Below are 115,343 nucleotides of genomic sequence, written 5' to 3' on the forward strand. Positions count from 1 at the left end.
AGCAATCGGTCTTTTGAATCGTAGTTTTTTTTCCAACAGTGCCATAATGGTCATTTTTATGGTACCATCACCTCCGGCCAAGGCAATGAGATCTGTCTCTGGATGGATCTTTTTGACAGCATCTTTTTTTGTAACTACCGTGCAACGGTGCCCAAGGTCTTCGATCAGCTGACATAGTTCGTCTTTGCTTCCATTGTCTTCATCCCCAGCAGCGGGATTATGCACTAGCCTTACCTTTTTGCCATGTTCTTTCATATCACCTGAACAAAGCGTACGTGAGATTGGTTTTCATATAAAAGGTACAACTATGAATATACTTATTACAAATGATGATGGTATCTATTCGCCGGGCATAGCAGCACTAGCGAAAACCGCGAAGCAGTTTGGTACCGTTAGGATTGTTGCGCCAGATGTAGAACAGTCATCTATGGGACATGCTATCACCCATTCCCGGCCCCTAAGCTACCGAAGCGCGCCTATTACCTTTGAGGGAATTGATGCTTTTAGGGTTAATGGGACACCGGCGGACTGCGTGGCATTGGGACTACATATGTTTCCCGATACACAGGTGGTTCTTTCTGGCATCAACATGGGCCCTAACCTAGGGAATTCCATGTGGCACTCCGGTACCCTTGCTGCAGCAAAACAGGCTATGCTCCTCGGTATTACCGGTATCGCTCTAAGCACACCTGTTGGCAAGTCGGAACCAGATTTTGAAGGGCTATCTGAATGGACAGCTGATGTCCTCAAGATCTTGCTTAACAATAAGGGACCGGCTCTGTATAATGTAAATTTTCCGCCAAAACCCAAGGGAATCTCGTGGACTAGGCAATCGGTACGGCTCTACGATGGCAACGTAGTGCCCGGTCAGGACCCTATGGGAAGAAAGAATTATTGGATTACAGTGATACCACTTGAACCAGCAGAGGAAGGGACAGATCGTTGGGCGGTAGAAAATAAACTGGTATCAATTACACCCTTACGGCTGGATCTGACTGCGCATGACGAGCTTTCCGCCAGATTGGCGAGTCAAGGAAAATGAGATGAAGGATAAAGCATATGAAAAGAAGAAAATTTTTGGTACAGGCCAGCCTTGCAGGCGCAGGCTTTGCACTGAGTGCAGCGACACCTGATATTTTGTTAACAACATCAAAAGAACATAAGATGACAACACCTGAAAATTTAACACAGAAGAAGCGATTTCGTCCTACCGATAAAGCTGGACTTGGCGGGGTAGCATTGGGTAACGGATTTCAGTACAACTCAGATCTTGAATGTCTACAGACGGTAGAGGCCGCATGGAATGCTGGGATACGTTTATTTGATACCTCCCCTTGGTATGGTCTGGGTATTAGTGAACGTAGAATGGGCTTATTTTTAAAAGACCAACCACGTGACAGCTTTACACTTTCCACCAAGGTAGGACGAATTTTAGTGCCAGAAGAGAATTTTACAAAGGAACAATTACTCTGGAAAGGGAAGCTAAATTTTGGTTATCAATATGATTATAGTGCTGCAGGCGTGAGACGAAGTGTAGAGGATAGCTTACAGCGGTTGGGGTTATCGTCAATAGACATTGTATTTATTCATGATCTTTCGCCAGATAATGGCGATATGAAAGACAACTATGCGCAGTATTTCGAACAAGCGATTAAAGGAGCAATGCCCGAACTAACTAAAATGAGAGAGGAGGGGCTAATCAAAGGCTGGGGTCTCGGGGTCAATACCGTAGAGCCTATGTTGCAGACATTGGAGGTTGCAGATCCCGATATCTTTCTCTCGGCCTGTCAATATTCATTGATCAAACATGACGATGATCTGAATAAAGTTTTCCCAAAAGTGGCTGAACGGGACGTATCGATTGTTGTAGGAGCTCCTTTATGCGCTGGATTTCTGTCCGGTAAAAACCGTTATCTGTATGATGGTAAATTCCCTGCCGGAGTTAAAGAAAAGCTCAATGCTTTACAGCGGGTTGCAGCGAATCATGCGGTAGACCTACGGACTGCAGCCTTACAATTTGCTGCTGCACCAGCCGAAGTATCCGGCGTGATACCCGGCGCACATACCGCCGAGCAGGTGGTTCAAAATGCTCAATCTTTCAAGACTAAGATAGCAGCTAGCTTTTGGGAGGAATTAAAGCATGAAAAACTAATAGAAGAAAATGCGCCGGTACCAAAGGCTTAATATATTAAATAGAAAATAAGGTGCGATATGCGCATCCTTATTTTCTATTTAAATTTTATGATTAAAATCCCTAGAAAGACTTCCATCATAGCGGTACGTATGATTGGAGACCCAAACCAAAGACCTCCATCCTTAACTTTACTCGGGCAGTATTGATGTTGTTGATCCTAAAAGTTTAATTTTTATATAGTAAGACTACCATTTTATTATGGCAAACTAAGCTTTTTATGTCATTTTATTGTCATCTTATTTGGTGGTTCAAAAAAAAACTGCGTTTAAATGATACTGACAGGCTTGTAGTGGTTGTGCTACAGTGAATTCTCTTTTTTTTATCAAATTTTGTTTCACTATGAAAAACTAATTTAAACACTATGTGGGACAAAAAAAAGAGAATTCTTGTTGTCGAAGACAATGAGATTCTGTTGAGTACAATGCAATTTGTTCTTTTACGGGAGGGGTACGACCTGCTACTTGCCAAATCTGGCAAGGAAGCACTTTCTTTAGTCTCGGACGAATCAATTGATTTGGTTATTACTGATCTGGCACTACCTTTCGCCAACGGTTTTGAAATTATAGATCGGATCAGAAAGAGCAATACCAATAACCAGGTACCAGTTATTATTATTTCTGGATATCGTGATGATAACAGTATTGTGGAGGGTTTTGAAGTTGGCGCAAATGATTATATCAAAAAGCCAATATCTCCCTCTGAGTTAATTTCACGTGTACGTTTGCGAATCGGCCATGCTTAGTACGTTAGAGCATATCATCCGTGATATTCGCGCCTTTTTTGAAGGCGATTACTGGCCTATATTTGTTGTCATTGCCTTGATCTTGAGCGTATTGTTTTGGACTGCTTGCCTTATTGGAATCGTTATTTTTTATTATCGTGATTATCGGTATCGGACAGCCTATTCCGGCATCTACCCGGCATTAAGGGATTTTATCTACGAACAAGTTCTTGTAGAAAACCGGACCAACCATTTTCCGGTCGATAAATTGGGACTGGATTTGCATAATAAGCTTGTGAGTAAGGTTGTGCGTCATATTTTACACGATTTTATCTTCACAATTGGAGGAGAGAAAGGCAGGAGTATGCGAAACCTTTTCAATGAACTGGGCTTTGATAAAGAAGCACAATATGAAATTAGACATTCAGCGACAAACGTAGTTACAACGGTGAGATCCTTGGCTAATCTGGCCTTGATGAAGGTATCGATTCAGGACAAGATTCTGGAACAGTTGCTGAAAAGTCCTCAGGTTGAAATCCGTGTTGCAGCATCTAAATACCAATTGCAGGTGCACGGAGAGCAAGCTTTTGACAGGATATTTAATGGACTGTATGGGATCAGTCAACTTCATGCGCTTGATATCTTTCAGACAATTGTCCAGGGGGAATATTTTGGTAATTATATTTTTTCACAATGGTTGGATGTTTCAAAATCCTCTGAAGTTAACAGCTTGATAATGGACCTAATGGTTTATTATCAGGAGTTAAACGAAGCGGGGCTTTGGAAGTTAATTATTGCCAATAAAGAATCAAAAACCGCTTTAAAAGCCGTTAACTCTTTGGGGAAACTATTGGCAAAAGATAGTGAGGAGCGATTGCAGGAGTTATATACGGAAAAAAGCAGCCTGGCAGCTAAGCTCGAAATACTGAAGGCACTCGGCCGTGTTGGACAAGGAAAGTCAATTGATTTTCTGAACGGATTGTTTATGGATACCAATATGCCATTAAGCCTGCGAAAACATGCTTATCGTTCATTGGTCGCTCAAAAACCTTATAGTACGGCGCTGTTGCGAAAAATTGAGGAACAGGTGGATGACGAAGAAAGCAAACTCGTTCGTTCCATTAATCATCCGATGGTCCATTACATTTAAATGAAAGGTTTGATATGACACATTTTATTTCTTCAGTAGAATTTCTATTTGGATTGTACTGTCTGCTACTTTTAGTTGTCTATGTGATGCTGTTTCGGATGTCATCGCTCTCGATCCGCAGGAATCTCCAAAGGCGCAATTCCAGAAGAATTCAAACATTAATGGAATCTGAGATTGCGCCGGGAGTCAGCATTGTCGCACCTGCTTATAATGAATCAGTGACTATTGTAAATAATGTGCGTTCACTGATGACGCTGTTTTATCCCAGATATGAGGTCGTGATCGTTAACGACGGTAGTAAAGATGACACTTTAGCAAAGCTGATCAAAGAATTCGATCTTGTGGCGGTCGATTTTCTGGTCGATTATTTAGTTCCTTGTAAAGAGATAAAAACCATTTATAAATCGCGCGATATTTCTCATAAACATCTGACAGTCGTTGACAAGATAAACGGCGGAAGTAAGGCTGACGCCGTCAATGCAGGAATAAATGTTGCTGCCTTTCCGTACATCTTAAATACAGATGTTGACTGTGTCCTTGCCAATGATACACTCGTGTATCTGATGGAAGCTGTATTGGATGCTAAGGAACGTGTTATCGCCGTGGGGGCCACTTTGCGCATGTCCAACTCGAGCTATGTAGACTCCGGTATGCTGGTTGAAGCAGCTTTACCTAAACCGATTCTGGCCCGATTTCAGGAGATGGAATATATCCGATCCTACCTACTCGGTAAAATGGGATGGAATTACCTGAATTGTATCCCCAACGTATCCGGTGGCCTCGGCCTATTTGATAAGGAAATTCTTATTGCAGCAGGAGGATACGACCCAAAATCTCTGGGTGAAGATATGGAGATGGTCACTAGGATGTGTATGAAGATGTGTGATAACAATGAAAAATATGAGGTTAAATATATTCCACAGACATTATGCTGGACTGAGGGACCGGACAGCCTGAAAATGCTGACCCGTCAACGGATCCGGTGGGCGAGGGGCCTGATGCAAATTATGCGGACCCATCGCAAGGCTTTTTTGAATCCCAGCTATCGAAAGTTTGGCTTGATCGTATTTCCCTACAACGCCATTTTTGAATTCTTTGCACCGATTATGGAAATTCTGGGTATATTCTTTTATATCTATCTGATCCTGACAAACGGTATCAACTGGCAGATGGCCATTCTTTTACTGGTTTTTGTATATATGTTTTCAGTTTTTTTAACCAGTTTCTCGATTTTATTGGACAATTATGTCTATAAGTATTACAAACGTAGGGAGGATATTATACGCTTATGCCTTACTGCATTTATAGAACCTTTTGTTTACCATCCGATTATTGTATATAGTTCCATTAGAGGATATTTACAAGAGCTTTTTGGTAAAAAACATTCCTGGGGAGAAATGAAACGCAAAGGTACCTTAACACCCGTACCACCGGACGGAGCTAAAAAATAAAGCAATGAACAAGTTATTGATATTATTAGTCGTTTTCTGCCAGTCCTTGTTAGCAGAAACCATCTCCGCACAGGTGGTCTGGCAAAACAAAAAATACGATGTGGATAGTTTGGTGCCTCTAGCAATCAACTACCTGCGTGAAGGGAAGCTAGATCAGTCAGTTATGCTAAGTCGGACGGTATTGGCAAAATACCCCCAGTACACTGATTTTAATTATATCTTGGGATTGAGCTATCAAAAGATGGGACGGGGGGAATGGGCTATTCCATATTTCGAAACCGTAATCGCGAGTGATGCGAAGTATAAAGACAGCTACTCGCCCCTGGCATTATTGTATGAAGTGAACGGCGAAATAGAAAAAGCTAGAAAAATTTGGCAGCAGGCACGCACACGATTTCCTGATGATATGGAGCTGGCAGCAGCCTACCGGGAATTTGAAGCCAGGGGTATAAAAAATTCTATCAACCGAAATATCGACATTTGGTACAAAGAAGGCCGACAATGTATTGAACAGGGAGAGTTGCGAAAAGCTATTGCGATTTCGGACAGTATGCAGCGGGCAGACGCTAGCGATAACCGTTATTTATACCTTCGCTCTAGCGCTTATATGTCTGGCAAGGACTATAATAAAGCCAAAATTGGCTATGAGATGCTTTGGGATAAAGGGGATAGCACACTGTTCATGCGTGAACAGCTAGCAAATATCGCTGCCGCAAATAAAGATTATCACACCGCTTTGGTCTATATGAAACAACTGCAGCGGCAATCACCGCAAGTGGAGCGTTATCGTCAAGAGGCAAAAGTATACCGGGAAAATTTACCCTATAATTCCTATCTCGGATTAAATCATACCCAAAGCGCACAAGATAGGCCCAATGGACACTTTTTTATTTCTGGGGTGGAATATGGGAAGAGTGTAGGCGAAAAGAATATGGTCATTGGCCAGTTTAACTATGGAAATAGAAGGGGTGAAAAGGGCTATCAAGTGGGTGTGGATACTTGGCTGAATTATAGCGCAAAGATATATGCCTACCATCATCTGGCTTGGGCCGATGGTACAGTATTTCCTACCTGGCGGGCTGCATATAGTCTTTATCGGGAGGTTGGCCCCTGGCTTTTTGATGTAGGTGGGCGTTATGTGCGATCGGCCGACCATACCGACAATTATGGAATGGTTGCTTCTGCGGGACGATATTTTGGTTCCACCTTTGTCTATCTCCGAGGGTTTTTATTGCATGATGAACAGCGTTGGAATCAGGCTTACTCACTGGCAGTAAGGCACTACTATAATAATGAAAAGCCTAATTCCTATGTCACCATCATTGGTAATATCGGAACCTCTCCAGATGATCCTTCCCGATATCAGTTTTTAAACAACAGATTTGATTTCTTGTCACGATCAATCAATGCCGGATGGCAACATCGTATCGATAGCTGGGGCTTTACACTCATGGGGGGATGGAGTTATTACAAAGTGGCTGAAAATAGATTTATGAATCAGTATGATCTGAATCTTTCATTAAGGAAATATTTTTAATATGTGGAAGTATATGTTAAGTCTGCTTTTTATGGCAACAATCGCTCAAGGTAAAGAACGGATTACATTGGTAAATGAAGGTGTCTCCAATTATATTATCCGTACCGACCAAAGCAATTCTACCCTGCTTAAAGCAGCACAGGTAATTAATGAGTTTACAAAATTGAGCACGGGCACATCGTTTGAGCTGCAGGCCAATGACGACGATCTTCCAGCAATCATATTGGAGCAGGTGCCAACAGATAAAAAATACCCAGAAGACAGTTATTCGATACAGTTTAATGGGGTTAATATGTATATCAAAGGTAGTGGCCGCGGCGTTCTTTACGGCGCTTATCGCTGCGTGAGAGATGTTATCGGCGCACGGAAATGGTATACCGGCAGGGAGAATACCTTCATTCCTAAGTTATCTTCGTTGGTAGTGGATGCCGATTTTCATATTTTTGCAAAACCCAATTTCAAGTTTCGAGAAGTATATTTCCCAATCGAGCTGGATCAGGAATACCTGGATTGGTATGGTCTTGATAATTTAGAAGAAAAATGGGGCGATTGGGGACATAACTTTAATAAGATATTACCACCATCCGTTTCTTTTAAAGAACACCCCGAATATTACTCCCTCTATAACGGGAAACGACAAGCTACCCAGCTCTGTCTTTCCAATGAAGCTGTTTTTGAACATACCGTTGCATATTTCAGGCAAAGAATGCTTGAAAATCCGCAAGCCAAATACTGGTCGATAGCGCAAAATGACGATATCGGCAGCTGTACCTGTGAACACTGCCAGGTTATTGATAAACGCGAAGGCGGAGCCCAAGGGTCATTGATCCACTTTGTAAATAGGGTCGCCGCTAAATTTCCGGACAAGGAATTTACGACACTCGCTTATTTGCAGACAGCCAATGCCCCCACTCATCTTCGTGTGGCTGACAATGTTTCGGTCATATTGAGTAATATTGATGCGTTTCGTAAAGGAGACATTAGCAATGAACTATCCGCCGCTACATTCCGCAGGCAATTGCGTGACTGGAAATCCAAAGCAGCACATGTCTTTGTATGGGATTATTTAACGCAGTTTACAAATTACTTAGCTCCTTTTCCTATTCAGGGAACTTTTCAGAAAAGTTTGAACTATTTACAGCAACAAGGGGTTGAGGGAGTATTTTTGCAAGGTGGGGGAGCGAGCTACAGTGATATGGCTGAACTAAATGCCTATATTTTGGCTCACCTGGTGTGGGACAGCACGGTCTCCGAAGATCAGCTTATCGATGAATTTGTCAATGGGTATTACGGCAAGGCTGGTCCGGTCATTAAGGCCTACCTCAATGCCCGGCGAAATGCCTTACCCGCAGTCTCTTCCACCTTATCAATCTATGGAAATCCGATTGATAACAGGAAAGATTATTTGAGCCCTGAGAAAATGGATCAATACAGTACCTTACTGGAGAAAGCTGAAATATTGAGTGAAGGTAATCCGCTATTGGAGCAACGTGTCAGAAGATTGGGGCTAGGGCTGGATTATACCTATTTACAACAGGCGCGGTTTTATGGGCCGCGCCAACATGGGATATTTACCGAGGAGAATGGGAAGTGGATCGTAAGGTCAAGTGTACGAGGCAAGCTACGACAGTTTGTTGAAGATGCAAAGAAACTAGGCGTGATAGAGCTTGCCGAGGGCGGTGTCTCTCCAGATCAATATGCAGCAGAATGGGAAGGTATATTTAGTGCAGGACTGCGTGCGAATAAAGCCTCTGAGGTAAAAATGACGATGAAATACCCTTTTGATCCATCGTTCCCTGCTAATGGTCCAGCTACTTTAACCGATAGTGTACCCGGCTATCTCGATTATAGCTATAATTGGCTATTATGGAGTGGAGAATCAATGGATATTGATTTTACATTCGAAAAGGTAAAAAAGGTGGATACCCTGGAACTCAGTTTCCTTCAAGATGCGCGGCATTGGATTTTTCCTCCCAAAGAGCTCCGTATTACGGCTTCAAAAGATGGAGAAAATTTTAAAGAGTTGCTTTCTTACAAAATTGAAGATATAGATGAAGATTATACAGTGCAGAAAGTCAAATTTAAAGCCCCAATAAGAGATGATGTTAAAATAATTCGTGTTCATGCCCTTCCATTCGCTTCCCTACCAGAATGGCGCTATCATCCCACGCGGAAGGTTTCCATTGCCTGTGATGAAATTTGGATGGATTAATAACATTGGTTACTACCTTTTTTTTATTGAGGATTTTGAACTTTAAAAACCAATCATGTAATCCATAATGAGGATGAGGCTTTGCTAATAGCGCGAACTGCAGAATTTCCGATCATGTATTAAATTGGATAATAATCCCGTCTTTTCATTATATAACTTGTGGTCTTTAGCATAGATCCTTTTCAATCTCAAGGGTTAACCATCACAAGTGAATTGTATTTCATTTTCACGGGCTATTTTTAAGAGTATTTCATCCGGCAATCAGCTTTTTCAAGGGGCAATACAGGCTGGATTTCCATGGGAAATTTTCTCTGTAAAGGAAACTATTTGATATAAGTCTAATATCATAAAATTTCGTTTTTTGACACGCCGTCAGGGTTTTAAACATGCTGAAGCATCTGTTTGCCCAAACTCAGATCAGCTACAAGTTAATACCCTTAGATTAGGGATCCCGATGCTTCAAAGTTGTTGCACCGACCACCAGAGCGGTTATCTAATATCCAATTATTGCGATTTAATATTATATAAAAAATTAAAGTATGACTATTTAGCTCTAAAGATGGGGATTTGGGGGGATTTCAATCAATCGATACCCCTCTTCAACAAGAGATTTTCTAAGTGAATCGTCGGGTTTTTTCTTAAAAATGGCGATAGCAAGTGTTTGGCTCGGCAATATCCCGAGAGTAGACAAAAAATCACGAATTTTCTTTTTCAAAAGAATCTTTCTGAAAGCTCGCGTTCTTTTATTTGCGCTGATCTCTTCGCTACCGGGAAACCAAAAGTTGGGATTAATTCCCTTGATCGCTATCATAGGTAGATTAAGTCCTGCGGCAAGTTTTTCAAATTCCCTTTCAGAGACTTTATATACGAAATTCCCGACCTTCTCAAAAGAAAATCTATTTTTCCAGATCTTATTGATTATTCTGTCATTGATCTTTCCCAATTGATTGGCAAGGAACAATAAAATTGGCATTTTAGAAATAGGATCCTGCGGTTCAATGATCACAATGGCTTGTCTAGCCACTCGTATCATTTCGTAGAGCGCAGCATAGGGGCGCGGAAAATGATGGTAACTTTCCTTACAGAGTATATAGTCTATACTATTGTCTTTAAATGTTAACGATTCTGCATTCTGTGCGCAGTATGCTTTAATAAAACCTGTTTCTTGGGATACTTTGAGAAAGCTATCGTCTAGGTCGCTTGCCGTTACATTTTCAATACCCTGATCTATCAGATGCCGTGCATCATGGCCATAAGCATCACCAATGGTCAGCCAGTGAGTATTCTTTTCTTGGGTGAAAGGATCTAAACATCTAAAGAAAAGGTTCTGTAGCCAGTGGTTTATACTCCCATCGTAATTCTTTAAGGTTTCGAGTATTTTTATTTTCTGGGTTCTTTCTGGATAGAGTGTGCTATACCATTTTGCATGCCGTGTATAGCTATCTTCATTAAAGCCCTTATTTTCTTTAATTTTAATATTGTTATTCATATCTAAGTTTATCGTACGTTTCTTTGCTCAAAGAAATAAGTCTCCAGGCTTGTTGACTTATTTAAATTAACGAATAATTATTTATAGACGCTACAGGCTAGAAAATAAATACAAACAATTTACATATACTTACATTTTGGCAACAATCATCGACAGATATTGTGGAGCGTACATTTCAATAAGAGGGAGAAGGTTCAAAAGAGTTTATGAAGGAAAAAAATCACGGCTCTTTTTTAGTGAATAGTTTGTCATTTATAGTAATTTAGGAAAATCAACCTTAAGTCCTTAATATGAATATTTTAATTATTTATAGTCATCCAAGTAGAGAATCCTATACTTTCGAGATATTGAATCAATTGAAAAATATGTTTAACGCGCAAAATTGGCACGTTGATGTCTCTGATTTGTATGCGAATAACTTTCAAAGTGTAATGACTGCCGAAGAGTACGAAAGAGAAGGGAAATCAAATACAACTTTACCAATCCCCCAAGATGTACTCGAAGAGCATCGAAAGATAGAAAACGCAGACTGTGTTATCTTTCTTTACCCACTTTGGTGGAGTGACTGCCCAGCAATGATGAAAGGTTGGTTTGATAGAGTATATTCCGTTGGTTATGCTTATGGACAAAAGCCCGACTTACCGAAAATGAAAATCATCAAGTATGGAGCCGTTATCTGTACTGCAGGTCACCCCAACAATTTTTTGAATGAAATTGGTATTGCACAAAGCATGGAGAAAGTAATGCTTGAGGATAGATTAGGAAAACGCTTTCAGCACAAAGAAATGCTAGTACTCGGAGGGACATTGGAAATTGATAAAGTGAAGGAACATCACCGGAATGAAATTAACGCATTAGTCAAAAAGATAAAGCTTGTAATACATGGAGCACTTTAACAGGCAATAGTTTGTTCTAGCTTTTTTCAAATACCGCAAGACAAACAAGCAAATCGAAGAGGAGAGCTTTGCCCAAGGGCCCTTAGGTATCACTGTAACGGCCGTATTAATATTTATTATTGGCATTATACTGAGTTGGTATCTTATAGATAGTTTGTAGAATAACATAGTTAGTCTTAGTATGCTATGCTATTAGCAATGTCCTTTACGGAGGACTTATATCTTAATTTAAACAAGTATCCTTATTCCACAACGGTATACAAATTCTTCAGCACCTGCTGGAGTGCTTTCATCAAAAAATCTATTTCTTTGAAATCGAGCGACGAGAAACCAAGTCTGATGTGGTTCATTGTCTTATTATCGCTGAAAAGAATGTTGTCATTTAAGGAAACCCCTATTTCCTTTAAACCAGCAACGATCTCATGTACATCATACTCCTTATTGAAGTTGATCCAGATCGCCATTCCCCCTGCAGGAACCTGAAAGGACAGTTGACCATCGAAGAGAAGTGCTAATTTTTTACACATATAATCCCTTCGTTCCTTATACACTTTGGTCGATTTTCGTAAATGTCGCTCAATAGCTCCATTCTCAAATAATGTTGCTATAGCCTGCTCCATCATAATATCCCCCCTGATATCAATGTGCTTGCGGATATATGTGATCGCATTGATTAAATCGCTGGTGCCAACAACATAGCCTAAGCGCAATGAGGCTGAAAAGTTCTTAGAGATGCTTCCTATGTAGATTATTCGTCCTTTATGGTCATAACTTGCCATCGGTAAATGCGGGGCTGAAAGATAATGAAAGTCATAATCATAGTCATCTTCGATAATAATAAAATTATATGTGTCTGCTAATGATATTAATTTTAATCTTCGGTCGGGACTTAAAGTTACAGTGGTTGGATAATGATGATGTGGAATAACGTAAACAGCTTTTATCTTTTTTGTAAGGCATATTTCCGCTATTTGATCGACGTCAATTCCATATTCATCCACAGTAACCTCAATTACGCATGCACCAAGCATGGTAAAGGAAGATTCGGCAAGTGCATATCCAGGGGTGCCAACGATAAAGATGTCACCTTCATTGATGAGTGCTTTACTCACCAAGTAAATGCTCATCTGTGCACCGTTGGTCATCAAAATATTAGATTCCGATAGATTAATCGCTCTGGAGCTCGAAAGATGTGACACCAAGGCACCCTTTAGATTTGAATCATACAAAGTAGTTCCAATCTTGATAATGGTTTTAAATGGAAGCATCTGGACTATCTTAATTTTTCAATCTGTCACCTAAATATAGTCCAAACTGAACTTATATTTGAAAAAAATATCAAATGGAAAAGAGAAAATTTTTAAGTGACGCCGACCCAGTGGCATTTCGTGTGATGCTTGGATTTGAGAAATATCTATCCGAAAGTTCATTGAATAAAATCCACGCAGAATTGATCAAAATCCGCGTATCGCAGATTAATGGTTGCACCTATTGTATGGATAAACATATTCAGGACGCCCTATCTCTTGGCGAAGACGCTCGACGGATATTTGTCCTGTCAAATTGGAGAGAAACACCGTTCTTCTCAGAAGAGGAAAAGGCCATCTTGGCATTAACGGAACATATGACCCTTATCTCTCAGCAGGGCGTTCCTGACGAAGTGTATAATAACGCCTTGGTTCTCTTGGGCCAACAATACCTAACAGAGGTTATGATGGCCATCATTGCGATGAATGCGTGGAACCGTGTTGGAATAACAACTGGTCGTGAACCCCAATGAGAAATAAGATGAGTTCAGAAATAACTTATAAAACAGCTATCATTCCACCTTTTGATCAGATTATTGCGCTTTACTTGGAATCAGGTCTAAAATGACCTATCCAAGACAAAGAAAGAATGGAAAAGATGTTTTTCAATTCCAATCTTATTATTACTGCTTGGCATAATGAGCTTCTGGTTGGAATATCAAGAGCAATGAGCGATGGCGGTTATTGGTGTTAAAAATCTAAAAAATGCTTTTGGTATTGATAGATATGTGCTTATTTAGCGTTTAAAAATATAATATCTAACCAAATGCTTACTACCGCATTGTCATCTCGGCAATATGGGGTCCCTAAGATGTAAAGGATCTTTTCCGTTTCCTAACCTGATGAATTGTACTTCCAAGTGAATCTGTTGGACAGACAAGACATGGGTCGGTATCATTCAATATTTTTCTACTGCTGCATAAGCAACATAATCTTTATGGTGCAGCTTGCCTGGTGATTCAAGTATACAATAATTTATAAATGCAACTAAATTGCTTTTGTTAATTATTGTTCCTAATTTAGCTTTTAAATCAAAAGACAATGAGCGCAATTCCTAAAAACTTTGAAGACTGGAAATGGTGTATCGAGAAAAGATGCGGTATTCCATTAACCGTAGAATTTGCCAAAAGCCGATTGGCTGTTTATGAAGATTATTCAAATGCCGAAACTCAGCGTTTTGCTGCTAACTATGGAACAGAACATCTTGAGAATATAAAGATTTGGATGAAAGTTATAGTGACATTGGGAGAAGGAAAAAAATAGAATTTAATTTAGGTCATATGAAAAGAAAACTACCAGTCACGGTGTTAAGTGGCTTTTTGGGTGCAGGCAAAACATCCTTGCTGAACCATGTATTGCATAACAAGGAAGGGAAGAAGGTTGCCGTAATTGTTAATGATATGAGTGAAGTAAACATCGATGCGCAATCTGTTGAACGTGAAAATGTCCTTTCGCGGACCGAGGAGAAACTTGTTGAAATGAGTAATGGATGTATATGTTGCACGTTAAGAGAAGATCTAATGATCGAAGTCGAGCGTTTGGCTAAAGAAGATCGGTTTGATTATCTTTTGATTGAAAGTACAGGGATCTCGGAGCCAATTCCCGTTGCGCAGACATTCAGTTACGTTGATCCGAATAATGATATTGATCTTTCATCATTCAGCTATATCGATACGATGGTTACTGTAGTAGATTGTTTCAATTTTTCCAGAGATTTTGGTAGTTCAGAAACGTTGTTAGATAGAAAGCTGGCAGATGATGATATGGATAATCGAACTATTGTAAACTTGTTAACCGATCAAATAGAATTTGCCAATGTCATTGTGTTAAACAAAGCAGACCTTGTATCCGAGGAAACAATAGGTACTTTAGAAGCGGCAATTAGTAAACTTAATCCGGGTGCCAAGCTTATCCGTACCCAATTTGGCCAAGTTGATCCAAAAGATATTATGGGAACGGGTATATTTGACTTTGATGAAGCTTCTTCCTCTGCAGGTTGGTTAAGAGAGCTGGAAGTAGATCATGTTCCCGAAACGGAAGAATATGGGATTTCATCATTTGTTTTTCGCTCCCAGCGACCTTTCCATCCGCAACGGTTGCACCGTTATTTAAACGAACATTATCCTCATAATATCATACGTGCTAAAGGCCTATTTTGGCTAGCATCTAGACCAGATATTGCAATCAGTTTTAGCCAAGCTGGAGGAAGCGTCCGATTGGAAAGTGCCGGTTCATGGTGGAGTAGCATGCCCGAAGAAATGCGGTATCAATACCCAATTTATCCCGAAATAAGAACTGATCTATTAAAACGTTGGCATTCCGAATGGGAGGATCGTAAGAATGAATTGGTTTTTATAGGGCAACACTTAGAGAAAGAAAAATATCTTAAAGAGCTGGAATCTTGTTTATTGACTGAAGATGAGGCTGACGATTGGCGTTTCACTTGTTGGAAGGACGAATTTCCTAAAAATCTCTAACAATCGTTTTCCCTCCTTTATAGCGTCAGTAAATAGGTTGATTATATAAGTGGGGCACAAGTAAATTTACAGTTGCCCCCTTAATCTAAACCAATACTGGAGTGATTTTTAAAATCTTCCATAAAGATTTTAAAATGCTAGTCATGCACATTCACCTTCAACGCGGTTAAGCCCGCACATAAATCAACGTTTCATTTTAGGATTTGGATTTTAGGCACTGACCTTCTTATCAAATCAGACTCTAATTCTTTTTGCAACTTTGTGTATTTTATAAATTATTTTCACTACTTTTGTTGCAACTAAATTGCAAATGGTTTTTTGACAATCTCACAAATATTAATGAACAGATCTTTTTTATTTTTTTCACTCTTTTTTATTCATGGAAGTTTTCTAACGCTATATGCACAGGAAAAATTAAAAAAGGAAATAGATCTACAGGAAGTCATGGTAGACGGCAAGCGCTATAAGAATGCGATGGAAGGGCCTTTATCGGTAAACTATATTCACATTGATTCTTTACAAAAATTCCAGGGCGGTAGTTTGATGCAGACATTGAGTAGAATTCCAGGGGTAGGATCTATAGGCATCGGTGCGAGTCAATCGAAGCCTCAAATTAGGGGGTTGGGTTTTAATCGAGTAATAACCGTAGAAAATGGCGTAAAGCATGAAGGGCAACAATGGGGATTGGATCATGGTCTTGAGATAGACCAATACAGTATCGGCTCCGCTGAGATTATTAAAGGCGCCACATCTTTTATGTACGGGTCAGACGCGATTGGCGGAGTTATTCGTTTATCCTCTCTCAAAGAAACCCAAGAGGATGGTTTAAAAGGAAGTCTTAATCTTATTGCAAAGTCTAATAATAGTACACTTGGGAGTTCAGTCCAATTTGTTGGTAAAGAAGGGAAATTTGTCTTCGGTGGTGGGCTTACCCATCTAAATTATGGAGACTACCGCGTTCCAACCGATACGGTCTATGTCTATAATTACGCTGTAGGCTTGAAGGACAACTATGTGAGAAATACAGCCGGAAGGGAAACTGATTTTCAAATAAAAGGAGGATATGTAACTGAAAAATTCTCTTCGATATTTTATTTAAGCAGTTATGATACCAAGATCGGTTTTTTTGCCAATGCACATGGTCTTGAGCCAAGAGGGGTAAATACGGCTTTGTATGACAAATCAAATAGGGATATCCTCTATCCAAGCCAGAAAGTAAATCATTTTAAAGTTATCAATAGAAATTATATTGAAAAAGATGATCAAAAAATATGGATAGATATCGGCTATCAGCGAAATAAGAGGAAGGAGTTTAATCACTACGTTGCCCATGGCTACATGCCTGCTATCTTTCCTGATAATATGGGTATTCCAGAAGACCTAGAAAGATTGTACGATAAAGATATATACAGTATCAATGTAAAAGATCAATTTACCAAAGGATCACATCAGATTACTTTAGGTGGGAGTGGTGAAATCCAGGATAATAATATTGGCGGTTGGGGCTTTCTTATTCCAGAATACCGTCAACGCTCTGCAGGCGCTTTCGTGCACGACCAATACGGCATTGATAAAAATACAATACTATATGCGGCATTGCGATATGATTATAATCACAACCAAAGTAAAGCCTATCGTGATTGGTTTGAATCCGAGACAGCAGATGGGACTAAGGAGAAGATTTTAAGAGCTGACAATATCTCGAAAACGTTTAATAGTCTGGTTTGGGGACTTGGGGTTGCAAGACAATTTGGAGATATCGAAACCAAGTTCAATGTTGGGAAGAGTTTCCGGAATCCTGCAACTCAGGAGTTCGCGTCAAACGGTGTTAATTATCATTATTACAGTTATGATATAGGAAATAGAAATCTTTCCCCTGAGCAATCCTATCAAGCAGACCTCTCAATAGGTTGGAGAAGAGAAACGGCCGATATCACGTTGACACCATTTTATAATTATTTTTCAAACTACATTTATCTCAATCCAACATCCCGTTTTGATCAATTTCACGGAGCTGGCAACCAGATTTTCGAATATTCAGAGAGTAAGGTCCGGCGATTTGGAGGGGAAATTAATGCCAACTTTCGTTTGGCTAAGAACTGGAAGTTAGCGCTCTTGGGCGAGTATGTCAAATCAAAGCAGCTCTCAGGTGCTAAGAAAGGGTATACCTTGCCTTTTTCTCCAGCGCCCTCCGTTTTAATCGGCTTGGATTGGTCTCCCAAAATAAGTCAATATTTAAATAGTGCATATTTCGCTATTGATTTCAAATGGACGGCGGAGCAGAATAATATCGTACCCCCTGAAGATAAGTCACCCAGTTATACACTTTTCAATCTTAGGGCAGGAACAGATTTAAAGTTGAACAACTCAGTTGTTCAACTTAGATTTCAGATTCAGAACCTATTAGATACTAAATATATGGATCATACGAGCTTTTATCGTCTTATAGCACTCCCCGAGCAGGGGCGGAATATCGTTTTATCAGCACGTGTACCCTTTGGAAAAAATTAATAAACTAAATAATACTATGAATAGAATTAGCAGATCCTTATTGACGTTATTTTTTTTAACATCGGTAATAGCTTGTAAAAAAGACAATGAGCGTATAGATGAGGAAAAACCAAAGATAGATTTGACAGCAGAAAGTGCTTTTCCTAAGCAATGTAGCCAGATTAAACGGGGCGAATCTTTCAATTTCCAGATGCATTTATCTGATAATGTTGCCTTAGGGAGTTACAGCATTGATGTGCATAATAATTTTGACCATCATTCTCATTCTACAGAAGTTGAAGAATGTACGTTAGACCCAATAAAGAAACCTGTTAAACCATTTTCGATAGTAAAAACTATGGATATACCAGGGCAACCTAAAGACTACGTTGCTCAATTGAAAATTGATGTTCCGCTGGATATTGATCCCGGTAATTACCATTTTATGGTGCAAGTTACCGACCAATCGGGGTGGAGTACCCAACGAGGGATAAGTATTCGAATCACAGAGTAAATTTTGGAAATAATAAATTAATACATTTTTAAACTAAATTCTTTTTAAATGAAAACTACAAAAATTGGTTTTATTGCGCTTTTTACTATGCTCTTCTTCGGATTGTTGTCATCCTGTAAAAAGGATGATGATATTCCAGCATTAGCAAAGCCAGAGATTGGTACGATGGAAATCGGTACTGATAATAGTAAAACTGCCGCTGCAGGCTCGGATTTACACCTTGAGGGAAATATTGTAGCAGAAGCTTTGATCAATAAAATAGATATTGAAATTCATCAAGAAGGTGGTGGAAGTTATAAAATAACTAAAGCATATACAGAAGGGAAATACATTGGGGTGAAAAATGCTACTTTTCATGAACATATTGATATTCCTTCCGTTGCTCCTGCTGGAGAATATCATTTACATTTTACGGTGACTGATAAAGCAGGAAATACTACTACCGTTGAATCGCCTATAACAATAACGGCAGCAGAGGCTAAAGCAGCTTTCAAACTTGTATTCACAGAAGTGAAAGGTGAGGGGCATGGCGACCATTTCCATGACTTAGCGGATAAAGAAGGAGTAGAACCTCTTTCGGTAAATTTCGACGCAAGTGGGGAAGCTATTGGGCATAGTCATTTTCATATCAGTCCTAGCGGAGTTTACAAAGTGGAGTTGAAACAATACGATGCAGCTGGAGTAGAAATTCAGGGGCAATACATAAAAGATAAGGCCACTGCAGATAATTATAAAGTATTCATTACCGGCGGTGCATTTATTTTGAATCCAAATAGTGAGAACTCCACAGGTACGATTTTTCAACCTAAAGAAACAACTTACAGTGATGGAACTGCTATCCCTTCAGGGGCGATTGAAACAACTGGAATAATTTCATATTTTACCGCGGGTGCTGCTAATGCTGGTGAAAAAGATGTCAAATTTGTACTTAGGAAGTTTAATGATAAATCTACTAAAGCCACAATCACTAGGACAGATTGGAATTTAACAAATTATGATGTGAAGTTCCCTGGTGAGGATGTATTTCGTTTATCTTTCGAACTGCATGCTGAGGACGGAGAATAATTAAGCTTTAAAACATAGCCCATAGTTAAGATGGGCTATGTTTATCGCCCTCCAAATTTCGCACTATAATTTTACAGTATTCCTGTAAGCTTTCCCAAAGCTATATGTCAGAATCTCTGAAGCTCCCCAATTTCGTACTTGGTTTGTTTGTGCAAAGATGTCTTCATATCGTTGTACTATCTCCTAAAAACTTTTGTTAATACGATCAGGATTGAAAATTCTGTAGAGGCTCCATCCAAGACACGGACGTTTTCTAACCAATACTTAGCATTTTACATGCAGGGGTACAGTGTAGCCTACAATCTTATATAACAATTTAGAAATCTTCGCTTTACAATTTACTAATATATATATTCTTCTTTTGCTTAGTTTATTTTGAACATTAAATCAATTTATGAAACTAAGACAGTTATTACCTTTTGCGGTGCTTATTCTTTTGGGTGCTTGCGACAAAAACGAGGAGCCAATTAAGAACGAACCAGCGTTGAATGAAGATCCTGCAACGTTTAAAGAAATCGGTACCCTTGATATTGGTGATGTTGGTGCCGCGGAAATCAGTGCCTATGATCCCGTCACAAAACGTTTGTTTGTTGTCAACAACGGAGGATCTAACAAGATTGATGTCATCGATATGTCCGATCCGAGCAAATTGAAGGTGATACATGCTATTCCCACCAACAGTGGTGCCGTAAACAGTGTTTCTGTTAGTAATGGACTATTAGCAGCAGCCGTTGAATCGACCAATAAACAGGCACCAGGAAAAGTGACCGTTTACAATACCGATAGCTACGCCGAAGTAAAGAGCATACAGACTGGTGCGCTACCGGACATGGTAACGTTCAGCCCAGATGGAAACCTTATTCTCACAGCAAATGAAGGCGAGCCCAGTTCCGATTATAGCAATGATCCTATCGGTTCAGTGTCCATTATTAGTGTGAAGGAAAACTATCAAGTCGTCAATGTCGATTTCAGTAGCTTCGAACAACAGCGAGAGGCACTACAGCAGAGAGGACTCCGCATCTTTGGTCCGAAAGCCACCCTCGCGATGGACATCGAACCGGAGTACGTGACCATTTCGCCAGATTCCAAAACAGCATGGGTGACACTGCAGGAAAACAATGCTATTGCAAAAATTGACCTGACAAGCAAAAAAGCAACTGAAATCTTTCCGCTGGGTTTCAAAGATTATAGCTTGCAGAATAATGCTGTCGACCTGTCTGATAAAGACGATGCTGTATCATTTAAGACCTGGCCCGTAAAGAGCATCTATATGCCGGATGCTATTGCAGTTCTGCAAAACGGCGGCAATCCTTACCTGTTCACCGCAAATGAAGGCGATGCACGCGAATACGATGCCATTAAGGAGGCTGTCCGGGTCAAAGATCTTACCTTGGATCCATCTGTTTTCCCAAATGCCGCACAACTCCAGAAAGACAGTCAGATTGGACGCTTAAATGTGACCCGGACGTTGGGTGATAATAACAAGGATGGTTTATATGAGGCACTTTACTCTTTCGGTGCACGATCGTTCAGTGTTTGGAACGGGTTGACCGGCGAACTGGTATACGATAGTAAAAACGAACTTGACACAAAGGTGCAAGCTGCCGGATATTACGAAGATGGGCGTAGCGACGACAAAAGCATCGAACCTGAAGGCATAGCGCTCGGAAAAATTGGGGACAGATATATTGCTTTTATAGGCATGGAACGTGTTGATGCCGTTGCTGTTTATGACGTCACTGATCCGCGTACACCACGTTTTCTGCAGTTACTGAAAACAGGTGACGCGCCGGAGGGAGTGCTATTTGTCTCAGCAGAAAATAGTCCCACTAAGAAAAGCCTACTTATCGTAAGCAGTGAAGAAGATGGCGTAATCAAGGTATATACACCGGATACCATTTAACCAATACTACATCTCCATACTCTTTTAGCATCCCCGGATGAATAAATTCCGGGGATTTTACATTTTCTTTTCGGAGCCAAAAACAGGACAAAGAAGAACTGCATTGGTTAATTGCATGGCTTATCGGCTTTGACAAGAAAACGTTAGCGAGCACTGTTTGCGGAGAAAGGCGATTGAACACTGGTTACTAAGGTCAACTTACTGTAGTTTATTTTCAGAGACCGATCATTGGCTTTTTATGTCTCAACAAAAATAGAAATTACCGATATTAATAGTAATTTTATATGAAATTAACATCTGTTAGGTTAATTTGCATCAATTAAACATACCAAATTCATGATATCAGGGCTGAAACATATTTCCATATCCATGGACGATTTTCGCTTACTACAAGCTGGAGATCAGTCGGTTTTTGGTGTGGTGTTTAACTATTGGCAGCCTATTATCTATTTTAAAGTGAGGCAATTATGTAAGACGGATAGTGACGCTGAGGAAGTCACACAGGAAGTTTTTATCGAATTTTATCTAAAAAGGACTCAACTGTCAAACCCTGAATCCATCTTTCCCTTTCTATTCACCATCGCAAAACGGATGGCCATTTCTAATTTTCGTAAATCCCTAGTTCGGTCCAACTATCTCCAGTCACTAGGCCAGACTTGGGTGGAAAGCAGCTTTTCCCTACAAGAAGAATTAGATGCTAGAGAGCTACAGGTAATTTTAGAATCTATTATTGAACAATTACCACCACAACAACAGGCAATTTATAGGAGGAGTAAGTTTGAAGAACAGTCTTATCAAGAAATAGCTGATGAAGAAGGACTCTCTAAAAATACAGTGCGTAATCACATGAGCCTCGCCTCAAAATTTGTTCGTTTTAAGCTGGATAAAATCCTATCAATATTTTTTTTCTAAGTTATCTACTTTGAATGCGGTATAGATGATGTTATGCTATCCGATAGATCGCTTTCCAAAAAAGCGTTCAATATGATATTAAAAAAAATGTTTTTTCTATTGGTACTTTTTCAAAGCTGATGCGATTATGTTTTTGAAATCGATCCAAAGGAATGAATCAAATTGAATACTACAACCAATTAATACGTAAATATTTTGCTAATCTGGCCAGCGAAGAGGAGCAGGAGGAGATGCGGGGACTAATGAATGATCCGACCTTCCTCCAAGCTTGGGAAAAAATATGGAAGGAGCAATCGTACCCCATACAACCTAAGGAATACCCTGATCTTCAGCGGATGTTGGGAAATATCTTATCTGATCCTAGAATTGCAAAATCGACATCTTCTGAGCAAGTCACTATAGAGAGACCTTTCATTTTCAGTCGAAAATGGTGGCAAATTGCAGCCCTATTCCTCGCGACCTGTGGCGCAGCGTTATGGGGTTATTATACCTATCGCACAAATGATGTGAATACAAACGTGCTTGTATCTGCCTTACCCATAGTCCCCGGTTCGGATAAAGCGATGATTATCCTTGAAAATGGCCAAAAGATTGACCTAAGTTTGATTAAAGGTGATACAGTCATTGATCAAGGCGAATATCTTATTACCAAAGATAGTAAAGGCCAGATCAGTTATAGTCTCAAAGATGAATCCGTACAGACAAATAAAGTCGCTTACAATACCATTATTACACCCAAAGGTGGTGAATATAATTTAGAGATGGCTGATGGGAGTTTGGTACAGCTCAATGCCGGTAGTAAGATTAAATACCCCGTTAGATTTATAGGTGGCACACGATCTGTGGACCTCGAGGGTGAAGCCTATTTTGAAATTGCCAAGATGGAGTCAGGTGGTAAACGAGTACCTTTTGTTGTAACGAGTGGGACTCAGACGCTAGAAGTTTTGGGAACCCATTTTAATATTAAGAATTTTGGTGATCATATCGTTACGACCCTAATCGAAGGTAAGGTCAAGCTCTCTTTCGCTGATGTAGCGTTAAAAGAACAGGTGCTTGTACCTAACGATCAGGTTGTTTTCAATGCAAGTCGTGCTACGGTAAAAAAGGAACAAGTGGATCCTTTCTATAGTCTCGCTTGGAAAAATGGAAATTTCGCTTTTGACAATGCATCCATCCAGAGTGTTATGGACGAAGTGGCACGCTGGTACGACGTCGAAGTAAAATATGAAGATCAGTTGGAAGGGCAGCACTTCTCAGGAACAATCTCCCGTTATGAGAATATAGACAAATTATTGAAAACAATTTCGTTAGCCGGGGGAGTACAGTTTGAACGTAAAGGAAGGAGGATACATGTACTAAAATAATACCAAAGCGATTATTAAGGACATGAATACAATCAGGAGCGCGCCAACGCCCCTGAAAGTTTGTCTTTTTCTCGACGTTGATTGAATCTTAAAACTGTGAAATTTTATCTCAACCGAATGCAATTTAATAAAAAAAATTCGATCGGCCCGACTATGTTATGTCAGGTAAGATCCAAGAAAATACCAATTTCTATGAAATTGTCTTTAGCAATTCCACTTTTATTTGCTGCCAATCTGCAGCTGCATGCATTTTCCTTTGGTCAGACCGTTAATCTGAAGCGAAGCAATGTAAAGGTGAGTTCCGTATTGAAAGAACTTCAAAAGCAAAGTGGCTATAATATTTTTTACAATCAATCATTGATCGCCAAAGATGATCGTATCAGCGTTAGCTATAACAATATTTCTTTTGAAGAGGCACTGAAAGATTTGTTGGGCCAGCTTCAATTATCTTATGTAAAAGAAGATAAGAATATTGTATTGAATAAAAGATTGGATCCTGCGTCAGGTCAAGCTTTTATCGGTCAATCACTACAGCGCTACACGATTAAAGGACGTATCAAAGACGATCAGGGTCGACCTTTAGGTAGTGTCACTGTCAGCGAAAAGGGGACAAAAGAGAAAGTGCTCAGCCAAGGAGACGGTAGCTTCGAAATTCAGGTCAACAGCCGGAATGCCGTACTTGTGTTCACCATGGTGGGATACCAGCCGATAGAAAAGCCATTGGCACAGCAATCGACTGTAGAAATTAGTATGAAACCAGCTGTAAATGCGATGGAAGAAGTCGTTGTCGTCGGCTACGGGGTGCAGAAAAAAGCCAATCTGACTGGTGCTGTATCCCAGGTCAATGCCGAAGATATTGCACTGCGGCCCAGCGCTAATATTGCTGGAACCTTGCAAGGCCTTATGCCAGGTTTGAATATTCAGTTGAACAATGGAGATCCATCCAAAACGCCTGATATCAATGTGCGTGGATTCAACTCCATCAACGAAGGTGGTCCCTTGGTACTGATCGATGGGATTGAAGGCAACATTACTCGGGTCAATCCCAATGATATTGAAAGTGTATCTGTTCTGAAAGACGCCGCTTCAGCAGCCATATATGGAGCACGGGGTGCCTTCGGGGTGATCTTAGTGACGACAAAAAAAGGAAAGGCTGGAACAGTTAAGGTCGATTATGTCAATAACTTTGCCTGGACCACACCGGCATCGCGTACCGATTATATTTCCGATCCTTATATCTATGGAAAGACAGTAGACGCCGCGCTGTATGGATATAATGGAAGTTCCTATACGCGCTACAATGCAATGGATTGGGAAGCTATCAAAATGGTCGCTGCAGGAGAAATTGCTCCTTTCCATGAGAAACAGGCTGATGGAACTTATAAATTTTTTTACAAGACCAATTGGTGGGATTACCTCTTTAAAAAACAACAACCTTCCAATTTTCATAATATTGCCATTTCTGGTGGCAGCGAAAAGCTGAAAGCTTATCTTTCGGGAAGAGTGTTTAAACGTGAGACCATCAATAATATCAATGATGACGCAAATATGGATCGGCAGAATATGAAATCCAATTTGGTATTCACGCCCAATAGCTGGTTGGAGATCTCCAATAATACACAGTTTATCAATGAAAAGGATAAAGAATACGGCGGATATAGCAATGGTCTTGGTGGGTTGTGGAGTACAACCACCTGGTATAACCTAATGCCTTTTTATCCGAATTTCGTTGATGGTATTCCAACAGATATTGGTGTGGGTACAGGCGGGCAGGGAGCTAATGCCGGATTGGAGTCAGGAAAGAGCTGGGAGGTGCGAAATAGTGAAGAGTTTACCAATACCTTCCGTGTTCTCCTAAAACCATTAAAAGGACTGCAGGTAAATTTCGATTATAGCAATCGCATCGAAAACTTCTCGCGAAGTACACGCTTGAACCCTTTCAATTACTATTCTGGAAACAAGCTTAACTATACAACTGCTGGACTCAACCGCTTAACAGAATACCGTTGGAAAGATAAGTATAATGCGATGAACCTTTTTGCGACCTATGAAAAGAATATCGCACAAAAGCATCAGTTCAAATTGCTGGTCGGCTACAATCAAGAATCCTTTGACCGCGATCGTATTGCCGGAGCGATGGACGATCTGCTTATCGAGGATCTATCCAATTTAGCATTGGGCACTTCAATGTACAGCCTTAGCGGAACAGCGGAGAACTGGGCGATTCAAGGTGCTTTTGGCCGATTTAACTATTCTTATGATAATAAATATCTCTTAGAAATCAACTCCCGCTACGACGGTTCGTCACGTTTTCCAAGTGGAAGTCGATGGGGATTTTTTCCATCCGTTTCTTTAGGTTGGCAGCTCGATCGTGAGCAATTTTGGGAGTCAATCAAAAGCAGTATCCCAACTTTAAAATTAAGAGCTTCTTATGGAAAGCTTGGAAACCAAACCGTAGGAGTCAATACATTTAAGGAGTTGATGACGGTGAAGCAACTTGCCTGGTTAAACGGTGGTTCCCGTCTTATTGGAGCGAGTACGCCAGCTCCTTTGCCCAATGTTGTTACTTGGGAGCGAACCAAGAGTATTGATTTTGGCGTTGACCTGGGGCTGCTCCAAAATAAGCTGAACATTAACTTTGACTGGTACCAAAAAGATGTTGAAGGCATGTACCTCCCAGGACAACCTCTTCCAGCTGTATTTGGTGCGAGTGAGCCCCGTGAGAACTACGCTGCGCTGCGCAATACAGGTTTCGAGATTGGGGTTAATTATCAGGACAAGTTTGACCTTGCCGGTTCACCTTTTCGTTTCAATATCGGGGTGAATACCACCAATTTTAAAGGTGTAATTACCAAGTATAACAATCCACAGGGCTTGCTGAGTTCCTACTATGAAGGGCAGGTTTTAGGTCAGATCTGGGGATACCATATTGACGGACAGTTTCAGTCCGATGCCGAAGCATTGACCTATCAAAATAGTTTTAAAGATCCACAATTGTCTCTTTCAAAGGTTTACAACGATATCCTGAGTGTGTCGCAAAACAGCGAGTGGAATATGTTGCGTGGAGGTGATGTGAAATACATCGATCTCAACGGTGATGGTCGTATCGACAAAGGGGACAACACCTTAGCGAGTCATGGCGACATTACGCCCATTGGCAATGCCATGCCGAAGTTTCCATTCGGAATCAATCTAAATGCTTCCTGGAATAATTTTGATCTATCGGCGGCTTTTGCTGGGGTAGCCAAGCAAGACTGGTACCCAACAGGTGATTTATACTGGGGTTCCTACCAGCGTCCCTATCTTTCTTTTGTACGCAAAGACCTGGTGGACAATGCGTGGACTCCAGACAATAAAGCAAACAAGTATCCCCAAATCTATCGTGGGTATTCATCTTTGCAGAGTGGAAGGTCGCTTTACGAGCTGAATGATTATTACTTGACCAATGTTGGTTTTCTACGGATGAAGAATTTTACGTTAGGTTATACTTTACCTCAGAAATGGACGCAGCGTTTTAAAGTTGAAAAATTACGGTTTTACTTTAGCGGTGAAAATCTGCTGACCTGGAATTTTGGTGACCTGACAAAATATATCGATCCAGAGCAAGCGGGGGCAATGATTAATTACAATTCGCCGGCGAGCGCCAACGATCCTGCCGATTCCTCCGAAAGAGGTTTGCTTAGAGATTACCCAATGGGTAAAACCTATTCTTTTGGTTTAATGCTTACGCTTTAATTCATGAAAATCGCAATTACAATGAAACTTACAACTAACACATATAGGTTACTTGGTCTTTTGATCCTGATTTCCTTGGCCGCTTGCCAAAAAGATTATCTGGACCGTCCTTCAGAAGATCAAGTCGAGGCACCTTATTTTTTCAATACAGCAAAAGATTTGGAGGTCGCTACCAATGACTTCTATACCTTTTTGCCTAGTGAGTCCTGGTATACAAATGATGGTAATTCGGACAATATGATTCCCCTTACAGTCGCCGATCGGATCAAGGGAAATCGTACTGTTCCCGTCGGTAGTGGCTCGGGAGGTTGGTCCTGGTCACAACTCCGTAACATAAATTATTTTTTGGCCAATTATCACAAAGTGCCTGATGAAGAGGCACGAAAGAAATATAGTGGTATAGCCCGGTTTTTCAGAGCTCATTTTTATTATGATAAGGTGAAGACGTTTGGTGATGTACCTTGGTATGGAAAAGTGCTGCATGCTAAAGATGAAGATCTTTATAAAGCAAGGGACTCACGACAGCTGGTAATGGATTCCATTATGGCGGATCTCGACTATGCAATCCAACATATACCGGCAGAAAAGCAACTCAATTTGATTACCAGATACACGGCTCTTTTGCTGAAAGCAAGAGTAGCGCTCTTTGAAGGCACATTTAGAAAATACCACAACATTGCAGGACATGAAAAATTTCTAAACGAAGCTATCAGTGCGTCGGCCGAGCTAATGAATTCTGGAGCTTATACCTTGTATACACAAGGCGGAGGGGAACAGGCCTATCGGAATTTGTTTGCGCGAAATAATCAAGATCAGGTCGAGACTATTCTGGCTATTGATTTCGAACTCGGGATGCGCGTTCATGGTTTGGGATACTCCTTTACCTCAGCAACTTCGGGCTCCTATGGTATAGCTAAAGATATGATCAATAGTTATTTGATGAAAGACGGAAGCCGTTTCACTGACAAGTCCGGCTACAAAACCATGGAGTACTATCAGGAAATGCAGAATAGGGATCCTAGACTTACCCAGACAACAGCAGGCCCCGACTTTCGTGCAAATGGTGAGAATGCAAACGAACCAGTTAACTTGACGATCACTACAACAGGATATCGTCTCATCAAAGCCTTGCCCGATAGATTGCAATGGGGTGTTTCTGCTTCCTATTTTGACGTCATTCTATTCCGTTATGCCGAAGCGCTGTTGATTAATGCCGAAGCAAAAGCAGAACTTGGGACAATTGGTCAAAGCGATCTCGATCTTACTATCAATAAACTTCGAGCCCGGGCGGGGATGCCGGCATTGTCGCTAGCTGAGGCTAATGCCAATCCTGACCCTTATCTATTTGCCATGTATCCTAATGTCGATGGGGGAGCATTCAAGGGAGTTATTTTAGAGATACGCCGAGAAAGACGGATCGAGCTGTTCAACGAGGGGCAGCGCTGGGACGACTTGCTGCGTTGGAAAGCAGGACTCAAGCTAAATCAACCAATAGTTGGTGTCTATTTTCCCGGGATCGGATCCTACGATTTTACCGGCGATGGCAAAGCTGATGTATACGTACATACCGGCAATACTTCTGGAGCTCCCAGTACGGTAACCTCATTGATTAATATCAATCAGCGAACGCTTTGGGATCCTATTTCCAATACACAGAACGCCAATAAAGGTTCATTGGACCCATTCTATCAACGCGGCAAGTTTGACGAAAAACGAGATTACTATGCACCGATTCCCGTTGAAGATTTACAGTTGAACCCTAATTTGAAACAAAATCCTGAATGGGAAAAATTATATAAATAACATGAAAAGACTAATTTTTATTTTAATACTCTGTTGTTTGATCCCAGTATCTACATTTTGCCAAAATAAGCAGGCCAATTACGCTGTCGGATACTCACTCGACATCAAGAAAATTGAGCTGGAAAAACTCAAAGCTGATAAACAGATCGGTATGGATTATATCGAGATTGCGGGGCTCGGAAGTTTTGTCAATACAGATCTCACCTTAAAAATATCTGCAGTTGATTGGTTACAGAAATGCGATTCCCTAGCACTTATTCTAAAAGAGGCAGACGTAAAAGTATGGTCTGTGCATATGCCTTTTTCCGCCAAAATAGATATATCAGTATTGGACGAACCTCAGCGGCAGCAAGTGATAAAAATGCATTTACAGCTACTTGAAGGCTTATATCGGCTCCAGCCTCAGGTTATTTTGTTTCATCCTTCCTATTACCTCGAGCCCAATAAACGCAATGCACGTAAGGACCAATTGGTACGTTCGGTAGCGGAATTGTATAAAGCAGTTTCAAAGGCTGGTCTGCAGCTCGTTATTGAGAATATGTTAGGCCCTGCATTGACCGTTGGTGAGCGCGAACGGCCCTTGCTTCGCACAGTGGAAGAATGTCAAGAATTATTTGGACGTTTTCCAGCAGGGGTGGGAATAGCGGTAGATATGAATCATATCGCTCATCCTGAGCAATTGTTGTTGGCCTTCGGATCGCGCGTCAAGACCCTTCATGTCGCTGATGGCGACGGAACAAAAGAGAGCCATTTTCTTCCCTGTAATGGAAAGGGGCAGAACGACTGGAATAAAATACTCGCTACGCTGGAAAAAATACACTATAAAGGCGTATTCATGTTTGAATGTCATTACGATACCACGATGCAACTGATCGAATGCTACCGTCAGTTACAGGAGAATTATAGCATGCAAAAGAAAATGTAGTTTTTAAAAAATAGATTTCAATGAAAAAATCATTATATATTTTCATGGCTTTTTTCCTTGCCTTAGGCATGCAGAGCTGCAAGAAGGATAAAGTCGAAAGCGAACAGCGGTTCCTGGTCAATCAGGATTACGTTGAAGTTGGCAGTAGGGCTGATACCTACCAATTGGACGTACTGTCCAATGCGGAGATTACTGTAAGTACCGACATGGACTGGATCAAACTGGATAGCACAGTTTATTCGAAAGGGAAAAATAAGATCAAGTTCTCTGTTTCGAAAAACTCCGATGATGAGCGTTCTGCAACCCTATTGCTCAAGGTAAACGATAACCTGTCGCAAGAGATTTTAATTTTGCAAGAGTCCGGAAAAGTCCCTGTCTTTTATGTCACACCCAATGGCACAGGCGATGGCAGTTCATGGAGTACCTCTGCGAATCTCGACCTAGCCCTCGAAAAAGCAACGACAGGTAGTACAATCTTTTTGACAGAAGGAACCTACGTTCCCTCCAAGACAATTCGCAATGGCGATGTGAATGAGGAATCTGATAAAACGATAGAAATTTCCAAGAATGTCAGTCTTGTCGGCGGTTATGCATCCAATGCCAAACCTGGCGACCAGCCTGACCCCACGCGATATAAGACTACCTTTGACGGAAAGCTCTCCTCAGGGAAATCCGTTTTTCATACTGTAACTGTTACAGCTACGTTGGATCCCGATAATAAAGTTGTTCTAGAGAATATCAGCATCAAGGGCGGTAATGCTACCGACCGGAGTAGCAGTACAACAATCAATAACGTGAAATTTAGCCGGGGTCAGGGCGGAGGGATGTTAATTGCTGCTGCTAAAGTTTCACTCAAAAATGTAGCGGTGGTTGACAACAAAGCTACTGCAGACAAGGGTACAGCTGGTTTTGCTGCCGGTATATATGCCTTTTCGGGAGCCCAGCTAAGTTTAGAAAAATGTCGCATAAACAACAATATCAATAGTGGGAATAACGGCGGAGGGGTATGGATTGCCGATGGATCATTGATTGCATTCGAAAGTCAGTTTAATAACAACAGTGCAAAAGGTACCGCCGGAGGAGTACATGCTTATCCCAATGCGAATATTACGCTTTATAATTGTGAGGTTATCGGCAATTCAAATACGTCCTATGGAGCTGGAGTCTATCTGCGTGAAGGATCAAAGGGGATTTTTGTCAATTGCCTATTGGCCGAAAATTCGAGTACATCAGCCAATGGCGGCGGCGGACTGATGCTCTATGATAATTGTAAAGCAGACGTGATCAGTACCACCATTACCAAAAATAATAGCGTTGGACCCGGAGGAGGAATCTATCGGCGTAACAATGTAAACAATCTGACCTTAATCAACTCGATTGTTTCTGGTAATACCCAAGCGGGTAGTTCTACCGATGTAGATGCCTATTCAGATAATACATCTATTATTCCGCTGATACAGCATTCCGTGACGGTAAAATCTGTTTATGGTAGCGATGGAGCTCTTATTCCAAAGGTTTCCTTTGAACCTGCAACGATGTTAAATCAAGCCAACGTACCTGTAGGTAACGACAACCCGGCCATGAGTTACGGCTTGGCATCTTCAGCTTTACAGGAGCTTGCCAAAAAATATAATCCAGTCTTGGATGCCCGCATACAATATGATATGAATAATAATCCGCGCTCTTCCGGTTGGATGGGGGCAAAAGTGAAATAGGATGAAACAATTAAGCTGTCTATTTATCATTACCTTTCTTTTATTGGGCAACAGCTGGGGCGCTGAGCACAAAAATATCCTGCTGCTATTGGGGTCCGCTAACCCTGAAGTACTATCGAGGCGGGTGGACGTCGCTACTCAGTTGTACCGAATACGACCAATGGACGCTATTGTTGTCTCCGGTGGTTGTGGTGCTCACGGCTCTAAGATCTGTGAAGCATCTTCGATGGCGCTGCAATTGACGAGTAAAGGAGTCCCAGCAAAGTTGATCTTCAAAGAAGAAAACTCCAAAACCACCGTGCAGAACTATATTTTCAGCAGGCGTCTGAAAAATAACGATGGAGAGCGAATCATTCAACCAGGAGATACCGTGTATGTGGTTTCCGATCACTGGCATGCGATCTCTGTTGCCGCTCGATTGGAGAAATACGATGGAGTGATAGCAAAGTTTTTTATTGAAGGAGCCATTCAGCCCAAAAAAGAAGATCGTCTTGATTATGCGGCTATATTTAACGGTTACACGGATAATCATCTTTTTACTTTAAAAGGAACCTGGTTGACACCTGAGGCCGTATGGACGAAAAAAGATAGCCTATGTTATCTCACTCAGGATATCATCTATACCACGGATATTGCGAATACAACATTTAGTATCACGCCTGTACAGAAGTTATTTCCGTTTTTGAAAAGCAGTTCAGAGTTTAACCCGCCGATATTCATTGACGACAAGGCTGCATGGTATATCTTATTCGAAGGACTTTGCCGTAAAGTTTCAAAAAAGGATTTCAAGGTACTGCAGGAACAGTCTATAAAGGAATGGTTGGTACTGCCTGAACCATTAAATTGGAACAATTTTAATACAGGATACATTCAGGGCAAAACACTTATATTGATCGGAAACGAAAAGATGGCATTGGCAGAGAAAAAAGGGAAGCAGTTTCTATATGTCCAGGAAACTTTGCCACAACATTATTATGTCAACTGGCCGTATAGCTGGGGCAAAGGCAATGTAAGTGCTATAAGGTTGCTTTCAGCGGAAAATAACGTGGTTTTTTATCGTAATATGGAATCTATAACATGTACGATTGATCATAATATAATTGGAAATGCTATTCCATTAAAGTTAAAATGGATCGGCGAAACAAAATAAAAACAGATGACACGAAAATATATATATAGTCTGATCCTGTTTTTTCTTGTCATTTCATGCAAGAAAAATGACGGCGGCACGCAGTTGCCCTATGACTACAGTATTGAACAAAATGACGATCTTACTGACCTCATCAGTACGACAGACTGGAATACGAAGAATGTTGCAGATGGTATAGTTTGGAAATATTATCAATTTCCAAGAATATTTGATTCCAAACAATACATCAATGTATTTGAGATTGATTTGGGAAAAGGTTTAAACATCGAGATCCCCTATGTGAAGAGTGGATTTCTGAAAACAAGCGATGCTGCTACCGCTAAGGGGGCTTCCGTTGCCTTCAACGGAAGCTATTTCAATACAAGTACAGGTGGGTCGACCGTATTTTTCAAATACGACGGTCAGATTATCAACCAAACGGTAAATGGATTTAATAGTTACCGTGAAAACGGCGCGTTTACTTTCACTGGATCAAACTTTCAGATTGTACCCAAACCCGTTGGGGGCTGGGCCGCTGTGAGCTCCACAGCTGCATTAGCCGGAGGCCCCTTATTGATGCAGGATGGTAAAATATTGGAGCAGCTAAATGTTGAATTCAATACCAGCAGACATCCCCGTACGGCCGTAGGACTTACCAAGGATAATAAGCTGATCGTTGCCGTTATCGATGGTAGGTCATCCCAGTCACAAGGGCTTACGATACCTCAGCTGGGAGAACTCATGGCCGCCTTGGGCTGTACTTCCGCCTTAAATTACGACGGTGGCGGGTCGTCCACGGCTTGGGTCAAAGGAGAGGGTATTGTAAACTATCCGTCTGACAATGGAAAATTTGATCATGAGGGCGAACGATCCGTAGCTACTGTATTCACGGTGAAATAAAAAATAATATATTTATGATGTAAATGCCGTCTCGTGAAATATCGAGACGGTTTTAATTAAAGCAAAATGGAAAAAAAGAACATTATTCTTATCTTTCTCTTTCTTACTTGTAGTTCACTTTCTATTTACGCGCAACAAGTTGTGCCGGCCTCCAGATTTGAGATCCAAGGAAGACCTTTTGACAATACACCAAAATTTCATAGAATAGATACGGCAAAGTACATAGAACTTCCGGCCGCGGTGAAGAAATTGTATACCCATGCTGCGGGACTATTTGTAACCTTCAAGAGCAATACCAGCAAATTATCCCTACGATGGAAGACTGTCGATGCGGCGCTGGGTAATAATTCTACTCCGATTATGTCCCGGGGTTTTGATGCATATATAAAGGAAGTTAATGGTTGGCGTTTTGCAGGAGTTGCTCGTCCTGATCTCAAAAATGCGGAAAGCACGGCTACTGTGGTCGAAGATATGGCGAAAACCGAAAAGGAATTTCTTCTTTATTTCCCTTTGTATAAAGAATTATTGGATTTTGATGTAATTATTGATGAGAATGCATCCTTTATCGATACCAAGCAATCTTTTGATAAAACCATTGTTATTTATGGATCCAGCATTGTTCATGGAGCTTCGGCAAGCCGCCCAGGGCTAGCTTATCCGGCTCAGCTGGGGCGTAAGTTGAATGCAAATGTGATTAATATGGGAGTTAGTGGCAATGCCCGCATGGAGCCAGCTGTGGCCGATATGCTAAGTGATATTGGTTCTGTAGATTTGATCATCATGGACTGTGTGCCAAATAGCAGCCCAGAGGAGGTCAAAGAAAGAACGTTTAATTTCGTGAAGCGGCTTCGTAAATCTCATCCCCAGACACCTATATTGATGGTAGAGAGTATTACGCGTCAGCTTGGTAATTATAATTTAAAGTGGAGAGCACGATTGATCGAGCAGAACAAGAATTTTAGCCTACAGTATGAGAGACTGCAGCAGGCGGGATGTAAAAATTTGTATTACATCCCTACAGATCATTTAATAGGTGATGATTCAGAAGGAACCGTGGATGGCACTCATCCGACAGATGTCGGATTTGAAAGGATGCTAAAAATTATTGGCGATAAAGTAGAGGTTATTTTTTAAATTGTATGATAGTGAGGTAATTACTTTTCTTGCAGCTATAAAACCTACATCACCTACAAATTACGATTTGAGCAAGGTTAACGTGCCCCATGCATCTTTATTCAGGCAATTGCATGAAACTGGCGCCAATGACTTTTAATTTGCCATCAACATTTTTCCAAACCCTAAAATACCTGAATTTTCCTTCTAATGGAGTTCCCATTACTTTTCCTTTTGCAGTTATCGTCACAATGGAAAGCGCAGTATCTTCGATTATTCTAATATCATCAATCGCTATTGAAGCATCCTCAATAATCATTGCTTTCGATCTATGTGCATTTAAGTCCAATTCTTTCGTTAGCGTTTGCCCTGTCGGTGTAACGGCAATAAGATCGTCATGCAATAGCTGGTCCAGCGCATCTACATCGCTTGCTAGCTGGGCTAAAAAAAGCTGATTTTCCGCATCGGTTACATGCTCTTTAGTGATTTTGTCCATATCCTGATTCTATAATTTTAATAACATCTATTTATAGGGTGTGTGCACATAAAAAGTTTCGTAAATAAATATAGTAAAAGTTTGATTTAGTATGGCGAATATTAGTATTGAATTACGAAATGATAGATATAGTGTCACTGATGGAATAAAGTCCGGCACGAAAACTTTTGATGTCGGAACGGTGTTATTAAATTATAAAGCGGACAAACAATTATAACAATCATGAACAGCAAGCTATTATTTGATTTCATTGTCAACAAGGAAAACAATACCATTAGCATTACCCGTGAATTTGATGCAGGTATAGAACTGGTCTGGAAGGCATGGACAACCGCGGATTTACTTGACCAATGGTGGGGGCCTGAGCCTTGGAGAGCAGAAACAAAAACATTGGATTTTCGGGAAGGTGGCTTCTGGCTCTATGCAATGGTCAGCCCTGAGGGAGATAAAGGTTGGTCCAGGACTAATTTTATTTCCATTGTAAAAGAGAAATTCTTTTCATCCAAAGGCGGTTTCAGCGATGAAAATGGTGTGTTGAACTTGGAGTTGCCACAAAACTTATGGGAGAATACATTTGTACCAGTAGACCATAAAGTACGGGTAGATATGCTCCTGACCTACGACAGCCTTGCAGACCTTGAAAAGTAGATCGATATGGGCTTCCAAGAAGGTATGACCATTGACTTTCAACAATTGGACAAATTGCTCTCGAAGCTTAAAAAGTAAAAAATTGCCTTATAATAAGTGGGAGATATATGGTGTATTTCGTAGCTTAACGGTAAAATTAGTGTACAAGTTCTGTTGCAATCGTGATACGAGGAGTCTCGGTCGGATTGGCGGAGCAAATCAGCAAATAATCGTATGAAAGCCACAGCGGAACATAACAATAGGATAGCAAACATGACTTTCGCATCTGTCTATCCCCATTATGTGAAAAAGGTAGAAACCAAAGGCAGAACAAAAGAGGAACTGCACCAGGTAATTGAATGGCTGACCGGCTTTGATGAGACTAAGCTGCAAGCATTGATTGAGGAGAAAGTAACCTTTCAAACTTTCTTCGAACGAGCTGATCTTAACCCCAATGCTCATCTCATCACCGGCACGATCTGTGGTTATCGGATAGAGGAAATTGAAAATCCACTTACGCAGAAAGCAAGGTATCTGGATAAGCTGATAGATGAATTGGCCAAAGGCCGAAAAATGGAAAAGATTTTGAGAACCGCTTAAAGCTTTTTCTTTACCTCAAATCATGAAAAATGGAAGTACCGTAGCATTAGGTGAAATAAACGCTACATACAGCCAACACTGAAGGAGCATTGTCATTTTTAATTTCATTTTTTTCTGAACAATCGGGTTCACCAATTGTTAAATACGTAAATAAAGGGCTTTTTCTTTACATAAATTAAATCTAGTGATCCTATCCAAATCGACTTTTAATAAAGGTATTGTAATCCCAAGTTTAGTCTTTATTGTCGGAGTATGTCTTTTATCGGTGTTTCTCCCAACATTGACGGCACGTATATTAGATACGGTCAAGGAATTTATTTTTGTTAACCTCAACTGGGTGTATGTATGGGGAGTGACGCTGTTTGTTATCTTTCTAGTTTATCTGATGTTTAGCAAGTTTGGGAATATCAAGCTAGGTAGCAACGACAGTAAGCCAGAGTACTCGTTTTTCTCCTGGATTTCGATGCTATTTGCAGCAGGAATGGGTATTGGTTTGATGTATTTTAGTGTAGCCGAGCCTATGCAGCATTATTCGACCGATGTTTTTTCCGCAAATCACTATATTAATCGTGCTAAAAATGCACAGCTGTATACCTTCTTTCATTGGGGGATCCACGCCTGGGCTATTTATGGCGTGGTAGGATTGGCATTATCGTACTTTGCCTACCGCTACCGACTGCCGCTTTCACTCCGTAGCTGCTTTTATCCGCTCTTAAAAAACAAAATCAATGGAAAGATGGGCAATGCCATTGATGTATTTGCGCTGTGCAGCACCTTTTTTGGTATTACCACGACCTTAGGATTTGGCGTGGTACAGGTGAATGCAGGCTTACAGACATTAGGAATTGTACCCGAGAGCAGTTTTACCTATCAGATCATTATTGTGGTGATATTGACCTTGCTCTCGATTATATCAGCAACTTCAGGGGTAGATAAGGGCGTGAAGTTATTGAGTAGCATCAATATTATTACGGTAGTGGTGCTTTTGTTGTTTGTGCTATTTCTCGGTCCCACGGTTTACCTTATCGGTAGTTTTACAGAAGGGGTTGGGAACTATATCAATAATTTTTTTAGCCTGACATTTGACACGCATGTCTATAATGAGGCTACGTTACCCTGGTTTTACAACTGGACGATCCTCTATTGGGCTTGGTGGATATCCTGGTCACCCTATGTAGGGCTTTTTATTGCCAAAATTTCAAAGGGGCGTACTATTCGTGAATTTGTAGCAGCAGTGCTGGTTATCCCGACTTTATTTAATTTCATATGGATGTCTGTTTTTGGGAATAGCGCAATTTGGTTTGACATCAACGTTGCAAAGGGAGCTTTGAGCGCGTTAGCCGACAATCCGGATGCACTGATGTTTGAATTTATGGATTATATGCCATTCTCTGATCTGGTTAGTTACCTGGTTATTCTTATTATCGTCATATTTTTTGTAACATCGGCAGATTCCGGAATATTTGTGATGGACAGTATCGCGACTAAGAACTCTACCAAATCGCCCAAATGGCAGATGGTTTTTTGGGGAGCGCTGCTGGCTATCCTCGCCCTGATGCTATTAAATACCGGGGGCCTGCAGGCCTTGCAGACCATGACACTTATTACAGCATTGCCCTTTTCTATTATTATGCTACTTTTCTGCGTCAGCTTGGTGAAAGCCCTAATTATTGACCGCAGCTATTATGAGCGGGATTTTTCGGTAAGCACTGTCCCTTGGTCGGGAGAATTTTGGAAAGACCGGTTAAAACAAATCGTTTCATTTAAAAGTAGTGCTTCTGTTGACCAATTTATCGATACTACGGTAAAGATGGCGTTCGAAGAACTCAGGGATGAATTTAAACAGAATGGGATTGAAGCCAAAATTCAGTGGCTGGACGGCCCCAAAAGGATGGAAATTGAAATCCGCTATGATGTGGTCAACAACTTCATATATGGTGTCAAAAACCAAGTCAAACTGGTATCCGATTATGTCATGGAAGAGGATAACCTACCCGATCTTGAAGACAAGAAAACGTATTTTCCGAAATCTTATTTTGGTGATGCCCGTGAGGGATATGATGTGCAGTACTTTACCAAAAATGAGCTCATTAGCGATGTGCTCAAACATTATGAACGCTTTTTGGAGATTATTTCGGAAGAGAAAAATGAAATGTTTATCAGCAGCAATGCCAATAAGAAAATGAGCTGAACTATGTCAGGTGTTTTAGCTTATCCCTAGGAAGAGTAATCCGATATATAAAACAATAAAACTAAATAGATGAAGGTGAATATAAAAAATGAACTCTTTGCGCTTATTACAGTTCTTTTCTTACAACCAGCCTTTGCGCAATCATTAAAAGCTTCTAAGCAAAGACCAAATATTGTTTATATCATGAGCGATGATCATGCATATCAAGCTGTCAGCGCGTATGGATATGGGTTGAATTGGACACCAAATATTGATCGTCTTGCAAAAGAAGGTGTTCTTTTTACAAGAGCGTCGGTCACGAATTCCCTCTGTGCACCCAGCCGGGCGGTACTTTTAACAGGTAAACATAGTTTTATCAATGGCAAAGTAGATAATGAAGCACGCTTTGATTGGAACCAGGACAATTTTGCCAAAGAGCTTCAGCAACATGGATATCAAACAGCATTAATTGGTAAAATACATATGGATGGTCTTCCACAAGGATTTGATCATTCCGCGGTGCTCATAGATCAAGGAGAATATTATAATCCTAATTTTATCATCAATGGCACTAAGCAACAGCTTCATGGCTACGTGACTGATCTGACAGCTGACATGGCAATTGATTGGATCAAAAACCGCGACCAGAGCAAGCCCTTTTGCCTACTCTTTCACCAAAAAGCCCCACATCGTGAATGGTTGCCGGCTCTCAGACACCTAGAGGAGTATACGAAAATGAACTTTCCGGAGCCCAAGACATTGTTTGACGATTTTAAAAATAGAGGTACTGCAGCTAAAACCGCAGAAATGAATATTCTGAAAAATATGAACTGGGCTGGTGACAATAAAGTACCCCCCGCAATGATGGACGAATTGGGACTGAAAGGATTTATGAGCTGGGACAAAACTGCTTATAATAACATGCTAGGAAGGATGACCACAGAGGAGCGCGAAGCTTGGGATAAGGTGTATAATCCTATTATGGAAGATTTCAAAAGGAAATATCCATCCATGAACCAACAGGAACTTATGCGTTGGCGCTACCAACGCTATATGCAGGATTACCTGGGAACAGTCGCTGCGGTTGACGAAGGGGTAGGGCGTATGCTCGATTTTTTAAAAGAAAATGGACTGGACGAAAACACCATAGTGGTTTATACATCCGATCAGGGATTTTATTTAGGCGAACACGGCTGGTTTGATAAAAGATTCATGTATGAAGAATCTTTGCGCACGCCACTACTGTTACGTTATCCAGCTGAAATAGAAGGCGGAAAAAAATCTGATGCCCTTGTTCAGAACCTTGACTTCGCCCCCACATTGCTTGATTATGCAAATGTAGCTATCCCAGCAGACATGCAAGGTAAGTCGTTCAGAAAACTGGCCAGCGGCAAAGACGAAAACTGGCGCGATGCAGTCTATTACACCTATTATGAATATCCTGGTATTCATGCAGTAAAAAGGCATTATGGCGTTCGAACCGATCGATACAAGCTTATCCACTTTTATTACGATGTGGATGAATGGGAACTTTACGATCTAGAAACAGATCCCCAAGAACTGAATAATGTGTATCATGACCCCAAGTATAAAACTGTACGAGCGACAATGCATAAAAAGCTCGAACAGCTTAGAAAAGAGTATAAAGATTCGACAGTAAATGATAAGTCCTTTCTTCCAAAGAAGCCAAAAGTATAATTGATCCTTTCTTTTTGCTCTTATCCAAATAGAATCTAAGATTTGCGTAATAACCCCAGTCAAAAAGCGTAGAAAGTCTGAAACGATATTATTTTTAGTCCTGTTCTTTTATATTATAGTAATAATTAAATACAGCATGAAAAATAAATACATAAACAGATCCGAAGTCGATAAGCTAAAAATGATGGTCGCCGATATTGATGTAGGAATGATGTGCACGTTTTCAGAAAATGAACAATTTCCAAATGTGGTATCCTTAAAAAGACAAGAGTTGGATGACGATGGTGATATTTGGCATCTGATTTCTTCTGAAAGTACCTCCTTTAAGAACTTGCAGACAAATGATAATGTAACCCTCATCTATACCAGACCAGGGGACCTTCAGTTTATTCGTATCGTTGGCAACGGTATGGTCAGCGACAGCAAAACCCGAATTCAGAAATATCGAAATCATATAGACACAAAATTGTTTGAAAAAGGTGCTGATGATCCTAAAATTAGAGTATTAAGATTAAGAGTGACAGCTACCCAATATTGGAAATCCGATTCCGGGAGTCTTATCACAATTTTAAAAGTGCTAGGCAGAGCAATTTCCGGACGAGATACAGATTTTATTTAGCCAGGGTTGAGCGAAAAGTTAAGTATTTTACACATGCTCATCGAAAATCCAGCTTGAGTGGCTCTTCTGTGATGCACAAGATCCGAATACTATTTAAATGCATAAAAATGAAAAATAAACTAAATTATAAGTTTTATATCCTTCTTGTTTTATTTCTGTTTTCTGCGCAGTTTTTAACCGCACAAGTTAATCGTTCCGATTACGATTATGCCATGAAAAAATTTCAAGAATTATTTAATGAGAAAAAACCAGATGATATTTATGAACAATCATCTACCATCTATAAGTCTAAATGATATAGGTTTTTCAATATTTGAACTTTAATTCTCCATTGTTTTGCGATCATTCCAGACAGTGCTACATTAAGCAGGTTGGTTTCATTCGCATAAACGAATTCCATCGGATTCGATGGAAATAAAATCAGGATTATTAAATTGTTCCTCTAGGTCAATAAATTCAATATATGATGTTCTAGCTAGGGGGCCAAATGTTTCAGGTTAGGGTATAAAATGATTAGTTATGATGTGAGAATTTATAAAATCAGTATTTTAACCCACAGTTTTGAAACAATAACCAATGAAACGTCTTTTAATACTATTTCTATTTTTGAGGCTATTGCCAGTTATGGACAGGCGTTTAAATTGAATAAGGCATTCAATTAATTTTTTTATGATAAAGAAACCAAAGAAAAAATGGCAGATCACTTTATTATTGATGATCTGTTCTTCCTCTATTAGCATCGCACAGCAATCCATACAATTGAGTGGCAAAGGCCAGGGAAAGCGTTTTGACGGTATCGGAGTAGTCAATGGTGGCGGAGCAACATCCGTTTTGCTCAAAGACTATTCCGAGAAGCAGCGCAGCGAAATTTTTGATATGGTCTATAAGCCTATGTTTGGTGGTTCAGTCAGTTCGCTGCTGGTCGAGATTCCAGGTGACGGTAACTCGACGCAAGGCTCTATGCCCAGCCATAGTCATTATCGTGGAGACTTCAATTACCAGCGCGGCTATATGTGGTGGATCATGCAGGAGGCCAAAAGGCGCAATCCGCAGCTGGCGCTCGACGGAACCGCTTGGAGCGCCCCGGCATGGGTGGGTAATTTTTGGTCTCAGGATATGGTAGACTATTATGTCTCTTGGCTGCAGGGGCTGCGCCAAGTCCATGGTCTGGAATTAGATGCAATTGGATGCCATAACGAGAAAGGCGTCAGCTATGACTTTGCCAAAATGCTCCGAAGGACCATGAATGAAAATGGCTTCCGGAATGTTAAACTGCATGGTTTCGACAACTGGGGCGAATCGAAAATGGAATTCCTAAAGGATATGCAGAAGGACAAGGAACTGCGAGACGCACTTGATGTGGTCAGCGCACATACCTTTAGTGAGATTCAGTTGACCAAAGAACAGCGGGCAATGGCCGAAGCAATGGGCAAACCGATATGGAATAGTGAGGATCACGTCTATCGCAAAGGTTTCGATGCGCTGATTACTATTGTAAAGTGTTTCAACGAGAATTATATTATCAGCGGCGCTACCAGAGTCATCAACTGGTATGATATAGCAGGGGTATACCCGCTGGAACCATACAGTGAAACCCCCGCCATGGTGCTGGCCCGTGAGCCCTGGAGTGGCAACTATAAGGTGCGTGAAGCGCTTTGGGGCTATGCCCACTATGGGCAGTTTACTCAGATCGGCTGGCAGTATCTCAATGATGGCTGTGCCTATCTCAAAGATGGCGGGAGCATGGCTACGTTGAAAAATCCAAAGACTGGCGACTATAGTATTATCTTTGAAACAAAAGATGCCAAGAAGGCGCAGACCGTGACGGTTAAGCTTTCGAAGGGCTTGTCAACCGATAAACTTTGTGTATGGTACAGCAATCCGCAGGAGCAATTCGTTCGCATGGCTGACATCACACCTAAAAATGGCAGTTATAGCATCACGCTTCAGCCCAATACAGTCTATTCTATCTCCACAACAAAGGGGCAGCAGAAGGGGACATTTGCAAATATCCCACAGTCAAAACCCTTCCCAATTCCTTACGAAGACAACTTCGACGGCTATGCACATCCCGAACAGTGGGGTTACCTTCCACATTATACAGCTGACCTGATCGGCAGCTTTGAACTCACCGAACGTCCAGACCACAAAGGACAATGTATTCGCCAGGTGGTGGGCGAGCATACGCTTAGCTGGGCACCGGAATGGCATCATTATACTATTCTTGGCGATTCGGCCTGGATTGACTATGAAATCAGTGCCGACGTCTATCTAAATCCGCAAGACGAGGCAGCCGTAATGGGGCGCTTGAGTGATGTCGGTTCGGGCTATGGCATTTGGGCTAAAGGCTATTACCTCAAATTAGATGACAAAGGTAACTGTACGTTGGTTCTTTCCAGAGGAAAACCCGATCCGAAAGAACTCATTGGTGATGCCGAGCAGCAAGCCCTGATCCTGGCCCGTACCGATAAAGAGGTGGGCGGAGAGTACACATTGGCCAGTGCCAAAATAGAAGGAATCAACGCTTGTCAGTGGCATTCGTTGACACTGCGATTTGTAGGTGACGAACTGACAGGCTTTGTCGATGGGAGGGAAGTAGTGAAAGCTACATCGGCTCACTATCCCCATGGCATGGCTGGACTGATGGCATCCTTACAGCAGAATCGTGTCAGCACTCCTTATTTTGATAATCTCAAGATTCATCCCATTGGGCGGACCAAGGCTATAGCGAAACAAAACGCGCCAGCTTTAAGCCCCATATACCTTTTACAACCATGATGCAGTTGATCATAGAAAGAAAAGGTAGCTATGTGTTTAGTATAACTGGTGTATAGTGAGTAAAATATGCAGGGTAAAGGCAACGATTGGCATCGTGAATCAAAATGCACGATGCCAACGCATAATTGGTGCTTTAATTGATGACAGGTATGTTTTTAATACAAGGGTTACAAATTCGCAAGCTAATTTTGTTTCAGACATTAATCAACTTACTGGTATTGTTATGTTCCGTTTTCCGAATATTATAACTTTTCTGCCTATTATTATTACCGTTGTTGTTCTTTTTACTGCAGCTTTGTAATAATGAGATTCACAATTTATCTGAGCAGCAATGAAGAAAAATAATAAGTATAAAATCCATTTACAGGAATTGGGATTAAAAGATGGTTCACAGGAACAAAGATCGATCAAATTTGAATTTGAAAATCACGACAATATCCTTTCGTTGATAGAAAAGACAAAAGATAGTGGTCGTTTTGAAAACAAATCCGATAATATTGAATTTATTGTGGGCTTGAAACTTTTCAGTGAGGTGATGCTGAGAAATAAGGATAATCCCTTATTTAAAGAATTTTTACCTGCATTCAAGGATTTTATGAAGGAGCTTAAATCTACGAGATAACATATCCGAAAATCTAAGAGCTCAATGGTATTGCCATTTCTCATATAATTTTGAATACTACTATCTTAGTGTTCAGAATTTTTGTGTCTAGTGCGGGAGGTAAGAAATCGTTTATTCATTGTGTCAATGACAGTATCGACGCCATCTTTTCTCAGCCATTCATATTCCAGAGTAGCAAGATCACCGGCAGTATAATGCAATTTTAGTTTACCATCAGTCGCTGCTTCGTACACCACCTGGGCGATGGTTTCTGGTGCGTCACGTTTGGTAGCCGAATCTGCTCTGACTGAGTTTATGTAATGGTTAAAAACTTCCTGATACTCCTGATGAGAAACCATTTGGGCATTGCTGCCGAAGTTTGTCTGCATATATGCCGGCACAATGGTTTTGATAGTTATACCAAATGCACCCAGTTCATAGCTCATTCCTTCTGTCCATGTTTCTAACGCTGATTTTGTTGCAGCATAAATTGCCACAAAGGGATAAGGGATATTTGCGGTTGAAGACGTAACCGTCAAAACTGTTCCCTGTTTTCTTTTTCTGAAGTATGGAAGAAATGCTTTTGTTACGAGTGTTGTTCCTAAAAAATTGATATTGATCAGTTGCTGTAATTGTTCGTCGCTAGTTCCTTCAAACGCCCCCATAAGTCCATATGCTGCGTTGTTTAACAGCACGTCAACCGGGCTAATGCTCTCTGCTTTTTCTGCAATCTGGGCTATCTGCTTTATATCGCCAATATCCAACTTCAGAAGATGAATGTTCGGCAACTGCGTCAGTTCGGTTTCTTGCTCGGGTTGGCGCATGGTAGCAATTACAGTCCAGCCTTTTGAGGCGAATAATTTTGCGCTCGCTTTTCCTAGGCCTGATGATGCTCCGGTGATGAAAATTGTTTTGTTCATTTTTTAATTTCTAGAATTGATAATGCAAAAATGCAGACTTAAAAAATGAACCTACTTACCATTTGGTAAAAAGCGACTCAACGGATATTTTTTCTTATTCTACTCAGAGATTGCGGTGTAATTCCGAGATAAGAGGCAATGTATGACAATGGAATGCGATTGGCAAGGGCTGGGTACTTCTCCATAAATTCCAAATACCGTGTGGTAGCATCTTGTGATATTAGGGGACTCACTCTTTCCAGTTTTTGAACGAGTGATTTGGTGGTGATTTTTTGGATAATGTTTTCCCAATCCACTATAGTGTCTGAAATCTCTTTCCAATCTGCATTGGAAAACACAAGCAGCTTACAAGATGTTGCTGCTTGTATATATTCCGTTGATGGGACATTCTTCAAGTTAAAAAGCAAATGTTTCTCCTCCAAGAAAATCTTGGTAATCTCTTCTCCATTGTTATTGTAGTAATAAATACGCAGAATACCGTCAAGGATAAACCCAACATGCTTTAATACCTTTCCAGCCTCGGCGAAATATTCATCCTTATTAAGTTCGATCTCTTTAGCCCTGCTTTTGACCAGATTGATCTGTTGCCTGTTTAGATTACCAAATTGTAATATGTATTCAATAAATTCTTCCATAGGAGCAAGTTAAAAAAAAACAAACCGTTTCTAATGTCGGGAATTAAAAACAAATTGGTAGCGAATGACGAAAACTCTGACCCGTTGCATCTGTAATTAGAATTATATTATTCTTTTTTTGATGTTTAAAGATTTCAATTCGTTATTTCTTTTTTTGAAGTTGTGCGTTGCTTACATACGATACAATCAAAATTACAAGAAAAGCAAAGCCTGCAAATACTTTTCCAGCTGGGTCTCCAACAATGTAGTGGGCAAGAGCCGCCGAGATAAACATAATCGCAAAGCCTATATATGCCGACTCTTTCAGCAGGCGAATGGGGAGCCACAAAAAAACTGCCCCCATTATTTTTGCAATTCCCAACTCAATTCTAAAGTAATCCGGGAAACCTAAATGTGCCATCGACTCCTTAACCTCTGGCTTAGTGAGGGTTTCAAATGCAATAAATAGCATCATTAGCGAAGTTATTGCTGTTGTCGTGTAGTAGATAATTTTTCGTGCTTTCATTGTTTAATTAATTTGATGTCTTTTTAGATAGTAATGCTTTCTAAAGCTTTCTGTATAGCCTTTTCACGTCCCAATATAGCCTGTCCGTCCGCCCGGAAAATGCCGGCGACTTCAATCCCTATGAGCTCAAGGAAAAAGCGGACATAATTAGTCGTAAAATCGAAAGGCTTTAATTCACCTTCTGTGTATATTCCTCCTGAGGAAGTCACTATATAAGCAATTTTGTCTTTCAGCAATCCTTCAGGTAAAGCTCCTTTTCCGGTATAACGGAATGTGAGCCCAGCCCTGGCAATCTGGTCAAAATAAGCTTTCAATGTGGAGGGGATATTCCAGTTATACATGGGAGCTTCCACAATTAAAATGTCGGTTTCGATTAAGTCTGTGACTGCTCGGTCAGAAACAGCAATTTCGTGTTTCTGCTTGGATGTCCGGTTTTCAGGAGCCGTAAAGAAGGCATCAATATGTGTAGCATTCAAGTGCGGGATTTCATTGAGGTCATATTCCTTTATCTCAACTTCGTGTAATTTTTCTTTGAGCTTTTCAGCAACTTTTTGCCCAAGAACTCTGCTGGCAGAATCGGTTTTTTTAGGACTTGAAATTATGTGCAATATTCGTTTCATTTCTTTGAAAATATGATACTCCAAAAGTATCTATATTAGCTAACCAAACTATAGAAGTTACCCAAAAGTAAGTAGTAACTTTTGGGTTAGTAGGTATAGAGAAATGAAACACAGAATGGCAACAGACCAATTAGAATACTCAGAAAAAACGCTCGTTATCGACCGAAGATGCGTTATATGTCCTAGGTGGCCCGTGGACAATAGGGCTGCATAAAAGGGAAATCACTTCTGATAATTAGCACAAGGCAGGAAAACGAGAGATTTCGGAAGTATTGATCATATAATTCCGGAAAACAGTCTTCCAAAATAAATAATTTTCGGGGTTTATTGTTTTACCCAATAAAGAGTTTTTGAAAATATTCCCTTGTGCGCCACAATTTTCAGTTTTTTCCCTTCCAGGTAGATTTCGCAGTTGCCCTTTTGGCCTGTATCGTGGTTTTCCACTGTCCCCTTCCACTCATTTTTTTCAAAACGTACGTTATAAAGTGTGGGGCGACCTTTTGGATCAACACCGGAGAATTTTCCGTTGTTATTAGAGATGGTGATAATGAAGCCTTCCTCAGTCTTCCATTTACCTACAAAATTATTATTGGTGGATTGGGCAACGCTAATAATTGTAATGAACATGATTACAAGAGATGACAGTACTTTCTTCATATTTTATTATTTTAATGATTTGATACTGCAAAGCAAATTAAAAAATTCTGAAGTGTTTTTAATATATCTTAAAAAATGAAATCACCTGCCTGCCCGAATCACGCTTAGTGTTTGTTGCGTGATACCCAGATAAGATGCAATATATCCCAGAGGGGCTCGTAGTAATATGCCTGGGAATTTGTCGAGCAGATTTTTATAGCGTTGTTCGGCAGATTGAAATTGCAGTGAAAGGATTTTATCCGATAACATACTAACCACTTGCAGGGATACCTTCAACCGGTAGTCTTTAAAAGTGGGAATACCATTACAAAGGGCATCGAGTTTGCTGTAAGGGATGATACGCAAACAAGTTTCTTCCAAAACCTGTTTGCCATAGGGGTGGGGACGGTTAAAAAAAACACTTTCAAAGGATACCAAGAAATTATTCTCATCAAAAAAATAATGGGTGACATCTTTTCCATCTAAATAATAAAAAGCGCGTAACAATCCTTTTTCAACAAAATAAACATTTTGGTGATGGTTATCTGGCTGTGATAATATGGTTCCTTTCGCAAAAGTTTCTGTAGCAAAAGCGTTGTCGATAGCTTCGCATTCGGTCCTGTTTAATTTTGTGTGCTTAAGCAGATAGGGTATGAGTTCCATTTTGTTCAAATATAAAAAAAATGGGAATATTGCTGGATCAGAATTCTATGCTCAAAATAAATCCTAGTTAAGGTGATAATTTCAAACTTAGCATTTTAATATAGCACCACAACTTGCATTGCCCACCAGTTGACGATATTGGCTTAGCCATTTAGAATTCAGTTTTTTACTGATAGGAATAAAATTTTTCCGGCGTATTTGGATTTCTTCTTGACTAAGGTCCACTGAAAGGAGGTAGTTGTCAATATCGATATGGATTAAATCTCCATTTTGTAGTAAGCCAATGACCCCGCCTTCAGCAGCTTCGGGTGAGACGTGGCCTATTGCGGCTCCACGTGTAGCGCCGCTGAATCGGCCATCCGTTATCAATGCGACAGAGCTACCCAATCCCATTCCCATGATTAAGCTAGTCGGCGTCAACATCTCCTGCATCCCGGGGCCGCCTTTAGGACCTTCGTAGCGAATCACTACTACATTGCCTGCTTTAATATCGCCTGCGAGGATTCCCGCAATAGCTTCGGCTTGACTATTGTAGCAAATGGCAGTCCCGGTAAATTTTCTGTCGCCTGTAATTCCTGCGGATTTCACTACGGCGCCCTGCTCAGCGAGATTTCCATATAGAATAGCCAAACCACCAACATGACTATATGGATTATCAATAGTATGTATGACCGTTGTATCTTTGATCTCTGCATTTTCAATCCTTTTGAATAACATTTGGCCGGTAATTGTTTTATTATCCAGGAGCAGATGGTTGCTTCGTTTCGTCATTTCGTTCATTACAGCATTTACCCCGCCGGCGCGATGAATATCCTCCATGTGAATATTACTTAAACTTGGTGATATTTTCGCAATGTGCGATACTTGTTGAGCGATCACGTTGATATCGCTAAGCTGAAAATCGACATCGGCCTCATGCGCTATGGCGAGCATATGGAGCACCGTATTAGTACTTCCTCCCATGGCCATGTCTACTGCGAAAGCGTTCTGTATGGCCTTTTCATTGATGATATTTTTAAGCTTGAATTGTTTTGAAAGTTGACTGTCTTTAGCGATTTCACAAATTCTTCTGGCCGCCTTCCGATACAGATCCTCCCGCTCAGGTGTCAGTGCCAAGATTGTACCATTTCCGGGTAATGCAATACCCATAGCTTCCATTAAGGTATTCATGGAGTTTGCAGTAAACATGCCTGAGCAGCTCCCTCCGCTAGGGCATGCGTTACACTCGATATCTTTAAGCTCGTCCTCATTAAGAATGCCAGCTTCATGTTTACCTACAGCTTCGAAAGCGGTGGCCAAGTCTATTGCAGAGCCATCTTTACTGTAGCCTTTTTGCATTGGGCCACCACTTACAAAGATCGTTGGTACATCCACTCGGAGAGCCCCCATGATCATTCCCGGTACGATCTTATCACAGTTTGGAATCGCTATCATCGCGTCCAATTTGTGTGCATTCATGACGCTTTCAATTGAGTTGGCGATCAGTTCGCGGCTAGGTAGCGAGTATAACATCCCGTCATGGCCCATTGCGATACCATCGTCTATGCCGATCGTATTAAATTCAAACGGGACGCATCCATTAGCTCTGATTTCTTCTTTAATGATTTCAGCAACCTTATTAAGAAAATAATGCCCAGGGATTATTTCGATGAATGAATTCGCTACTCCAATAAATGGCTTACAAAAATCGTCATCTTTCAGTCCCGTTGCCCGCAACAATGCCCTGTGGGGGGTACGTTGATAACCTTTTTTTACTTCGTCGCTTCTCATTTCATTTTATATATTAGATTTCAGTCTGCTTAATGTTTCAGGAGATATGGCTAGATAGGCAGCCAAATTAGCATTGGACAATCGCTGTGTCAGTTCGGGATTATTTTTCAGTAAGTCCCGATACCGTTCCTTTGCGGTCTGAGTTAATAAGCTACTGAGTTTGTTGTTTATTACTGTTAATCCATATTCCAGGATGTAGATATAAAATTTGTCCCATTCGGGTATATTGGCTCTCAAATATGAGAAGTCGGCGTGGCTAATGCTGAGCACCTCACTATCTTCTACGGCTTGAATAAATTCTGTCGCCGGCAGTCTAGAAATAAAGCTGACAATAGAGGTCAAAAATGTGTGCTCGAAAGCCATGAAGCGAGTTGCGGACGATAGGTCGTCGTTTCGAAAATAAAGACGTAGACAACCTTTGCTGACAAAAAAAAGACGATCCGCAACAGTACCTTCTTCGAGTAGATGCTCATTCTTTTTTATTGACTCAGGATTGAAATACGTTATAATCTCCGTTAATTGATCTTCGGTTAACGTTACTTTTTCCCGTATTAATTGCAAAAGTTGTTCTTTCATCGCTTACTGTTCTACAGCATCAAAGATGCAGCAAATATTAGGATAAAGCTGTTGACATTAGTCAAAATCGTTAGCTCCGAATCTTTTTTTGGCCGATAGAGAATAGGTTGCCCATGGATAACCTATTCGGGCGTTAAAGTATGGTGTTTTCGATCAGTACTTTGCGCCGAATATGAACCTCCTTGGAATAAAGTGGAATATGCTGATACTTTATGAACTCGTCGATCGTAGCAAACAACTGCGTCCTGGTTTAGTTCGCTGATCGAGTAAGTAGATAGCAGTCAGTGGATGAAGAGCTAGAGGGAATGAACTTCATAGCATGACAAAATTGGACGTATAACCAATACTTGTTCGTTTAATTTAATTGAACTTTGCAATAGTACGTAACATTAGGTACACAACAAAGATTAATCACATTTAAAACAAAAAAGATGAGCAAGACAATTTTAATTACAGGCGCTGCAAGTGGGTTTGGAAAAATCGCAGCATTTGCGCTAGCGAAAAAAGGATACAAAATTATTGCCACAGCTCAGATTTATCCCCAAATGAGCGACCTGATTAGAGAAGGTCGAGAACAAGGGATAGAATTCATTGTTGACAAATTAGATGTTACCGATGCGCGTGATATTGCTTACATCGTTGGAAAATATGATATTGACATTTTAATCAGTAATGCTGGAATTATGGAAGGAGGACCTATTGCCGAGCAGCCAATTGATCTTATCCGCTCCATGTTTGATGTAAATGTTTTTGGGGGGCTGGAACTTGCACAAGGTTTTATTAAAAAATTTATCGATCAGAAGAAACCAGGTAAAATCGTATTTACCACTTCAATGGGCGGATTGTGGACGGTACCTTATGTTGCAGCTTATTGTGCTTCTAAGCACGCCATGGAAGCAATTGCCGAAGGTTTGAAGACAGAACTAGCCCAGTTTAATATCAAGATTGCTACATGTAATCCTGGTATATTTGGGACTGGATTTAACGATCGTGGTGTAGATACTATTTTCCGTTGGTACAATCCGAAAACCAATTTTACACCACCTTCGGTTTTTGATGGTACGGCAGAATCTTTAGCCAATCAGCTGGACCCTGAATCAATGGCGGACGTTATCGTAAATGTAGCGCTCGATGACAACAGCAATTTCAGAAATTTACATCCCAAAGAAACAGAAGATTTTGTAAAACAGTTGCAAGTGGAAGCTTGGACTGCAAAAAGTTAATTTAACATAGCCTGTATGTGCAATATTGTTTTAATATTGCGCATACTCATACGTATATTAAAATCAAAAACAAGATGAATATTACATATAATGAGGCTGCAAAAGCTTTGGATACTTCTATAGAAAAAGCCAAGTCCCTCCATATTCCTGTGAGCCTTGCCGTAGTGGATACGGGTGGTCATTTGGTGGCGTTTGGCAGACTTGACAGTGTCTACGGTGTTATCGATTTCGCAGTAAAAAAAGCAAGAACAGCTGTCATGTTTGGCGTAGATAGTGACACTATGGGTACCATTGTTTCCGGGGCAGATATACATGGATTTGGAATGTTGAATTCCAATGAAGGGTTAATGACTATTGCTGGTGGTGTAGTGATCAAAAATAAGGATGGCAAGATAATTGGAGCAATTGCATCCTCAGGCGGAAGCCCAGATCAGGATAAAGAAATTGCAATGGCAGGAGCAGTTTCTATTTCCTGAAATTTAAATTTTTAAAATATGGATGGTACGAGGGAGATCATATTTGACAGACTGGTTTACTCCTGTCAGTTTGACAAGCATAGGGGGTATGAGGAGTTTATCCCAGAGCACCTACTAGGGTTTCAGCTCTCAGGAGAGACACACGCTGTTTATCCGGGGGGAACGACGGTTGTTCCTGAAAATACGATTGTATTGATTAGAAAAAATCAGTTGATCCGCACAACAAAATACCCGTCAAAGTCAGGAGCGTATAAATTTGTTTCTATTACGCTGGATAGAGAAGTTCTGAATAAATATGCGCTGGAAAATAAAATTGAAGTAGAAGACGGATATACAGGGGGGCAAAGATTGTTTTTTGAACCTGACGATTTCATTCGAAGCTATTTTATTTCGCTTGCACCATACATCAACAAGAAAAAAGAAGCTACTCCAAAGTTAGCAGATCTCAAAATCAGGGAAGCAATAGAGCTGCTTTTGCAAGCTAACCCTGATTTTAAACAGATTTTGTTTGATTTTTCATCTCCCTACAAGATAGATCTGCAGGATTTTATGGAACAGAACTATATGTTTAATGTCTCTATCGAGGCATTTGCCAAACTAACAGGTAGGAGTCTTTCTAGTTTTAAACGCGATTTCAATAAAGCATTTAATGCGACACCTAAACAGTGGCTTCTTGAACGTCGCCTTGAGGAAGCTTACTATTTTATAAAATATCTTAAGCGAAAGCCCGTAGATTTCTATTTGGATCTCGGATTCGAGAATCTTTCACATTTTTATTTTTCATTTAAGAAAAAATACGGTTTTACAACCTCTGACCTTAGAAAAATAGAAGATTAGTGATTCAAAAATGAAATCAGTATTTCACCAGATCTAAAAGAACAGTACAACACTATTAATCAGATAAAATGAATAACGTCGAACATATAATTATGTGGGTCAAGGGGGATATTTTACAGGGAAAATGGATGATGGGAATTTCTATTTTTGTTGTTTTGCCCATTTTGTTTTTTCTTGTAAAAAATGGAGGCGTTCTACAAAAAGGAATAGCCCTACCACTCAGCTTTTTATTTGTAGTGAATTTGGGATACGCTAGTTTTATGTTGTCATCAAAGCCTAAATATTCTGCAGATATGGAGAAGTCGTATCATCAGAACCTTTCTCAAACTTTAATGCAGGAATATAAAAAAATAAAAGGTTTTGATAGAAGTTACACCCTGACCAAATATTTATGGGCCGCTTTATGTGCAGGATCAATAATAGGCTATTTCAGCATTTCAAAAGAATACTTCCAGGGCTTGTCTATTGGATTTGCGTTGATGTTCTTTGGTTTGTTACTTGTCGATGTTTTCTTGCATAGCCGATTAAAACTCTGTTTAGCAGCTTTTTCTCAAAATAATCTACCAATTTAAGAATACTGCAACGCAAGTTCACGTAGAACCAGCCTACATATAGGTAAACGAGACCGTGAATTTTTGTTTGTGCTTAAAGCAGATTGACTAAACATATAAATAATAAAAGCGCTGAAGTTTTTCGGATCATGACTAATTACTGTGATATTCTTCAATGGATTTAAAATGCGTTTTAGCCATAATCAATTTGTTTTCAGAAATCAGCAATAATGATCTTTTTCATTCCCATCATTTTTTTGAACGCATCTGGTCTTTTGTTGAGCTCTTCCCAATTTTCGGGAGAAACCTGCCAGCTTAATCCGTATCTGTCTTTCAGCCAGCCACAAACGCTTTCTTGTCCTCCTTCCGATGTCAGAGCATCCCAGTAGTAGTCTATTTCAATCTGGTCTTTACATGGGATCATCAGCGAAATAGCCTCGTTAAATTTGAATATCGGTCCGGCATTGATCCCGATGAAACGCATTCCCAAAATCTCAAACTCAACGGTAAGCACTTTTCCGGCGAAATCCTTCTGGAAATCAGCCAGTCCTTCGGTTTCTGAATTCGGGTAATAAGTAATATTGATGATCTTGCCATCTTTGAAAACCGACACGTAATATTCTGCGGCTTCCTGTGCGTTGCTGTCAAACCAAAGGTTTGGAATTATCTTTTGCATAGCTTTTATATTTTTTGGTTATTTTTTTTATTTTCTGTAGAACTGAAAAATCGACTATCCCCGGCTGTTTCAATTTATGTCCCTTGATGCAAATTCCCAGTATTTTTTCATAGCCATTTCTGTTTTTTATCCCTGCTGTAATGGAAAACGTTTTGAATTTTGTTGATTTGCCAGTCTTACAAATTTAAAAGATTTGTTCTTGAGTCAACTTTCCATAGGGTAAGAAATAGAATAACATTCACGGCTAGGTGGGTCATTAAAAAAGTACGGCGTCCTAGCAAATCTGATAAGGCATAACCCTTTTATTTCTTTTTTTTAACGGCCTTATTTTCTACAAGCGACTTCATTGGCGTCATAACAGCTCTAATTAGTTGTATAGTCTTCATTTAAAATGCATTATTTAGTATATTTATATATCAAAATTGTGTAAATTAAAAATAAATAAAACTATAATAGTATATTTATGTTCTAATATAGTTTTATGAAGTATAAACTTTTACAACAAATGCTGCCGTTGATTGAGCAATTCGAAGATGAAAATAAGAATGGTAGCTATAGTCATGATGTTGAGGGATTTAAATGCTGGGTGGTAAGCAAGCAAAGTGGTTTATTAGCTGAACCGCAATGGGAAGGTAAAGAAAACGGGCGTAGTCCGGAGAGTGTGATAAGTACATTAATTGTGCATATGAACAGATTTGCAAAAAGTTATTCAAAAGCTGCTATTTGGGGATCTGCTTTTTCTACACAAGAGGAATTTATCTATTTGATTACATTGAAATCATTTGGAGAGATGACAAAGATGCAATTGATCAAACGCAATATCCATGAAAAGCCAGTCGGTATGGCCATTATTAACCGTTTGCTCAAGCAAGGATGGATTAGTCAGGATGAGTCTGATATGGATAAGCGTAGCAAAGTAATTCACCTGACATCAGCCGGTTCAAAAGTATTGGATCAACAAATGGAGAAAATACGTCATGCTACACAGCTCGTTTCTGGCGATCTTACTTATAATGAAAAGATGATATTGATAAACTTGTTGAATAAACTTAAGGATTTCCATCAGTTAATTTATGATAAAAATATTGCGACTAACAAATTGTTGGATGGAGCCAACATATAAATTCGAAAGAAAATGAAGAAGAAAATAGCTGTCATTGGTGCAGGTTTTTCGGGGCTTTCGGCTGCTGCCTATTTGGGTCGAGCTGGGTATGCTGTTCATGTTTTTGAAAAGCATGGACAGCCGGGCGGACGTGCTCGACAATTTTCTACGCCCGAGGGCTTTAAGTTTGATATGGGCCCTAGCTGGTACTGGATGCCCGATATTATAGAATCCTTTTTCTCGGATTTTGGCTACAATAGCTCAGATTTCTTTGATCTCATGTCGCTCAACCCACAGTTTGAAATGATTTTTTCTTCTGGAAAGATCAGTGTTCCGGAGTCGTATGAAGAGTTAAAGCGGCTCTTCGAAAGCATTGAAGCTGGGGCCGGGGCGCAACTTGAAAAATTTATGCATGCCGCAAAATTCAAATACGAAGTAGGGATGCGTGATTTTGTCAATAAACCTTGCCATAGTTGGTTCGAATTCATATCTCCCAAAATTGCACGGAGCGCATTCAGATTGGATTTGCTTTCTAGTTTTAGATCTTATGTCGCAAAATATTTTACTGACGAAAGACTACGTACGCTGATGGAATTTCCGGTTATATTTTTGGGGGCTTCTCCCAAGGATATCCCAGCATTATATAGCTTGATGAATTATGGCGGCTATGCACTAGGAACACATTATCCCAAAGGCGGGTTTTATCAATTGGTATTGGCTATGCAGCAGGTAGCCGAAGCGCAGGGTGTAACATTCCATTTTAACCATAATGTCGATGCAATAAATATAGAAAACAAAAAGATCCGTTCGCTCAGGATTAATGGCGAAAATCAAGAATTTGATCTCGTGGTTGCCTCGGCCGATTATCATCATATTGAAATGCAATTACCCGAAAAGTTTAGGAATTATGATGCCGCATATTGGAAAAGTAGGACATTTGCTCCTTCCAGCTTGATTTATTACCTCGGACTGAAATCATCCATAGCTAACCTGACACATCATACACTTTTCTTCGAGTATCCTCTGGATGACCATATTGACTGCATTTATGCCGATAAAAAATGGCCTGAAAATCCACTTTTCTATGCCTGTTGTCCATCAAAATCGGATATGGATGTTGCCCCGGCCGGTCAGGAGAACCTCTTTTTGTTGATGCCTTTGGCAACCGGCATCTTGGATAACGAAGAAACCCGTGAGGAGTATCTGATGCATATGCTCGAACGCCTCGAAAAACAAACCGGTACAAAAAATCTCTATCAGCAGATTTTATATAAAAGGAGCTATTGTGTCAGTGATTTTGTCCGGGATTATAATGCTTATGGTGGAAATGCCTATGGGCTCGCAAATACCTTGAAACAGACCGCAGTATTGAAACCGAAAATTAGAAACAAATCCGTTCAAAATCTTTTTTATACGGGGCAGCTTACTGTGCCTGGACCAGGCGTGCCACCCTCTATTATATCGGGAAAAATTGTTGCCAAAGAAGCCATTGAATCCTTTCGTAAATTATAAGATATGAAGAAACTATTTGATGAACTCGCTTATGAAGTAAGCAAAAAAACAACTGAAAAGTATAGTACCAGCTTTTCTCTTGGTATTTTGGCGCTGAAGCCTAGTATTCGCGACAGTATTTATGCCATTTATGGATATGTGCGACTTGCTGACGAAATTGTGGATAGTTTCCATGGTTATGATAGGCAGCGCTTGCTGGGAAGGCTATATCTCGAAACAAGCTATGCGTTGGAGGAACGCATTTCTTTAAATCCAATATTGCAATCCTTTCAGGAGACGGTACATAAATATAACATAGATAGTGATCTTATTCGTCAATTTCTCCATAGTATGAAAATGGATTTGAACAAGGTGGATTATAACTCCGAACGTTATAAAGAATATATTTATGGATCTGCAGAAGTTGTCGGATTAATGTGCTTACAGGTTTTTACGGAAGGAGACAAGCAACATTACCAGGAGTTAAAACCTTATGCGATGAAACTTGGTTCTGCTTTTCAAAAAATAAACTTTTTGCGGGATCTTAAAGATGACTATCATGTCCTTGGGCGTACCTATTTTCCGAACTTGGATATGACCGTTTTCGACAACGCACTCAAAAGCCAGATTGAGGATGAAATTCACAATGAATTTAAGGAAGCCCTTTTGGGAATTAAAAAATTGCCTACATCGGCAAAATTTGGTGTTTATCTGGCTTACAAATATTATCTTTCGTTATTTGCCAAGATCCGGAAAAAATCTTCAAAAGAAATTCTGGAAAATAGAATTAGAGTTCCGAATGCAGAGAAAGCCTACGTTGCTTTAAAAAGTTACTTGCGTTACAAAACGGCTTATTTATAAAATAGAGATATGAATTTTATTACCATATTGATCACTTTTATTGCTATGGAGGGCGCTACCTGGCTTATTCATAAATATATTATGCATGGTTTTCTTTGGATATTGCACAGAGATCATCATGACCATAGTAATGCGGGATTTTTGGAAAAGAATGATTACTTTTTTGTCATCTTTGCGCTTCCTACCATTGCATTAATGTATTTTGGATCGCTAAAGGATTACAATTATCTGTTTTATATAGGTTTGGGGATTATGCTCTACGGTATGGCATACTTCTTTGTACATGATATTTTTATCCATCAACGGTTCAAATTGCTGAGCAAAACAAACAATCGTTACTTTTTGGCACTTCGTCGTGCCCACAAACAACATCATAAGCATTTAGGCAAGGAAGAAGGTGAATGTTTCGGCTTCTTATATGTTCCGATGAAATATTTTAAAATGTACAGTAATAATGAAAAGGCGTGATGGAATATACTTATTCACTTATCTTATTTTTTACGGTAGTAATCTGTTTTGTCGCCTCCTTCGACAGGCGGCTTCGATTCGATCGTGAATTTATTCCATTTTTCAAGGCTTCAGCCCTCGTCGCGATATTTTTTATCGCCTGGGACATCTGGTTTACCAGTCGTGGTGTATGGTGGTTCGATACCCGTTATACGATAGGGGTAGTGATTGCAGGATTGCCTCTGGAAGAATGGTTGTTTTTTATTTTTATTCCTTTTTCCTGTATCTTCACCTATTTCTGCATAAGTAAGTTTTTCAGATTGGAGCAGCTCAGTGCATTTAATAATATATTGGTCTTTGTGAGCGTTATCATTTGCGCTGTAGTAGCTCTCCGCTATGCAGACCGAATATATACAGTTGTCACAGCAGTGGTGACCATCCTGACACTATTGATCTTCCATTTTGTATTACGTGTACAATGGATCACGCAGGCCTCTTTGGTTTTTACATTGCTTATGTTGGGTTTTTTGCCAGTTAATGGCATACTTACGGGGACAGGGCTGGAATCGCCGATAGTCAATTATAATCCAGCAGATTTTATGGGGATTCGGATACTCACAATTCCGATTGAGGATGCGGTATACGGATATAGCCAATTTTTATTGGTACTTTATTTTTTCAAAAAATTTCAGGGCAGACAATTAGGGCGAACAAGACAAGCACAATTTATCAGTTCTCGCCCTTAAAAAATTAAAATTATGAACAGAAATAACGTTGTGCTCGTAGATGAAAACGATCAAGCACTTGGGCAGATGGATAAGCTATCCGCACACCAGCAGGGGCTGCTACACCGTGCCTTTTCAATCTTTATTTTTAACGGTAGCGGAGAGTTACTCCTCCAGCGACGTGCGTTTGATAAATATCATGGAGGTGGTCTTTGGACCAATACCTGCTGCTCACACCCCCAGCTTGGAGAGGACCTATTGGATAGTGCCCAGGAGCGATTGTTTTTTGAAATGGGTATTTCTTGCCAACTGACCTTTTCTTTTTCCTTTATTTATCATGCTGAAGTAGAGAATAACCTGATCGAATACGAGTACGATCACGTTTTTACCGGGTATTTCAGTGCAGACCCTATACCCAATCCAGCAGAAGCCGCTGATTTTAGGTGGTGTCCGGTTGATGAGGTTCTAGCAGATATTTCCGTTCATCCAGAGTATTACACATACTGGTTTAAGGCGGCTCTCCCGCAGGTGATAAATCGGATATAGTCCCCTTTTATCCAATTTTTTTTCTAAGCCATTTACGTAGTGGTTCGTCATACCATTTCAGACTAATATATGCGAGTATGATACTGATCACCAATATCAGTAAAGCATAAGGCCAGACTTGTGCAATTGTCACACCTTTATTGTTGCTGATCCAAGCCACATAAAAGTATACAAGTGGATAGTGAACTAAATAAAGGGGATAGGAGATATCGCCTAGGAATTTACATATTTTCTTTTCCAGAGCGCTATTGATTACAGCACTGGAGCCTAGATAAACAATAGCTGGAAAAAGAATTATTATACAAACGGACTCGTAGATACCATTCATCCAAAGTCGCTCAGCCCCACCTATGCGGGGCATGTATAGGATTGTTGCCACTAATATGCTGCACCATAAAAACGCATATTTAATTCGCTTGGGAGTAGATATTCTTGAAAGTAACAATCCGGCAAAAAAAGGATACATCGTTCTTGTAATACCGATGTACACCTGTTCACTGTTCAAAGTCCAGCCACCACTAACGTCACCATTCGGACTCGTAATAGCTAGATGGGCCAATGCAACAGCAGCAATGAAAACAAAAACACCCAAAGCTTTTTTGGACAACTTTCGGATACCGATTGCATATAAAATATTAGCAATGTACTCAAAGAATAATGACCAACCGACGCTATTGAGAGGATGCATTTCTTGCCAACCACGTATATCCAATGATAATGGAACAGGTAGTATCGTATAGCCAATCAGCATTACCAATAACATTTTCCAAAATGGAACAGTGTGAATGAGAGGCCAAATTGTCGAATCTGTAAAATAAAAACCAATTGCTCCAAGTGTCATACCCAGTATAACCATAGGTTGTAAACGTTCGATACGACGCTTGAGGAATGTACCAATTGTCAACTTTTGCCAGCGATCGTCATATGCGTAACCGATCACGAAGCCAGACAATAGAAAGAAAAAATCAACCGCCAGATAACCATGGTTAACCAAAATATCGAGGTGACCAGTTCCCAATGGTTCAGTCAAGTGAAAGGTGACAACGATGATTGCAGCGACTCCACGTAATCCATCAAGTACCGGGTAGTGTGGTTTTGTTGAAAGCTTTGTGATATTCATTGATCTTGGCTACGGTATTAATCTATTCGTTCATACATATTTGAAAGAGTCGGTGAAATTAAATAAATATGTTTTGCGAATTTGATCAAATCGTATCAAAACCTAGCTGAATAGTATCATTTGAGTGTGCTTTCTATAAAAGCACACTCAAATCTTTAAAATAGAAAGCCATTTGAATATCTTAAAACCCCGGTTTCTATCATGTATTCTTTATCATGGGCTGAATCTAGGTGCTATTGGCAAAATAGCCCGCTGCTAAGGCCTGACATTTTCACTGCAGCAAAAAAAAAGAGAAATAGTTCCTTATTTTATATATCTGAGTAATCTGTTGGTCTACACAGGGTTGTTATATTTTTAGAAACATTATTTTGGTATTGGGGCAGCTCAGCCATTGGTTTATACAAAGGCCCGAAAGCTTTCCAATGTGTATCGCGCTCTGTCATATTTTCGAAAGTCGTAAGATAAATTAAATTAGGCATTGTGCTCCCTGCAATCACCTGACCATAAAAAACTGCATTAAAATTTAGTTTTTTGAAGATATCGATCTCCCCGTTATTAAACATGGAGATTTTATTTGCAGATAACTTTTCCGTTGGGCCTTCATAGCTCCTCAATTCGTAAACACGTTCACTTTTATCAGCGTTTAATTTTGGAAGAGAAGGAGATGGCATCCCCTCAAAGGCTTTCATTAAAATTGTTTCAACCCTTGAATATGGAGCACGGTTATGTGCAGCATCTAAGTATTCCTTTCCGGACGCCAAATATTGTTTATCTTTTAAAATATCTACATCAAGATTTGCATATTTTTCAAGATTGAGCGATGAACTGAATACGTAAATCAATTTATCTGCTTTGTCCTTATTGTCAATCGGTTTGAAAACGCCAATCTCTTTAAATCCTAATTTGTGCATTGCTGGCAGGTAGGCGTTTTCGAGAAAACGATCGATCACTTGTTCTTGTTCTGTCGTCTGGAAGTGATAAACTTTCAATTGAAAATAAGTGGTTGTTGCGTTAGCAAAACAGCTGGATTGACTACTGATAAAAATCAATATTATTAATATCCAATGTCCTGGATTCATTGACTTGACCATGTTTAACATTTAGTTTTATAGATTTAGATTATTATTTTTTTGTTTTCTTCTCATTAAGAAAATACAGATTAAAAATAGGTTTTTTTTGGAACAATATATAGTGCGAAATAAATCGGCAGGTATGATGAATTTATTTCTGTGCTATTATCTTCCTGTTCTGGCGCACGAATTGCCACAATGAGACAATCGAAGATGGAGCAACTTGAATTGGGAATGTCCAAATCGCAAGTCGTTAATATCCTAGGATCATCCTATTCAATTGGACAAAAGAGAAATTGTATCGCGAATTTCAGCCAATATATAAGGAACCAAGACCGTAAATTTTAATCTTTCCAGCGTCCTAAACGACACTCTTCATCAAAGTTTTCATCATCTCTTCTGATGATCTTCGGCAAAGCACTGTGATCTGAAAGAGTTTTTTTTTTATTTTATTGTACTTCACTTGATATGCCGACTAGGTTAGCAACTCCATTCTTTTTTTATAAGTTGTAATATTTTTATCTTTTTGAAGACTAACAAGTAAAGTAATATAAAATAAGACATCCTCGTAAAGTATGAGCATCGAAAAAAACTTTATTACGTTAATAACTTCCAACCAGGCTATCATTCATCGCATCTGCTGCATGTATCTAGACAATAAAGCCGACAGGGAAGATTTATTTCAAGAAATAGTGTTGCAGGCATGGAAATCATTCAAAAGCTTTAGGGGAGATGCCAAGTTTCAAACATGGCTATATCGAGTAGGCTTAAATACGGCGATCACATATATCAAACGAGGCAGCAGGAATACTCTTGCCGAACTGCAATTTAGCCAAGAAAGCTATTGCGAAATCGTGTATCAGGAGGATGAAGATAGCCTGGTCATGTATCAGGCGATAAGCAAGCTGACAAAAGTAGAAAAGGCACTGGTAACGCTCTATCTCGAAGACTACAGTTATAATGAAATTGCTGAGACTATGGGGATGACGCCTAATCACGTAGCCGTAAAGATATCGCGGATCAAAACAAAATTAAAAGAACTAAGCAAACAACTATCGTAATGGAACTTGATCAATTTAAATACAAAATTCAAAAAGATCGTGTTGAAGGCCAGGCGAGAGCGACACTCTTATCTCAGCATGCTATTGAAAAAATAATGATACAAAAATCGACCGGTTTACTTGATCTAATAGATCAGAATTTAAGAAAGAATATGCGTTATGGCTCAGTGATTGTCATCCTGTGCATCGGTATTTTCTTGTATTTCTATGATAGTGCATTTTGGGGGTACTATTTCATCTTTGGTACAGTGGTCGAGGCGGGATTGATATATATGGCCTATAAACTGCGAAAAAATATTCATCAAAGTTATGAAACAGATTTGCCCTTAAGTGATCGTTTCAAGAATATACAGCGGTTCATCTCTGCCTATTTGAAATTTTATAATTTGACGGGAATTACGCTCTGCCTCTTACTGACAATGGTCCTTTCAATAAAAAATATTGAAGCCTTTAATCTAGATTCAATATTCAATGCAGCTGTACTTTTTAGGTTTGCTGTCCTGGGGGTAATTTTTTATTTTTCGCACATCTATTCTTATAAAAAATATGTTAAGCCTCATCAAGACATGTTAGTGGATTTACGGTATCATATAACTGAATTGGAGGAGTTTCGCACAGCAGATATAAGCGATTTGAAAAATTCAAATTAGATCAATATCATTGCAGTACCACAATACGTTAGAACCCGATGGTAGTGAATTCAGTATCTTTTTTTTTATGGCTTTCGGAGTTGAGTTATGCCCTTAGAACTTAAAGTCGTAGACTTTAAGTTCTTCTCAGGTGCCTTTCCACAATGCCTTGTGAAAAGACACCTGAGATACAAGATAAAACTATTGAGATCTTTTTCATAATCCATAGTTTTCTACAACGGATTTCATAGCCGGGCGTCTCTTTTTGGGTTGATATTTACACTTCTATTAACCATTGTCGGTTTTGGTACATTTAATGTGGAAAATGAATTGTCCTATGGTGTCGCGTATATCCAATTAATTCGACAAAAGAATATCTATTTTTTTATAAAAATCTTTGGTTTCACCTCTAAAGTATTGAACAAGATTGCCTTCTGGATCGATGAGTATTTTCGTCGGGTAGGTATCAATATTATACTTTATCGACAAATCCTCGCGATTTTTTCCATTTAAAGTCTGCGGCCAGACCAATTGTTGTTCTTCGATTACCGCTCTCCATTCATAAGCCTTTTCACGGCATGCTATCCCAATAATTTCCAAGTTATTTTTGTATTTGTGATAGTATTCTTTCATTCTCGGCAATCCTTCAATACAGGGCGCGCACCAGGTACCCCAAAAGTCCAGCACCACATATTTCCCCTTTAGTTTTTCTGACGTAAGATTTTGACCTTTATCTGTTACAATTGAAAAAGGAGGGAATTTCTTTCCAGGTTCAATAGTAGATACGTTCTTAAGCTTATTTTTGATTGTTGTAAGATATCTAGAATCAAAAAGGTGAGGAGGAAATAAGTTATAGAGTGAATCAAGTTTTGTCCATTCCTCGATATTGAGATAATTAGAAAGAACATATGCACCGACAATATTATCTGTGTTGTTGAGTACAAATTGCTCTGCAACCTCATGTTCTATCTGAAGGATACGATCATATATGCTACGGTATACTGCTTTTTCCTCTTCAGTTTTGTGTTTGACATAACTAGAGTCGATAACGCTTCGGGCGACTTTCACTAGCGGGTTGAAGCTCGTTCTAAAATCTTCATATTTTCGCTGATACCTATCATTACTGAATACGACTTTTGTAGAAGTTAATTCGGAAAAACCAGCAATCAAATTTAGCTTTCCTCTGCCGACAAAAAAATCCCGTTTGGTAACCTCTTTTGTATTTGGTTTGATTAGCACAAGTGTAAGTAACTCGGGATGCTTTAAATCTCGTTTGAAGCTAAATTTGCCGGTATTGGTGACCAATGTATCCACCAGATTGCCATCACCAAACATGATGATAATAGAATCTTTAGTCTCGATTTTCCCATCAACAAATAGGTTCTGAGCTGACGCAGGGAAGTAGAAGAGAAGACATAGTATCGTAAACAAACTATTAATTTTCATCAATCAATATTTTTAACCATCATTCTAAAGAGATTCACGTTTTGATTTAACCCCATTCAGAATAATGTTGAGTTGTACCAGAAGGAAGATTACAAAAACAATTTGAAAACTTAACAAAGCCGTAGGGAGGGGGATGTTTAATAAATTATGGAGGAATTTAGTGATAAATTCATAGGAGAACAAACCAAATAAAGTTCCTAAAACGAAGAAGAATATAGAAATTCTTTTCTCTTTTTTAATTAGTTTTTCCTTCCTAGTATTTAGCTTAATCCTTGCCATCATAGTCTCCTCAAAGTTATGGAATGGCATTTCCAATTTGCCTTTTTGCATAAGGCGAGAAAATAGCTTTTCATTTGAATCTAGTTTTGACATTTTATTTTTGAAGTTCAGATTTTAATAAAAGTGTTAGAATAGCAAACATATTTTTCCGCCCTCTATGTAGTATGACCTTAGCGTTTGATGTTGACCATCCAGTGATTTCGCATACTGATTTTATACTTTCTTCTTGTAAATAGAACAATCGCAATGCAAGACTTTCTTTTGGAGGTAATCTTTTCAGCCCTTCATTGATTAAAACATCTTGATGTTCATTTTTAAGCGTCAATAGATCGCTTTCATCTACAACATCATCATCCAGTTCTAGTTTAAAGTCAATAATCTCTCGTTTGCGTGCTTTGAGGTACATAAAAGATTCATTGACAACAATCCGATAAAACCAGGTGCTAAATTTGGATTTTCCATTAAAAGATTTTAGGTTATTATAGGTCTTTATAAATGAAATTTGGACTACTTCTTCAGCTGCAAATTGATCTTTTACTATTGAGCTAGCAAGTGAAAAAGCCATGTCCTTATAGTTCTCTAGAATGTACCGGAATGAATCAGCATCTCCTTCACAGACCTTGCGTATATAGGTTTCTTCCATATCCTAAATATGGATTACTTTTTACCGATATAATTGGCGATGACAAGTGATAAGCCGCCGCAAATTGCTAATATCGAAATCGGCAGCGATCCAGGCCCTTTAAGTAGTCCATTATTTGCCAAAATAGCAATCAATAGAAGCCCTACACCTAAGCCCAATACTACTACACCCAGTTTCAACCAAGGAAATGGTGTATCTGTTCGTTCTTGTATAGGCGGAATACCTTTTTCGATCCTTAGCAGACGTTCTTTGTGCCTAGCTCTATGTGAAAAATACCAAGTGAGGAATCCAAAAAGTAGGAGTAATGTAAATACTACAGCAAAAATGACTGATTTTTCCATAACATAAATTGTATTTAATTTACTCTTAAGATGATTGAAAGAGACTAAAGGTTACACGAATAGCAAAATAAGATTATTTTCTAACTTTTCTATGATTAGATCCTGATAGGATAGGAAACTTCATTACTTATCACTAGTTAGTTCACACATGAACGCATTTTTTGCAAGTTAAAAATATCCTCAATAGTCAAGGATATGTTCAGCTTGTTTTTGAGCACTTTTTGTTGTAACCAGTCGTTATAGAGCCTGTATCCCCATATTTCATCTGGAAACTATTTTTTTTCGAAGAATAAAAGCCAAGTATTTGAACAGTAGTCTTTGGAAAGATATTGATAAAAGTATTTTGAGCCACATATTAAAAAAAGGAGACAACTACGCTATAGTGTCTCCTTAAATCGTCTAGCTGAGGCTCGAACTCAGACCTTACAGATTAAGAGCCTTTTAGGATTGTCCACATCAATACGAGTGAAGATCATTGTTTCGTGCTTGATAGGGCGCTTAAGAATGTGGCGCATTTACATACATATTTATTTTTCGACTGTGTTAAATACGGTTTTTACAGCTTCCAAATCTCCATTTCCGAAAGCTTTAACGACAGCATAGGGATCCCAATATTCTCTATAAGAATTTATAAGACCATCTTTTAGGGTAAAATACATCACCCAATTCTGTTGATACAATTGTGCAGTGGAAGGGATATGGGTTTCGCCATAGGCTTCTGTCCAGTAAGCATTTTCATCCACTTGATACACCCTGATGTTGGCATATTTTATATTTGGCATATTAGGTAGCCCGCCCTTCAGGTAATTGTACCATTCTCCAAAGTTCATCTTTTGGGCTGTACCGAGCGAGGATGCATAAGGAAATTCCACAATAACATCAGGGTGAAATAGGTCGATCACTGCTTCCGCACTATGGTTCAATCCCATTAATAGTTTGTTGAAAATCGTTTCTCCTGAATTTTCTAAGGACCTTTGATCTTTTTCTGATTTAATTTTCATCGTAATTAACGTTTTGTAATAACTTGCTTTTGATAAAATTAAATCTAATTTTATACATTGTAAAGTAGGTACCTTAAAGTATAGTATGTACTCTGTAGTATAAATTAAGCGGAATGATAAATAAAGAAGAAAAAAAAGTTGATAATTATTCAAAATTGCAGCAAAGCTTTTTGTTAAAGTCCAATCTAGATACAAGTTGTATCCTAAATCAATCACTAGCATTAATAGCAAATAAATGGACATTGCTCACTTTGATGGCGTTAATGCAGGGGATAAAACGAACCAACGAACTTCAAAAGCAAATTAATGACATTTCGCCAAAGATGCTGAATGAGACTCTTAAGAGATTAGTTGATTACGGGATGGTACAGCGAAAAGTATATCCGGAAGTTCCGCCACGCGTAGAGTATCGTCTGACAAGTTTTGGGAAAAGTACTGCTGACCCTTTAGCCGCATTACTAGATTGGTCCGTAGAAAACGAAGAGACATTGAGATCTCTGTTCGAGCGACTCACTAGTAAAGATTAGTATTTCCCGGCTCATGACCGGTGTCTTTGTCATTCGCGTTCTAACTTGTTGTGCGACCAACTTTCCATAGGATAAGAAATAGAATAACATTTTCATGATGCTTCCGGATCGGATCGGGGATTTAGCCACAATCGTACCGGATTGGGATACTTCGCTTGTTGTCATTTTAAAGACCTTTGCAGGGTAATCAAAATAAAATTAGAATGAACAAACAGAAAATTGCCTTAGTAACTGGCGGGAGCCGTGGAATTGGTCGGGATATCGCACTTAACCTTGCAAAAAAGGGCTTAGATGTGATTATCACTTACCTGTCCAATGAAAGAGCAGCAAATGAGGTTGTCGAACAGATAAAATCATATGGGAATAACGCAGCAGCTTTACAATTGGACGTTGCTGCTTATGAAGCTTATGCCCCTTTTTTTTCAGAAAAGTTATTGCCACTGTTAAATTCCAATTTCAAAAATTCCCAATTAGACTATCTTGTCAACAATGCAGGAGCTATTACTTTTTCAACTTTCGAAGATACCACCATCGATCAGTTTAAGGAGATGATACATATCCATCTGATGGCACCCTTCTTTATCACCCAGCATGCTTTGCGTGTGATGAACGATGGAGGAGGAATCGTGAATATTTCAACCGGGTTGACACGTTTTACCACACCAGGGTTTGCTGCATATGCCTCCATGAAAGGCGGACTTGAAGTACTTACAAGATATCAAGCTAAAGAATTGGGAACACGAAAAATACGTGTAAATACAGTGGCACCGGGAGCTATCGAGACCGATATTTTAGGAGGTGCCGTGAGGGACAACAAAGACATGAATGCGGCATTGGCTGCTGAAACAGCCTTAGGGCGAGTTGGTCTGCCTGAAGATATCGGCGCTATAGTTGCCTTTCTCTGTACCGAAGAAGCCTATTGGATCAATGCTCAACGAATTGAAGTGTCGGGTGGAAGTAACTTGTAATTATTTGGTAAATTTGACCTATGCAGGAAATCATTCAAGTCCAAACCATTAGCGAGTTTCATCGACTGTATAATTTACCCAAGCCTTTACATCCTTTAATCAGCTTGGTGGATTATGCGGAAATGTATAATGGAGTAACGGTTAAGTGCTGGTCGCAATCATTCTATTCCATTGCATTAAAGAAAAATGTACTGGGAAAGTTTAATTATGGACAGTTGCCCTATGACTTCGATGAGGGCCTGATGTCATTTTTTTCACCAGGTCAGATTCTAAATATCACATTCAACGATGAATTACCCAAGCAGGAGCCATCGGGATGGATACTCCTTATACATCCCGATTTCTTATGGAACACCACACTTGCCAAAACGATAAAGAGATATGAATATTTCGGATATGCGATTAATGAGGCACTTTTTCTGTCTGAGAGAGAGGAGGACAGTATGGGGGGGCTTTTGGACAGCATCCGCGAAGAATATAGCAGGAATATGGATGATTTCAGTAAAAGGATCATCATCTCCCAGATCGAACTCTTGCTGAATTATGCAGATCGCTACTACAAAAGACAATTCATTACGCGAGAGCGGAGTAATCACGAATTACTCACCAGATTTGAAGAATTGCTAGAGCTCTATTTCAACGAAACAAACGATAGCGAACGGGGCCTTCCAACAGTACAGTATTTTAGTGAAAAATTGAACAAAACCCCAGATTATCTGAGCAGTGTATTAAAGAATACAACGGGTAATAATGCCAGCCAACATATACAATTTAAAATTGTAGAAATGGCCAAACTCAAACTCTCTACTACGACACTTACCGTAAGCGAGATCGCTTATGCCTTAGGATTTGAACAACCACAATCATTGAGCAAGCTATTCAAAAAAGTTACACGCCAGACACCGGTTGAATTTAGGAATTTATATCAACGGCATATGTAGGTGGTTCTAGGTTCATGACCAACAAACTATTTAGCTCATTAGAAAGTTGGATTTGCACTAGTTCCTTATATCAACATTATTATACCCGTTGCTTTCCCTTTATCTTTGTAAGGTAGTTTATAGATAGGGTTAAAATGTTGATATATTTGGAAGCATTTATTGCTATTAATCTAGTTTATAATTTGCAATAAAAAAATAATAATCTAAAAAAATAATTTATGCCTTGGAGGGCGTTTTTTTAAAGAATCTCATGCTAGTGCCCCCAACAGTACTCCGCCTCGTTCAGCTAATAAACAATTAGAGCATTAGAAGAATCGATGAATGTTATTGTCAATAACAGACCGGTCATCCTCAATGAATCTTTGTAAGCAAGCTTTGAACATTATTTCCTCAATCAAGCCAATGAATGAGGTTGATTAGCTATTCAAAAACATTTTTGATAGGCTGTTGTTATTGGAGCAAGATGTACAACCTTATTATGAAAATATTTCTTTTCCTAAACTACTTACTTTGTTTTTCATCGCTTCTTCTGACTAGCTGCTCTTCATTGATCAACACTGTTCAGGTGCAGACCCTTACACAAAACTATTGTGCACCAAACGTCACCTATCAATTGATCCCTATTCAGGAGATTTCACCTTCTGACAGTATCCTGTTGTTAAAACATTTCTCAGCCCATGATTTTGTGCTGATTAAATACCTTAATCTAGCACAACCGACGCTTGATTACTTAAATAGTCCTAAATATTCTACAAATAGGCTGTCGGCCAAACAAATGATGACTGAAAAATATATGTTATTCGAGTCAGAATTGAACGCGATCGCAGCTGAACTCGATTGCAATGGAGAACGCATTGATAAGCTCGCTGGATATATTGATGAGCTTAATGCAAAAAAGCAAACTAGACTTACAGTAGCTTCCATTCTTTTAGGCGCAGTAACTGCGGTTACTGCAACTACGGTCCAAAACAACGATCTTAACAACGGATTGAGCATTGCTGGTGGTTTGGGTACAGCGGTACTAGGATTTATGACGTTAAATCCAAAAGGAAAAAGAATCCAGATGAACCTTCCGCGCAATATGCTCGAGAGTATCTGGTATCAAAACAACAATTCACAGATTTATCCAAGCTCGATCTGGGGAATCTTATCTGAGAAAAAGTTTAGTAATTCATTAAATCTTTCTCTAGTGGAAACAACCCGGCAACGCTGGTTGCAATATGGCTTGGACGACCAGCAGAATAGTCCCCTTGAGAAATTGTACTTCGGGGACGGTGGCGTCTTTGCGGCCGAAGAACTACATGATCTAGCTAATATGCACAATGAATTGCAGGCGACTATAAGATCCATACAACAGGATCTGCGAAGCCTAATGCTAAGCATAACCTCGGCCCAATAATATAAACGGTAAAACATATTGTATATGGCGAGATTATGGTCAGAAATGACACCGACATGAGGTGCTGTTAAAGATTGTAATCCTATTATAGAGACTGACAAAGGGAGACATTAGTCATGTGATTTCCCATCAACAATACTTTCCATGCATCCATTACCCGGCCGTTTTCTAACAGATGCTTCGCTTTTAAATGTATGTGTTTGGTGCGGCTGTCGATGGCAACATTGAGCAGTTCTTTCATTTCATCGGTTTTGCTAAAGGTTGTTATCTCGTCAATGGATGGCAGCGTATTAACAAGGGCCAATAGCCCTAAATCATTCCCGGTTAATACACTGGAATTTTTAACCTCCGTAGGAAAGGCATCAAGGCCAATCCCTATTCCTGTTGAATCTGTTGGTTTGGCAATTTTAAACAAACTATCAGCAGTTAGCCTACAATACCAGTCTCCACCTAAACGAGCTACCAGATCCATTTTAAGAGGGTCTATTCTGCCATTATAATCCAGGATAGCCTCATTAATATGAATCCGTTTTACTTCAGCTAAAATCATATTACCTGCTCCACCATTTTTCCCCAGCGCTATCACATCATTTACCACACATTCCAGTTGAACGTTCGACTCTGCTACCCGGGGCGGTTTTACTGTTTCCGAAGCTAATTCAGTAAATCCTGCTTTCGAAAACTCATTTACATTTTTTGGATAGTCTGCACTCGTCAGATAGGTCTGTTGAACCATATCATGGTGTACGATATTGATGACACATTCAGGTACTTCCAATACGTTTTCAAGGGTATGTTTAGTACTGTTATCCTGCGCTCTGGTTGTTGGCGAAAATACACATATTGGCGGATTGACACTTACCACATTAAAAAAACTGAAGGGGCTTAGATTAACTGTGCCGTTTTTATCTATAGTGGATGCAAAACATATCGGTCGAGGTGCAATGGCATCGTGCAAATAGCCCTGTACTTCCTTTGGTGTTGCCGATGAAACATCAATTGTTTTTAGCTTCATTCAAATTTTTATTAATCAAACACATCTCGCAATTTTTGTGTTTTCCAATGAAAATACAAAAAAACACCGATTATGAGTCAGTTAAAATATTTGATTTTTTTTAAATTTTTATTGTTAATCTTTTTTTGTCCACAAAACACGAAATGTCTAAACTCTAGCAGATTTCTATTTTTGCAATGAATTTGATGAAGTCCAATTATTTGTTGACTTGATAGTTGACATTAAATGTAGATTATCAAATAATGAACTGCTGGTATTATCGCTGATTGATATACGTTTTTCCCCATTTTTCCAAGGCTAGAAAAATTTCTTCCAGAGATTTACCTAAATCCGTTAATTGGTATTCCACTTTCGGCGGTACAACAGGAAATACTTCCCTAATGATCAGACTATCTTCCTCCATTTCGCGAAGTTGTGCAGTTAATGTCTTATCCGAAATGGGATCCAACCGGTCTTTGATATCTTTAAATCTTAATGGATGGCCAGCTCTCAAAACTTTATAGATTTTTAATTTCCATTTCCCTCCTAGGATAGACAAAGAAGCTTCGATGGTACAATCAACATTAGGATTGTTTTCACAGTTGATGGTGGATCTTCTGCTATAGCTCATTTTTTTTATTTTATTTTTTGTGATAACAATCTTTAAATCAATAATGCAAACCTTGTTCTTAGTTGCTTACCTTGCGGTAAGTTATTGTAATTCAAGTTTTTGTATTTTAATTTGGCCGTATAAATTAATATATAATATATGAATAATAAAATTTTAATTGCCGGAGGTTCATCCGGTATCGGTTATGGTATAGCCAAACACTTTTATGAAAAAGGATGGGATGTCCTGATTACCGGCAGAAACAAAGATAAATTAAATTTGGCAAAAGCTGCAATGCCTGGTATCCATACGTTAGTATATGACAGCGCGAATGAAGAACACCTAGCGGATCTGATCAACTTTATAGAAAGCAACTGGCATGGAAAGTTGGATATCTTAGTCAACAGTGCTGGCCACGTGGAGCTGGGAAGTTTAAAGGATATTTCAAAATCATCGCTGGAGGATATGTATCAGGCTCATTTGATTGGCCCGACTTTGCTTGCATCAAAATGTTTGAAATTCTTGGCTGCTACAAAAGGACATATTTTGAATATTACCAGTAGTCATGGCATCAAAGTATATACCGATTTAAGTGCATATGGTTCCGCAAAAGCAGGGTTAAATATGCTAACAAAAATCTGGGCACTCGAATTGGCTCCGATTGGTGTTAAAGTTAATGCCATTGCCCCTGGACCGACCAATACCGATATTTTGAAATCTGCTGGCTACGACGAAGAGACAATTCTAGCCATTCAAGACGTTGAAAAGAAGCAAATTCCTTTGCAACGTAGAGGAAATGTTGAAGACATTGTTTCTGTAGTCGTATCTATTTTAGATTCCAAGTGGACCACAGGCACTATTATACCAGTGGATGGCGGAATCTCTATTTCTTAGACACAATTAAAGGCGCAGAATCACGATATAAAGTGATCATTCGGGTGATATCACTTTATTTCATGAACTATTAAATTGATGTTTTTTTTAAAATACGTGATTATTAGTTAGTTAATTCTTTTGGCCTCACTGTTGTTTCAGTCACGATATACAAAGAATTGATAAACTTTAAATTTAAAAACATGAAGATTTTAGTTATTGGAGGCACAGGATTGATCGGAACAAAAACTGTCGCTAAGTTAAGAGCACTAGGGCATGAAGTTATTGCAGCATCACCTAATACCGGTATAAATACTATTACGGGCGAAGGCTTAGCAGAAGCTGTGAACGGAGCCGAAGTGGTGATTGATCTTGCTAATTCACCATCATTTGCAGACAAGGATGTGATGGAATTTTTTGAGACTTCTGGGAAAAATTTGTTGGCAGCCGAAATTAATGCTGGAGTTAAACACCATATTGCATTGTCTGTTGTTGGTACGAGCCGCCTCCAGGCGAGTGGATATTTTAGGGCAAAGCAGGTACAAGAGGATCTTATTGTCAAATCAGGCATTCCCTACACGATCATTCATTCCACGCAATTTTTGGAATTTTTAGGCGGCATCGTTGCTTCTGCACAGGATGGAGATGTTATTAATCTGTCGACCGCTAAAATACAACCGATCGCGGCTAAGGATGTTTCTTCTTTTGTTACCGAATTCGCACTTGGTCAGCCTATGAATGGCATCGTGGAAATTGGTGGCCCTGAACAATTTGAACTTGCAGGCCTGGTGCAACAATATTTGGTTAAAACAGAAAATCCCAAAAAAGTTGTTGGAAGTCAGGATGCCTTATATTTTGGTGCGCCCTTGGAAGAATTAACTTTAGTGCCTTCGGTGGATGCAAAATTGGGTAAGCTAACCTTTGAAGAATGGTTTCGCCTTAGTGCTCAAAAATAAATATATTCCGATCCAAGGGCAGACAATGTCCTTGGATTTCGAAGCCTATCTATCCCTTCTTAAAAAGATTATAACTATGAAGAGTTTTTATAACACCTTTACGAGCTCTTTGGGCCGAAAATTTACAATGGCATTGAGCGGACTGTTCCTGATCAGTTTTTTGCTGGTGCATATGTCGGTCAATGCACTCATATTTTATAATGATGGCGGAGCAACGTTTACAATTGGCGCACATTTTATGGCCACAAATCCCGTGATCAGGACGTTGGAAATCGTTCTTATTGTTGGATTTGTTCTCCATATTGTGCAAGGGCTTCTATTATGGAAAAAAAATAGGGATGCGCGCCCCATCAAATATGCTTATCCATTGGCTACACCTAAAATAAAATGGTATAGCAAGAGTATGACCTTGCTGGGGACACTTTTGCTTCTATTTTTAGTGATACACACCTCCAACTTTTGGATACCAAATCGTATTCACCAGTTTCGTTATGATGAGGAGCTGCCACTTTATGATTTGATGCTGGAGAAGTTTAGCAACCCGTTGGAAGTGTTGGTTTATTTATTTGGTTGTGTCTCTCTGTTTTGGCATCTCTTGCATGGTTTTACCAGTGCTTTTACTTCGCTCGGTATATCGCATCGTCGGTACAATGGTTTTATAAAATGGATGGGGACGAGCTTTTCAGTAATTGTGCCGCTTGTGTTATTCTTGATGCCACTGTCGATTTATTTTAAGTGGATAAATTGATTAATCAGAATTGCGTATATTCGAACTATAGCCAACTGTATAAACGCATGAATAAAAATGTAAGGGTACCGTCGTACCGCACTTCTGTATATCATGAAAGCAAATAAAACAACCAGTCCTAAAAATGATGTGGCCAAGCCGAGTATCGCATATTACCAGAAAGAGCGCGAGATACTATTAGCATTAGGCAATGATCTAACTAAAGTTCGAGACAAAAATGATCTCATTCGGCTTTTTAAGGAAGGCATAAAAGGCTTATACTTTATTACCCATACCATTGTTACGACCATCGATTACAAAGACGATACCTACAGTCCCTTTCTTCTTGACAATGACGGATCCCCGATTCGGGATCATTCGCGTTATGCGGAAATGATAAAAGCTCGTTTTCCTCTTAATGAACCATTTATTCAGGCTGTGTTGGGTTCAACCGAGCCAGTTTCATTTGTGTTATCGGATATTATGGACGATCCGGGAAGCCCAAAATTTCTGCGTGTCAATTATGAAAAAGGTGTACGGGAAATTTTAATGGCTAAATTGATGCGTGAGGGACATGCCATTGGCTTCCTTCATATTTATACCGATAAAATAAATGGCTTTAGTCAGAATTTCAGAGATGTCATCGTTGGTATTATTCCCCAGATATCCAGTGCAGTTTCCAATATCATAAAAAACGAAGAGCTACTTAAAAGGGAAAAGGAGAAGACTTTTCTGCTCGAATTCAGTAGCCGAATGGCCGCTGTTCGGACGAAGGAAGAGTTAACGGAGACTGTTCGCGATGTATTGAAGCAACTTAGTCCGACGGGAAGTTTTGTCGTTCGGCGAATCTGTGGTGATACGAAATCTTTTACAGAACCCTATATTTATGATTTCGGAACCCATCCCGTGCCGAAAAACAAAGTGGATTGGTTCCAACAATTACCCCTCAATGATGGTTTACAGAATCGTATTTTAACAAGTGCCATTCCTTTGTTATTTAATGTAGACCGGGAGGTACAGCGTGGTATTTCCTCAGGTTATCTCCATTATTGGAAGTCATTGGGGATAGCGACATTTACAGGGATACGCTTGCGGAATGGCGAGACCAATTTAGGTCTGTTGTTATTGGAGACTGCCGAAATCAACATCCCCTTACTCCAGAGCATTTGTGCGCAGATCTCAACAGCTATTTCCAATACGCTAGCTAATGAACAGCTGGTTAAAAAGCAGCAAGAGCAATCTTTTTTATTAGATTTCAGCAATGATATTACCCAGCTGAGGACAAAGCAAGACCTTCAGTCAGCCATCAGTAGGGTACTGGATAAAACCCTGTCCACAAAATTATCCATGATCCGTGTGATCGAAGCTGATGGTATCCACCTATCTCCTTTTATGTATGATGCCGCACTGTTTGCCGGTGCAAAAACCGATTTTGATAAATTGGCAAACAATCTTATTACAGTCAATGAACTATATACCGCCCAAGTATTGGCCAGCAAGGAGGGACTTGTGTTCAATGTTGAGGAGGAAATAAAAAAAGGAAACGATTATGCCCGATTATGGAAGACCACAGGGCGAAGGAATATGTATGGTCTGCCTTTGCGGATCGGTGACAAAAATATCGGTACAATATGGTTGCTGGCGGACCAGCTCAATAAGATGCTTATCAAAGGCATTTGTTCACAGATTTCAATTGCCATTGATAATATCCGTGCTAATGAGCAACTATTGGCCTATAAAAAGAATCTGGAAATAGAGAATGATTACTTAAAAGAGCAGATCAAAACTATTTACAATTTTTCTGAAATAATCGGCAGTGGGGAGGCTATGCAGCACGTATATCACCTGATGTCGCTCGTTGCAAGTACTGTCACTACTGTTTTGATTACAGGTGAAACCGGGACTGGAAAAGAGCTGGTCGCCAGGGCTATCCATATATCCTCGGATCGAAAAGATAAAGTCATGGTCAAGGTGAATTGCGCAGCTTTACCAGCCCATCTGATCGAAAGCGAATTATTTGGACACGAAAAAGGCGCATTTACAGGCGCCGTGGAGCGCCGTATCGGTAAATTTGAACTGGCACATCAAAGCACACTTTTCTTGGATGAGATTGGAGAACTTCCCTTAGAAGCGCAATCAAAATTGTTGCGGATTATTCAGGAACGCGAACTGGAAAGGATCGGTGGGCAGCAGACCATAAAGATTGATGTCCGACTTATTGCGGCTACCAATCGTAATTTGGAAGAAGAGGTAAAGGCAGGCCGTTTTCGGGCCGACCTGTATTTCCGGCTCAATGTATTTCCGATACACCTACCGCCACTACGTGAGCGGCTAGAAGATCTCCCTCAGCTTACCGACTTTTTTATGCAGAAATATAGTCGTAACACAGGGCGTAAAATGAAGAAAATAGGATCAAAAGTAATTCAGCAATTGCGTAGCTATACCTGGCCCGGAAATGTACGCGAACTCGAACATCTGATTGAAAGGACAATTCTTTTGACCACAACTACAGAGATTGACTATGTTTATCTTCCTAAGCTGCATGCTGAATCTGGACAGGAAGAGCTGCAGTATTTAAATTATTCACTCGATGAATTGGAGCGCAATTATATTATCCAGGTTTTAAAGCGCTGTGCCGGGAAAATTTCGGGACCGGGAAGTGCATCAGAAATTCTGCAAATTCCTGGCAATACCCTACATTCAAAAATGAAAAAACTAAATATTCGAAAGAGCGAATATTTTACCTGATTGATTATCATTTTTTTAATAAGACATTGAACGATGTACATTGGAAGAACCTATAAAATAACCGAATTTCTTTTCTGGACGCGACGGAATCTGTTTTTGTTACTCTTGATCAGTATTGTTCCAGTTTTGTTGTATGAATTATTGGGCCTTCAATGGCTAGTAGTGCCCTGGCCAATAGTTGCTTTTTTAGGAACAGCTACAGCCTTTGTCGTCGGATTTAAAAACCAACAGACATATAACAGGACGTGGGAGGCACGTGACATTTGGGGGCTGAAAATCGGCATGAGCAGGGCTTGGGCAATAATGTGTCGCGATTTTATCAAAGACCGCGATATTGCACGTGAGATTGCATTTCGGCATTTGGCGTGGCTCACACTGCTGCGGTATGCGTTACGCTCCAAGCGGGCTTGGGAAAATATTGATAAGTCTTATAATCGCGAATATGCTAGCTTATACACGATTCCAGAGCGGGAAGTAGCATTGTCAACAGTACTACAAAAATATATGAGTGATGATGAACTTGAAAAAGTGATTTCTGCCAGTAATCCGCTGACACAACTGATGAGTTTGCAGAGTGCCGCACTGGTGAGGTTGTCTGATACTGGTGAGCTTGACAATGCCCGTTTTTTCGAACTGCATAAATATTTGCGTGAATTTTCTACCCTACAAGCGAGAAGTGAAAAAATAAAAAATTTTCCTTATCCTAGGCAATATGCCACTGTTAATCGGATATTTGTTTGGCTTTTTTGTCTTCTGTTGCCTTTTGCTATGTTAAAGGAGTTTAATTCATTCAATGAATTTACAACTGGATGGATGAAGGGCCACATGGTGTGGCTTGTCATACCTTTCAGCATGATAATATCTTGGGTGTATACATCATTAGATCAAGTGGGAGAGAGTACTGAAAATCCTTTTGAAGGCAGCCCCAATGATATCCCTATTTCTCACATTTGTCATACTATTGAAAATGAGATAAGAGACATATGGGGAGATGCGAGACCTGCCCAGACCATTGTTAATCCAAATAATATTATTATGTGATAGGAACAGAAGATCTTATATCCCAAAAATTTAAATTTAGGAACGATTGATTTAATTGATCAAGTTGAATTTGTTATAAAATCTTGTGAAAGTAACCTCAATATTTGAATTCATTTATGAATTGTCGGTTTCATTTACAAAGCACTTATACGTTTACGCTCAACAAATAATAAACTAGCCTCAGCGAATTGTAAACTGCCCGGGCATAATGCTTAAAAAGCACTTATTTTAGTGAAAAGAATGCGTCGGATTACAGCGTAAAGCTAGCCGATGAAATTTAATGAATAATAGATGATGAATAGACTATTCCCAATATTAGCTTCCGTGATTTTATTTTCAAATTGTCACAACAATTCGAAACCTACGCCTGATAGGATGAGCGTACCGGAACAGCAAGTTGTTTTAGATGCGTTAGGCAGTCACATGCATCCTAGCATTACCGATCTTACGGAAGCAAAGCGTGTTCCGGCCAATCAGTTTTTATTGGCGAGCTATTATCCATTGACTCAAGCGGAAATTAAGGCCATGGAGCTCGCATCTAAGCAGCAAGACAGCTTTGCAACGGATTTAGCGGATGGAATACATTGCACGCTCACACGCGTTGAGCTTAGGAATGAAAAAAACGAAGAAGTGAACTTGATGGATACCGTTCAAAATCCATTGTACCTGCAACGTTTTGGTCTTTGGGACTATGATCATAAACTCTGTCAAAATGTAGGTATAACGATACAAACCAGACAATTTTTTTCTAAATTAAAAGGTTCGGTACAGCTCAGATTACAAATTGATCAAGGGCCCGAAAAGCTTATTGATATTCCAATAGAAATCAGTATAAACGATAATTTGAAGTAGTAGCTCTCGGGCAAAAGGAAATTTTCCAATTCGATTGCAACTACTATACTATCTCTTTTTGAAAAGAAAATATAACAATAGTCCGATGAATCGCTAACCGAGGGATAAGCGATACTAAATCGCAAGGGATCGTTTTAAGTTGAGCGCTGTTAATTAAACTATTGAGACCAGCTTGTTTTCTAAACCCGTCAATTCGACGGGTTTAAAATTAGGGTTGCATATACTATAAACTTTCTAATACTAATGATTACTTTGTTTCGACAATGTCCTGTAGTGCTCTGAATAAATTTAGCGGATATTCGGCCAATCTGTTGCAGAGATAGAGGTACCATTCCTGACCGTATACGAAATACAGTTTTGTGGGGTAACCGTCATCTCTCAATTGTGCCAGCTGTTCTGTCTGTATGCCATATAAACTTTCAAATTCATAGGAGTCCTTTTTAGGTTGTAGCCTATCAATAAGCTTTCTTACTTCCTGTTGAATTTCATGGTGATGCGTTGCAATGGAACATAAGTGACCTTTTGAAAGTAGCTGTTCGACGTAGTAAAGATAGCGTTCGTTGAGTTCCTGTCCCCGAGGTAGTGATAAGCCTTTGGCTGTTTCGAAAGCTCCTTTCACGATGCGGATACGTCCTCTTTCTTTACATATCGCATCAAAATCATCGGCTGTCCGATGGAGATAAGCCTGCAATGTGATGGACAAGTTTGAAAATTCTTTAGAGCCTTTCTGATAGAGCGTCAATATCCGGTCGGTCCTTTCGGTTCCTTCTGCACTGATGATCACTTCTTTGCCCTTGGCTGATTCACATATCTTGGAAAGGTTTTCATAACAGAGGCTTTCAGAGATTTCCAGCCCAATGTGCGAAAGGTCAAGTGAAATCGTTGAATTGAGATTGTGTTGCCGTATCGCATCACAGATACCCAAAAATTCAGCAGTTGCTTTTTCAGCTTCCGGGATTGTCCGTGTGCTTTCACCCATATACTCGATCGAACATTTAAAACCAGTATCATTTGAAGCCTGTACTTTTTTAAGGGTTTCCGTAAGGTTTTCACCGCCAATATATCGTTCAGCGGCTTTCTTCATTAGCTTGTAAAGAGGTTCATTATTCAAAATATAAGCTTTGGCATCTTCATTTAATGCAGCCTTCCTCAGTGCTTCGGCACCAGCTGTTAGTAGTTGTTCCATTTATCGATCTTAAAATTAGTTCTGTAAAATACATAAAATGGGAGGTTGAAAAAAATGAAATCATATTCAATGCATCATTAAATCCAAAGTCTTCTGCCAGGTTGAAGGATAGGTATTGCGTGGAGTCCTAATAAATATATTTCTACAGGGATTATTCAGGAAGAATATAAAGGTTATGTTAAACGTTAATTTTTTATTAGAATTCAAAATAGATTGAATCGAGCGAGAAGGGAAAAATGGTGTGACTGCATTTTTCGTAGCTTCTTGAAAACGGACTGAAATTTCGGGATACGCATATTTCATTTTGAAATAACCTTGTATTTATATAGATTTAATATGAGTTTTGTTGCTTAGACCAAGTGTAACCTAGGGAAAATATACCATGGATTTAAATGCAGTTCCATTGAGTCTTGATGAATTTAATCGCTTTAAATTGGGAGACGAAAAGGTTTTTAAAAAGATTTTTGATTTTTACAGACCTTTGATGTATCGCAAAGTACGTCGTGTATGTACTTCCGACCTAGACGTGGAGGAGATTACGCAGGAGATTTTTGTACAGCTTTTTGTGAAACGCAATTCAATCCCCTCTGCGGAAGCCATCTTTCCATTTTTATTTTTAGTAGCGAAACGAATGGCTATCACTTTATTTCGAAAAGAACTATCAAGACAAAAATATCAAGTGTCGCACTTGGCTGAATGGGATGAATTGAGCGATGAATTGGAACGGAAGATCGCCCATAAAGACCTGAATAAAATACTTCAAACAATTGTATCCCGTTTACCGCCGCAACAGCAGCTTGTTTTTAACAAAAGCAAAATAGATGAGATGAGCTACGCTGAGATTTCCGAAGAAATTGGTATTTCCAAAAATACCGTACGCAACCACCTCGTGGCAGCATGCCAGTTTGTACGTTTGAAACTTGATAGTTTACTTCTAATCTTTTTTTTAATAAAAAATATCTTTTGACTAGTTCATTCTATCCAGTTGTACGAATAATATTATAGAGTACAATAGATAAGAATGTCCAAAGTAGAAGCATATAAAATTATTATCAGTCAGTTTTTGGCAAAAACACTAGACGAGCGTGCAAAAGAAAATTTTGCCAACTATCTCAATGATCCAGATTTTTTGGAAGCATGGCAACAGCTTATGGAGGAGGGGGAGATCGAGCAGTCTTCAAACAATCAAATTGCGCATGATAATCTTTTTAAGACAATCATTCAAGATAAACGAATAAAAGATCAAGTTGTATCCAGCTCGGATAAAAAGAAATCACCAATCCATATGCTAAGATATGTTCGCATAGCGGCCATATTGCTGCTTGTCGGTATATCTGCTTCGATCTTCTTTTATGTGCAAAAAAATAGAACTGAAAATCAGTCTGTAGCTGCCAATTCACCAGCTGTAGTTCCGGGTTCCCAAAAAGCCGAAATAATTTTAGAAAATGGCGAGCGGATAGATCTCGAAAAACTAAAATTAGATACAGTCATAGATAATGGTGCATTTGAGATTATAAAATCGGACAAAGGCATTATATCGTATCGCTTGAAGAATTCAGAAGCTAGCAATCAGCAGACAGCGTATAATACAATCGTTACACCACGGGGTGGAGAATATAAACTACTGTTGGCGGATGGTACAAAGATCTGGCTAAATGCTGCCACTACATTACGCTATCCAATTAGTTTTAATGGCGATGAAAGAAAAGTACAACTGCAGGGTGAAGCTTATTTTGAAGTCGCCAAACGAGTCCACCATGGAAGGCGTGTCCCCTTTATTGTAAATACGGGAAATCAGAAATTGGAGGTATTGGGGACTTCTTTTAACCTTCAGAACTATGGTAAATCGATCGTGACGACCTTGGTAGAGGGCAAGGTGAAGTTAAATGTTCATGATAGCCCACAGGACAACATTTACCTAAGTCCTGCTGAACAGGCCGTGTTACATTTTACGAACAAAAATTTTTTAAAGACAGCAGTTGACCCGCGCTATTTCACCGCTTGGAAAGAAGGAAAATTTGCTTTTTATAATACATCTATTGACGAAGTCATGGAAATTATCAGTAGATGGTATGACGTGGAAGTTCACTTTGATTATCGTCCCGAAAATTTTGCTTTCTCGGGCACGGTGTCAAGATATGATGATATCAACAAACTGCTCCGTACGATTGAATTAGTCGGAGATATTCACTTTGAATTAAAAGGGAGGAAAATTTATGTGAAAAGATAACCGATGAAGAAGATTTCAGGAGCGTTGCGATCGCTCCTGAATTTTGTCTTCGAAAAGACTAGTTGAAAAAGATTTAATAGACTTAAAAACCATTACAACCGTATGCAAAAGTACAAAAAAAAACGGTATGGAGATTCTATGCCTAAAAGTACGATCTCTACCAAAAAAGAATTTGCTATGAAAATGTCATTAGCGATTCCCTTGTTGCTGGCCTCTAACCTCCAGTTGAGTGCAATTACATTTGGACAAGGAGTCAATTTCCAAAAGAAAAATGCTAAACTCGAAACCATATTAAAGGTTTTTGAAGAGCAGAGCGGTTACAATATTCTGTATAAAGCCGCTTTGTTAAACGATGCCAAACGCATCGATGTCAATTACAAGAATGTACCTTTCGAGTACGCATTGAAAGATGTTCTTGCAAACTATCAAATTGTCTATAAGATTATGGACAATAATGTCGTATTAAGTAAGCCAGCTTCTACATCAACAGCAACCTCATGGAATCGCTATATTGGAGGCCTCAATCATACAGTTGTGCTCCAACAGCGCAGTGTAGCCGGAAACATTGTTGATTCGAAGGGAAATCCAGTTAGTAATGTCACTATAACGGAGAAAGGAACGGATAATAGGACAACTAGCAATGAAAATGGCGAATTTGAGATTCGTCTCAAAACAAACAATGATCAGCTTGTATTTTCGATGCTAGGCTACCAGTCTAAGGAAGTTAACGTAAGTGGACAAAGTAAGATTCAGGTTAGCCTTGATATGGCTATCACAGCCATGGATGAGGTCGTGGTAGTCGGTTATGGAGAACAAAAAAAGGTCAATCTAACAGGGGCGGTTAGCCAAATATCGGGCAAGGAATTTGAAGATCGTCCCGTTACACAGCTAACGCAGGCCCTTCAAGGAAATATTCCCAATCTTAATATTGTTTTTGGGTCGGGAAAACCCGGTACCAGCGGTTCGGTCAATGTACGCGGGAATACCTCCATCAACGGCGGTGGTCCTTTGATCTTGATCGATGGTATCTTAGGAACATTGGACCGTATAAATCCCAATGACGTAGAGTCAGTTACGGTACTAAAAGATGCATCGGCAGCGGCTGTCTATGGCGCGCGCGGAGCGTTCGGTGTTGTTTTGGTCACCACCAAAAAAGGTGGTAAAAATGGAAAGACCGCAATAGAATATAATAACAATATTGGTTTCACCACACATGCAACGAATACTGACTTCATAACCAGTGGTTATTGGAATGCGAAGATCAATGATGACGCCATGTACAATGCATTGGGGTATCGGACCACACGATATACCGACGAAGATTATGAAGAACTGCTTGCACGGGTTAACGATAAGACAGAAAATTCGGACAGACCTTGGGTCGTAGTCAAGAAAGATGCCAGTGGCAATGACATATACCGGTATTATGCCAACTTCGATTGGTTCAATTATTTGTACAAAAAGACAAGACCAAAAAACGAGCATAATCTTTCTTTTTCTGGATCTTCGGGCAATACGCGTTATGCGGTATCTGGTTCCAAAGCGAGTGAACAGGGGATATTCAATATTGATCCCGATAAATTTGGACGCTATAATCTCCGGGCAAATATCGCGTCAGATATCCGGAGCTGGCTGACCATCAGTAATAACACACACTTTTTCAAATCTACCTATGATTGGGCCGGATTGGAAAATAATTTCAATACTGTTGCCAACAACGTAAGCAATAGTCCTACTTACCATTACCATGCGATGTACGTGCCCCGAAATCCGGATGGTACACTTACTGGTTATTCAGGTATCAATAGCTACCCCATTGGGTACGGCCTTCACAATGCACTCGAAAGTGGCACAATGCGGGGCTATACGCGGGGTACAGAATTTACCAATATGACGGAAGCGGTGCTGAAATTGGGAAAAGGTCTGTCTGTGACCGGAAACTATTCCTATCGCGAATTTCGCTCTGACTATTCCTACCGGCAGACCAAACAGTACTATTCGAAATATCCAGGACAGCTCGAATTGTCTTCACTCGGCGCACTGAACCAGGATAAGCTCCGTGAAAATATGGAAAAATATGCTTGGCATTTTATCAATATTTTCGCCACTTATCAAAAAGATTTTGGCGATCACCACCTTTCTGTAATGGGTGGTTTTAATCAAGAAGATCGTTTTTATAAGCGGATCGGAGGAACTGGTCAGGATCTATTGTCCGAGAATTTAAATGATCTTGATTTGGTGATCGGGGAGAAGCAGTTTGAGGCAGGTGGCGATGAGTGGGCAGTACGTGGTGGGTTCTATCGTGCTAATTACGATTACAAAGGCAAATACTTGCTAGAGGTGAGTGGTCGCTACGATGGGACCTCACGTTTTCCGAAGCATAGTCGTTTTGGATTCTTTCCATCCTTTTCTACGGGCTGGCGTATCAGTGAGGAGAAGTTCTTCGCTCCACTTAAAGATAAGGTCAATAACCTGAAGATCAGGTATTCGTACGGTTCCCTTGGCAACCAAGAGGTGAATACCTATGCTTATATTTCATCAATGGGCACAGGTCAGATCTCTTATCTAGTCGACAATCAAAAATTAAATGTCGCCAATAGTCCTGCACCAGTAGCGCCCACACTTACCTGGGAAGAAATCACGACCAGCAACATAGGTCTTGATTTTAGTTTGTTCAATAATAAGCTCGATTTTCAATCTGATTTTTATGTCCGGCAGACCAAAGGTATGCTCAGTAAAGGCAAGACCCAGCCGGCGGTGTTTGGCGCATCCGAACCTAAAGAGAATGCAGCCGACCTGAAAACCAAAGGTTTTGAGCTCTCTCTTTTATGGAAAGACCATTTTGACATTGGAGGAAAACCTTTTAATTATTCCGTACGGGCGATGCTATCTGATTATCAAGCTGAAATCACCAAGTTTGCCAACGATGCCGGACTGTTAAGCAATTATTATACAGGACAAAAACTGGGCGAAATATGGGGCTATCATTACGACGGATTTTTTAAGACAACCGAAGAGGCACAGGAGTATGCGAAACATGTTAATCAAGATCAGATCAATAGGCGTCGTGTGCAGGCTCCCACGGCCGACCTGCGTATGCTTCAGGCCGGAGATATCAAAATCTTGGATCTCAATGGTGATGGCATCATTGATGCGGGAGATAATACGCTTTCCAATCCCGGAGATCGCACAATCATCGGAAACAGTCAGCCGCGTTATTCATATGGGCTAAACCTAGGTGCTAATTGGAATGGCATTGACCTGTCCGCTTTTTTTCAGGGTATAGGCAAACAAAATTGGTATCCCAATCTAGAGGCGCAAGCTTTTTGGTCCGTCTATGCGAGACCATACGATTCATTTATTCCTGCCAATTTTCAGGATAAAATATGGTCGCCAGAAAATCCAGATGCTTATTTCCCTTTTTTACGGGGCTATACAGCACAAAACGCGGAACTTTCTGTCGCCAACGATATGTATATGCAGGATGTCGCTTACCTAAAGCTTCGCAATCTAACTGTAGGCTATACCTTTCCTGTTGCGCTCACCCAAAAGGCAAAGATCAATAAACTACGCCTATTTTTCAGTGGAGAAAATTTACATACCTGGACCAAATTGAAGACCGATTACATCGACCCCGAACAGGTGATGACCGACAATACGGGTAGGAGTTATCCTGTCGGCCGCGTATATTCCTTTGGTGCTCAGCTGTCTTTTTAATTTACCTATGTCTATCATTAAAATGAAGAAATCATGAAAAGAAACCTCAATATTTTTACGCTCATTGTTGGACTTTTAGTTAGTTCTTGCAATAACGATTATCTGGAGCGATATCCCATAGCCGAATTGGCACCTGAAAACTATTTCCGGACAGCCTCCGAGTTACAGACCTTTACTAATGCTTTTTACGCAGATCTTCCTGATGCACTCGCCATCCATTACAATACGCCCGGTCAGGGCGATGACGAAGCCCGTAATACGCTGGCTTCTGAATTTCAGGGCACCCGTATAACGCCTGCCAGTGACGGAGGTTGGACATGGACATCCCTTCGCCGTATAAATTTCTATCTTGAAAATTCGCACAAATGTGCGGATGAGACAGCACGCCTGCAGTATGATGGTATTGCCAGATTTTTTCGTGCATATTTCTATTATGACAAGATCGTACGCTTTGGTGACGTACCCTGGTACGATAAAGTAAATCAGCTTGATGATCCGGCTATGTTCAAACAGAGGGATTCCCGCAAAGTTGTTTTTGCTAAAATACTTGAAGATCTTGATTTTGCTATTGCCAATTGTAGTACGACCAAAAGACCGCAATTGATCAGCAAGTGGACCGCTTTGGCTTTCAAATCCCGCATGTGTTTATTCGAGGGAACCTTTCGCAAATACCATGGTTTAGGTGATTGGGAAGATATCCTTCAGCAAAGTGTGGCGGCCGCAGACGAATTGATGAGCTCCAATACCTACAGTATCTACAAAGGCGACCCAAGTAAGGTTTATCAGGAGCTGTTCATTGCTGAGGATGCCAATCCCGCGGAAATGATCTTGGCACGGCAATATAGCGTATCTGTTCCTTTTGTACATTCTGCGAATTTCTATATGTTATCGGCTTCTTTTGGTCGCCCAGGGATGGTTAAAGAACTTGTGAATAGTTATTTGATGAAAGATGGAAGCCGATTTACGGAGAAGCCTAACTTTGATAAACTATCGTTTTACGAAGAAACGCAGGACCGTGACCCGAGGCTATCGCAAACCATTCGTACACCAGGTTACAAACGTATCGGTGCAAGTACCACCTCAGTTCCGGATTTTGCAACATCAGTGACAGGTTATCAATATGTAAAGTATATTCTTTCACCGGCCTTTGATGCAGGACAAAGCAGCAATGATATGCCCATTATCCGTTATGCAGAGGTATTACTTAACTATGCCGAAGCAAAGGCCGAATTGGGTACGATCAGCCAGAGTGATATCGATAGATCTATTAAGTTGCTTCGGGATCGCGTCAATATGCCCAATTTGGTATTAGCCGATGCCAACTCCAAAGCTGATCCTTATCTTTTGGCCAGCTATCCCAATGTAAGCAAAAGTGCCCAAACAGGGGCGATATTGGAAATCCGCCGAGAGCGCCGCATTGAGCTGGTCAAAGAAGGACTACGTTACGATGATCTTTTGCGCTGGAAAGAAGGAGCGAAAGTTGCCAAGCCTTTTTACGGGATGTATTTTCCGGGGGCAGGGGAGTATGATCTAGATCGAGATGGCAAATTGGATCTTGTTATCTATGAAGGCACTGCACCAGTTAAAAAGCCCGGTGTCCAATATCAGAAACTAGGTGAACTCGTTTTAGAAAATGGAAAAAACGGAGGACGTATTGTCAATCTGCCGGACATCCTTAAAAAATGGACAGAGCAAAAAGATTACTACTATCCAATCCCGACACAGGAACTTCAGTTAAATACCAAGCTCGAACAGAATGAAGGTTGGGACAAATCAGGAACTTAAAAGAAAAAGAAAATGAAAAACTATAAAAATGCGATTGTTATTGCCATCATCATGGCGGTGAATTTGGGCGTAGCAAATGCGCAGGAAACATTAAAGATTGTCTCGTATAATGTGCTTTATGGATTAAAGAAAGATTCTGTTAATATAGATCGGTTTGTAAACTTTACACGGGATTGGAAGCCAGATGTGATCGCACTCGAAGAAATGAATGGATATACGCAAAAGACGTTGGAGCAATTGGGGCATCAGATCGGTCACGACTATGTTCTACAATCTAAAGAAGAAGGATTTCCTGTGGCCATTACCTCCACATATCCCTTGGTCAATTTTAGGAAAGTTACCGAAAATATGTGGCATAGCTACATCTATGCGAAAATAAAAGGTGTGCACTTTTTTGTCATTCATTTTTCGCCATTCAGTTATGAGAAGCGATTGAAGGAAGTAACTGATGTTTTGGCACAAGTCAATGAAATCCCTAGTAACGAGCCTATACTAATCATGGGTGACTTTAATTCTTTAGATATTTCCGATAAGGATAGATATGGCAAGGAGGTCTTGAACGCTATGCAGCAAAGTGAGCAAAAACATGATCACATCCGTAACTTGCGTAATGGAGCGATCGATTATTCTGTATTGGGTAAACTACATGAAGCAGGATTTCAGGATACTTATCGTTTGTTACATAAGGAGTTTGAAAGTTCCGTTCCGACCTTTAAGGATGGTAATGGAAATATCAAGCAAAATAATACCGGTCATCCCAAACGTATTGATTTTATTTGGGCCAATTCAGTGGCAGCATCCTGGGTTACCAAAAGTGGTATCATCAAGAATGAATATACACATTATATTTCTGATCATTACCCAACATTTATAGAGCTTAAGCTCAGTAAATAATAAAATCCGCCCCTTATGGGGGCGGATTTTATTCCTTGAATCCTTAATTAATTCGATATTCTAAGACATGCATTATCCAATCATAAATTTCCCTAGCGGACCAAATTATGGATGACTTGTAATAAAGGCTTTGTTTCTTCAGATAACGATAGATTCTCTGAGGCTTATAATTCTTTTTTTTGAACAGCCGAAATTACTGTAGCATCTATTAGTTTTCTAGCGATTGAGGTAGTTGCAGATAAAAATGAAATCGTGTTCCAAGCAGGATGGGACATGACAGTTTTTCTGCAGGATTTATAGATATTGGATCTAATAACATTATAAGCCTCAAAAATTATGACCATTCCAGCTGCAGATGCGTTCCTTATCGATCGCTTTCGAAAGGGTGATAGCACCGCTTTTGAGGAATTGTTTTGGCTTTATCACAAACCCTTATATAGATTTGCTTGTACCTACTCAAAGGACAAGCAACTCGCGGAGGAAATAACACAGGAGGCCTTTGTCAAATTATGGATAAATCGAGAGAAAATATCATGCGATCTATCTTTATATCCGTATTTATTTACACAGGTACGCCGAATGACTATTGATGCGTTTCGTAAAAAAATTCATGCTGATCGCTATATTGATGAATGTAAGATGTGGCTTGACATCGGCGTAGAACAAACAGCAGAAACGGTGCAGTGGAATGAACTTAATGGCATAGCCACAGCAGCCATAAGCCAACTTTCTGAACAGCAGAAACAAGTCTTTGAGATGAGCAGATTTCAAGGCTTAACCTATGACGAAATTGCACAGCAGTTGCATATCTCGAAAAATACGGTGAAATATCATCTTATGAATGCCTTGAAGAACCTCAGAAAGGCTCTGGCACATTATGAAATTATCGGTTTGTTGTTGACTATTTTATTTTTTTAATTTTTTCACTACCCGACCTTCTGAGTTAGCCGTTTACCCTTGTATAAACCTTAAATGCTAACCAAGATGGAAACTGCTAGAATCAACTATTTACTGAAAGCTTACCTAAGCGACACGTTATCGTCTGTCGAGCGTGAAGAATTGTTGGTTCTGCTACAGTCTGATTCCAATGGATCAGAATTGGGCGAAAACATGCAGGAGCTGATCGAGGAGTTGACGCAAGCCGGGCAATTGCCTGTTGATATTCCTTCTCAAGCATTGTGGCGGTCTTTATCGCAGGATGCTAGGTTGCAGCCAGACAAGGTCTATTCGATTGGACGTCGGAAAAAATGGAAATGGATCTCCGTTGCAGCTGCCGTATTGATTTTGCTAGGTGCTTTTTTTTATGATCAATCTCAGGCACCGGTAAAGGGCTCTAAGGAAAGTTCCGTCATGGCCAAGCAGCAAAGGTCTCCTAAAGCTGACTTCATTGCTCCGGGAAAGCAAGAGGCAACGCTAACCTTACCCGATGGACAAATTATAGCGATGGAGGATCTCATAAACGGCGAACGTGTCAAGGGGAAAAACTTTGAAGTCAGTATGGAAAATGGACAGATTCGATGCCATGGATTGCATGGACAGCCCGTTAATATGATGACAACACTGCGAACACCAAGAGGAGGTGAATACCAATTAAATTTACCCGATGGAACAAAGGTGTGGTTGAACGCCAGTTCATCGATTACCTACCCCATCAATTTTGCAAAAGATCGACGTGAAGTACAGATTGAAGGGGAAGCATATTTTCATGTCAGAAAAGATCTGAAACGACCATTTACTGTACATGCCGAAAAGACAGCCATTACTGTATTGGGGACACAATTTAATGTCTCGGCTTATCCCGAACAGAAAAATATCAAGACGACGCTAGTGGAGGGAAGTGTAGAGCTTCAAAGAGGAAGTCTAGTGCGTAAGCTCCATCCTGGAGAAGAAGCGAATAGCACAAAGGGAGAACTAGAGCAAATCAAAATCCATACAGTAGACGTCGAAGAAGCAATCGCCTGGAAAAACGGCTATTTCTACTTCCATAATGAAAATATAAAAGAAGCGATGGAGAAAATAGCCCGATGGTATGATGTTGAGGTCGTTTTTCAGGGAAATGTGCCAAAAAAAGGTTTGGATGGCACCATATCACGTTTAGAAAATTTGAATCAATTGTTGCAGGCCTTAGAAATGACCGGAACAGCACACTTTACATTACAAGAAAGGAGGATTATCGTCAGCGAATAATATATTTTTTTTACAGGCCTGATAAAGAAATTGGGAGTGCGGGAACACCCCCAATCGATTTAAAGCTTGTTTCCTAGTTAACGTTTAACCAATTAAAAGCTTTATCAAATGTATAAAAAAATATGGACAAGAACAGGTTCGTCTTATTGGCGAGCCGTGCTTAGACTTACATCAATTATGAAACTTATTGCGTTTCTGATCGTAGTAAATATCCATGCTGCTGTGGCCATAGGCTATAGCCAACGGATTACGATGAACAAAAAACAAATTCCTCTTCATGAAGCATTTCGCGAAATCCGAAAGCAAACCGGATACAATATCATTGCCAACACGCAGTTGTTGAAAGATGCGCGTCCTGTTGATCTAATTTTGACCAATGTGACCCTGCAAGAAGCATTGGAAAAATGTCTTTCTGGACAGTCCTTGGCCTATAAAATGATGGGCAAAAACATCATTATCAAACCCATTGAATACCGTGCAGAAGCAGTGCAACAGCCTATCCGTGGCGTTGTACGTGATCAGCAGGGGACACCTATCGCCGGGGTATCAATCGCTGTGAAGGAGAATCCGACCAAAGCAACCAAAACCGATAGCAATGGTGCCTTCTCAATTGAAGCAACAAAGGGAACAACCTTGGTTATATCCTCTGTCGGGATGGAGAAAAAAGAAGTGCTAATCGCTGATCAAAAGACCTTGGAAGTTGTATTAAGTACATCTGATACAGGGCTAGAGGAAGTCGTGGTTGTCGGTTATGGTACACAGAAAAAGGGGGATGTCACCGGAGCGATCGGTTCGGTGAATTCGTCGACCATCGAGCGGGCTGCGACACCCAACGCTGCTGGCGCTTTGCAGGGGCAAGTACCGGGGGTTGTGGTCACAAAAAATGCAGGAAAACCGGGCGGTGGTTATAATATCAATATACGGGGTGTAAGCTCCATCGGTGGATCAAATGAACCGCTGTTCGTTATTGATGGAATTCCATCTAACGGAGGATTGGGGGACCTGAATCCGGCAGATATCGAAAAAATAGACGTTTTGAAAGATGCATCTGCGACAGCAATCTACGGTTCCCGAGGAGCGAAAGGCGTAGTTATCGTGACAACAAAACGGGGTAAGAGTGGTACAACGTCTATTTCATACGATGGATACATCGGAACACGTACACCGACCAACCTACCGACGATGTTTGATGGACCTGCTTATGTCAAGTTTCGATCAGAAATGTTCAAAGCACAGGGAAGATCCGTTGAACGGGATAATGCTGCCTTCTTTACACCTGAACAATGGAAACGCATCGATGCCGGTGATTATACCGACTGGCCATCACTGATCTTAGAAAACGGTTTGCAAATGAACCATAATGTGTCGGCAAGTGGTGGTGATGAAAAAACACAATTCTCCATTGGTGCCGGTCTGTTACATGAACAAGGGAATGTTGCGCCGGAGAGTTTTAAAAGATACAGTTTGCGTGGTAATATCGACCGAGCTATCAACGATAAGTGGAAGGCTGGGTTGAACATGTATATGACGCAAAATTTACAAGACATCGGAAGTTCTGAGGCCTTACGATCATCTTATCGTCTGCCACCGGTCGCCGCCGCTTATGATGAAAACGGCGAACGTATTTTCCGTGTGTATGGTACAGATGCAGTGACCAACCCAATGTTTGACCAAGAAAATGAAATTCGTCAATCGCGCGGCTTCCGCGCATTCGGTAACCTCTATTTGCAGGTCAAGCCAATGGAGCAATTGACATTGAAATCATCGATTTCTCCAAGTTATACAGGTAAACGTACTGGCTATTATTTTGGCCCACTTTCTAAGGAGCGCTTGGGGGGAAGTTTGCCGACACAGGGTAATAATGCCACTAGTGAACAGTTTACTTGGGTCATGGACAATCAAGCAACGTATGAGACTAAGATCAATGTGCATAAGATTACAGCAACAGTATTGCAAAGTATGCAGAAAGACCGTAATGAGACAAATATGCTGACCTCCGAAGGCTTGCCTTACGAATCGTTATGGTATAATTTAGCAACGGGACCTACCGTACGTGAGTATGGATCGGGCTTTACCCAGTCTACCTTGGTATCATTTATGGGACGGGTCAATTATAGTTTTGATGATCGCTACCTGTTGACTGCAACCGGACGATGGGACGGTTCTTCGCGTTTGGCTGATGGCAATAAATGGGGCTTTTTTCCTTCGGCATCTTTTGCGTGGCGTCTTTCCAAAGAAACTTTCTTGGCCGATGTTGCCGCTATTAACGATTTGAAACTTCGGGTAAGTTACGGTGTCAGCGGTAATGATCGGGTAGACCCTTATAAAACGCAAGCCGCTTTAGCACAAAGCTATTATGATTTTGGTGGTATCGCAGCACCGGGTTACGCTCCGAGTCAGTTGCCTAATAAAAACTTGACTTGGGAAAAAACGGGTGAGTTTAATGTTGGTTTGGATTTTTCGTTTGTACAGGGACGTATCACAGGTAATGTGGATGTCTATGACAGAAAAATAGATAATATTTTGCTGAGCCGCCTGTTGCCGGCACCAAGTGGATGGGAGTCTATTACCGATAACATTGGTAAATTAGAGAATAAAGGTATTGAGGTTGGATTAAGTACAATCAACATCACGAAAGGGAAATTTTCTTGGCGCACGGATTTTGTATTTGACAAAAATAAAAACAAAATATTGGAGTTGAGCGGCGGAAAACGTGACGATATCGGTAACAGCCTGTTTATCGGCCAGCCGGTACAGGTCAACTACGATTATGTATTTGATGGCATTTGGCAAACAAATGAAAGCGATGCTGCAGCAAAATATAACCAAAAGCCGGGTCAGATTCGAGTTAAAGACATTGATGGTAATGGTATTATCAATGCCAATGACCGTCAAATTATTGGAAAACGGGTGCCCGATTGGACCGGTTCCATTGGCAATACATTCCGGTATGGGGATGTTGATCTTTACTTTTTACTGTATACACGCCAAGGTGAACAATTCAACAGTTCATTCGATGCAACTTTAATGAACTATAACTCACCTTACAATCAGGTAGAAATTGACTATTGGACGGCCGAAAATCCAAGCCAGGTGCATTTTCAACCCGGTAATCCTGGCCCGTATGCAGGTATAGCCAACTATCGGAAGGTCAATTTTGTACGCGTAGGCAATATTACCCTGGGATACCGGTTGCCATCATCTCTGGCAAAGAAACTAGGTATTCAAAACCTAAGAGTATACGCGACTGCGACGAATCCGTTTACATTTAGTAAATATGAAGGTTTCGATCCCGAATGGCCAAGCCAAAACAGTTATGGAACAGCCATCAGCGCGGCTTCCTATCTTTTTGGACTTAACCTATCCTTTTAATTATAAACCTTATGACGATGAAAAAGATAGTATATCCTCTGATTTTAGCGCTTTGCGCAGGATCTGTGAGTTCCTGCAACAAGTTTCTGGAGGAGAAAAATATTGCTGGTATTACAGCTGAAAACTACTATAAGGATACGGCTGGATTTGAGTCACTGGTACGGTCCTGTTATGGCTCTTTACGGAGTATTTATGATATAAACCCGAGTTTATTTGAATATGGTACAGACATCATGACACGTGGTGAAATCGAGGCGGTAAGTGGTACGGTAGGGGATTTAGTGATTCGTGCCACTGGATTAAATGAGTACAAGACACTAGCATCCAATAATTCGGCCGTAGATAAACTGTTCGCTTCAGCATTTGCAGGTATACAACGTTGTAATACCGCAATCAACAAAGCCTCCGGTATCCCCGATTTAACAGATGCCATGCGCAATAAACGCCTCGCGGAAGTTCGTTTTATACGCGCCTATTACTATTATTTACTAGTCGAAAATTACGGCAATGTGCCGATTGTCGAAGAGGAGATCAATACAGCCATCACGCATTTCGATCCAAAATCAGAAGCAGAGGTGTATAATTTTATCATTGCAGATTTGCAACAATCGATTCAATCTGCCGATATAACGGCAAGCGAATTTGGACGTGTTACACGCGATGCTGCCAAACATTTGTTGGCACTTGTATACCTCACCAAAGGGTATAAGAGTTTTGGTTCGAACGAGGACTTTACAGCATCAGCGAAATTGGCCGAAGAAGTGATCGGTGCTGGTACCTATGCGCTTTTGCCGACTTTTGAGGCTGTCTTCGATCCGAAAAACCAACAAAATAAGGAAATTTTGTTTTCGGTTCAATACGATAAGACAAGCCTCAAACCTTCCTTGGGGACAGGTAATGGACAAAATGTGCTTTTTGGGTGGCGTGTCTGGCGTGAACCTGGATTTTTTGAAGAAACATCAGTGTACAACCGTAGGTTGTCTGATTTTATGCCTACACAATTTCTGTACACACTTTTCGATACGAAAAAAGACGCACGGTATGATGGCACGTTTCTGAGTTCTTTCTTTGCGACAAAAGATGATATGATGGGGGGACAACCGATCAAAAAAGGAGACCTACGTTTCTATTTTCCTTATCCGGATCAGCCATTTTCCAGAGAAGATTCAATAGCGATGAAAACCACAAATCCAAATGTGGAAATTATTCGATTCAATCGATGGAAGCAAGATTTTGACGGTATCGGTGGCGCAATTAAATTTCCGATGGTCAATAAATTTTTTGATCCAAATGCGACTGCTTTTGGTAACTCGGAAAACAACCATCGAAGCACGCGCGATATATTTATCTTTCGGCTATCGGAAACTTATCTGATTGCAGCCGAAGCGTATTTTAAATTGAACAAATTAACTGATGCGGCACAAAAACTCAATGTGGTACGTGGGCGAGCGGCCAAACCAGGACAGAGTCTAGCGATTACAGCAGCCGATGTTACTTTGGATTTCATTCTGGATGAAAGAGCCAGAGAACAAGTCGGTGAATACAAAAGATGGCTTGATCTAAAGCGGACCAAAAAGTTAAACCGTGCTTTCGAACATAATTTGTTGACGAAGATGGCCAATCCAGGAGGTGTTTCAGATACGTATTATCTACGACCAATACCGCAAACGGTCATCGATAGAGATACGGAAAAATATCCGCAAAATCCGGGTTATTAACATTTAGATTTCTAGGCTATCAATTGTAGAATAGCCTAGAAAATTTTTAGGAAAACAACAGACATAGATCGAATGACTAATCCCGCTCCATCGAATATAGCAACCATCTTTAATCCGATATTGACACATTATCAATTGAGTAAGAACTATCCGATACAGGCTGCCGGAACAATCACGACCATAGACCATCAGTAGGCGAAAGCTTTTATAAGTAAGAAGGTTGTTATAATAAAGAAATAGTGATGTTTACAACAAAATCAATATTAAGTTGGCTCTTGTTGCTAGCTCCATTTTTTGTCCAGGGGCAGACGCAAGGGCATTACGATGCCATTTATTCAGGGGTGCCTTGGATCGACGCGCAAGGAAAAACGGTGAGCGCACGCGGTGCTTGTATCATCAAAGAAAAGGACACTTATTTTCTGTTTGGTGAATATAAAACGGACTCAGCCAATGTATTCAATGGCTTTTCCTGCTACTCCTCCAAAGATCTGTCGAGTTGGCGATTTGAAAGTATGGCACTTCCGGTGCAGCCCATAGGGAAGCTAGGACCGAATCGTGTTGGCGAACGCCCCAAGGTAATGCGCTCACCGACAACCGGAGAATTCATTATGTATATGCATGTAGATTCGCTTAACTACAAAGATCAATTCGTTGGTTATGCTACAGCAAGCAACATTACAGGGCCTTATCAATTCCAAGGACCTTTGCTTTATGAGGGACAGCCTATTCGAAAATGGGATATAGGGAGCTTTCAGGATGATGATGGCCGAGGATATATTTTGATCCATGGAGGAGAAATTTACCAATTGGGTGCGGATTATAAACATGTCGAAAAGAAACTGAATGCGGCGATGGTGTCTGGTTTTGAATCACCGGCCATGCTCAAAAAGGACGGTCTATATTATTTACTGGGCTCTAATTTGACAAGTTGGGAACGTAATGATAATTATTATTATACCTCGCGGTCCTTGGCTGGACCTTGGGAAAAACAGGGATTGTTTGCTCCTGAAGGCTCTTTGACCTGGAATTCACAATGTACTTTTGTGTTGCCGATTCATGGCACAAAAACGACAACGTGGATGTATATGGGCGATCGTTGGTCTTTTCCTAAGCAAAACTCGGCAGCGACCTATGTATGGCAACCACTGTCTTTTGAAGGCAATAGGTTACGATTACCTACTTTTTATGACGCTTGGACGCTTGATTTGCAGACAGGAGTCTATCGCGTGTCAAAACCAGGGGATGAATCGATCGACTTGACAACGGCAAAACAGGTTACCCGTAAAGGTAATTGGAAGCAGGACAGTTTGCAAACGATCAGCTCAGATCAGCGCGGTGATCAGTTGACCATGAGCTTTCATGGTCGGGCAGTAGTTTTATATGGACTTTCTAGACCGACAGGGGGCTATGCAAAAGTGACGCTTGAAAACAAAAATGGCCTGCATATACTAACCTCTATTGTGGATATGTATGCACTTGTGCCTAATGCGGCAATTAAGTTTACCAGTCCGCAATTGAAAGAAGATACCTATACAATAACCATAACAGTGATGGGCGAACGGGGCAACTGGTCGGATAAACGAAAAAGAAGTTATGGGAGCAAAGGATTTGACGTATCCTTACAGCAAGCTTTTGTACGCAAATAAATACGAATATTACAGTAAATAAAAACGATTCCTAATATGAAATACCTCCTTTTTATCCTATTTGCATGTTTAAGTTTTTTGCAGCTGGATGCAAAAAACGGGTTTAAGTTGATCGACGGAAAAAAATCCGCAAGTTTGGTTTATACTGGTCATGAGCCTGTGGTTCGGACAGCAATAGATTTATTGATCGACGATTCGAAAGAAGTTGCGGGTACTGCATTTACCGAATTGAACCGTTTGGTTGATGGCTCTATTGTCGTGGGGACTTATGGGCAGGAACGCAATTTTGATGATTTTTTAGCTCAAAATAAAGTCGATCTATCGGGGATAAAGGGGAAATGGGAAGCGTTTCAACTGCAATTGATAGAAAGCGGAACTAAAAATATATTACTGGTGATCGGTAGCGATGCGCGAGGTACAGCCTATGGGGTACTGGAGATTTCGCGGATGATGGGTGTTTCGCCATGGAAATGGTGGGCCGATGTCAAACCGGAAAAGAAAACACAGTTGTCCTTACCTCAGGGCTATAAAGATATACAGTCTCCATCTGTACAATATCGGGGCATCTTTCTGAATGACGAGGATTGGGGGTTGAATCCCTGGAGTAGCCAGACCTTTGAACCCGATGCAAAAATCAGGGCAGACGTCCCGCAGGATAAAATGCAGAAAATGCATACGATAGGTCCGCGTACCTATGCGAAGATATTTGAGTTGCTGTTGCGTCTGCGTGCCAATACGATTTGGCCCGCTATGCATGAGGTGACCGTTCCTTTTTATTTTGTGCAAGGCAACCGGGAGATTGCAGAGAAATATGGCATATCCATAGGATCGGCCCATAACGAACCATTGGCAAGAAATAGTGCGACCGAATGGGATATTGTCGGTGAGGGGCCTTATAACTACCTGACGAATAAGGCTAATATTATCGCGTATTGGGAGACAAGGCTCAAAGAACTAAAAAATTCCAATAATATATTTACGATGGGGATGCGGGGTAAGCATGATGGTCAGATGGAAGGTGTCAAGACAACGGAGCAATATCGCATCGCCATTGACAGTGTCTTGAAGGATCAGACAGTTTTGTTGCGTAAATATATTGCGCAGGATCCTGCACAGATACCACAGGTGGTCATTCCGTACAAAGAGATATTGGATGTATACAATGCAGGAATGCATGTTCCCGATTATGTCACCTTGATGTGGTGTGATGATAATTATGGTTACCTCACGCATTTTCCAAATGCGAAGGAAAAGAAACGGGCTGGGGGAAATGGGGTATATTACCATATTTCCTATTGGGGGCGGCCACACGATTATCTGTGGCTATCCACGATGAGTCCGGCCTTGATTCATCATCAAATGAATCAGGCTTATCAGCATGATGCGAAAAAAATGTGGATTGTCAATGTAGGAGATATCAAACCCGGTGAATACCAGACGGAATTGTTTCTTGATATGGCTTGGGATATCGACAAGGTAAATCAAGATGGCGTCGAGAAGCACCTGAAACAGTGGCTGAGCCGCAAATTTGGAACAGTAGCGGCAGGTAAATTAACCCCGTTGATGATCGAATATTATCGGTTGGCACATATTCGCAAACCTGAATTCTTGGGCAATACCCGTACCGAAGAAAAAGACACCACTTATTTGATGGTCAAAGATCTTCCTTGGAGTGAACATGAAATCAATGAACGCTTGCAGGCCTATGGACTTTTGGAACACGGGATAATGGAGATTGAAAAATCCATCAACAAGGACCAAGCCGATGCTTTTTTCGAACTAATTAAGTATCCGGTATTGGGTGCTGCAGAAATGAATAAAAAACTCTTATATGCACAATTGGCTCGGCATGAAAAATCACCTTGGTCGAAAAGTCATGCCGCCTACGACCGGATTGCCGTGATGACACAGCAATATAATGCCTTACAAGGTGGCAAATGGAACCGTATGATGGACTTTAAACCACGTAATTTGACTGTTTTTGATCGTGTAAAAGAGACAAAGGTGACGACGGATCTTCCTACATTTCGCCAGCCTTTGGCTATATGGAACGGTAGCGATTTTAAAGGGGAATTGCAAGCTTTTCCGGGTTTGGGCTATGGAGGTAAGGCCGCTGGGTTGACGCAGGGAAAAAAGGTGTATGCCGATCTTGGTCAATTAAAGGGCGATTCCATAACCGTCGAAATCCATCTGTTGCCCAACCATCCAATCGATAATGAACATCTTCGGGCCGCTGTGGGACTTCAGGGGGGAGAGCAACAGATATTTACCTATAAGACAGTGGGCCGTAGTGAAGAGTGGAAAGAGAATGTATTACGCAATCAGGCGATCCGTGTGCTTCGACTTCCTGTTGAAGCAAACGGCGATACAATAGTGGAACTGGAAGCGTTGGATGAGGGCGTCGTGGTAGATCAGATGTTTGTATATAAATAGTTTAGGAAAAAAAAACTTCGATTTCAAGCCTCATCCTTTGCGATCGGCACTGTCAAGTGAGTAGCCAAAGGTATGAGGACAACCATTTCCTTTTAAAGACCTATGGCTTAAAACAAGAGTTATTTAGTAATTAATTACACCAAGCTAAATTTATACAATATCGGTGCTTCTTAAAACAATCTGGTAAGAATTATACTTCTAACTGTAATATTGGTAGTTAATTCAGTAATTTATATACAAAGAACAAATTTTTTTGAAGCATATTTGTATAATGGTGATTAAAAAAGGAAGGTAACGATCCCTAAATACATTCCTTTTATAAGCGAAAAAGTTATGACATTTATTTAGAGATAATCATGGCAACTATAAATCTAAAAATCAACGGCAATAAACATAGGCTGGATGTCGATCCATCGACACCTTTATTATGGGTTTTACGTGAGCATTTAAATCTTGTCGGTACCAAATACGGTTGTGGAGTTGCGGCTTGTGGTGCCTGTGTTGTGCATCTGGATGGTGAAGCTGTACGTTCATGTGTGACGAAAATAAATCGGGCGGCGGATAAAGAGGTGATCACAATCGAAGGTATTTCTGAAAAGGGAGATCATCCTTTGCAGCAAGCATGGGAACAGATTGACGTCCCGCAATGTGGGTACTGTCAGTCCGGTCAGATCATGTCTGCGGCGGTGCTGTTACGGGAAATCCCCAATCCAACAGACGAAGATATTGATCTGGCAATGGCCGGTAATATCTGTCGATGCGGTACCTATCTCCGGATCCGTAAGGCCATACATTTGGCTGCAGAGATTCAGCAAGGGACGAAGTAGAAACTTGAGCAAAATATTCTGGTTATGAGATATAACACCCGAGATAAAAAAGAAAAGCGGCCCTATCACATAGTGGCTGCATTAGCTGTTTTGGCGATTATAATGACATTCATGGTTTCGATCGCTGCAAATTCCAGATCAACAGCATTAAGTGCAGAGGACGAGAAGATTAACGATTTTTTAAAGCCTGACAGCGTGAAATCCGTTGCGGCATTTTCCAAAGTTTACAGCGTGTTGATCAGTCCCCGATGTGTAAATTGTCATCCGGCGGGCGATGTGCCTTTACAGGGGGATGACAGCCATTTACATACGATGTTTCCACAGCGAGGGAAGGATGGGAAAGGAATCCTGACGATGAAATGTACCAATTGTCATCAGCCTGAAAATACGCCAGGCACGCATACCCCTCCGGGTAGCGCTAATTGGCACCTTCCTCCAGCAGACATGAAAATGGTCTTCGAGGGAAAGAGTCCACGGGAGCTCGCAAAACAAATCATGGATCCAACAAAAAACGGAAATAAAGATATGAAGGCGTTAATAGCCCATGCCGACGACGAGCTGGTAAAATGGGGCTGGCAACCGGGGGAAGGGCGGACATTACCACCATTAAGCCATAAAGAGTTTAAGGAAGCCTGGATTACCTGGTTAAAAAATGGTGCTTATGCACCTTCGAATTAATTTTTCAATGTTGCAGATTAGAAAGGTAAGATATGACCAGCGCTAATAACAATATGGGAAGAAGATCCTTCCTGAAAGTCGCCCTACTTGCTGGAGGCGGTATGATCCTGCATTTTCATTGGCCAGCCGCAGCAGAAGCTACAGGCATAGAGGTCGGCGATATAGCAGAAGAATCGTACGAATTAAATAGTTATATCAAGATCAGCAAAGATGGCATAGTCACCCTATTCAATCCCAATCCAGAATTTGGGCAGAATGTAAAAACCTCCATGCCCATGATCCTGGCAGAAGAACTTGATGTCGCATGGGATCAGGTTGTCGTCGAACAGGCCGATTTTTATCCCGAGCGATTCAAAAGGCAATTTACCGGCGGTAGTCAGTCGATACGGCAAGGCTGGTCGCCACTGCGTACGGCAGGCGCCACAGCCAGGCAGATGCTCATCTTAGCGGCAGCAGCACAATGGAATGTCCCATCCGATGAAATTACTACGCAGCAAGGGATTTTGCACCATAAACAAACAGGGAAAAAGGGGAGCTATGCAGAATTTGCTTCCGCTGCGGCCAAGATTCCAGTGCCCGAAAACGTAAAATTAAAGGCAGTAAAAGATTTCAGCATTGTCGGTACCTCCAAGAAAAACGTTGAGCTGAACAACATACTGACAGGCAAACCGCTGTTCGGTATGGATTATAAAACTGAGGGGATGCTGATCGCCATGATTGTGCATCCACCGGCATTTGGGCTACAGCTAAAATCAATGGATGATCGCGAGGCTAAGTCAATGCCCGGTATCAAATCAATTTTTGTGATTGACTCCCTCACAGGAGATATCGTACAGAACTCTTTTGATACGACCAGTTTTACGCGTTTTGCTGTTGTTGTAGGCAATAGTACCTGGGAAGTCATGCAAGCCAAGAAAGCATTGAAGCTGGAATGGGAACAAGAACCCGGGCGTACTTTTAAAATAGGAAGTCCGCGACAAGCAAATGCAAAAATGACCGACGCGACCTACCCTGCAGGTTTAGAGAGCAGTGATGTGCACCGCAGGCAAATGGAAGAGTTTTCTAAAAAGCCAGGCAAAATACTCCGAAAAGATGGAGATCCCGAGGGAGCGTTTAAAATTGCTTCTAGGATCATCGAGCGCACCTATACAGCACCGTTCCTAGCACATAATACCATGGAGCCCGTCAACTGCTTTGCTCATGTCACGTTAGACAGCGCTACATTATATGGCCCCTTGCAGGCTCCTGAGTTTACGGTCGGTACTTTATCCAAGCGTCTTGGTTTGCCAAAAGAAAAGATACGGATCAATCTTGCACGGATGGGCGGAGGTTTTGGCCGCCGCGCGTATGGACATCATTTTATAGAGGCGGCTGTAATCTCCAAACATCTGAACGCACCGATCAAGCTTGTTTATACACGCGAAGATGAAATGACAGCCGGAATCTATCGTCCTACCTACAGTGCGACCTATCGGGCAGCTTTGGATAAAGACAATAAATTGCTGGCGCTTCACATCAAGGCAGGAGGGATCCCCGAGACACCCATTCATGCGGATCGTTTTCCGGCCGGTGCAATCGACAATTACCTCGCCGAAGGCTGGCAGATTCCGTCTAATATCACCATCGGCGCATTCCGTGCTCCGCGGTCGAATTTTATTGCTGCCGCTGAGCAATCTTTTCTCGATGAACTCGCCATGGAAATGAAGAAAGATCCCATTGATTTTCGACTCGAATTATTGGAAAAGGCGAAAACGAATCCAGTGGGCAAACGCAATGACTACGACGCCAGTCGTTATGCTGGGGTCCTGGAACTGGTTCGTGAAAAATCGAACTGGGGTAAAACAGCACCGGGTGTTCATCGTGGTGTGTCCGCTTATTTTTGCCACAACTCGTATGTTGCACAGGTCGTGGACCTTGTCGTTAGCAATAATGAACCAAAGGTCGAAAAGGTGGTGGCTGCTATAGATTGTGGAATTGTGGTGAACAGGGATGCAGCGACCAACATGGCCGAAGGTGCGATTGTTGACGGGATCGGAAATGCGCTTTATGGCGAGCTTCCGTTTAAAGATGGAGTCCCGCAGAAGAATAACTTTACAACCTATCGGCTTATACGGATGAATGAAGCTCCGCAGCAAATTGAAATACATTTTGTAGAAAATGAACAGGATCCAACCGGATTGGGCGAACCACCGTTTCCGCCCACATTTGGGGCGGTAGCCAATGCATTGTATCAAGCTACAGGAAAACGTTTTTACAATCAGCCCTTCATTAATCAGTTGACGTCAGTATAGGCTGGATTTTTTAAGCTTTTTTGACATATCCTTATAATAGGAACTGACATGAAATTTTTCTATAATTTATAAATCAGGAATTTGCTGATCGTTCATTGGTCGAGCCAATGAACGATATTAAGCAGAAATTGTGCATTTTGGTAAGCAGAAGGATGGTTCATTCCCCTTTTTTTACTTTTGATGCCATGGAGTTGTGCCGAAAAAGGAGCACCGTCCCCGAATAGCACAATTCTTCCTTTGCCAAACCGAAGATAAGCACCATTTGCAAATCCTCTGCCCGGTATCCGGGGAATATCATCTGGAATGGGCCTTTTTATCTGATTAGCATCGCTTGGTAGATAAATCTCATATTCTTCGTTCAACAACGAGATAATATGTGCGGTTGCAGGGACTGTAAATCCCGTACCGCCCCAGCACATTATACTGTCTATTTCTTTACCTGATCCAGCTGTGATTTCATTGGGCAAAAGTGTTTTTCTATCTCTTGAAAAAATTTCGGGCTGCCCATCTTTGCGTAGGGCAAAGCCATTAATAACATGAATGCCGAATACAGCGGCAAGAGCTTGTATAGAACCACCACAGGGCATATGGTCTGTGACCAGAAATAAGTTTCCTCCGTCAAATACCCATTGACGGAGGAGATCGATTTCCTGATCAGTAAAAGCCGAACGGGCCGGCAGGCTCCAGTTTTCTGGATCATATAACGCATTTACGCTGATGAATATTTTTGCCTCCTTCAGCCCCTCAAAACTAATTTTCTCTTTGGTACTTCGGAGGCTATATCCGTCAGCTTGTAAGAGATCTGAAAAGGGAGCATAAGCTCCTCGCAACGTAACCGGATTGTTGTGTGCTTCGTCAAATAGGAGCAGAGGCCCATTACCGACCCGATGGTACGGATCGGTAATGGGATAATGAAACTGTTCATCAGCTACCTGCTGCGCCTTTAGTTGTGCTATACCCATCAGTATAATGGATAAGCAGCCAATCATCCTTTTCATACTATTTCTTTCTGTGATTATTAATCAGCTCTCAGCCAAAGATCTTTTTCAAAGCATGTCATCTGCTCCACCTTTCCATTAGAAACAGAAAATGTCAAAGGAAAGGTACCATCTTCGTTGAGGAAGAAAAGTTCCGAGCGGGGGGTAAATGAAATTGTTTTGTTGTCCCACAATTGTTTAAGGGTTAGGCCTTGTGCCGAAGGTTCTATGGTAATTTTTAAATTGTTGTCGTTGGCCATTAGGTAAGTTCCGGCAAGCTGTTTCAGTTGGGATGTGGTTAGACTTGCAATTTTATTGGGGTCAAATGGTACACGCTCACATACAATTCTGCCCAGGATCTTGGCCTGGCTAAAATCTCCAGCGCTATTTTTTAAGAACTCTATCGCATAGCCTTCGTTTTTGGATTCAAAATGCGTATCATCTTTGCGGACGAGCTGATATCTTTTTTTCTGGTCCCATAGCTGTGTCGCATGCAGCGTATTATCTTGCTCGTCGAAAGCAATGAAAGCTACTTTATTGGGGAGCTGGTAGTAACCCTGAAATGATTTCAGCGGAGTCTGATTTTGCTGGTGGGAGGCACTTGCGGAGCTGGTCTGTGCAAATGTATCATAGGAAGCTAAAAAGCAACATGCTCCTACTAGTAGACCAAAGGTCGCTTTAGAAATTTGGCGTATCGCTTTCGAGCGAATGCCTGGTTTAATTTGTTGTATCATAATTTTTTTTGTTGATATGATACAAGAATAGGTCTTTTTGATAGGCTAGACGTCCGAATGGATGCAATCGAACAAACTCCACTTTCCCTCGTTACGTTGATTGTTTACCATGGACTTTCATATATTCTGTCGGCGTAATGCCGGTTGCTTTTTTGAAACTGCTATAAAAAGTTGTTCTTGAGTTGAAGCCTGCACTTATCGCGATCCCAAACATATCGAGGCGCTTTGACGCTGCCGATAATAGCAGTGTTTTGGCTTCTTCCGTACGGAGCTCATTGATAAATTGGTAGAAATTTTTTCTCAGTCCATTGTTTATAATATACGAAAGATCATGCGGATTGATGCCGATATGATCTGCGAGGGATGAGAGGGTTAATCCCGGATCGAGATATAGCTTTTCAGCTATTGTTTTCTGCACGAGTTTTTCTTTTAATGTGTCTACCTGTTGTTCTGTCAACCGCTCTTCGGTTTTAATTTTCATTGTTTTATCCCTTTCATCAATCAGATTATCGGTAGATTCAACAGTATATATTGACCGTTGTGTTAAAGTTGCGTACCCAAGTGCCACTGTGCCCATAAAATAGAGTATTGGTGCAAAGGAGTTAAAGGCGAAATGAGCCAACGCCAATAAACGGACAACGATCATAAATAATAACGCGATCAATAGATATTTCAACCAGATCATGTTGATCTTCTCCGTGTAAGAAGATAACTGTCGAATGTTATTTTGATGTATTTTGAAGAGTCTGTAACAGGCAAGCCAGTAAAAGATACATTGTGCAAAGAAGAAATATTTAACGGCAAATATGATCCACTGTGGTAATTGAGGCGGATGGATGTGACTATTAAAAAACCCGGGTATTAAGTAAATAACAGAAAGAAGCAGAAAAGCCAAGAAAGGAACAAAATGTAATCCCCAGTACCGAATCGGTGTCGTCGGTTTGACCATGTAATGAACCGCAAGATAAAAGCAGGGGAGAGTTGCCCAGCGGGGTAGTTCAAGGACATGGATCAACGCTTCGTTGTCGATATGAAAACCTTCGAGAAAGAGCTGAGTAAATAAGCATGCCAACAGAAAATAGTATGTGCCCAGCCATCGGTCGGACTGGAGACCTGTTTTGTTGACCCCCATAAAGATTAAAGTCCCGAGCAACCAAAGTGCACCCGCTGAAAAAGCGTGAAAAGTATCGAGTATGTTGACCATGGTTTGTATTTAACCTATCCTTGTACTGTGAATTTAAATATAATTAATCAAAAAGGAGCTACATCATCCAGATCGGCACACCAATCCAGCCATTTACAGACAGTAGTGCAACCAGGTAGCATAAAAAGAAATTACAGAGCGCTAAGAGCAGACGCAACCATCTCGGGGTTAGTTGAAACCAACGCTTGTAGAGAAGCAAACTACTGACGATAACGAATATTGCAAATAAGAGCATGCCCAGGAAAATGGATAAACTTGTTGCATTACAAGAAGTAAACAACTCCTTGTGACTGGCGTCTGTCAATCCCATGAGACGATAGGCCGCAATAAAACAACAGGTTCCTACTGTTGGCAATAAAGGAATTCCGAGGTCCATCAGGTTCATTTTTCGAAAAAGTGTAAGCACTATTCCCACCAGACTAAAGATCATATAAATCGAAATGGCACAAAAACCTAGATAGATAGGAATCTTTTGTATTAACAGGGAAGCCCGGGGCACTTTTCGATAGAAACTATTGCCATAACCTTGAAAGAAAGGTTGGCCATTGGAATCTTTGGCTAATACAAAAGAAGGGAGAATATCATCTTTTGCGCGAAATATGCCATTGCCCAGATGGACAAGAGAATCTATCTGTCCATTCTCTTTTTTGACGAGGAGTCGATCCTTGTTGATCTCCCTTAATTCAATACCGCCAAAGATCCGCCTATAGAATTCCCAACGGTCATTTTTGGGATTCATAAATTGGTAGTAACCTAATAGCGGTTTTATTTTTTGTTCATCTATCGGTAGACTGACTGGTTTTCGAGCGGCAATGTCCTTTGTTAGAAATTCTTCAATAGCCTGTGAGATTGGCCACATATTCACTACACTGTTCGCTGCTATGGCATAGGCTAGACCAGCTTCACGGTTAAAAAATAGCCAGGATACAAAACCTTCCCCTTTGCCGTTGTGGCCTCGCAGGCTAACCTTTTTATTATTCGGGAATAGATCATTTCCCAGGGCATAGCCAGTCTGTAATCCCGCCTGGCTGGCTAAAGTACTATGGATAGTCTCCATGTCCTTTAAATAGGCATTATTTAGTAGTGTGCTATCGGCACTGCCATTGAGCAGATAAAGCATAAATTTGGCCATATCATGGGCATTTGATACCAGTGCACTTCCAGCTCCATTGCTACCTGGCTGATAGAATGGCATTGGCCTGAATTCACCATCTTGAAAATCATAACCTATGGCGAAGTTAGGCCTACGTGCTCCATTCCGATCAAATAAGCTATTGCGCATATTCAGTGGCAAAAAAATCTGCTTGTATAGATATTTATCCCAAGGCATGTCCGTCACTTTTTCAATGATATAGCCCAGTACATTGTAACCCGGGTTGGAGTAGGACATCATCGTTCCGGGCTTCCAGCGAACGGTCAGTGAATTGCTGACAGCCTTGATCGCGTCAATACCAAGTAGAGGTTTTTCGCTTATGTTTACCATACTATTGAGCTGCACATCATCAAAGCCTGCCGTATGTTCTAGGAGGTGAACTACCCTAACTGGATCTGTATCTTCCCAACGATTGCTGAATGGAATTTCAGGTGCTATATCGCGAATACGGTCGCTGAGTTTAAGTTTTCCTTTAGCAATCAATTGTTGTATGCCCATAGCCACGAAAAATTTGGTGACGGAGGCAAAGTGAAATTGGGTGAGCTGATCTACGGGACGATGTTTCTGAAGGTCAGCATAGCCCAATCCGCCCGAATAAAGAATGCTGTCATTTTTAACAATCGCGACCATCAGACCCGGGATATTTTCCTTTTGTATAACGGTTTCGAGCTGTTTATGCAGCTGAGCTATGGTGGTATTGGAATTTGTTTTGGAGTTTACCTGTGCTGCTGCGGTAAAATAACTTACCGCAATGAGTATTGCGATATAGAAAGTTTTTAAGTTGATCATAAGCTTTTTCTTTTTGGCAAATTAGCAATGATCTTTCCTGAACCTGTCCGTCTCCATCCAGACGGATTGATGAGTTAGCGCAAATAATCACCAAAGACATAAATAGCCGTATTATGTCCGGATGTTTAGCGGAAATTATTTCTTTTAGTTGGAAAATGGAGGCGAGATAGCGGTATGGGACTGTTACCTGTTTGACACACATTAAGGGAAACTACTTGAAAATAGATGGATGACCATAATTATGTTAGACTGCGTGACAGTCGGGGTAATATGTCGCCAACGGAATATGTTGCCTTTCCTAAAGGGATAAGTGGGCGAGTTCGTTAAATGTTGTCATAAGAATTGTTTTTGAACGATTTTATGCATGAATAGTAAACCCAAGCTATGAAAAAAAACTGCAATGGTATCCGATACCATAAATAATGTATACCCTCTCCGTTGTAGGTTGCATTTTCCATATTAACTTTATTCAGAGCAGCATAAATATTAGACGGGAGAATTAGTACAAAAAATAATAACAACAAGCATCCTGTAACTTTTTGGAATTTGGGGATTAGTATACTTGCTGCGGCTAATATTTCGAGAATGCCTGTACTGTAGATAACTGTCACTTTATAAGGAACAAAATCGGGTAACATCATTGTCATTCCTTTGGTGTAAACAAAATGTGCAATTCCTGTAATTATCAGCATTGCACTCATTGCAATTCGTGCCGATAATACATAATGCAATTCTTTTCGGGTTATCTTTATTATTAGCAATGAGATAAAAAATACAATTGGTAAAACAGCTTCTGGCATTTTCTTTTTTTTATACAAATAAACACAAGCTATAATAAGAAAGCAATGAACTTGGGTTAAGAAATTACCCAACTAATTTTTTAATTTTTATGAATTGGGGCGAGATTATTTCGTAATTCGTTTTCGTATTCTACTCAAAGCCTGTGGGGTGATACCGATGTAGGAAGCTATGTATTTCAAAGGAATTTGTTTTATCAGCTTTGGTTGTTCGGTAAATAAATTAAGGTAACGCTGTTCGGCTGTATCGTTCAATAAGGAAAGTTCACGTTTTGCTTTTTCGATAAATAAACTTTCGCTTGCTTGTCGTCCTATGATATTTCCGATTTCGGTTTCGTTATAAACAGCTTGCAGGTCTTTATAGGTCAGTCGCCAAAGCGTGGTGTTTGTAAGCGCCTCAATTTGATAAGTAGCTGGGGTTTGGGTCAAAAAAGAGCTGTAACCACTCATGAAATCATTGTCAAAAACAAAGTCAAAAGTTAGTTCATTTTCATCTTTAGGAATATAGAAACGTATTATACCCGTTTCAATAAATGAAAGATAATTTTCCGTTTGTCCGATTTTTAGAAGAAGCTGTTTCTTTGGAAACTCCTGTCTTATGAGTTTTGAAGAAAAAAATACCCAATCTTTGTCAGTAAGTTGAATGGTTTGTTCAAAGTATTTCCTTATTTGTTCCATTTTCATTCTTGCACGATGCGCTTTAGCCTGACCAAATCAGCCTGCCTAACGCAAACTGAGCTGCTGTTATACAATTCCAATATACTTAAAAAATATTTAACAGCGGAACTTTCAGCTTTAGGACATTCCCAAATTCGGGGAGAGGTCAATACTCATTTTAAAACAACCTCCGTTTTGTTTAAAAATTGATTGACGGCCTCCCTTATATCAATTCCAGACCTTTCTGCCAATACAATCAGCCACCAAATGTTTTCACCAAGTTTATGTTCCAGTTCCTCTTCAGAACCGGCTTTGGGCCAACGTTGTTGTTGCGACATAATGTTTCGGCCTACTAAACCAGCATCTGTTAAATAAGCCAGAGTGTCCTCTTCTACAGTCCATTCACTTCCATGATGCAGTAACTCCAGTTCGTGGTATTTTTTTCTAATTTCCATACTGCGACGAATGATTTCGTCAAAATTATCTATACTCATATCCTTATTATTATTATTATTATTGAATTAAATCTGCTCTTAAAAAAAACTATTTTGTCCTTCTTGAATTCAAAATCAGAGATACCTCCAATTTTACCTTCAGAAAAATCTCCTGTGAATTGCACTGCCGGTTGAGCATTTACTTCATCAATTATCTTCAGCTTTACCAGTTCGGTATGGGTATTGTATCCGATAAAGTAGCTATCAAAATATTGCTGAATCCCTAGTTGCAATAACTCATTGTTATTAATTTATGTTAATACAAAGATGAACTAAACTGTGAAGTTAAAGTTCGCCAAAATGGAAGGTTTAGTTGCCATTTTGACAAACATTTTTTAGCTATGTTTCAAAAGCCTATTTCCCTCTGTTTTCAATTTTTTGAGGATCGATAGTATTTGGCGTTGCATGGTGTGAAAGATCTCCGGCCAATGTGATGATAAGTTCTCTGACCGAAAATTCCCATCGTCCATCCACACGTTTAAAAGTATCGTGGTAGCGACCCACGGCAATTGGCTGTAAAGAAAGTCCTCTCTCGGCATCAGCTTGTAAAATAGTAAGATATGATACTGCCGTAGCCTCATTTGCATCCTCCTGAATATCCAAAACCGTGTTGGTAGTTAAATGCGCCGTTCGAAGAGTTCCGTCAGCATAAACCTGCAAATTTTTGCTTAATTGGCTAGTCACCCCATTTTTACCTTCCATTACATTACCTGGGGATACAATTTTCCCGTTGGCAAATAAATCTCCAACCTTATCGAATTCGGCCTCATCTACATAATGTGTGTATCGGGCAATTAAATTATGGATTTGCTGTTCGTTGCTCATTTTTAAATTTGATTTTTTTGTTAGGCATTATTGTCGATTAAATATGTATCCGGGATATCGTTAATGATATCCTCACCATATGCCGATCCTGGCGATTGATAGCCCACTTTAAAATCACCATTTAAGATGCGATGTGCTACTGCTACTACCGAAAGCGGTGTAAGATCATACCCCGAAGGGGCATTTACATAAGCTTTTATTATTTTCCCTTCTTTCCCGGTAAGCTCAGCTGAAATACCATTTCGTCCCGCTGCCCGTTCTTCCTTGGTCGGTCCATCGGGCAAGTTTTCGGCTGTTAAATCTAGAAGTTCGTTGGCAGGCAGTTTTAAGGAAAAAAACTCTTCAATATTGGGTATTCCCGTTGATTTATAGCTCTGGATAATTCCCCCCAGAGGCGTCGGCATGCATTGCACTTCCTCTTCACCAAACAAAAACAGTTTCGACTGTGGGTTAGGATTATTAATAATCTCACCATTTCTACGGATTAATATGCCCAGTTCAGCAATGTTCTTACTGCTTAAAACGGACCCTCTGGAGAAACCTCCATAATGACGGAAGCCTATTTTCAGATATTCAGGTTCGGCGACCAATTTTGATAGATGTACAACCAGAGCATCGTAGCTTACAAAAAGCCCGGCACCTGATATGAGCTGAATTCCCGCCGCTATGGCTTCTCCATCCAGCGTCTCTGCCAATCGGTAAGTATCCAGTTCAGCACTGATGTCCAAATAATGCACACCCGCTTTTAGGCAGGCTTTCATCGCTTGTTCGGCAGTGAATTTAAAGGGGCCAGCTGCATTTATTAGAGCCTGTTTACCGTCTAATGCTTTTTTCCATGCGTAATCGGTATCTACATCAAAAATGTAATAATCTACGCCCAATTCCTCCGCCAATTTTCGGGTTTTATCGGGATCCCGTCCTGCAATCTCAAAATCAATATTTAACTCCTTTGCCCTGGCTGCAATGATTTTTCCCGTATATCCGGTTGCACCATAAATCAGGAGCTTATTTTTCTTATTGTCCATGTGCTAATATTATTTAGGAATTAAGAATTATAATGATGGATTTGACCCTCCGTCAATAATATAATTTACCCCTGTGATATAGGATGCTTTTGGAGATACCAAAAAGCCAACCAGTTCTGCTATTTCCTCTGGCAGGGCCATCCTTCCTAATGGTATTCCGCCGAGGCTATCCATCAAATTTTGTGTTACCTGTTCTATGCTCAATCCCGATGTTTCAGCGAGTGATTGAAGGTAGGCATCCATGGTATCTGTCTTTACCATTCCTGGAGAAACAGTCGCCACCCTGATCCCTTTTAGGCTAAATTCCTTAGATAAACTTTTACTGTAATTATTCAGGGCAGCTTTGGCTACGGCATAACCGCCCAATGATTGATATACAGGAACCGTGCCTGTAACTGAAGAAATATGAATGACAACACCGCTTTTCTTTTCCACCATCTGCGGCAGAATCGCTCTGTCTATACGTACGGCAGATTGAAGGTTTAATTGCATGTCATTTTCCCAATGTTCATCGGTAAGGGCGCCAAACCCACCCGATGGGCTTGTAGAGCCGCCCATATTATTGACCAGAATATCTATTGACCCAAATTTTTCATTGATTTCATTAACCACTTTATCGGTTTCACTGGCAATAGTAAGATCTGCGGCAATGAAATAATGTTGTGTTTGCGTTTCGGTAGGGCGGCTTCTCGCTGTTACAACTACTATTGCTCCAGCTTCGAACAACCTTTCGGCGATTGCCCTGCCTATGCCTTTTGTACCTCCGGTTACCAAGGCTACTTTCCCTATGAGTTCCTTATCCATTTTATCTTTTTTTAATTGAATGATCTGTCGAAACCAATGTTCCCGATCTTATTATTTTTTTGTACTATACTTAAACTAACTGGTAATTAAACAGCCGGAAATGTACCGCCATCAACAAGCATATTGGCTCCCGTGATGTAACTCGCACTATCCGATACCAAAAAAGCCACCATATTGGCAATTTCTTCAGGCTCGGCCAAACGGTTCATAGGCACACCACCCAGGCTATCCATAAGCTGTTGTGAAGTTTCAGCTACGGTTTTGTTAATGGTATGTGCATAGCTTTCCAAAAAAGTTTCCATAGCTGTTGTTTTGACCATACCCGGGGAGACTGTATTTACCCGAACACCGTTTTTGGCAACTTCATTGGCAAGGGTCTTACTGTAAGCGTTCAAAGCCGATTTCATTACACCATAAGAGAAATTGGATTGGTACAAGGGTATCTTGCCATTCAGTGAGGAAATATGAATCACCACTCCCGAGTTCTTTTCCATCATTTTTGGAACGATAGCCTTATCAAGTCTGATCGAAGCCAAAAGATTAAGTTCGATATCCCTGTTCCAGTCATTGTCACTAAGCATCTGGAAACCTCCTGCCGGAGAGGAAGTACCACCCACATTATTAATCAGGATATCTAACGTTCCGTATTTTTCGATGATTTTTCCTGTCAGCTCAGTTATAGCGCTACTGTCGGTCAGGTCTGCCGCAATAAAATGATGTCTGTTTTCTTCTTCGGATGGTTTTCGTGCCGTTACCACAACTGTTGCCCCATTGAATGCCAACTTATCTGCAATGGCTTTTCCTATTCCTTTTGTTCCACCGGTTACCAAGGCTATTTTACCC

Annotated in this window: 104 protein-coding genes (2 of these 104 only partly in view); 70 read left to right on the top strand and 34 right to left on the bottom strand. The window is 40.4% G+C overall.

Annotation, left to right across the window (positions count from 1 at the left end; translation table 11 throughout):
* Positions 1–255: the beginning of a diacylglycerol/lipid kinase family protein gene (locus B4A24_RS20680; RefSeq protein WP_293946863.1), read on the bottom strand. Its footprint begins 660 nt before the window's first position; the window shows 255 of its 915 coding nt (coding positions 1–255); its start codon is at positions 253–255; the stop codon falls past the left edge of the window.
* A 52-nt stretch (positions 256–307) separates the two neighbouring features.
* Between B4A24_RS20680 and surE the strand changes: the two genes are divergently transcribed.
* From surE to B4A24_RS20715, 7 genes are all read left to right on the top strand, one after another.
* Complete coding sequence (surE, locus tag B4A24_RS20685) at positions 308–1,042, top strand: 5'/3'-nucleotidase SurE (RefSeq protein ID WP_293946864.1); 735 nt, start codon at positions 308–310, stop codon at positions 1,040–1,042.
* A 17-nt stretch (positions 1,043–1,059) separates the two neighbouring features.
* Positions 1,060–2,184, top strand: coding sequence for an aldo/keto reductase (locus B4A24_RS20690; protein ID WP_293946865.1), 1,125 nt, complete (start codon positions 1,060–1,062; stop codon positions 2,182–2,184).
* A gap of 371 nt (positions 2,185–2,555) precedes the next feature.
* Complete coding sequence (locus B4A24_RS20695; protein ID WP_223583678.1) at positions 2,556–2,936, top strand: response regulator; 381 nt, start codon at positions 2,556–2,558, stop codon at positions 2,934–2,936.
* Positions 2,929–4,065 (top strand): hypothetical protein, encoded by a 1,137-nt coding sequence (locus tag B4A24_RS20700; RefSeq protein ID WP_293946866.1) that lies wholly within the window; start codon positions 2,929–2,931, stop codon positions 4,063–4,065. Before B4A24_RS20695 ends, B4A24_RS20700 begins: the two co-directional genes overlap by 8 nt.
* A gap of 14 nt (positions 4,066–4,079) precedes the next feature.
* On the top strand, positions 4,080–5,516 hold the full coding sequence (locus B4A24_RS20705; protein WP_293946867.1) for a glycosyltransferase family 2 protein: 1,437 nt from the start codon (positions 4,080–4,082) through the stop codon (positions 5,514–5,516).
* Positions 5,517–5,520: 4 nt separating this feature from the next.
* Positions 5,521–7,053 carry a YaiO family outer membrane beta-barrel protein gene (locus B4A24_RS20710; protein ID WP_293946868.1) on the top strand — a complete coding sequence of 511 codons (1,533 nt, stop codon included), beginning with the start codon at positions 5,521–5,523 and terminating at the stop codon, positions 7,051–7,053.
* A gap of 31 nt (positions 7,054–7,084) precedes the next feature.
* Positions 7,085–9,265 carry a DUF4838 domain-containing protein gene (locus B4A24_RS20715; protein WP_293946869.1) on the top strand — a complete coding sequence of 727 codons (2,181 nt, stop codon included), beginning with the start codon at positions 7,085–7,087 and terminating at the stop codon, positions 9,263–9,265.
* Between the two features lie 553 nt (positions 9,266–9,818).
* Here B4A24_RS20715 and B4A24_RS20720 read toward each other — a convergent pair.
* On the bottom strand, positions 9,819–10,754 hold the full coding sequence (locus B4A24_RS20720) for a class I SAM-dependent methyltransferase (protein WP_293946870.1): 936 nt from the start codon (positions 10,752–10,754) through the stop codon (positions 9,819–9,821).
* A gap of 290 nt (positions 10,755–11,044) precedes the next feature.
* Here B4A24_RS20720 and B4A24_RS20725 point away from each other — a divergent pair, with 290 nt between their 5' ends.
* Positions 11,045–11,650: an NAD(P)H-dependent oxidoreductase gene (locus B4A24_RS20725; RefSeq protein WP_293946871.1), complete on the top strand. Its 606-nt coding sequence runs from the start codon at positions 11,045–11,047 to the stop codon at positions 11,648–11,650.
* A gap of 242 nt (positions 11,651–11,892) precedes the next feature.
* Here B4A24_RS20725 and B4A24_RS20730 read toward each other — a convergent pair whose 3' ends face one another.
* The gene (locus B4A24_RS20730; protein WP_293946872.1) at positions 11,893–12,918 is read right to left on the bottom strand and encodes a PLP-dependent aminotransferase family protein; all 1,026 of its coding nucleotides are present in this window, start codon (positions 12,916–12,918) and stop codon (positions 11,893–11,895) included.
* A 110-nt stretch (positions 12,919–13,028) separates the two neighbouring features.
* Here B4A24_RS20730 and B4A24_RS20735 point away from each other — a divergent pair, with 110 nt between their 5' ends.
* The 16 genes from B4A24_RS20735 (at position 13,029) to B4A24_RS20810 (ending at position 35,023) form a co-directional block, all read left to right on the top strand.
* A complete protein-coding gene (locus tag B4A24_RS20735; RefSeq protein ID WP_312399232.1) occupies positions 13,029–13,430 on the top strand; it encodes a carboxymuconolactone decarboxylase family protein in 402 nt (133 codons plus the stop codon).
* 568 nt (positions 13,431–13,998) lie between these two features.
* Positions 13,999–14,220 carry a hypothetical protein gene (locus B4A24_RS20740; protein ID WP_293946874.1) on the top strand — a complete coding sequence of 74 codons (222 nt, stop codon included), beginning with the start codon at positions 13,999–14,001 and terminating at the stop codon, positions 14,218–14,220.
* Between the two features lie 17 nt (positions 14,221–14,237).
* Positions 14,238–15,434, top strand: a complete 1,197-nt coding sequence (locus B4A24_RS20745) for a GTP-binding protein (protein WP_293946875.1) — start codon at positions 14,238–14,240, stop codon at positions 15,432–15,434.
* A gap of 339 nt (positions 15,435–15,773) precedes the next feature.
* Entirely contained in the window at positions 15,774–17,945 is a 2,172-nt protein-coding gene (locus tag B4A24_RS20750; RefSeq protein ID WP_293946876.1) for a TonB-dependent receptor, read from the top strand.
* 16 nt (positions 17,946–17,961) lie between these two features.
* Positions 17,962–18,438, top strand: a complete 477-nt coding sequence (locus tag B4A24_RS20755) for a DUF4625 domain-containing protein (protein WP_293946877.1) — start codon at positions 17,962–17,964, stop codon at positions 18,436–18,438.
* Between the two features lie 48 nt (positions 18,439–18,486).
* Positions 18,487–19,503, top strand: a complete 1,017-nt coding sequence (locus B4A24_RS20760; protein ID WP_293946878.1) for a DUF4625 domain-containing protein — start codon at positions 18,487–18,489, stop codon at positions 19,501–19,503.
* A 394-nt stretch (positions 19,504–19,897) separates the two neighbouring features.
* The gene (locus B4A24_RS20765; RefSeq protein ID WP_293946879.1) at positions 19,898–21,406 is read left to right on the top strand and encodes a choice-of-anchor I family protein; all 1,509 of its coding nucleotides are present in this window, start codon (positions 19,898–19,900) and stop codon (positions 21,404–21,406) included.
* Between the two features lie 336 nt (positions 21,407–21,742).
* On the top strand, positions 21,743–22,318 hold the full coding sequence (locus tag B4A24_RS20770) for an RNA polymerase sigma factor (RefSeq protein WP_293946880.1): 576 nt from the start codon (positions 21,743–21,745) through the stop codon (positions 22,316–22,318).
* Positions 22,319–22,470: 152 nt separating this feature from the next.
* Positions 22,471–23,682 carry a FecR family protein gene (locus B4A24_RS20775; protein WP_293946881.1) on the top strand — a complete coding sequence of 404 codons (1,212 nt, stop codon included), beginning with the start codon at positions 22,471–22,473 and terminating at the stop codon, positions 23,680–23,682.
* Between the two features lie 192 nt (positions 23,683–23,874).
* Positions 23,875–27,417 (top strand): TonB-dependent receptor, encoded by a 3,543-nt coding sequence (locus tag B4A24_RS20780; protein WP_293946882.1) that lies wholly within the window; start codon positions 23,875–23,877, stop codon positions 27,415–27,417.
* A gap of 21 nt (positions 27,418–27,438) precedes the next feature.
* Positions 27,439–29,220, top strand: coding sequence for a RagB/SusD family nutrient uptake outer membrane protein (locus tag B4A24_RS20785; protein WP_293946883.1), 1,782 nt, complete (start codon positions 27,439–27,441; stop codon positions 29,218–29,220).
* 1 nt (position 29,221) lies between these two features.
* Positions 29,222–30,145, top strand: a complete 924-nt coding sequence (locus B4A24_RS20790; RefSeq protein ID WP_293946884.1) for a sugar phosphate isomerase/epimerase family protein — start codon at positions 29,222–29,224, stop codon at positions 30,143–30,145.
* 20 nt (positions 30,146–30,165) lie between these two features.
* Positions 30,166–31,860 (top strand): right-handed parallel beta-helix repeat-containing protein, encoded by a 1,695-nt coding sequence (locus B4A24_RS20795; RefSeq protein WP_293946885.1) that lies wholly within the window; start codon positions 30,166–30,168, stop codon positions 31,858–31,860.
* A gap of 1 nt (position 31,861) precedes the next feature.
* On the top strand, positions 31,862–33,010 hold the full coding sequence (locus B4A24_RS20800) for a YdcF family protein (RefSeq protein WP_293946886.1): 1,149 nt from the start codon (positions 31,862–31,864) through the stop codon (positions 33,008–33,010).
* A gap of 6 nt (positions 33,011–33,016) precedes the next feature.
* Positions 33,017–33,889, top strand: coding sequence for a phosphodiester glycosidase family protein (locus B4A24_RS20805; RefSeq protein ID WP_293946887.1), 873 nt, complete (start codon positions 33,017–33,019; stop codon positions 33,887–33,889).
* A gap of 66 nt (positions 33,890–33,955) precedes the next feature.
* Positions 33,956–35,023 (top strand): SGNH/GDSL hydrolase family protein, encoded by a 1,068-nt coding sequence (locus tag B4A24_RS20810; protein ID WP_293946888.1) that lies wholly within the window; start codon positions 33,956–33,958, stop codon positions 35,021–35,023.
* A 97-nt stretch (positions 35,024–35,120) separates the two neighbouring features.
* On the opposite strand, the gene B4A24_RS20815 is transcribed toward B4A24_RS20810, so the two are convergent.
* Complete coding sequence (locus B4A24_RS20815) at positions 35,121–35,498, bottom strand: nuclear transport factor 2 family protein (RefSeq protein WP_293946889.1); 378 nt, start codon at positions 35,496–35,498, stop codon at positions 35,121–35,123.
* Positions 35,499–35,720: 222 nt separating this feature from the next.
* Here B4A24_RS20815 and B4A24_RS20820 point away from each other — a divergent pair, with 222 nt between their 5' ends.
* From B4A24_RS20820 to B4A24_RS20855, 8 genes are all read left to right on the top strand, one after another.
* Positions 35,721–36,146, top strand: coding sequence for an SRPBCC family protein (locus tag B4A24_RS20820; RefSeq protein WP_293946890.1), 426 nt, complete (start codon positions 35,721–35,723; stop codon positions 36,144–36,146).
* A 213-nt stretch (positions 36,147–36,359) separates the two neighbouring features.
* Positions 36,360–36,725: a DUF2200 domain-containing protein gene (locus tag B4A24_RS20825; protein ID WP_172392863.1), complete on the top strand. Its 366-nt coding sequence runs from the start codon at positions 36,360–36,362 to the stop codon at positions 36,723–36,725.
* 184 nt (positions 36,726–36,909) lie between these two features.
* Positions 36,910–38,916, top strand: coding sequence for a BCCT family transporter (locus B4A24_RS20830; protein WP_293946891.1), 2,007 nt, complete (start codon positions 36,910–36,912; stop codon positions 38,914–38,916).
* A gap of 69 nt (positions 38,917–38,985) precedes the next feature.
* On the top strand, positions 38,986–40,593 hold the full coding sequence (locus B4A24_RS20835; protein WP_293946892.1) for a sulfatase family protein: 1,608 nt from the start codon (positions 38,986–38,988) through the stop codon (positions 40,591–40,593).
* Between the two features lie 136 nt (positions 40,594–40,729).
* Complete coding sequence (locus B4A24_RS20840; RefSeq protein ID WP_293946893.1) at positions 40,730–41,212, top strand: pyridoxamine 5'-phosphate oxidase family protein; 483 nt, start codon at positions 40,730–40,732, stop codon at positions 41,210–41,212.
* 107 nt (positions 41,213–41,319) lie between these two features.
* The gene (locus tag B4A24_RS20845) at positions 41,320–41,508 is read left to right on the top strand and encodes a hypothetical protein (RefSeq protein WP_293946894.1); all 189 of its coding nucleotides are present in this window, start codon (positions 41,320–41,322) and stop codon (positions 41,506–41,508) included.
* A gap of 373 nt (positions 41,509–41,881) precedes the next feature.
* The gene (locus B4A24_RS20850) at positions 41,882–43,990 is read left to right on the top strand and encodes a hypothetical protein (RefSeq protein ID WP_293946895.1); all 2,109 of its coding nucleotides are present in this window, start codon (positions 41,882–41,884) and stop codon (positions 43,988–43,990) included.
* 331 nt (positions 43,991–44,321) lie between these two features.
* Complete coding sequence (locus B4A24_RS20855) at positions 44,322–44,612, top strand: DUF3861 domain-containing protein (RefSeq protein ID WP_293946896.1); 291 nt, start codon at positions 44,322–44,324, stop codon at positions 44,610–44,612.
* Between the two features lie 65 nt (positions 44,613–44,677).
* Here the strand turns inward: B4A24_RS20855 and B4A24_RS20860 are convergent, their stop codons facing one another.
* The 8 genes from B4A24_RS20860 to B4A24_RS20895 form a co-directional block, all read right to left on the bottom strand.
* Entirely contained in the window at positions 44,678–45,511 is an 834-nt protein-coding gene (locus B4A24_RS20860) for an SDR family oxidoreductase (protein WP_293946897.1), read from the bottom strand.
* A gap of 77 nt (positions 45,512–45,588) precedes the next feature.
* Positions 45,589–46,146, bottom strand: a complete 558-nt coding sequence (locus B4A24_RS20865; RefSeq protein WP_293946898.1) for a Crp/Fnr family transcriptional regulator — start codon at positions 46,144–46,146, stop codon at positions 45,589–45,591.
* Between the two features lie 142 nt (positions 46,147–46,288).
* A complete protein-coding gene (locus B4A24_RS20870) occupies positions 46,289–46,651 on the bottom strand; it encodes a DoxX family protein (protein ID WP_293946899.1) in 363 nt (120 codons plus the stop codon).
* Positions 46,652–46,674: 23 nt separating this feature from the next.
* Positions 46,675–47,271: an FMN-dependent NADH-azoreductase gene (locus B4A24_RS20875; RefSeq protein ID WP_293946900.1), complete on the bottom strand. Its 597-nt coding sequence runs from the start codon at positions 47,269–47,271 to the stop codon at positions 46,675–46,677.
* Between the two features lie 324 nt (positions 47,272–47,595).
* Entirely contained in the window at positions 47,596–47,928 is a 333-nt protein-coding gene (locus B4A24_RS20880) for a hypothetical protein (RefSeq protein WP_293946901.1), read from the bottom strand.
* A gap of 81 nt (positions 47,929–48,009) precedes the next feature.
* The gene (locus tag B4A24_RS20885) at positions 48,010–48,570 is read right to left on the bottom strand and encodes a Crp/Fnr family transcriptional regulator (protein ID WP_293946902.1); all 561 of its coding nucleotides are present in this window, start codon (positions 48,568–48,570) and stop codon (positions 48,010–48,012) included.
* An 87-nt stretch (positions 48,571–48,657) separates the two neighbouring features.
* Positions 48,658–50,340, bottom strand: coding sequence for a dihydroxy-acid dehydratase (gene ilvD, locus B4A24_RS20890; RefSeq protein WP_293946903.1), 1,683 nt, complete (start codon positions 50,338–50,340; stop codon positions 48,658–48,660).
* A 6-nt stretch (positions 50,341–50,346) separates the two neighbouring features.
* The gene (locus B4A24_RS20895; RefSeq protein WP_293946904.1) at positions 50,347–50,916 is read right to left on the bottom strand and encodes a Crp/Fnr family transcriptional regulator; all 570 of its coding nucleotides are present in this window, start codon (positions 50,914–50,916) and stop codon (positions 50,347–50,349) included.
* Positions 50,917–51,347: 431 nt separating this feature from the next.
* Between B4A24_RS20895 and B4A24_RS20900 the strand changes: the two genes are divergently transcribed.
* The 4 genes from B4A24_RS20900 to B4A24_RS20915 all read left to right on the top strand — a co-directional run bounded on the left by B4A24_RS20900 (position 51,348) and on the right by B4A24_RS20915 (position 54,024).
* Positions 51,348–52,139, top strand: a complete 792-nt coding sequence (locus tag B4A24_RS20900) for an SDR family oxidoreductase (protein ID WP_293946905.1) — start codon at positions 51,348–51,350, stop codon at positions 52,137–52,139.
* A 74-nt stretch (positions 52,140–52,213) separates the two neighbouring features.
* Complete coding sequence (locus B4A24_RS20905; RefSeq protein ID WP_293946906.1) at positions 52,214–52,615, top strand: GlcG/HbpS family heme-binding protein; 402 nt, start codon at positions 52,214–52,216, stop codon at positions 52,613–52,615.
* A gap of 18 nt (positions 52,616–52,633) precedes the next feature.
* A complete protein-coding gene (locus B4A24_RS20910) occupies positions 52,634–53,452 on the top strand; it encodes a helix-turn-helix domain-containing protein (RefSeq protein ID WP_293946907.1) in 819 nt (272 codons plus the stop codon).
* 68 nt (positions 53,453–53,520) lie between these two features.
* Positions 53,521–54,024 carry a hypothetical protein gene (locus tag B4A24_RS20915; RefSeq protein WP_293946908.1) on the top strand — a complete coding sequence of 168 codons (504 nt, stop codon included), beginning with the start codon at positions 53,521–53,523 and terminating at the stop codon, positions 54,022–54,024.
* 193 nt (positions 54,025–54,217) lie between these two features.
* Here the strand turns inward: B4A24_RS20915 and B4A24_RS20920 are convergent, their stop codons facing one another.
* Positions 54,218–54,679: a VOC family protein gene (locus B4A24_RS20920; RefSeq protein ID WP_293946909.1), complete on the bottom strand. Its 462-nt coding sequence runs from the start codon at positions 54,677–54,679 to the stop codon at positions 54,218–54,220.
* 481 nt (positions 54,680–55,160) lie between these two features.
* Here B4A24_RS20920 and B4A24_RS20925 point away from each other — a divergent pair, with 481 nt between their 5' ends.
* The 6 genes from B4A24_RS20925 to idi are packed head-to-tail and all read left to right on the top strand — an operon-like array spanning position 55,161 to position 59,851.
* On the top strand, positions 55,161–55,802 hold the full coding sequence (locus tag B4A24_RS20925; protein ID WP_293946910.1) for a MarR family winged helix-turn-helix transcriptional regulator: 642 nt from the start codon (positions 55,161–55,163) through the stop codon (positions 55,800–55,802).
* 12 nt (positions 55,803–55,814) lie between these two features.
* Positions 55,815–57,293 (top strand): phytoene desaturase family protein, encoded by a 1,479-nt coding sequence (locus B4A24_RS20930; RefSeq protein ID WP_293946911.1) that lies wholly within the window; start codon positions 55,815–55,817, stop codon positions 57,291–57,293.
* 3 nt (positions 57,294–57,296) lie between these two features.
* Positions 57,297–58,133 carry a phytoene/squalene synthase family protein gene (locus tag B4A24_RS20935; RefSeq protein WP_293946912.1) on the top strand — a complete coding sequence of 279 codons (837 nt, stop codon included), beginning with the start codon at positions 57,297–57,299 and terminating at the stop codon, positions 58,131–58,133.
* A gap of 9 nt (positions 58,134–58,142) precedes the next feature.
* Positions 58,143–58,601, top strand: coding sequence for a sterol desaturase family protein (locus B4A24_RS23965; protein ID WP_293946913.1), 459 nt, complete (start codon positions 58,143–58,145; stop codon positions 58,599–58,601).
* A complete protein-coding gene (locus B4A24_RS20945) occupies positions 58,601–59,326 on the top strand; it encodes a lycopene cyclase domain-containing protein (protein WP_293946914.1) in 726 nt (241 codons plus the stop codon). The genes B4A24_RS23965 and B4A24_RS20945 overlap by 1 nt, the downstream gene beginning before the upstream one ends.
* 12 nt (positions 59,327–59,338) lie before the next feature.
* A complete protein-coding gene (gene idi / locus B4A24_RS20950; RefSeq protein WP_293946915.1) occupies positions 59,339–59,851 on the top strand; it encodes an isopentenyl-diphosphate Delta-isomerase in 513 nt (170 codons plus the stop codon).
* Positions 59,852–59,858: 7 nt separating this feature from the next.
* Here the strand turns inward: idi and B4A24_RS20955 are convergent, their stop codons facing one another.
* Positions 59,859–60,971, bottom strand: coding sequence for an acyltransferase family protein (locus B4A24_RS20955; protein ID WP_293946916.1), 1,113 nt, complete (start codon positions 60,969–60,971; stop codon positions 59,859–59,861).
* A 308-nt stretch (positions 60,972–61,279) separates the two neighbouring features.
* Positions 61,280–62,050: an NIPSNAP family protein gene (locus B4A24_RS20960; protein ID WP_293946917.1), complete on the bottom strand. Its 771-nt coding sequence runs from the start codon at positions 62,048–62,050 to the stop codon at positions 61,280–61,282.
* Between the two features lie 189 nt (positions 62,051–62,239).
* Between B4A24_RS20960 and bamE the strand changes: the two genes are divergently transcribed.
* The 3 genes from bamE (at position 62,240) to B4A24_RS20970 (ending at position 63,752) form a co-directional block, all read left to right on the top strand.
* A complete protein-coding gene (bamE, locus tag B4A24_RS23950; RefSeq protein ID WP_409456459.1) occupies positions 62,240–62,389 on the top strand; it encodes an outer membrane protein assembly factor BamE domain-containing protein in 150 nt (49 codons plus the stop codon).
* Positions 62,390–62,616: 227 nt separating this feature from the next.
* Positions 62,617–63,102: an RNA polymerase sigma factor gene (locus B4A24_RS20965; protein WP_293946918.1), complete on the top strand. Its 486-nt coding sequence runs from the start codon at positions 62,617–62,619 to the stop codon at positions 63,100–63,102.
* On the top strand, positions 63,102–63,752 hold the full coding sequence (locus tag B4A24_RS20970; protein ID WP_293946919.1) for a hypothetical protein: 651 nt from the start codon (positions 63,102–63,104) through the stop codon (positions 63,750–63,752). The genes B4A24_RS20965 and B4A24_RS20970 overlap by 1 nt, the downstream gene beginning before the upstream one ends.
* A gap of 336 nt (positions 63,753–64,088) precedes the next feature.
* On the opposite strand, the gene B4A24_RS20975 is transcribed toward B4A24_RS20970, so the two are convergent.
* The 5 genes from B4A24_RS20975 to B4A24_RS20995 all read right to left on the bottom strand — a co-directional run bounded on the left by B4A24_RS20975 (position 64,089) and on the right by B4A24_RS20995 (position 67,441).
* Positions 64,089–65,177, bottom strand: a complete 1,089-nt coding sequence (locus B4A24_RS20975) for a TlpA family protein disulfide reductase (RefSeq protein ID WP_293946920.1) — start codon at positions 65,175–65,177, stop codon at positions 64,089–64,091.
* 24 nt (positions 65,178–65,201) lie between these two features.
* On the bottom strand, positions 65,202–65,549 hold the full coding sequence (locus B4A24_RS20980) for a hypothetical protein (RefSeq protein WP_293946921.1): 348 nt from the start codon (positions 65,547–65,549) through the stop codon (positions 65,202–65,204).
* Between the two features lies 1 nt (position 65,550).
* Complete coding sequence (locus B4A24_RS20985; RefSeq protein ID WP_293946922.1) at positions 65,551–66,099, bottom strand: RNA polymerase sigma factor; 549 nt, start codon at positions 66,097–66,099, stop codon at positions 65,551–65,553.
* A 14-nt stretch (positions 66,100–66,113) separates the two neighbouring features.
* Entirely contained in the window at positions 66,114–66,440 is a 327-nt protein-coding gene (locus B4A24_RS20990) for a DUF6249 domain-containing protein (RefSeq protein ID WP_293946923.1), read from the bottom strand.
* Positions 66,441–66,967: 527 nt separating this feature from the next.
* Positions 66,968–67,441, bottom strand: coding sequence for a nuclear transport factor 2 family protein (locus B4A24_RS20995; RefSeq protein ID WP_293946924.1), 474 nt, complete (start codon positions 67,439–67,441; stop codon positions 66,968–66,970).
* Positions 67,442–67,554: 113 nt separating this feature from the next.
* Between B4A24_RS20995 and B4A24_RS21000 the strand changes: the two genes are divergently transcribed.
* The 4 genes from B4A24_RS21000 (at position 67,555) to B4A24_RS21015 (ending at position 71,276) form a co-directional block, all read left to right on the top strand.
* Positions 67,555–67,968 (top strand): winged helix-turn-helix transcriptional regulator, encoded by a 414-nt coding sequence (locus tag B4A24_RS21000; RefSeq protein WP_293946925.1) that lies wholly within the window; start codon positions 67,555–67,557, stop codon positions 67,966–67,968.
* Between the two features lie 203 nt (positions 67,969–68,171).
* On the top strand, positions 68,172–68,936 hold the full coding sequence (locus B4A24_RS21005) for an SDR family NAD(P)-dependent oxidoreductase (protein WP_293946927.1): 765 nt from the start codon (positions 68,172–68,174) through the stop codon (positions 68,934–68,936).
* 20 nt (positions 68,937–68,956) lie between these two features.
* Positions 68,957–69,877 (top strand): helix-turn-helix domain-containing protein, encoded by a 921-nt coding sequence (locus B4A24_RS21010; RefSeq protein WP_293946929.1) that lies wholly within the window; start codon positions 68,957–68,959, stop codon positions 69,875–69,877.
* A 478-nt stretch (positions 69,878–70,355) separates the two neighbouring features.
* Complete coding sequence (locus B4A24_RS21015; RefSeq protein WP_293946930.1) at positions 70,356–71,276, top strand: hypothetical protein; 921 nt, start codon at positions 70,356–70,358, stop codon at positions 71,274–71,276.
* Between the two features lie 85 nt (positions 71,277–71,361).
* On the opposite strand, the gene B4A24_RS21020 is transcribed toward B4A24_RS21015, so the two are convergent.
* On the bottom strand, positions 71,362–72,291 hold the full coding sequence (locus B4A24_RS21020) for a flavin reductase family protein (protein ID WP_293946931.1): 930 nt from the start codon (positions 72,289–72,291) through the stop codon (positions 71,362–71,364).
* A 256-nt stretch (positions 72,292–72,547) separates the two neighbouring features.
* Positions 72,548–72,901 carry a winged helix-turn-helix transcriptional regulator gene (locus tag B4A24_RS21025; RefSeq protein ID WP_172392896.1) on the bottom strand — a complete coding sequence of 118 codons (354 nt, stop codon included), beginning with the start codon at positions 72,899–72,901 and terminating at the stop codon, positions 72,548–72,550.
* Between the two features lie 138 nt (positions 72,902–73,039).
* Here B4A24_RS21025 and B4A24_RS21030 point away from each other — a divergent pair, with 138 nt between their 5' ends.
* The 6 genes from B4A24_RS21030 to B4A24_RS21055 all read left to right on the top strand — a co-directional run bounded on the left by B4A24_RS21030 (position 73,040) and on the right by B4A24_RS21055 (position 80,077).
* Positions 73,040–73,774: an SDR family NAD(P)-dependent oxidoreductase gene (locus B4A24_RS21030; RefSeq protein WP_293946932.1), complete on the top strand. Its 735-nt coding sequence runs from the start codon at positions 73,040–73,042 to the stop codon at positions 73,772–73,774.
* Between the two features lie 182 nt (positions 73,775–73,956).
* On the top strand, positions 73,957–74,709 hold the full coding sequence (locus B4A24_RS21035) for an SDR family oxidoreductase (RefSeq protein ID WP_293946933.1): 753 nt from the start codon (positions 73,957–73,959) through the stop codon (positions 74,707–74,709).
* A 76-nt stretch (positions 74,710–74,785) separates the two neighbouring features.
* Positions 74,786–75,457 (top strand): succinate dehydrogenase cytochrome b subunit, encoded by a 672-nt coding sequence (locus B4A24_RS21040; RefSeq protein WP_108632959.1) that lies wholly within the window; start codon positions 74,786–74,788, stop codon positions 75,455–75,457.
* 93 nt (positions 75,458–75,550) lie between these two features.
* Positions 75,551–78,184, top strand: coding sequence for a sigma 54-interacting transcriptional regulator (locus B4A24_RS21045; RefSeq protein ID WP_293946934.1), 2,634 nt, complete (start codon positions 75,551–75,553; stop codon positions 78,182–78,184).
* A 33-nt stretch (positions 78,185–78,217) separates the two neighbouring features.
* Complete coding sequence (locus B4A24_RS21050) at positions 78,218–79,225, top strand: bestrophin family protein (protein ID WP_293946935.1); 1,008 nt, start codon at positions 78,218–78,220, stop codon at positions 79,223–79,225.
* A gap of 291 nt (positions 79,226–79,516) precedes the next feature.
* Positions 79,517–80,077, top strand: coding sequence for a hypothetical protein (locus B4A24_RS21055; protein ID WP_293946936.1), 561 nt, complete (start codon positions 79,517–79,519; stop codon positions 80,075–80,077).
* A 247-nt stretch (positions 80,078–80,324) separates the two neighbouring features.
* Here B4A24_RS21055 and B4A24_RS21060 read toward each other — a convergent pair whose 3' ends face one another.
* On the bottom strand, positions 80,325–81,263 hold the full coding sequence (locus B4A24_RS21060; protein ID WP_293946937.1) for a proline dehydrogenase family protein: 939 nt from the start codon (positions 81,261–81,263) through the stop codon (positions 80,325–80,327).
* 382 nt (positions 81,264–81,645) lie between these two features.
* Here B4A24_RS21060 and B4A24_RS21065 point away from each other — a divergent pair, with 382 nt between their 5' ends.
* The 15 genes from B4A24_RS21065 (at position 81,646) to B4A24_RS21135 (ending at position 105,041) form a co-directional block, all read left to right on the top strand.
* Positions 81,646–82,230: an RNA polymerase sigma factor gene (locus B4A24_RS21065; RefSeq protein ID WP_293946938.1), complete on the top strand. Its 585-nt coding sequence runs from the start codon at positions 81,646–81,648 to the stop codon at positions 82,228–82,230.
* A 54-nt stretch (positions 82,231–82,284) separates the two neighbouring features.
* Positions 82,285–83,493 (top strand): FecR family protein, encoded by a 1,209-nt coding sequence (locus B4A24_RS21070; protein ID WP_293946939.1) that lies wholly within the window; start codon positions 82,285–82,287, stop codon positions 83,491–83,493.
* A 102-nt stretch (positions 83,494–83,595) separates the two neighbouring features.
* Positions 83,596–87,210 carry a TonB-dependent receptor gene (locus tag B4A24_RS21075; RefSeq protein WP_293946940.1) on the top strand — a complete coding sequence of 1,205 codons (3,615 nt, stop codon included), beginning with the start codon at positions 83,596–83,598 and terminating at the stop codon, positions 87,208–87,210.
* A 33-nt stretch (positions 87,211–87,243) separates the two neighbouring features.
* The gene (locus B4A24_RS21080) at positions 87,244–88,995 is read left to right on the top strand and encodes a RagB/SusD family nutrient uptake outer membrane protein (RefSeq protein ID WP_293946941.1); all 1,752 of its coding nucleotides are present in this window, start codon (positions 87,244–87,246) and stop codon (positions 88,993–88,995) included.
* Positions 88,996–89,007: 12 nt separating this feature from the next.
* The gene (locus B4A24_RS21085; RefSeq protein WP_293946942.1) at positions 89,008–89,889 is read left to right on the top strand and encodes an endonuclease/exonuclease/phosphatase family protein; all 882 of its coding nucleotides are present in this window, start codon (positions 89,008–89,010) and stop codon (positions 89,887–89,889) included.
* A gap of 336 nt (positions 89,890–90,225) precedes the next feature.
* Complete coding sequence (locus B4A24_RS21090; RefSeq protein ID WP_293946943.1) at positions 90,226–90,807, top strand: RNA polymerase sigma factor; 582 nt, start codon at positions 90,226–90,228, stop codon at positions 90,805–90,807.
* A 66-nt stretch (positions 90,808–90,873) separates the two neighbouring features.
* The gene (locus tag B4A24_RS21095) at positions 90,874–92,076 is read left to right on the top strand and encodes a FecR family protein (RefSeq protein ID WP_293946944.1); all 1,203 of its coding nucleotides are present in this window, start codon (positions 90,874–90,876) and stop codon (positions 92,074–92,076) included.
* 177 nt (positions 92,077–92,253) lie between these two features.
* Positions 92,254–95,448 carry a TonB-dependent receptor gene (locus B4A24_RS21100; RefSeq protein ID WP_293946945.1) on the top strand — a complete coding sequence of 1,065 codons (3,195 nt, stop codon included), beginning with the start codon at positions 92,254–92,256 and terminating at the stop codon, positions 95,446–95,448.
* Between the two features lie 17 nt (positions 95,449–95,465).
* On the top strand, positions 95,466–97,166 hold the full coding sequence (locus tag B4A24_RS21105; protein WP_293946946.1) for a RagB/SusD family nutrient uptake outer membrane protein: 1,701 nt from the start codon (positions 95,466–95,468) through the stop codon (positions 97,164–97,166).
* A gap of 72 nt (positions 97,167–97,238) precedes the next feature.
* Positions 97,239–97,361, top strand: a complete 123-nt coding sequence (locus B4A24_RS21110) for a hypothetical protein (protein ID WP_293946947.1) — start codon at positions 97,239–97,241, stop codon at positions 97,359–97,361.
* A gap of 47 nt (positions 97,362–97,408) precedes the next feature.
* A complete protein-coding gene (locus tag B4A24_RS21115; protein ID WP_293946948.1) occupies positions 97,409–98,812 on the top strand; it encodes a family 43 glycosylhydrolase in 1,404 nt (467 codons plus the stop codon).
* A gap of 36 nt (positions 98,813–98,848) precedes the next feature.
* Positions 98,849–101,245 carry a glycosyl hydrolase 115 family protein gene (locus tag B4A24_RS21120; RefSeq protein ID WP_293946949.1) on the top strand — a complete coding sequence of 799 codons (2,397 nt, stop codon included), beginning with the start codon at positions 98,849–98,851 and terminating at the stop codon, positions 101,243–101,245.
* A 356-nt stretch (positions 101,246–101,601) separates the two neighbouring features.
* A complete protein-coding gene (locus B4A24_RS21125; RefSeq protein ID WP_293946950.1) occupies positions 101,602–102,072 on the top strand; it encodes a (2Fe-2S)-binding protein in 471 nt (156 codons plus the stop codon).
* 24 nt (positions 102,073–102,096) lie between these two features.
* The gene (locus tag B4A24_RS21130) at positions 102,097–102,750 is read left to right on the top strand and encodes a hypothetical protein (protein WP_293946951.1); all 654 of its coding nucleotides are present in this window, start codon (positions 102,097–102,099) and stop codon (positions 102,748–102,750) included.
* Positions 102,751–102,803: 53 nt separating this feature from the next.
* Complete coding sequence (locus B4A24_RS21135; protein ID WP_293946952.1) at positions 102,804–105,041, top strand: xanthine dehydrogenase family protein molybdopterin-binding subunit; 2,238 nt, start codon at positions 102,804–102,806, stop codon at positions 105,039–105,041.
* A gap of 92 nt (positions 105,042–105,133) precedes the next feature.
* On the opposite strand, the gene B4A24_RS21140 is transcribed toward B4A24_RS21135, so the two are convergent.
* From B4A24_RS21140 to B4A24_RS21190, 11 genes are all read right to left on the bottom strand, one after another.
* Entirely contained in the window at positions 105,134–106,039 is a 906-nt protein-coding gene (locus B4A24_RS21140; protein ID WP_293946953.1) for a hypothetical protein, read from the bottom strand.
* A 20-nt stretch (positions 106,040–106,059) separates the two neighbouring features.
* Positions 106,060–106,752 carry a hypothetical protein gene (locus B4A24_RS21145; RefSeq protein ID WP_293946954.1) on the bottom strand — a complete coding sequence of 231 codons (693 nt, stop codon included), beginning with the start codon at positions 106,750–106,752 and terminating at the stop codon, positions 106,060–106,062.
* Between the two features lie 91 nt (positions 106,753–106,843).
* Positions 106,844–107,956 carry a helix-turn-helix domain-containing protein gene (locus B4A24_RS21150; protein WP_293946955.1) on the bottom strand — a complete coding sequence of 371 codons (1,113 nt, stop codon included), beginning with the start codon at positions 107,954–107,956 and terminating at the stop codon, positions 106,844–106,846.
* Between the two features lie 58 nt (positions 107,957–108,014).
* A complete protein-coding gene (locus B4A24_RS21155; protein WP_293946956.1) occupies positions 108,015–109,898 on the bottom strand; it encodes a serine hydrolase domain-containing protein in 1,884 nt (627 codons plus the stop codon).
* 323 nt (positions 109,899–110,221) lie between these two features.
* Entirely contained in the window at positions 110,222–110,698 is a 477-nt protein-coding gene (locus B4A24_RS21160) for a DoxX family protein (protein WP_293946957.1), read from the bottom strand.
* 105 nt (positions 110,699–110,803) lie between these two features.
* The gene (locus tag B4A24_RS21165; protein WP_293946958.1) at positions 110,804–111,379 is read right to left on the bottom strand and encodes a Crp/Fnr family transcriptional regulator; all 576 of its coding nucleotides are present in this window, start codon (positions 111,377–111,379) and stop codon (positions 110,804–110,806) included.
* Positions 111,380–111,525: 146 nt separating this feature from the next.
* Complete coding sequence (locus B4A24_RS21170) at positions 111,526–111,846, bottom strand: MazG-like protein (RefSeq protein ID WP_293946959.1); 321 nt, start codon at positions 111,844–111,846, stop codon at positions 111,526–111,528.
* 354 nt (positions 111,847–112,200) lie between these two features.
* Positions 112,201–112,671, bottom strand: a complete 471-nt coding sequence (locus B4A24_RS21175) for a nuclear transport factor 2 family protein (RefSeq protein WP_293946960.1) — start codon at positions 112,669–112,671, stop codon at positions 112,201–112,203.
* 20 nt (positions 112,672–112,691) lie between these two features.
* Positions 112,692–113,696, bottom strand: coding sequence for a saccharopine dehydrogenase family protein (locus B4A24_RS21180; RefSeq protein WP_293946961.1), 1,005 nt, complete (start codon positions 113,694–113,696; stop codon positions 112,692–112,694).
* A gap of 27 nt (positions 113,697–113,723) precedes the next feature.
* Positions 113,724–114,500 (bottom strand): SDR family oxidoreductase, encoded by a 777-nt coding sequence (locus B4A24_RS21185; RefSeq protein ID WP_293946962.1) that lies wholly within the window; start codon positions 114,498–114,500, stop codon positions 113,724–113,726.
* A gap of 86 nt (positions 114,501–114,586) precedes the next feature.
* Positions 114,587–115,343 carry the 3' portion of an SDR family oxidoreductase gene (locus B4A24_RS21190; RefSeq protein WP_293946963.1) on the bottom strand. The gene runs 26 nt beyond the window's last position, so the window shows 757 of its 783 coding nt (coding positions 27–783); the start codon falls outside the window, past its right edge; it ends in the stop codon at positions 114,587–114,589.

This window comes from Sphingobacterium sp. UBA7249, from assembly GCF_002472835.1.
In the GTDB taxonomy this organism is placed as follows: domain Bacteria; phylum Bacteroidota; class Bacteroidia; order Sphingobacteriales; family Sphingobacteriaceae; genus Sphingobacterium; species Sphingobacterium prati.

Coding starts and splice junctions, on each gene's coding strand:
- surE (WP_293946864.1), top strand. CDS start 308: ATGAATATACTTATTACAAATGATGATGGTATCTATTCGCCGGGCATA.
- B4A24_RS20690 (WP_293946865.1), top strand. CDS start 1,060: ATGAAAAGAAGAAAATTTTTGGTACAGGCCAGCCTTGCAGGCGCAGGC.
- B4A24_RS20695 (WP_223583678.1), top strand. CDS start 2,556: ATGTGGGACAAAAAAAAGAGAATTCTTGTTGTCGAAGACAATGAGATT.
- B4A24_RS20700 (WP_293946866.1), top strand. CDS start 2,929: ATGCTTAGTACGTTAGAGCATATCATCCGTGATATTCGCGCCTTTTTT.
- B4A24_RS20705 (WP_293946867.1), top strand. CDS start 4,080: ATGACACATTTTATTTCTTCAGTAGAATTTCTATTTGGATTGTACTGT.
- B4A24_RS20710 (WP_293946868.1), top strand. CDS start 5,521: ATGAACAAGTTATTGATATTATTAGTCGTTTTCTGCCAGTCCTTGTTA.
- B4A24_RS20715 (WP_293946869.1), top strand. CDS start 7,085: ATGGCAACAATCGCTCAAGGTAAAGAACGGATTACATTGGTAAATGAA.
- B4A24_RS20720 (WP_293946870.1), bottom strand. CDS start 10,754: ATGAATAACAATATTAAAATTAAAGAAAATAAGGGCTTTAATGAAGAT.
- B4A24_RS20725 (WP_293946871.1), top strand. CDS start 11,045: ATGAATATTTTAATTATTTATAGTCATCCAAGTAGAGAATCCTATACT.
- B4A24_RS20730 (WP_293946872.1), bottom strand. CDS start 12,918: ATGCTTCCATTTAAAACCATTATCAAGATTGGAACTACTTTGTATGAT.
- B4A24_RS20740 (WP_293946874.1), top strand. CDS start 13,999: ATGAGCGCAATTCCTAAAAACTTTGAAGACTGGAAATGGTGTATCGAG.
- B4A24_RS20745 (WP_293946875.1), top strand. CDS start 14,238: ATGAAAAGAAAACTACCAGTCACGGTGTTAAGTGGCTTTTTGGGTGCA.
- B4A24_RS20750 (WP_293946876.1), top strand. CDS start 15,774: ATGAACAGATCTTTTTTATTTTTTTCACTCTTTTTTATTCATGGAAGT.
- B4A24_RS20755 (WP_293946877.1), top strand. CDS start 17,962: ATGAATAGAATTAGCAGATCCTTATTGACGTTATTTTTTTTAACATCG.
- B4A24_RS20760 (WP_293946878.1), top strand. CDS start 18,487: ATGAAAACTACAAAAATTGGTTTTATTGCGCTTTTTACTATGCTCTTC.
- B4A24_RS20765 (WP_293946879.1), top strand. CDS start 19,898: ATGAAACTAAGACAGTTATTACCTTTTGCGGTGCTTATTCTTTTGGGT.
- B4A24_RS20770 (WP_293946880.1), top strand. CDS start 21,743: ATGATATCAGGGCTGAAACATATTTCCATATCCATGGACGATTTTCGC.
- B4A24_RS20775 (WP_293946881.1), top strand. CDS start 22,471: ATGAATCAAATTGAATACTACAACCAATTAATACGTAAATATTTTGCT.
- B4A24_RS20780 (WP_293946882.1), top strand. CDS start 23,875: ATGAAATTGTCTTTAGCAATTCCACTTTTATTTGCTGCCAATCTGCAG.
- B4A24_RS20785 (WP_293946883.1), top strand. CDS start 27,439: ATGAAACTTACAACTAACACATATAGGTTACTTGGTCTTTTGATCCTG.
- B4A24_RS20790 (WP_293946884.1), top strand. CDS start 29,222: ATGAAAAGACTAATTTTTATTTTAATACTCTGTTGTTTGATCCCAGTA.
- B4A24_RS20795 (WP_293946885.1), top strand. CDS start 30,166: ATGAAAAAATCATTATATATTTTCATGGCTTTTTTCCTTGCCTTAGGC.
- B4A24_RS20800 (WP_293946886.1), top strand. CDS start 31,862: ATGAAACAATTAAGCTGTCTATTTATCATTACCTTTCTTTTATTGGGC.
- B4A24_RS20805 (WP_293946887.1), top strand. CDS start 33,017: ATGACACGAAAATATATATATAGTCTGATCCTGTTTTTTCTTGTCATT.
- B4A24_RS20810 (WP_293946888.1), top strand. CDS start 33,956: ATGGAAAAAAAGAACATTATTCTTATCTTTCTCTTTCTTACTTGTAGT.
- B4A24_RS20815 (WP_293946889.1), bottom strand. CDS start 35,498: ATGGACAAAATCACTAAAGAGCATGTAACCGATGCGGAAAATCAGCTT.
- B4A24_RS20820 (WP_293946890.1), top strand. CDS start 35,721: ATGAACAGCAAGCTATTATTTGATTTCATTGTCAACAAGGAAAACAAT.
- B4A24_RS20825 (WP_172392863.1), top strand. CDS start 36,360: ATGAAAGCCACAGCGGAACATAACAATAGGATAGCAAACATGACTTTC.
- B4A24_RS20835 (WP_293946892.1), top strand. CDS start 38,986: ATGAAGGTGAATATAAAAAATGAACTCTTTGCGCTTATTACAGTTCTT.
- B4A24_RS20840 (WP_293946893.1), top strand. CDS start 40,730: ATGAAAAATAAATACATAAACAGATCCGAAGTCGATAAGCTAAAAATG.
- B4A24_RS20845 (WP_293946894.1), top strand. CDS start 41,320: ATGAAAAATAAACTAAATTATAAGTTTTATATCCTTCTTGTTTTATTT.
- B4A24_RS20850 (WP_293946895.1), top strand. CDS start 41,882: ATGATAAAGAAACCAAAGAAAAAATGGCAGATCACTTTATTATTGATG.
- B4A24_RS20855 (WP_293946896.1), top strand. CDS start 44,322: ATGAAGAAAAATAATAAGTATAAAATCCATTTACAGGAATTGGGATTA.
- B4A24_RS20860 (WP_293946897.1), bottom strand. CDS start 45,511: ATGAACAAAACAATTTTCATCACCGGAGCATCATCAGGCCTAGGAAAA.
- B4A24_RS20865 (WP_293946898.1), bottom strand. CDS start 46,146: ATGGAAGAATTTATTGAATACATATTACAATTTGGTAATCTAAACAGG.
- B4A24_RS20870 (WP_293946899.1), bottom strand. CDS start 46,651: ATGAAAGCACGAAAAATTATCTACTACACGACAACAGCAATAACTTCG.
- B4A24_RS20875 (WP_293946900.1), bottom strand. CDS start 47,271: ATGAAACGAATATTGCACATAATTTCAAGTCCTAAAAAAACCGATTCT.
- B4A24_RS20880 (WP_293946901.1), bottom strand. CDS start 47,928: ATGAAGAAAGTACTGTCATCTCTTGTAATCATGTTCATTACAATTATT.
- B4A24_RS20885 (WP_293946902.1), bottom strand. CDS start 48,570: ATGGAACTCATACCCTATCTGCTTAAGCACACAAAATTAAACAGGACC.
- ilvD (WP_293946903.1), bottom strand. CDS start 50,340: ATGAGAAGCGACGAAGTAAAAAAAGGTTATCAACGTACCCCCCACAGG.
- B4A24_RS20895 (WP_293946904.1), bottom strand. CDS start 50,916: ATGAAAGAACAACTTTTGCAATTAATACGGGAAAAAGTAACGTTAACC.
- B4A24_RS20900 (WP_293946905.1), top strand. CDS start 51,348: ATGAGCAAGACAATTTTAATTACAGGCGCTGCAAGTGGGTTTGGAAAA.
- B4A24_RS20905 (WP_293946906.1), top strand. CDS start 52,214: ATGAATATTACATATAATGAGGCTGCAAAAGCTTTGGATACTTCTATA.
- B4A24_RS20910 (WP_293946907.1), top strand. CDS start 52,634: ATGGATGGTACGAGGGAGATCATATTTGACAGACTGGTTTACTCCTGT.
- B4A24_RS20915 (WP_293946908.1), top strand. CDS start 53,521: ATGAATAACGTCGAACATATAATTATGTGGGTCAAGGGGGATATTTTA.
- B4A24_RS20920 (WP_293946909.1), bottom strand. CDS start 54,679: ATGCAAAAGATAATTCCAAACCTTTGGTTTGACAGCAACGCACAGGAA.
- B4A24_RS20925 (WP_293946910.1), top strand. CDS start 55,161: ATGAAGTATAAACTTTTACAACAAATGCTGCCGTTGATTGAGCAATTC.
- B4A24_RS20930 (WP_293946911.1), top strand. CDS start 55,815: ATGAAGAAGAAAATAGCTGTCATTGGTGCAGGTTTTTCGGGGCTTTCG.
- B4A24_RS20935 (WP_293946912.1), top strand. CDS start 57,297: ATGAAGAAACTATTTGATGAACTCGCTTATGAAGTAAGCAAAAAAACA.
- B4A24_RS23965 (WP_293946913.1), top strand. CDS start 58,143: ATGAATTTTATTACCATATTGATCACTTTTATTGCTATGGAGGGCGCT.
- B4A24_RS20945 (WP_293946914.1), top strand. CDS start 58,601: ATGGAATATACTTATTCACTTATCTTATTTTTTACGGTAGTAATCTGT.
- idi (WP_293946915.1), top strand. CDS start 59,339: ATGAACAGAAATAACGTTGTGCTCGTAGATGAAAACGATCAAGCACTT.
- B4A24_RS20955 (WP_293946916.1), bottom strand. CDS start 60,971: ATGAATATCACAAAGCTTTCAACAAAACCACACTACCCGGTACTTGAT.
- B4A24_RS20960 (WP_293946917.1), bottom strand. CDS start 62,050: ATGAATCCAGGACATTGGATATTAATAATATTGATTTTTATCAGTAGT.
- bamE (WP_409456459.1), top strand. CDS start 62,240: ATGAGACAATCGAAGATGGAGCAACTTGAATTGGGAATGTCCAAATCG.
- B4A24_RS20965 (WP_293946918.1), top strand. CDS start 62,617: ATGAGCATCGAAAAAAACTTTATTACGTTAATAACTTCCAACCAGGCT.
- B4A24_RS20970 (WP_293946919.1), top strand. CDS start 63,102: ATGGAACTTGATCAATTTAAATACAAAATTCAAAAAGATCGTGTTGAA.
- B4A24_RS20975 (WP_293946920.1), bottom strand. CDS start 65,177: ATGAAAATTAATAGTTTGTTTACGATACTATGTCTTCTCTTCTACTTC.
- B4A24_RS20980 (WP_293946921.1), bottom strand. CDS start 65,549: ATGTCAAAACTAGATTCAAATGAAAAGCTATTTTCTCGCCTTATGCAA.
- B4A24_RS20985 (WP_293946922.1), bottom strand. CDS start 66,099: ATGGAAGAAACCTATATACGCAAGGTCTGTGAAGGAGATGCTGATTCA.
- B4A24_RS20990 (WP_293946923.1), bottom strand. CDS start 66,440: ATGGAAAAATCAGTCATTTTTGCTGTAGTATTTACATTACTCCTACTT.
- B4A24_RS20995 (WP_293946924.1), bottom strand. CDS start 67,441: ATGAAAATTAAATCAGAAAAAGATCAAAGGTCCTTAGAAAATTCAGGA.
- B4A24_RS21000 (WP_293946925.1), top strand. CDS start 67,555: ATGATAAATAAAGAAGAAAAAAAAGTTGATAATTATTCAAAATTGCAG.
- B4A24_RS21005 (WP_293946927.1), top strand. CDS start 68,172: ATGAACAAACAGAAAATTGCCTTAGTAACTGGCGGGAGCCGTGGAATT.
- B4A24_RS21010 (WP_293946929.1), top strand. CDS start 68,957: ATGCAGGAAATCATTCAAGTCCAAACCATTAGCGAGTTTCATCGACTG.
- B4A24_RS21015 (WP_293946930.1), top strand. CDS start 70,356: ATGAAAATATTTCTTTTCCTAAACTACTTACTTTGTTTTTCATCGCTT.
- B4A24_RS21020 (WP_293946931.1), bottom strand. CDS start 72,291: ATGAAGCTAAAAACAATTGATGTTTCATCGGCAACACCAAAGGAAGTA.
- B4A24_RS21025 (WP_172392896.1), bottom strand. CDS start 72,901: ATGAGCTATAGCAGAAGATCCACCATCAACTGTGAAAACAATCCTAAT.
- B4A24_RS21030 (WP_293946932.1), top strand. CDS start 73,040: ATGAATAATAAAATTTTAATTGCCGGAGGTTCATCCGGTATCGGTTAT.
- B4A24_RS21035 (WP_293946933.1), top strand. CDS start 73,957: ATGAAGATTTTAGTTATTGGAGGCACAGGATTGATCGGAACAAAAACT.
- B4A24_RS21040 (WP_108632959.1), top strand. CDS start 74,786: ATGAAGAGTTTTTATAACACCTTTACGAGCTCTTTGGGCCGAAAATTT.
- B4A24_RS21045 (WP_293946934.1), top strand. CDS start 75,551: ATGAAAGCAAATAAAACAACCAGTCCTAAAAATGATGTGGCCAAGCCG.
- B4A24_RS21050 (WP_293946935.1), top strand. CDS start 78,218: ATGTACATTGGAAGAACCTATAAAATAACCGAATTTCTTTTCTGGACG.
- B4A24_RS21055 (WP_293946936.1), top strand. CDS start 79,517: ATGATGAATAGACTATTCCCAATATTAGCTTCCGTGATTTTATTTTCA.
- B4A24_RS21060 (WP_293946937.1), bottom strand. CDS start 81,263: ATGGAACAACTACTAACAGCTGGTGCCGAAGCACTGAGGAAGGCTGCA.
- B4A24_RS21065 (WP_293946938.1), top strand. CDS start 81,646: ATGGATTTAAATGCAGTTCCATTGAGTCTTGATGAATTTAATCGCTTT.
- B4A24_RS21070 (WP_293946939.1), top strand. CDS start 82,285: ATGTCCAAAGTAGAAGCATATAAAATTATTATCAGTCAGTTTTTGGCA.
- B4A24_RS21075 (WP_293946940.1), top strand. CDS start 83,596: ATGCAAAAGTACAAAAAAAAACGGTATGGAGATTCTATGCCTAAAAGT.
- B4A24_RS21080 (WP_293946941.1), top strand. CDS start 87,244: ATGAAAAGAAACCTCAATATTTTTACGCTCATTGTTGGACTTTTAGTT.
- B4A24_RS21085 (WP_293946942.1), top strand. CDS start 89,008: ATGAAAAACTATAAAAATGCGATTGTTATTGCCATCATCATGGCGGTG.
- B4A24_RS21090 (WP_293946943.1), top strand. CDS start 90,226: ATGACCATTCCAGCTGCAGATGCGTTCCTTATCGATCGCTTTCGAAAG.
- B4A24_RS21095 (WP_293946944.1), top strand. CDS start 90,874: ATGGAAACTGCTAGAATCAACTATTTACTGAAAGCTTACCTAAGCGAC.
- B4A24_RS21100 (WP_293946945.1), top strand. CDS start 92,254: ATGAAACTTATTGCGTTTCTGATCGTAGTAAATATCCATGCTGCTGTG.
- B4A24_RS21105 (WP_293946946.1), top strand. CDS start 95,466: ATGAAAAAGATAGTATATCCTCTGATTTTAGCGCTTTGCGCAGGATCT.
- B4A24_RS21110 (WP_293946947.1), top strand. CDS start 97,239: ATGACTAATCCCGCTCCATCGAATATAGCAACCATCTTTAATCCGATA.
- B4A24_RS21115 (WP_293946948.1), top strand. CDS start 97,409: ATGTTTACAACAAAATCAATATTAAGTTGGCTCTTGTTGCTAGCTCCA.
- B4A24_RS21120 (WP_293946949.1), top strand. CDS start 98,849: ATGAAATACCTCCTTTTTATCCTATTTGCATGTTTAAGTTTTTTGCAG.
- B4A24_RS21125 (WP_293946950.1), top strand. CDS start 101,602: ATGGCAACTATAAATCTAAAAATCAACGGCAATAAACATAGGCTGGAT.
- B4A24_RS21130 (WP_293946951.1), top strand. CDS start 102,097: ATGAGATATAACACCCGAGATAAAAAAGAAAAGCGGCCCTATCACATA.
- B4A24_RS21135 (WP_293946952.1), top strand. CDS start 102,804: ATGGGAAGAAGATCCTTCCTGAAAGTCGCCCTACTTGCTGGAGGCGGT.
- B4A24_RS21140 (WP_293946953.1), bottom strand. CDS start 106,039: ATGAAAAGGATGATTGGCTGCTTATCCATTATACTGATGGGTATAGCA.
- B4A24_RS21145 (WP_293946954.1), bottom strand. CDS start 106,752: ATGATACAACAAATTAAACCAGGCATTCGCTCGAAAGCGATACGCCAA.
- B4A24_RS21150 (WP_293946955.1), bottom strand. CDS start 107,956: ATGGTCAACATACTCGATACTTTTCACGCTTTTTCAGCGGGTGCACTT.
- B4A24_RS21155 (WP_293946956.1), bottom strand. CDS start 109,898: ATGATCAACTTAAAAACTTTCTATATCGCAATACTCATTGCGGTAAGT.
- B4A24_RS21160 (WP_293946957.1), bottom strand. CDS start 110,698: ATGCCAGAAGCTGTTTTACCAATTGTATTTTTTATCTCATTGCTAATA.
- B4A24_RS21165 (WP_293946958.1), bottom strand. CDS start 111,379: ATGAAAATGGAACAAATAAGGAAATACTTTGAACAAACCATTCAACTT.
- B4A24_RS21170 (WP_293946959.1), bottom strand. CDS start 111,846: ATGAGTATAGATAATTTTGACGAAATCATTCGTCGCAGTATGGAAATT.
- B4A24_RS21175 (WP_293946960.1), bottom strand. CDS start 112,671: ATGAGCAACGAACAGCAAATCCATAATTTAATTGCCCGATACACACAT.
- B4A24_RS21180 (WP_293946961.1), bottom strand. CDS start 113,696: ATGGACAATAAGAAAAATAAGCTCCTGATTTATGGTGCAACCGGATAT.
- B4A24_RS21185 (WP_293946962.1), bottom strand. CDS start 114,500: ATGGATAAGGAACTCATAGGGAAAGTAGCCTTGGTAACCGGAGGTACA.